The 115,343-nt window shown below is 62.9% G+C and carries 108 protein-coding genes and 2 tRNA genes (2 of these 110 cut by a window edge); 30 read left to right on the top strand and 80 right to left on the bottom strand.

All coding sequences use genetic code 11. From position 1 onward, the window contains the following. Together G4D79_RS22255 and dxr are read right to left on the bottom strand one after the other, a co-directional pair. A protein-coding gene (locus G4D79_RS22255) for an RIP metalloprotease (protein WP_030535658.1) crosses the window boundary here: on the bottom strand, window positions 1–220 show its beginning. The gene continues 992 nt to the left of window position 1, outside the view; 220 of the gene's 1,212 nt are visible here — the first part of the coding sequence; its start codon is at window positions 218–220; its stop codon lies off the left edge, out of view. 7 nt (window positions 221–227) lie between these two features. Next, window positions 228–1,385 (bottom strand): 1-deoxy-D-xylulose-5-phosphate reductoisomerase, encoded by a 1,158-nt coding sequence (gene dxr / locus G4D79_RS22260; protein WP_064073702.1) that lies wholly within the window; start codon window positions 1,383–1,385, stop codon window positions 228–230. 120 nt (window positions 1,386–1,505) lie between these two features. Between dxr and G4D79_RS22265 the strand changes: the two genes are divergently transcribed. Next, the gene (locus tag G4D79_RS22265; protein WP_003942762.1) at window positions 1,506–1,775 is read left to right on the top strand and encodes a DUF2631 domain-containing protein; all 270 of its coding nucleotides are present in this window, start codon (window positions 1,506–1,508) and stop codon (window positions 1,773–1,775) included. A gap of 78 nt (window positions 1,776–1,853) precedes the next feature. On the opposite strand, the gene rlmN is transcribed toward G4D79_RS22265, so the two are convergent. Next, window positions 1,854–2,963, bottom strand: coding sequence for a 23S rRNA (adenine(2503)-C(2))-methyltransferase RlmN (gene rlmN, locus G4D79_RS22270; RefSeq protein WP_003942816.1), 1,110 nt, complete (start codon window positions 2,961–2,963; stop codon window positions 1,854–1,856). Between the two features lie 102 nt (window positions 2,964–3,065). Here rlmN and G4D79_RS22275 point away from each other — a divergent pair, with 102 nt between their 5' ends. Together G4D79_RS22275 and G4D79_RS22280 are read left to right on the top strand one after the other, a co-directional pair. Then, entirely contained in the window at window positions 3,066–3,476 is a 411-nt protein-coding gene (locus G4D79_RS22275) for a lipopolysaccharide assembly LapA domain-containing protein (RefSeq protein WP_073512295.1), read from the top strand. A gap of 95 nt (window positions 3,477–3,571) precedes the next feature. Continuing rightward, a complete protein-coding gene (locus G4D79_RS22280) occupies window positions 3,572–4,414 on the top strand; it encodes a CoA ester lyase (RefSeq protein ID WP_041814950.1) in 843 nt (280 codons plus the stop codon). Window positions 4,415–4,493: 79 nt separating this feature from the next. On the opposite strand, the gene G4D79_RS22285 is transcribed toward G4D79_RS22280, so the two are convergent. From G4D79_RS22285 to rpsB, 6 genes are all read right to left on the bottom strand, one after another. Continuing rightward, entirely contained in the window at window positions 4,494–5,222 is a 729-nt protein-coding gene (locus tag G4D79_RS22285; protein WP_054827408.1) for a class I SAM-dependent methyltransferase, read from the bottom strand. Window positions 5,223–5,228: 6 nt separating this feature from the next. Next, window positions 5,229–6,125, bottom strand: coding sequence for a phosphatidate cytidylyltransferase (locus G4D79_RS22290; RefSeq protein ID WP_003942673.1), 897 nt, complete (start codon window positions 6,123–6,125; stop codon window positions 5,229–5,231). 48 nt (window positions 6,126–6,173) lie between these two features. After that, window positions 6,174–6,731 carry a ribosome recycling factor gene (gene frr, locus G4D79_RS22295; protein WP_003942777.1) on the bottom strand — a complete coding sequence of 186 codons (558 nt, stop codon included), beginning with the start codon at window positions 6,729–6,731 and terminating at the stop codon, window positions 6,174–6,176. Between the two features lie 43 nt (window positions 6,732–6,774). Further along, window positions 6,775–7,503, bottom strand: coding sequence for a UMP kinase (pyrH, locus tag G4D79_RS22300; RefSeq protein ID WP_003942722.1), 729 nt, complete (start codon window positions 7,501–7,503; stop codon window positions 6,775–6,777). Window positions 7,504–7,703: 200 nt separating this feature from the next. Continuing rightward, window positions 7,704–8,531 carry a translation elongation factor Ts gene (gene tsf, locus G4D79_RS22305; RefSeq protein ID WP_007734877.1) on the bottom strand — a complete coding sequence of 276 codons (828 nt, stop codon included), beginning with the start codon at window positions 8,529–8,531 and terminating at the stop codon, window positions 7,704–7,706. A gap of 152 nt (window positions 8,532–8,683) precedes the next feature. Then, entirely contained in the window at window positions 8,684–9,541 is an 858-nt protein-coding gene (rpsB, locus tag G4D79_RS22310) for a 30S ribosomal protein S2 (RefSeq protein WP_214514395.1), read from the bottom strand. Between the two features lie 313 nt (window positions 9,542–9,854). Between rpsB and G4D79_RS22315 the strand changes: the two genes are divergently transcribed. Beyond that, window positions 9,855–10,349 (top strand): M23 family metallopeptidase, encoded by a 495-nt coding sequence (locus G4D79_RS22315; protein ID WP_231915103.1) that lies wholly within the window; start codon window positions 9,855–9,857, stop codon window positions 10,347–10,349. Between the two features lie 25 nt (window positions 10,350–10,374). On the opposite strand, the gene G4D79_RS22320 is transcribed toward G4D79_RS22315, so the two are convergent. Together G4D79_RS22320 and G4D79_RS22325 are read right to left on the bottom strand one after the other, a co-directional pair. Further along, window positions 10,375–11,484: a MinD/ParA family protein gene (locus G4D79_RS22320; RefSeq protein WP_003942711.1), complete on the bottom strand. Its 1,110-nt coding sequence runs from the start codon at window positions 11,482–11,484 to the stop codon at window positions 10,375–10,377. A 123-nt stretch (window positions 11,485–11,607) separates the two neighbouring features. Continuing rightward, window positions 11,608–12,534 carry a tyrosine recombinase XerC gene (locus G4D79_RS22325; protein WP_003942767.1) on the bottom strand — a complete coding sequence of 309 codons (927 nt, stop codon included), beginning with the start codon at window positions 12,532–12,534 and terminating at the stop codon, window positions 11,608–11,610. Between the two features lie 84 nt (window positions 12,535–12,618). Here G4D79_RS22325 and G4D79_RS22330 point away from each other — a divergent pair, with 84 nt between their 5' ends. Then, the gene (locus G4D79_RS22330; RefSeq protein WP_007734871.1) at window positions 12,619–13,791 is read left to right on the top strand and encodes a multidrug effflux MFS transporter; all 1,173 of its coding nucleotides are present in this window, start codon (window positions 12,619–12,621) and stop codon (window positions 13,789–13,791) included. On the opposite strand, the gene G4D79_RS22335 is transcribed toward G4D79_RS22330, so the two are convergent. The 5 genes from G4D79_RS22335 to G4D79_RS22355 all read right to left on the bottom strand — a co-directional run bounded on the left by G4D79_RS22335 (window position 13,788) and on the right by G4D79_RS22355 (window position 18,661). Then, window positions 13,788–14,558, bottom strand: a complete 771-nt coding sequence (locus G4D79_RS22335) for a siderophore-interacting protein (protein ID WP_030535667.1) — start codon at window positions 14,556–14,558, stop codon at window positions 13,788–13,790. The genes G4D79_RS22330 and G4D79_RS22335 overlap by 4 nt on opposite strands. A gap of 293 nt (window positions 14,559–14,851) precedes the next feature. After that, window positions 14,852–15,211, bottom strand: a complete 360-nt coding sequence (locus G4D79_RS22340; protein WP_003942721.1) for an Lsr2 family protein — start codon at window positions 15,209–15,211, stop codon at window positions 14,852–14,854. A 461-nt stretch (window positions 15,212–15,672) separates the two neighbouring features. After that, window positions 15,673–16,800, bottom strand: coding sequence for a DNA-processing protein DprA (gene dprA / locus G4D79_RS22345; protein ID WP_214514396.1), 1,128 nt, complete (start codon window positions 16,798–16,800; stop codon window positions 15,673–15,675). Beyond that, complete coding sequence (locus G4D79_RS22350; protein WP_075832962.1) at window positions 16,797–18,305, bottom strand: YifB family Mg chelatase-like AAA ATPase; 1,509 nt, start codon at window positions 18,303–18,305, stop codon at window positions 16,797–16,799. Before G4D79_RS22350 ends, dprA begins: the two co-directional genes overlap by 4 nt. Continuing rightward, the gene (locus G4D79_RS22355; RefSeq protein ID WP_054825518.1) at window positions 18,305–18,661 is read right to left on the bottom strand and encodes a YraN family protein; all 357 of its coding nucleotides are present in this window, start codon (window positions 18,659–18,661) and stop codon (window positions 18,305–18,307) included. The genes G4D79_RS22350 and G4D79_RS22355 overlap by 1 nt, the downstream gene beginning before the upstream one ends. Window positions 18,662–18,927: 266 nt before the next feature. On the opposite strand from G4D79_RS22355, the gene G4D79_RS22360 reads away from it, so the two are divergent. Continuing rightward, complete coding sequence (locus G4D79_RS22360; protein ID WP_030535439.1) at window positions 18,928–19,662, top strand: hypothetical protein; 735 nt, start codon at window positions 18,928–18,930, stop codon at window positions 19,660–19,662. A gap of 1,352 nt (window positions 19,663–21,014) precedes the next feature. Here the strand turns inward: G4D79_RS22360 and G4D79_RS22365 are convergent. Then, on the bottom strand, window positions 21,015–21,830 hold the full coding sequence (locus tag G4D79_RS22365; protein ID WP_214514397.1) for an AraC family transcriptional regulator: 816 nt from the start codon (window positions 21,828–21,830) through the stop codon (window positions 21,015–21,017). A gap of 144 nt (window positions 21,831–21,974) precedes the next feature. Between G4D79_RS22365 and G4D79_RS22370 the strand changes: the two genes are divergently transcribed. The 3 genes from G4D79_RS22370 (at window position 21,975) to G4D79_RS22380 (ending at window position 24,561) form a co-directional block, all read left to right on the top strand. Beyond that, entirely contained in the window at window positions 21,975–22,982 is a 1,008-nt protein-coding gene (locus G4D79_RS22370; protein WP_250887563.1) for an iron-siderophore ABC transporter substrate-binding protein, read from the top strand. A gap of 81 nt (window positions 22,983–23,063) precedes the next feature. Next, a complete protein-coding gene (locus G4D79_RS22375) occupies window positions 23,064–23,282 on the top strand; it encodes a hypothetical protein (protein ID WP_003942716.1) in 219 nt (72 codons plus the stop codon). 97 nt (window positions 23,283–23,379) lie between these two features. Beyond that, complete coding sequence (locus G4D79_RS22380) at window positions 23,380–24,561, top strand: RtcB family protein (protein ID WP_214514399.1); 1,182 nt, start codon at window positions 23,380–23,382, stop codon at window positions 24,559–24,561. A gap of 84 nt (window positions 24,562–24,645) precedes the next feature. Here G4D79_RS22380 and G4D79_RS22385 read toward each other — a convergent pair whose 3' ends face one another. The 6 genes from G4D79_RS22385 to G4D79_RS22410 all read right to left on the bottom strand — a co-directional run bounded on the left by G4D79_RS22385 (window position 24,646) and on the right by G4D79_RS22410 (window position 30,341). After that, on the bottom strand, window positions 24,646–24,951 hold the full coding sequence (locus tag G4D79_RS22385) for a DUF2469 domain-containing protein (protein WP_003942715.1): 306 nt from the start codon (window positions 24,949–24,951) through the stop codon (window positions 24,646–24,648). A gap of 37 nt (window positions 24,952–24,988) precedes the next feature. Beyond that, window positions 24,989–25,669, bottom strand: coding sequence for a ribonuclease HII (locus G4D79_RS22390; protein ID WP_024487346.1), 681 nt, complete (start codon window positions 25,667–25,669; stop codon window positions 24,989–24,991). A 50-nt stretch (window positions 25,670–25,719) separates the two neighbouring features. Continuing rightward, window positions 25,720–26,523, bottom strand: coding sequence for a signal peptidase I (lepB, locus tag G4D79_RS22395; RefSeq protein WP_172403453.1), 804 nt, complete (start codon window positions 26,521–26,523; stop codon window positions 25,720–25,722). Window positions 26,524–26,578: 55 nt separating this feature from the next. Continuing rightward, the gene (gene rplS / locus G4D79_RS22400) at window positions 26,579–26,920 is read right to left on the bottom strand and encodes a 50S ribosomal protein L19 (RefSeq protein ID WP_003942791.1); all 342 of its coding nucleotides are present in this window, start codon (window positions 26,918–26,920) and stop codon (window positions 26,579–26,581) included. 89 nt (window positions 26,921–27,009) lie between these two features. Then, window positions 27,010–27,897, bottom strand: a complete 888-nt coding sequence (locus G4D79_RS22405; RefSeq protein WP_003942742.1) for a hypothetical protein — start codon at window positions 27,895–27,897, stop codon at window positions 27,010–27,012. A 104-nt stretch (window positions 27,898–28,001) separates the two neighbouring features. Beyond that, window positions 28,002–30,341, bottom strand: a complete 2,340-nt coding sequence (locus G4D79_RS22410; RefSeq protein WP_007729297.1) for a Tex family protein — start codon at window positions 30,339–30,341, stop codon at window positions 28,002–28,004. Window positions 30,342–30,416: 75 nt separating this feature from the next. Between G4D79_RS22410 and G4D79_RS22415 the strand changes: the two genes are divergently transcribed. Then, window positions 30,417–31,403 (top strand): serine hydrolase, encoded by a 987-nt coding sequence (locus G4D79_RS22415; RefSeq protein WP_007729299.1) that lies wholly within the window; start codon window positions 30,417–30,419, stop codon window positions 31,401–31,403. 26 nt (window positions 31,404–31,429) lie between these two features. Here G4D79_RS22415 and rffA read toward each other — a convergent pair whose 3' ends face one another. Beyond that, window positions 31,430–32,572 (bottom strand): dTDP-4-amino-4,6-dideoxygalactose transaminase, encoded by a 1,143-nt coding sequence (gene rffA / locus G4D79_RS22420; RefSeq protein WP_003942806.1) that lies wholly within the window; start codon window positions 32,570–32,572, stop codon window positions 31,430–31,432. Next, window positions 32,562–33,548: a glycosyltransferase gene (locus G4D79_RS22425; protein WP_003942691.1), complete on the bottom strand. Its 987-nt coding sequence runs from the start codon at window positions 33,546–33,548 to the stop codon at window positions 32,562–32,564. The genes rffA and G4D79_RS22425 overlap by 11 nt, the downstream gene beginning before the upstream one ends. A gap of 172 nt (window positions 33,549–33,720) precedes the next feature. Here G4D79_RS22425 and G4D79_RS22430 point away from each other — a divergent pair, with 172 nt between their 5' ends. Beyond that, the gene (locus G4D79_RS22430; protein ID WP_081558793.1) at window positions 33,721–35,919 is read left to right on the top strand and encodes a hypothetical protein; all 2,199 of its coding nucleotides are present in this window, start codon (window positions 33,721–33,723) and stop codon (window positions 35,917–35,919) included. Further along, window positions 35,916–36,362, top strand: a complete 447-nt coding sequence (locus G4D79_RS22435; RefSeq protein ID WP_030535434.1) for a GtrA family protein — start codon at window positions 35,916–35,918, stop codon at window positions 36,360–36,362. Before G4D79_RS22430 ends, G4D79_RS22435 begins: the two co-directional genes overlap by 4 nt. Window positions 36,363–36,366: 4 nt before the next feature. Here the strand turns inward: G4D79_RS22435 and G4D79_RS22440 are convergent, their stop codons facing one another. After that, window positions 36,367–36,945, bottom strand: coding sequence for a TetR/AcrR family transcriptional regulator (locus G4D79_RS22440; protein ID WP_042450812.1), 579 nt, complete (start codon window positions 36,943–36,945; stop codon window positions 36,367–36,369). A 68-nt stretch (window positions 36,946–37,013) separates the two neighbouring features. Between G4D79_RS22440 and G4D79_RS22445 the strand changes: the two genes are divergently transcribed. Further along, window positions 37,014–37,589 (top strand): dihydrofolate reductase family protein, encoded by a 576-nt coding sequence (locus G4D79_RS22445; protein WP_042450814.1) that lies wholly within the window; start codon window positions 37,014–37,016, stop codon window positions 37,587–37,589. Here the strand turns inward: G4D79_RS22445 and trmD are convergent. The 24 genes from trmD to G4D79_RS22565 all read right to left on the bottom strand — a co-directional run bounded on the left by trmD (window position 37,586) and on the right by G4D79_RS22565 (window position 65,931). Continuing rightward, window positions 37,586–38,290 carry a tRNA (guanosine(37)-N1)-methyltransferase TrmD gene (gene trmD / locus G4D79_RS22450; RefSeq protein WP_003942745.1) on the bottom strand — a complete coding sequence of 235 codons (705 nt, stop codon included), beginning with the start codon at window positions 38,288–38,290 and terminating at the stop codon, window positions 37,586–37,588. The genes G4D79_RS22445 and trmD overlap by 4 nt on opposite strands. 9 nt (window positions 38,291–38,299) lie before the next feature. Then, the gene (gene rimM / locus G4D79_RS22455; protein ID WP_050656639.1) at window positions 38,300–38,872 is read right to left on the bottom strand and encodes a ribosome maturation factor RimM; all 573 of its coding nucleotides are present in this window, start codon (window positions 38,870–38,872) and stop codon (window positions 38,300–38,302) included. A 14-nt stretch (window positions 38,873–38,886) separates the two neighbouring features. Continuing rightward, the gene (locus tag G4D79_RS22460; protein WP_003939023.1) at window positions 38,887–39,129 is read right to left on the bottom strand and encodes an RNA-binding protein; all 243 of its coding nucleotides are present in this window, start codon (window positions 39,127–39,129) and stop codon (window positions 38,887–38,889) included. After that, window positions 39,126–39,596 (bottom strand): 30S ribosomal protein S16, encoded by a 471-nt coding sequence (gene rpsP / locus G4D79_RS22465; RefSeq protein ID WP_003942818.1) that lies wholly within the window; start codon window positions 39,594–39,596, stop codon window positions 39,126–39,128. Before rpsP ends, G4D79_RS22460 begins: the two co-directional genes overlap by 4 nt. Before the next feature lie 209 nt (window positions 39,597–39,805). Continuing rightward, window positions 39,806–40,888 (bottom strand): amidohydrolase family protein, encoded by a 1,083-nt coding sequence (locus G4D79_RS22470; protein ID WP_058038619.1) that lies wholly within the window; start codon window positions 40,886–40,888, stop codon window positions 39,806–39,808. Window positions 40,889–40,891: 3 nt separating this feature from the next. Further along, window positions 40,892–42,469 (bottom strand): signal recognition particle protein, encoded by a 1,578-nt coding sequence (gene ffh / locus G4D79_RS22475; RefSeq protein ID WP_081557714.1) that lies wholly within the window; start codon window positions 42,467–42,469, stop codon window positions 40,892–40,894. A gap of 115 nt (window positions 42,470–42,584) precedes the next feature. Beyond that, a complete protein-coding gene (locus G4D79_RS22480; protein ID WP_003942689.1) occupies window positions 42,585–45,092 on the bottom strand; it encodes a [protein-PII] uridylyltransferase in 2,508 nt (835 codons plus the stop codon). Beyond that, window positions 45,082–45,420 (bottom strand): P-II family nitrogen regulator, encoded by a 339-nt coding sequence (locus tag G4D79_RS22485; protein ID WP_003942772.1) that lies wholly within the window; start codon window positions 45,418–45,420, stop codon window positions 45,082–45,084. Before G4D79_RS22485 ends, G4D79_RS22480 begins: the two co-directional genes overlap by 11 nt. A gap of 56 nt (window positions 45,421–45,476) precedes the next feature. Then, window positions 45,477–46,736: an ammonium transporter gene (locus tag G4D79_RS22490; protein WP_042450902.1), complete on the bottom strand. Its 1,260-nt coding sequence runs from the start codon at window positions 46,734–46,736 to the stop codon at window positions 45,477–45,479. 247 nt (window positions 46,737–46,983) lie between these two features. Further along, complete coding sequence (gene ftsY / locus G4D79_RS22495) at window positions 46,984–48,444, bottom strand: signal recognition particle-docking protein FtsY (RefSeq protein ID WP_214514400.1); 1,461 nt, start codon at window positions 48,442–48,444, stop codon at window positions 46,984–46,986. A gap of 42 nt (window positions 48,445–48,486) precedes the next feature. After that, a complete protein-coding gene (gene smc, locus G4D79_RS22500; RefSeq protein ID WP_214514401.1) occupies window positions 48,487–52,074 on the bottom strand; it encodes a chromosome segregation protein SMC in 3,588 nt (1,195 codons plus the stop codon). A 26-nt stretch (window positions 52,075–52,100) separates the two neighbouring features. Continuing rightward, a complete protein-coding gene (locus G4D79_RS22505; protein WP_037130369.1) occupies window positions 52,101–52,385 on the bottom strand; it encodes an acylphosphatase in 285 nt (94 codons plus the stop codon). Between the two features lie 5 nt (window positions 52,386–52,390). Then, complete coding sequence (locus G4D79_RS22510) at window positions 52,391–53,314, bottom strand: SMP-30/gluconolactonase/LRE family protein (protein WP_050656643.1); 924 nt, start codon at window positions 53,312–53,314, stop codon at window positions 52,391–52,393. Continuing rightward, window positions 53,314–53,766, bottom strand: coding sequence for an OsmC family protein (locus G4D79_RS22515; protein WP_003942740.1), 453 nt, complete (start codon window positions 53,764–53,766; stop codon window positions 53,314–53,316). Before G4D79_RS22515 ends, G4D79_RS22510 begins: the two co-directional genes overlap by 1 nt. Window positions 53,767–53,808: 42 nt before the next feature. Next, the gene (mutM, locus tag G4D79_RS22520) at window positions 53,809–54,678 is read right to left on the bottom strand and encodes a bifunctional DNA-formamidopyrimidine glycosylase/DNA-(apurinic or apyrimidinic site) lyase (RefSeq protein ID WP_003942752.1); all 870 of its coding nucleotides are present in this window, start codon (window positions 54,676–54,678) and stop codon (window positions 53,809–53,811) included. 8 nt (window positions 54,679–54,686) lie between these two features. Next, window positions 54,687–55,460 carry a ribonuclease III gene (rnc, locus tag G4D79_RS22525; protein ID WP_003942759.1) on the bottom strand — a complete coding sequence of 258 codons (774 nt, stop codon included), beginning with the start codon at window positions 55,458–55,460 and terminating at the stop codon, window positions 54,687–54,689. A 19-nt stretch (window positions 55,461–55,479) separates the two neighbouring features. Further along, window positions 55,480–55,662 carry a 50S ribosomal protein L32 gene (gene rpmF, locus G4D79_RS22530; RefSeq protein WP_007729318.1) on the bottom strand — a complete coding sequence of 61 codons (183 nt, stop codon included), beginning with the start codon at window positions 55,660–55,662 and terminating at the stop codon, window positions 55,480–55,482. A 2-nt stretch (window positions 55,663–55,664) separates the two neighbouring features. Next, a complete protein-coding gene (locus G4D79_RS22535; protein ID WP_007729319.1) occupies window positions 55,665–56,225 on the bottom strand; it encodes a DUF177 domain-containing protein in 561 nt (186 codons plus the stop codon). A 189-nt stretch (window positions 56,226–56,414) separates the two neighbouring features. Continuing rightward, a complete protein-coding gene (locus G4D79_RS22540) occupies window positions 56,415–57,176 on the bottom strand; it encodes a DivIVA domain-containing protein (RefSeq protein ID WP_003942696.1) in 762 nt (253 codons plus the stop codon). A 131-nt stretch (window positions 57,177–57,307) separates the two neighbouring features. Next, window positions 57,308–57,802, bottom strand: coding sequence for a pantetheine-phosphate adenylyltransferase (coaD, locus tag G4D79_RS22545; RefSeq protein ID WP_003942776.1), 495 nt, complete (start codon window positions 57,800–57,802; stop codon window positions 57,308–57,310). Continuing rightward, complete coding sequence (gene rsmD / locus G4D79_RS22550; RefSeq protein ID WP_214514402.1) at window positions 57,799–58,365, bottom strand: 16S rRNA (guanine(966)-N(2))-methyltransferase RsmD; 567 nt, start codon at window positions 58,363–58,365, stop codon at window positions 57,799–57,801. The genes coaD and rsmD overlap by 4 nt, the downstream gene beginning before the upstream one ends. Further along, on the bottom strand, window positions 58,362–61,766 hold the full coding sequence (locus G4D79_RS22555; protein ID WP_214514403.1) for a pyruvate carboxylase: 3,405 nt from the start codon (window positions 61,764–61,766) through the stop codon (window positions 58,362–58,364). The genes rsmD and G4D79_RS22555 overlap by 4 nt, the downstream gene beginning before the upstream one ends. Before the next feature lie 120 nt (window positions 61,767–61,886). Continuing rightward, window positions 61,887–64,148, bottom strand: coding sequence for an ATP-dependent DNA helicase RecG (gene recG, locus G4D79_RS22560; protein ID WP_214514404.1), 2,262 nt, complete (start codon window positions 64,146–64,148; stop codon window positions 61,887–61,889). A gap of 73 nt (window positions 64,149–64,221) precedes the next feature. Then, window positions 64,222–65,931 (bottom strand): DAK2 domain-containing protein, encoded by a 1,710-nt coding sequence (locus tag G4D79_RS22565; protein ID WP_214514405.1) that lies wholly within the window; start codon window positions 65,929–65,931, stop codon window positions 64,222–64,224. A 333-nt stretch (window positions 65,932–66,264) separates the two neighbouring features. Between G4D79_RS22565 and rpmB the strand changes: the two genes are divergently transcribed. Continuing rightward, window positions 66,265–66,456 (top strand): 50S ribosomal protein L28, encoded by a 192-nt coding sequence (gene rpmB / locus G4D79_RS22570; protein ID WP_003942669.1) that lies wholly within the window; start codon window positions 66,265–66,267, stop codon window positions 66,454–66,456. Window positions 66,457–66,587: 131 nt separating this feature from the next. Then, a complete protein-coding gene (locus G4D79_RS22575; RefSeq protein ID WP_019747947.1) occupies window positions 66,588–67,382 on the top strand; it encodes an enoyl-CoA hydratase-related protein in 795 nt (264 codons plus the stop codon). A 66-nt stretch (window positions 67,383–67,448) separates the two neighbouring features. Here G4D79_RS22575 and G4D79_RS22580 read toward each other — a convergent pair whose 3' ends face one another. The 3 genes from G4D79_RS22580 to G4D79_RS22590 are packed head-to-tail and all read right to left on the bottom strand — an operon-like array spanning window position 67,449 to window position 69,700. Beyond that, window positions 67,449–68,120, bottom strand: a complete 672-nt coding sequence (locus tag G4D79_RS22580) for a uracil-DNA glycosylase (protein ID WP_042450832.1) — start codon at window positions 68,118–68,120, stop codon at window positions 67,449–67,451. After that, the gene (locus G4D79_RS22585; protein ID WP_003942761.1) at window positions 68,120–68,641 is read right to left on the bottom strand and encodes a gamma carbonic anhydrase family protein; all 522 of its coding nucleotides are present in this window, start codon (window positions 68,639–68,641) and stop codon (window positions 68,120–68,122) included. Before G4D79_RS22585 ends, G4D79_RS22580 begins: the two co-directional genes overlap by 1 nt. Before the next feature lie 9 nt (window positions 68,642–68,650). Next, window positions 68,651–69,700, bottom strand: coding sequence for a thiamine-phosphate kinase (locus tag G4D79_RS22590; RefSeq protein ID WP_214514406.1), 1,050 nt, complete (start codon window positions 69,698–69,700; stop codon window positions 68,651–68,653). Window positions 69,701–69,777: 77 nt separating this feature from the next. On the opposite strand from G4D79_RS22590, the gene G4D79_RS22595 reads away from it, so the two are divergent. Next, window positions 69,778–70,470, top strand: a complete 693-nt coding sequence (locus tag G4D79_RS22595; RefSeq protein WP_081557709.1) for a DUF3515 domain-containing protein — start codon at window positions 69,778–69,780, stop codon at window positions 70,468–70,470. Here G4D79_RS22595 and G4D79_RS22600 read toward each other — a convergent pair whose 3' ends face one another. From G4D79_RS22600 to G4D79_RS22610, 3 genes are all read right to left on the bottom strand, one after another. Further along, window positions 70,471–71,577: a D-alanine--D-alanine ligase family protein gene (locus G4D79_RS22600; RefSeq protein WP_039973089.1), complete on the bottom strand. Its 1,107-nt coding sequence runs from the start codon at window positions 71,575–71,577 to the stop codon at window positions 70,471–70,473. A 71-nt stretch (window positions 71,578–71,648) separates the two neighbouring features. Continuing rightward, window positions 71,649–72,800, bottom strand: a complete 1,152-nt coding sequence (locus G4D79_RS22605) for a cystathionine gamma-lyase (RefSeq protein WP_214514407.1) — start codon at window positions 72,798–72,800, stop codon at window positions 71,649–71,651. Next, window positions 72,797–73,795 (bottom strand): NAD(P)H-dependent glycerol-3-phosphate dehydrogenase, encoded by a 999-nt coding sequence (locus tag G4D79_RS22610; protein ID WP_030535420.1) that lies wholly within the window; start codon window positions 73,793–73,795, stop codon window positions 72,797–72,799. The genes G4D79_RS22605 and G4D79_RS22610 overlap by 4 nt, the downstream gene beginning before the upstream one ends. A 126-nt stretch (window positions 73,796–73,921) precedes the next feature. Here G4D79_RS22610 and cofC point away from each other — a divergent pair, with 126 nt between their 5' ends. The 3 genes from cofC to G4D79_RS22625 are packed head-to-tail and all read left to right on the top strand — an operon-like array spanning window position 73,922 to window position 77,910. After that, on the top strand, window positions 73,922–74,671 hold the full coding sequence (cofC, locus tag G4D79_RS22615) for a 2-phospho-L-lactate guanylyltransferase (RefSeq protein WP_308252605.1): 750 nt from the start codon (window positions 73,922–73,924) through the stop codon (window positions 74,669–74,671). A 51-nt stretch (window positions 74,672–74,722) separates the two neighbouring features. Continuing rightward, complete coding sequence (locus G4D79_RS22620) at window positions 74,723–76,966, top strand: RNA degradosome polyphosphate kinase (protein WP_003942685.1); 2,244 nt, start codon at window positions 74,723–74,725, stop codon at window positions 76,964–76,966. 17 nt (window positions 76,967–76,983) lie between these two features. Continuing rightward, the gene (locus G4D79_RS22625; RefSeq protein WP_003942778.1) at window positions 76,984–77,910 is read left to right on the top strand and encodes a bifunctional NUDIX hydrolase/histidine phosphatase family protein; all 927 of its coding nucleotides are present in this window, start codon (window positions 76,984–76,986) and stop codon (window positions 77,908–77,910) included. Between the two features lie 167 nt (window positions 77,911–78,077). Here G4D79_RS22625 and G4D79_RS22630 read toward each other — a convergent pair whose 3' ends face one another. From G4D79_RS22630 to leuC, 3 genes are all read right to left on the bottom strand, one after another. Beyond that, window positions 78,078–78,764, bottom strand: coding sequence for an HU family DNA-binding protein (locus G4D79_RS22630; RefSeq protein WP_149357716.1), 687 nt, complete (start codon window positions 78,762–78,764; stop codon window positions 78,078–78,080). 157 nt (window positions 78,765–78,921) lie between these two features. Next, entirely contained in the window at window positions 78,922–79,530 is a 609-nt protein-coding gene (gene leuD, locus G4D79_RS22635; protein ID WP_003944724.1) for a 3-isopropylmalate dehydratase small subunit, read from the bottom strand. Between the two features lie 28 nt (window positions 79,531–79,558). Beyond that, complete coding sequence (gene leuC / locus G4D79_RS22640; protein WP_003944727.1) at window positions 79,559–80,980, bottom strand: 3-isopropylmalate dehydratase large subunit; 1,422 nt, start codon at window positions 80,978–80,980, stop codon at window positions 79,559–79,561. Between the two features lie 158 nt (window positions 80,981–81,138). On the opposite strand from leuC, the gene G4D79_RS22645 reads away from it, so the two are divergent. The 3 genes from G4D79_RS22645 to G4D79_RS22655 all read left to right on the top strand — a co-directional run bounded on the left by G4D79_RS22645 (window position 81,139) and on the right by G4D79_RS22655 (window position 82,680). Beyond that, complete coding sequence (locus G4D79_RS22645) at window positions 81,139–81,840, top strand: IclR family transcriptional regulator (RefSeq protein WP_007729342.1); 702 nt, start codon at window positions 81,139–81,141, stop codon at window positions 81,838–81,840. Window positions 81,841–81,895: 55 nt separating this feature from the next. After that, complete coding sequence (locus tag G4D79_RS22650; protein ID WP_003944740.1) at window positions 81,896–82,399, top strand: pyridoxamine 5'-phosphate oxidase family protein; 504 nt, start codon at window positions 81,896–81,898, stop codon at window positions 82,397–82,399. A gap of 83 nt (window positions 82,400–82,482) precedes the next feature. Next, window positions 82,483–82,680, top strand: a complete 198-nt coding sequence (locus tag G4D79_RS22655) for a DUF5302 domain-containing protein (protein WP_007729345.1) — start codon at window positions 82,483–82,485, stop codon at window positions 82,678–82,680. A gap of 139 nt (window positions 82,681–82,819) precedes the next feature. Here G4D79_RS22655 and G4D79_RS22660 read toward each other — a convergent pair. The 10 genes from G4D79_RS22660 to G4D79_RS22705 form a co-directional block, all read right to left on the bottom strand. After that, window positions 82,820–82,892: transfer RNA gene (locus G4D79_RS22660), tRNA-Glu, on the bottom strand. Between the two features lie 96 nt (window positions 82,893–82,988). Beyond that, window positions 82,989–83,060: transfer RNA gene (locus G4D79_RS22665), tRNA-Gln, on the bottom strand. Window positions 83,061–83,216: 156 nt separating this feature from the next. Then, window positions 83,217–84,692: a glutamate--tRNA ligase gene (gltX, locus tag G4D79_RS22670; RefSeq protein WP_003944712.1), complete on the bottom strand. Its 1,476-nt coding sequence runs from the start codon at window positions 84,690–84,692 to the stop codon at window positions 83,217–83,219. 73 nt (window positions 84,693–84,765) lie between these two features. Continuing rightward, entirely contained in the window at window positions 84,766–85,926 is a 1,161-nt protein-coding gene (locus G4D79_RS22675) for an alkane 1-monooxygenase (RefSeq protein WP_214514408.1), read from the bottom strand. 390 nt (window positions 85,927–86,316) lie between these two features. Further along, entirely contained in the window at window positions 86,317–87,090 is a 774-nt protein-coding gene (locus G4D79_RS22680) for a fumarylacetoacetate hydrolase family protein (RefSeq protein ID WP_003944722.1), read from the bottom strand. 84 nt (window positions 87,091–87,174) lie between these two features. Beyond that, a complete protein-coding gene (locus tag G4D79_RS22685) occupies window positions 87,175–88,188 on the bottom strand; it encodes a 3-isopropylmalate dehydrogenase (protein WP_003944691.1) in 1,014 nt (337 codons plus the stop codon). Window positions 88,189–88,262: 74 nt separating this feature from the next. Further along, window positions 88,263–89,855 carry a phosphoglycerate dehydrogenase gene (serA, locus tag G4D79_RS22690; RefSeq protein WP_003944758.1) on the bottom strand — a complete coding sequence of 531 codons (1,593 nt, stop codon included), beginning with the start codon at window positions 89,853–89,855 and terminating at the stop codon, window positions 88,263–88,265. Between the two features lie 250 nt (window positions 89,856–90,105). After that, window positions 90,106–91,107, bottom strand: coding sequence for a ketol-acid reductoisomerase (gene ilvC / locus G4D79_RS22695; RefSeq protein ID WP_030535412.1), 1,002 nt, complete (start codon window positions 91,105–91,107; stop codon window positions 90,106–90,108). A gap of 53 nt (window positions 91,108–91,160) precedes the next feature. After that, window positions 91,161–91,664, bottom strand: coding sequence for an acetolactate synthase small subunit (gene ilvN, locus G4D79_RS22700; RefSeq protein WP_003944718.1), 504 nt, complete (start codon window positions 91,662–91,664; stop codon window positions 91,161–91,163). Continuing rightward, window positions 91,661–93,601 carry an acetolactate synthase large subunit gene (locus G4D79_RS22705; protein WP_037131672.1) on the bottom strand — a complete coding sequence of 647 codons (1,941 nt, stop codon included), beginning with the start codon at window positions 93,599–93,601 and terminating at the stop codon, window positions 91,661–91,663. Before G4D79_RS22705 ends, ilvN begins: the two co-directional genes overlap by 4 nt. Window positions 93,602–93,867: 266 nt before the next feature. Here G4D79_RS22705 and G4D79_RS22710 point away from each other — a divergent pair, with 266 nt between their 5' ends. From G4D79_RS22710 to G4D79_RS22720, 3 genes are all read left to right on the top strand, one after another. Beyond that, window positions 93,868–94,377: a PH domain-containing protein gene (locus G4D79_RS22710; protein ID WP_081558792.1), complete on the top strand. Its 510-nt coding sequence runs from the start codon at window positions 93,868–93,870 to the stop codon at window positions 94,375–94,377. A gap of 72 nt (window positions 94,378–94,449) precedes the next feature. After that, window positions 94,450–96,291: a dihydroxy-acid dehydratase gene (gene ilvD, locus G4D79_RS22715; protein ID WP_007729361.1), complete on the top strand. Its 1,842-nt coding sequence runs from the start codon at window positions 94,450–94,452 to the stop codon at window positions 96,289–96,291. 767 nt (window positions 96,292–97,058) lie between these two features. Continuing rightward, a complete protein-coding gene (locus G4D79_RS22720; RefSeq protein ID WP_003944693.1) occupies window positions 97,059–98,594 on the top strand; it encodes an amino acid permease in 1,536 nt (511 codons plus the stop codon). 68 nt (window positions 98,595–98,662) lie between these two features. Here G4D79_RS22720 and G4D79_RS22725 read toward each other — a convergent pair whose 3' ends face one another. Further along, entirely contained in the window at window positions 98,663–99,490 is an 828-nt protein-coding gene (locus tag G4D79_RS22725; protein WP_003944742.1) for a DoxX family protein, read from the bottom strand. A gap of 90 nt (window positions 99,491–99,580) precedes the next feature. Between G4D79_RS22725 and G4D79_RS22730 the strand changes: the two genes are divergently transcribed. Both G4D79_RS22730 and G4D79_RS22735 read left to right on the top strand, forming a co-directional pair. Further along, on the top strand, window positions 99,581–100,711 hold the full coding sequence (locus G4D79_RS22730) for a sorbosone dehydrogenase family protein (protein WP_003944688.1): 1,131 nt from the start codon (window positions 99,581–99,583) through the stop codon (window positions 100,709–100,711). A 127-nt stretch (window positions 100,712–100,838) separates the two neighbouring features. Further along, entirely contained in the window at window positions 100,839–101,885 is a 1,047-nt protein-coding gene (locus G4D79_RS22735; protein WP_042447438.1) for an NAD(P)-dependent alcohol dehydrogenase, read from the top strand. Between the two features lie 88 nt (window positions 101,886–101,973). Here the strand turns inward: G4D79_RS22735 and gatB are convergent, their stop codons facing one another. The 4 genes from gatB to G4D79_RS22755 all read right to left on the bottom strand — a co-directional run bounded on the left by gatB (window position 101,974) and on the right by G4D79_RS22755 (window position 106,604). Continuing rightward, entirely contained in the window at window positions 101,974–103,485 is a 1,512-nt protein-coding gene (gene gatB, locus G4D79_RS22740; protein WP_007729370.1) for an Asp-tRNA(Asn)/Glu-tRNA(Gln) amidotransferase subunit GatB, read from the bottom strand. 25 nt (window positions 103,486–103,510) lie between these two features. Further along, window positions 103,511–104,542, bottom strand: a complete 1,032-nt coding sequence (locus tag G4D79_RS22745; RefSeq protein WP_019747919.1) for an ATP-dependent 6-phosphofructokinase — start codon at window positions 104,540–104,542, stop codon at window positions 103,511–103,513. Window positions 104,543–104,657: 115 nt separating this feature from the next. Next, window positions 104,658–105,320, bottom strand: a complete 663-nt coding sequence (locus tag G4D79_RS22750) for a response regulator transcription factor (RefSeq protein ID WP_007729374.1) — start codon at window positions 105,318–105,320, stop codon at window positions 104,658–104,660. A gap of 9 nt (window positions 105,321–105,329) precedes the next feature. Next, window positions 105,330–106,604 (bottom strand): histidine kinase, encoded by a 1,275-nt coding sequence (locus tag G4D79_RS22755; RefSeq protein WP_214514409.1) that lies wholly within the window; start codon window positions 106,602–106,604, stop codon window positions 105,330–105,332. A 164-nt stretch (window positions 106,605–106,768) separates the two neighbouring features. Between G4D79_RS22755 and G4D79_RS22760 the strand changes: the two genes are divergently transcribed. Both G4D79_RS22760 and G4D79_RS22765 read left to right on the top strand, forming a co-directional pair. Continuing rightward, on the top strand, window positions 106,769–107,443 hold the full coding sequence (locus tag G4D79_RS22760; RefSeq protein WP_214514410.1) for a hypothetical protein: 675 nt from the start codon (window positions 106,769–106,771) through the stop codon (window positions 107,441–107,443). Beyond that, window positions 107,440–108,828 carry an alpha/beta-hydrolase family protein gene (locus G4D79_RS22765; RefSeq protein WP_214514411.1) on the top strand — a complete coding sequence of 463 codons (1,389 nt, stop codon included), beginning with the start codon at window positions 107,440–107,442 and terminating at the stop codon, window positions 108,826–108,828. The genes G4D79_RS22760 and G4D79_RS22765 overlap by 4 nt, the downstream gene beginning before the upstream one ends. A gap of 56 nt (window positions 108,829–108,884) precedes the next feature. On the opposite strand, the gene gatA is transcribed toward G4D79_RS22765, so the two are convergent. Next, entirely contained in the window at window positions 108,885–110,363 is a 1,479-nt protein-coding gene (gatA, locus tag G4D79_RS22770; RefSeq protein WP_007729384.1) for an Asp-tRNA(Asn)/Glu-tRNA(Gln) amidotransferase subunit GatA, read from the bottom strand. Further along, the gene (gatC, locus tag G4D79_RS22775) at window positions 110,360–110,659 is read right to left on the bottom strand and encodes an Asp-tRNA(Asn)/Glu-tRNA(Gln) amidotransferase subunit GatC (protein ID WP_003944747.1); all 300 of its coding nucleotides are present in this window, start codon (window positions 110,657–110,659) and stop codon (window positions 110,360–110,362) included. Before gatC ends, gatA begins: the two co-directional genes overlap by 4 nt. Window positions 110,660–110,939: 280 nt before the next feature. On the opposite strand from gatC, the gene G4D79_RS22780 reads away from it, so the two are divergent. Then, window positions 110,940–111,590 carry an amino acid-binding protein gene (locus G4D79_RS22780; protein WP_003944719.1) on the top strand — a complete coding sequence of 217 codons (651 nt, stop codon included), beginning with the start codon at window positions 110,940–110,942 and terminating at the stop codon, window positions 111,588–111,590. Window positions 111,591–111,603: 13 nt separating this feature from the next. On the opposite strand, the gene G4D79_RS22785 is transcribed toward G4D79_RS22780, so the two are convergent. The 4 genes from G4D79_RS22785 to mnmA form a co-directional block, all read right to left on the bottom strand. Then, on the bottom strand, window positions 111,604–112,092 hold the full coding sequence (locus tag G4D79_RS22785) for a GNAT family N-acetyltransferase (protein WP_003944764.1): 489 nt from the start codon (window positions 112,090–112,092) through the stop codon (window positions 111,604–111,606). Between the two features lie 47 nt (window positions 112,093–112,139). After that, complete coding sequence (ligA, locus tag G4D79_RS22790) at window positions 112,140–114,221, bottom strand: NAD-dependent DNA ligase LigA (RefSeq protein WP_007729389.1); 2,082 nt, start codon at window positions 114,219–114,221, stop codon at window positions 112,140–112,142. An 81-nt stretch (window positions 114,222–114,302) separates the two neighbouring features. After that, window positions 114,303–115,325: a methionine synthase gene (locus G4D79_RS22795; RefSeq protein ID WP_054828364.1), complete on the bottom strand. Its 1,023-nt coding sequence runs from the start codon at window positions 115,323–115,325 to the stop codon at window positions 114,303–114,305. After that, window positions 115,322–115,343 carry the 3' portion of a tRNA 2-thiouridine(34) synthase MnmA gene (gene mnmA, locus G4D79_RS22800; protein ID WP_065455554.1) on the bottom strand. It continues 1,091 nt past the right edge of the window, so the window shows 22 of its 1,113 coding nt (coding positions 1,092–1,113); its start codon lies off the right edge, out of view; its stop codon occupies window positions 115,322–115,324. Before mnmA ends, G4D79_RS22795 begins: the two co-directional genes overlap by 4 nt.

A 115,343-nucleotide genomic window follows, 5' to 3' on the forward strand; every position in this document is an offset into this window, starting at 1 on the left:
TCATGCCCGCGATGTCGCAGAATCCGCCCAGCGGCAGCGCCTTGAGGCCGTACTCGGTCTCACCTCGACGGAACGAGAAGATCTTCGGACCGAAGCCGATGTAGTAGCGGCGAACCTTCATTCCCAAAGCCTTGGCCGTCCACATGTGACCGGCTTCGTGCAGGGCGATGGACACGCCGATGCCGAGGGCAAACAGCACTACGCCCAGTGCAAAAACCATGAAAGCTCTAGCCCTCCTGCTTCACGAGCTGACGCGCTCGTGTGCGTGCCCAGCCGTCTGCGGCCAGAACGTCGTCCACGGTAACCGGTTCTGCGGACCATTGACCTGCATCGTCGAGAACAGCAGCCACCGTGCGGACGATCGCCGGGAAGGAAATGACACCGTCGAGGAATGCCTGAGCCGCCACTTCGTTGGCCGCGTTGTAGATCGCGGTGAAGCAACCTCCGGATTTGCCTGCGCTTCGCGCCAGATCGACAGCGGGGAACACCGACGAATCGAGCGGCTCGAATTCCCAGGTCGAGGCGGTGGTGAAGTCGCATGCCGACGCCGCACCTTCGATGCGGTCCGGCCAGCCGAGAGCGAGAGCGATCGGGAGCTTCATGTCCGGTGGACTCGCCTGTGCCAGCGTCGATCCGTCGAAGAAGGTCACCATGGAGTGCACGATCGACTGCGGATGCACGGTGACGTCGATGCGGTCGTAGTCGATCCCGAACAGCAGGTTCGTCTCGATCAACTCGAGGCCCTTGTTGACCAGAGTTGCCGAGTTGAGGGTGTTCATGGGGCCCATCGACCAGGTGGGGTGCGCTTTTGCCTGAGCCGGATTCACACTTTCGAGCTCCTCGGCGCTCCAGCCACGGAACGGCCCACCCGAAGCGGTGAGAACCAACCGGGCCACCTCGTCGCCTGTTCCACCACGTAGGCACTGGGCAAGCGCCGAATGCTCCGAGTCGACCGGCACGATCTGACCGGGGGCGGCGGCTTTCGTCACCAGCGCTCCGCCGGCGACAAGCGATTCCTTGTTCGCCAGCGCCAGGCGCGCTCCCGAGTTCAAAGCCGCCAGTGTCGGTTCGAGTCCCAACGAACCGACGAGCGCATTGAGGACAACATCGGCACCGCTGTCCCGAACCAGTTCCGTCACGGCGCTCGGTCCCGAACGGGCGGTTACCGATTCCAGCGCCGATGCCGCTGCAGGATCGGCGACGGCGACGTCCGTGACGCCGGTTGCACGAATCTGTTCGGCCAACAACTCGACGTTGTTGCCGCCCGCTGCAAGACCGACTACTTCGAAACGGTCGGGGTTGGCAGCGATGACCTCCAGCGCTTGGGTACCGATCGAACCGGTACTGCCGAGGAGGAGGACGCGGGTACGTGTGGTTTCCTGCACTCGCCCATTGTTCCTGATAACACCTGAGAACAACCTTATCGACGCCCAACTACGTACGACAGGCAGTCGTATGTCACCATATTGGGCAGTAGTGCAACCGAATGAGCAGGAGGATCGACCGTGGCCGATACCCAGTTGGACGTCAAGTCCAGCGCCCCCGTCGTGGTCTCGCACGTCGATGAGGCCGAGGTTCCCTCTGCCGCATGGGGGTGGAGTGGTGAAGGACTCAAGTTTTTCCGTTTCCTCGGATGGTTCTTCGCAATATTCCTGCTTCTGATGATGATCGGAAACCATCACGGCAAGGTCGAGGATCTGTGGCTCATCGGCACCGCCGGATTGATGATTTTCATTCTGGTCCGCGACATCGTGATCCGTCGCCGCCCGCGCTAGAGACCTGACAAAGAGAAGGCCTCCACGAACGAAAGTTCGTGGAGGCCTTCTCTTTACGTGTTTCAGGCCTGGAACGTTTCAGTTCTCGGCTGCCAGCTGGCCACAGGCTGCGGCGATTTCCTGACCGCGCGTATCGCGCACCGTGCACGAGACGCCCTGGGCGATGACCCGACGCACGAACTCACGCTCGACGTCCTTGGGGCTCGCGTCCCACTCGCTACCCGGAGTCGGGTTGAGCGGAATCAGGTTGACGTGCACCAACCCGCCGAGTGCTTTCTTCAGCTTCTTGCCCAGCATGTCCGCGCGCCACGGCTGATCGTTGACGTTCTTGATCATCGCGTACTCGATGGACACACGGCGACCGGTCTTGTCTGCGTAGTACCGGGCAGCCTGAAGTACCTCCGACACTGACCAGCGATTGTTGACCGGGACAAGAGTGTCGCGCAGTTCGTCGTCCGGTGTGTGCAGCGACACCGCCAGCGTGACGCTCAGGCCTTCGTCAGCGAGTTTGCGGATAGCGGGAGCTAGGCCGACGGTCGAGACCGTGACGGACCGCTGAGACAGGCCGAGGCCGTCGGGTGCAGGCGAGGTGATCCGTCGTACCGCTGCCACCACACGCTTGTAGTTCGCCAAAGGCTCGCCCATACCCATGAACACGACGTTCGATAGGCGTCCGGGGCCGCCGGCGACTTCACCGTCGCGCATGGCGGCCGCTGCCTCGCGAACCTGATCGACGATCTCGGCGGTCGAGAGGTTGCGGTCGAGGCCGCCCTGACCCGTCGCACAGAACGGGCAGGCCATTCCGCAGCCTGCCTGACTCGAGATGCAAAGTGTTGCCCGGTCGGGATAGCGCATCAAGACGCTTTCGAGCAGCGTTCCGTCATGTGCCTTCCACAGGGTCTTGCGAGTGTCGCCCGAATCGCACGCGAGGTGCTTGATCGGGGTCAACAAGGTCGGGAACAGCGACTCCCCAACCTTCTCGCGCACCGATGCGGGGAGATCGGTCATCTTCTCCGGATCGGCTTCCAGCCGCGCGTAGTACTGACGCGCCAGCTGATCGGCCCGGAAAGCCGGAAGGCCGAGCTCTTTCACCGCTTCTTTGCGCTCGGCGGAATCGAGATCGGCGAGGTGCCGTGGAGGCATTCCGCGCTTGGGTGCAGTGAAAACGAGGGGAAGAGAGGCAGCCATAGTTACACCATTGTCCCATTGTTTTGGGGTGCTACCCCACTGCCACCCGATTGTGGCCGGATTACCCGTGCAACTTCGCGCAGGTTGAGTGATGATCATGTCATGTCAACCACACCAGAGGATCCGTCGAATTCCCCCGTGTACGGCCCAGCCGACGGTTTCGGCCCCGATCCGGAACTTCCGAAGGTGGACGAGAACAAGGCAGTGGAAAAACACGATCCGGAACCGACACCGACGCCTGAACCGGTGCCGACCGGAACGTCGGTCACCGACCGAACCAGAGCCGCCACGACCTGGGTTGGCCTGGTCATAGGTGCAATCGTGTTGATCTTACTGCTGGTGTTCATCCTGCAGAACCTCGAGAGCGTCTCCGTCAAGATCCTCGCCTGGCAGATCGACTTTCCGCTCGGAATCACGATCCTGCTTTCCGCCATCGCGGGCGCATTGATCATGGCGTTGGCAGGCGGCGTTCGCATCATTCAGATCCGGCGCGCAGCGAAGCGGCAGATGTGACTGAAATCTAGTTACGCAATTGGGTCGATCGATGGGCCAGCAGGCATCATTGATGTCGTGGAAATCACCGGAAAGGCCCTGATGTGACTACTCACATGGAGAGACCTGTGACCTCGCGAATTGCCCCGCAGCAGGCAAGATCCTGGCTCCTCGTCCCCGCGTCCAAACCGGACACCTTCGACGCCGCACTCGCGAGTGCGGCCGACGCCGTCATTCTCGACCTCGAGGATGCCGTCACCGCACCCAACAAACCAGCTGCCCGCCGCGATGTCGCCGCATTCCTGAGCGAACACAATCACGCCTGGGTTCGGATCAACGACGCCACGACACCGTTCTGGGAAGAGGATCTGGCCGCACTCGCGGGCCTCCCCGGACTCGAGGGCGTCATGCTCGCAAAGACCGAAAGCGGTCAGCAGGCCGACGCCACGGCCGAGCGACTTCCCGACGGCACCAAGATTCTTGCTCTCGTCGAATCCGCGGTGGGACTCGAGGCTGCGCCCGAGATCGCACGCACTGACGGCATCTTCCGTCTCGCATTCGGCAGCGGCGACTTCCGGCGCGACACTGGGATGGACGACTCCCCCACGTCGATGTCGTACCCGCGTTCGCGGCTCACCATCGCCAGCCGCGCGGCACGCATCGCTCCGCCGATCGACGGTCCCACGCTCGGCCCCGATCTGGATCTGCTCGCCCGAGACTGTGCGATCACCTTGTCACTCGGCATGGCCGGCAAACTCTGCATGACCACCGCGCAGACTGCCCCCGTCAACGCAGGACTGAGTCCCTCTGTAGCCGACGCGATCTGGGCTCAGAATGTCATCGACGATCTCGGCGAAGACGGCTCACGCGTGCGCGACGGCAGCGACTTGCCCAAGCTCGCCAAGGCGAAGAAGATTCACAAGCTCGCCACCCTGTTCCACATCCCCACCGATCACTGATTTTTTTACTACTGAATCGGTGCAGAAAACGTCAGGCGCTCAAGTCGGAGCGCCTGACGTTCGTCTTTTGAGCCCGCCTTCACGCAAGTTCGAGTGATCGTGGTTTGGACCGAACATGGATCCGGTATCGCACCGTGAAGCCCAATCCCGTTACTTGCGAGAACGCACGCTCGGCAGTCTTCTCGGTGAACTCGATTCCGAGTACCCGCCGCATATCGTCTCGATTCTCGAACTCCCATCGGGTCTCGACGCGCGTGAGCGAGAATCCTTGAGCCTCGAAGAACGCTTCGACCGCCGCGGGATCGTATTTGGGCAGATCCGCCCTCATCCACTCCCCGTACGGGCCGGCGCTCACATCGAGATCCACGATCAGCAAGACTCCCCCGGGCCTCAGGATGCGCATGGCCTCACGAATTCCCGGGCCGCAGCCTTTTCCGAAGAAGTACGCCGTACGGGCATGAACGAGATCGACTGAAGCATCCACCAGACCCGTGGACTCTGCTGAACCCTGGACTACGTCGATCGACGCCGAATCGCGGGTTCGTTCCCGCGCGGCCCTCACCAGCGGTGCGTGCGGCTCCACTCCGACAACACGACGGGCAGTACGAGCGAACTCCGGTAGATGGAACCCCGCCCCACAGCCGACATCGACGACATCGCGTCCAGACCAGTCGACCTGGGCTCGCATCGCGGCCCAGAGGGAACCGTCGACGTCCTGCGCACGGTTCTCGATTTCGTACACGTCCGGCCAATGCCAGATGTTCGGACTGGGGATCGGCTTGGAACGGCCTGAGAAGAAATCACGCACGAGAAATCAGACGAGTGCGTACAGAATCAGCCAGGTGACAAATGCCGACGGCAGGAGTGAATCCAGGCGGTCCATGATTCCGCCGTGGCCGGGAAGCAAGGTTCCCATGTCCTTGATGCCGAGTTCACGCTTGATCTGCGATTCGATCAGGTCGCCGACCGTCGCGACTACCACCAGGACGACACCGAGCAGGACGCCGATCATCGAATTCGCGTCGAGGATCAACGTCACCGAAAGCAAACTGCCGATGACGCAGAAAATGAGGGATCCGACGAATCCCTCCCAGGACTTCTTCGGGCTCACAGCGGGCACCATCGGATGCTTCCCGAACAGCACTCCAGCCGCGTAGCCGCCGATGTCGGAGCACACGACACCGATCATCAAGACGAAGACGCGACCGGGGCCGTCGTCTTCGAGCACCATCAACGCACCGAATGACGCCAACAGCGGGATCCACGCCAGAACGAACACCGTGATGGAGGTGTCTCGCAGGAAGTTCTTCGGGGTCGCTTTGAGCCCGTGGTCGAACAACCGCCACACCATGCACACCAGGACGGTTGCGGTGAATCCGCTGAGCACCCCGACCGGTCCCCACGGCCAGCCGAGCCAGATCGTGGCTTGCCCGCCGACGAGAAGGGGAATTCGCGGCACCTCGATGTCGGCTTCACGAAGCCGCGTGGTGACCTCCCACGTCGCGATGAACATCGCGATCGCAACGACTGCGATCCATCCCGGGGGGAGGAAGATCAAAGTGCCGATGACCAAGGCGCCGAGGCCAGCTCCGACGCCGATGGCGGCAGGTAGGTTCCTGCCCGCCTTCGACTTCGGCGGTTGCGCGCCCTCAGCGCCGCCCGTAGGCCCGTCCGTGACGGGACCACCGGCGGTTCCCTCTTGTGCGTGCACCCAAACTCCCTGATCTACTCCCGACGACAAACACTGCAAATGAGGAGGCTATACCTCCATCAACTCTGCTTCCTTGTGCTTGACGAGTTCCTCGACCGTGTGCACGTACTTCGCCGTGGTCTTGTCGAGTTCTTTCTCTGCGCGACCGACCTCGTCCTCGCCGGCTTCACCGTCCTTCTGGATCCGGCCGAGTTCGTCCATCGCCTTGCGGCGGATGTTGCGCAGCGTGACCTTCGAATCCTCGCCCTTGGACTTGGCCTGCTTCACCAGTTCACGTCGACGCTCTTCCGTGAGCTGCGGAACCGAAATGCGGATGATGCTGCCGTCGTTGGACGGGTTCACACCGAGATCCGAGTTGCGGATCGCCGTCTCGATCGCGTTGAGCTGCGAAGCCTCGTACGGCTTGACGATGACCATGCGGGCCTCGGGGACGTTGATGCTCGCGAGCTGCGTGATCGGCGTGATCGAACCGTAGTAGTCGATCACGATGCGCGAGAACATACCGGGGTTCGCGCGTCCGGTGCGAACCGAGCCGAGATCGTCCTTGGCTACCGTGACAGCCTTTTCCATCTTCTCTTCTGCCTCGAAGAGCGCTTCATCGATCACGGCTGTTCCTCCATGTTGTTCTGCATCATTTTTTGGGTGTCACTCACGACTTGATCAGGGTGCCGATCTTCTCACCGGACACCGCGCGAGCGATGTTTCCTTCGGTGAGGAGGTTGAACACCATCATCGGCATCGAGTTGTCCATGCACAGGCTGAATGCCGTCGCGTCCGCGACCTTGAGCTCACGTTCGATGACCTCACGGTGCGTGATCTGTTCGTACATCGTCGCGTCCGGGTCGAGACGCGGGTCGGCCGAGTAGACGCCGTCGACAGCCTTGGCCATCAGCACTACCTCGGCACCGATCTCCAGCGCGCGCTGCGCAGCAGTGGTGTCAGTCGAGAAGTAGGGCATACCCATCCCGGCACCGAAGATGACTACGCGCCCCTTCTCGAGGTGCCTGCGTGCGCGAAGGGGGAGGTACGGCTCGGCGACCTGGCCCATGGTGATGGCCGTCTGCACGCGAGAATCGACGCCCGCCTTCTCCAGGAAATCCTGCAGAGCGAGGCAGTTCATGACGGTGCCTAGCATGCCCATGTAGTCGGAGCGCGCGCGATCGAGGCCACGCTGCTGCAGTTCCGCTCCGCGGAAGAAGTTTCCGCCGCCGATGACCACTGCAACCTGTACGCCCGATCGAACGACCTCTGCGATCTGCTCAGCCACCTTGGTGACCACGTCGGGATCGAGACCGACTTTGCCGCCTCCGAACATTTCGCCGCCGAGTTTGAGCAGGACCCGCTTGAATCCTGGACGTTCGTTGGCTGGTTCGGACATTGTTCTCCTCAGTTCGATACAAGACCTTGTAGGTCCTTCATTCTTCTTCTGCCGCCGAATCGGACACCGCGGCATAGGAAAGCCCCCGGGACTCGTCCCGAGGCACTCTCATCCTGCCTCATCGGAGGCCCCAGGTACACGTAGACCCCGCCGGTAGAGCAAATGCTCTTCAGGCGGGGTCCATGTGTGCGGGCTCCGAATTAAGCGGAGGCGCCGACCTCGAAACGCACGAAGCGCTTGATGGTCACGCCTGCCTCGTCGAGGATCGCCTTGACGGTCTTCTTGGAGTCCGTGACCGAAGACTGCTCGGTCAGAACGACGTCCTTGAAGTAACCGTTGACGCGGCCTTCGATGATCTTCGGCAGTGCCTGCTCGGGCTTGCCTTCTGCGCGGGCGGTCTCTTCGGCGATGTGACGCTCGGAAGCGACGATCTCCTCGGGAACCTCGTCACGCGTGACGTACTTCGCCTTGAGTGCTGCGACCTGCATTGCAGCGCCGCGAGCGGCCTCAGCAGCAGCATCGCCTTCACCGGTGTACTCGACGAGAACGCCGACAGCGGGCGGCAAGTCGGAGCTGCGCTTGTGCAGGTAAACGGCAACGGGGCCGTCGAAGGAAGCGACGCGGCTCAGTTCGAGCTTCTCACCGATCTTCGCGGACTGCTCCGCAATGACGGTGTCGATGGTCTTGCCGTCGAGCTCGAGCGCCTTGAGAGCGTCGAGGTCAGCAGGCTTACCAGCAGCAGCGACGGTCACGATCTCGTCGGCCAGCTTGATGAACTCGTCGTTCTTGGCGACGAAGTCGGTCTCGCAGTTGATCTCGATCATGACGCCGTCCTTGGCGACGACGAGACCCTCAGCGGTGGTGCGCTCTGCGCGCTTTCCGACATCCTTCGCGCCCTTGATGCGCAGCTGCTCGACGGCCTTGTCGAAATCGCCGTCTGCATCTGCGAGTGCGTTCTTACATGCCATCATTCCGGAGCCGGTGAGCTCACGGAGCCGCTTGACGTCAGCGGCGGTGTAGTTCGCCATGATTAGCGAGCCTCCTCATGTGTCTGTTTCGGACCTAGGACTAACGGTGAAGCACGGCCTAACGGTGAAGCACGGCCTGACGGTGGTGCTCGGGCCTAACGGTGAAACGGCCCTGACCAAAAGAACTCTTGGTCAGGGCCGGTTTCAACGAATCAGGCCTCGGTGGCCGGTGCCTCTGCGGCGGGGGCTGCCTCAGCCTCTTCAGCCGGAGCTGCCTCAGCCTCTGCGGCCGGAGCTGCCTGCGAGAGCAGTTCCTGCTCCCACTCGGCGAGGGGCTCGCCTGCGCCGGCTTCGGGCTTCGCGTCCTTGTCGGCGCTCAGTCCTGCACGTGCCTGCACACCTTCGGCAACCGCGGAAGCGACAACCTTGGTCAGCAGTGCTGCGGAACGGATGGCGTCGTCGTTGCCCGGGATCGGGTAGTCGACGAGGTCGGGGTCGCAGTTGGTGTCCAGGATCGCGATGACCGGGATGTTCAGCTTGCGAGCCTCGGCAACTGCCAGGTGCTCCTTGTTGGTGTCGACGATCCACACCGCGGAAGGAACCTTGGCCATGTCGCGGATACCACCGAGGGTGCGATCCAGCTTGGTCATCTCACGCGTGAGCATGAGGATTTCCTTCTTGGTGCGACCTTCGAATCCACCGGTCTGCTCCATTGCCTCGAGCTCCTTGAGGCGAAGCAGACGCTTGTGAACGGTGGTGAAGTTGGTGAGCATGCCGCCGAGCCAACGCTGGTTGACGTAGGGCATTCCGACGCGAGTCGCTTCGGAAGCGATGGACTCCTGCGCCTGCTTCTTGGTACCGACGAAGAGAACGGTGCCGCCGTGGGCAACGGTCTCCTTGACGAACTCGTACGCCTTGTCGATGTACGTCAGCGTCTGCTGGAGGTCGATGATGTAGATGCCGTTGCGGTCGGTCAAGATGAATCGCTTCATCTTCGGGTTCCAGCGACGGGTCTGATGTCCGAAGTGGGTTCCACTATCGAGCATCTGCTTCATGGTTACGACAGCCATGGCTGTGTACCTCAAACTTTCAATCCGGTTGATGCAGGCGATCGGGTGATCCCTGCCCTGGCACCCGCACGGCCGTCGGACCTGTTTCGTGAGAACCAGGACCAGCCGAGGCCGGAAAACGTGCGCGGGCGCGCGAAGTCGGACTGTGCGAGCACAGACCGCTCGACAAGTGTACGTCCTCGTCCCCCGATGCCATAACCACCCCGGAAGCAACAGACCGAACCGGCGGTTGTGGATCGGCGGCTACCTTGTGGATTACCCGTCTGATCTGCATTGAAGCGTGCGCTACTCCACGCAAGATCAAGGAATGACGATGTTGCGCGGAGCTCGACGAGGCGTGGTCTTTGCCGTGATCTCCTGCTGTGTGGCCGTAGGCACGGCGTCAGCAGACACGCGATTCGACTGGCCGCTCGCTCCTCGGCCGCACGTGGAACGGGCTTTCGACAAACCGGCTGAGAACTGGCTGCCGGGTCATCGCGGGGTCGATCTCGGCGGCAGTGCCGGCCAATCCGTCCTCGCGGCCGGCGACGGCATCGTGGTGTTCGCGGGAGTGGTCGCCGGAAAGCCGACGGTGTCGATAGATCATTCCGGCGGCCTACGCACGACCTACGAACCCGTCACCGCAGTCGTTCGCACAGGTGAACGCGTCGCAGCCAGGTCCGTGATCGGAACCCTCGAAACCGGGCACGAAGGGTGCGCTGTCGAAGCATGTTTGCACTGGGGCTTGCGCAGAGGACGCGAGTATCTCGATCCACTCGGACTGGTTCGGTCGCAACCGCTCAGGCTCAAGCCATTGAAAGGAGGCTGATCGGTCGCAGAAATCGGTCGCAGAATCAGTGCCACTCGGAAACGGCGTGCCGACCCACAGCGTCCGCGAAGTCGTCGGCCACCATCGCTGCCAGTTCCATGAACGCTCGTCTGGTGGCCGGTCGCATCAATTCGAGGTCCATCACCGACCCCTCCGCGAGATGCTCGTCGAAAGGAATGACCTCGACGGCGCGGCATCGACGCATGAAATAGTCCACCAACGCGTCCATGTCGATGACGCTCGACCCGGGTCTGGCGGCGCTGATGACGACGACGGTCCGCTCGACCAGATGGCCGTATCCGTGCAACTGAAGCCAGTCGAGCGTTGCCGCTGCACTGCGCGCTCCGTCGATTGCCGGCGAACTGACCAGAACCAACGAATTGGCAAGATCGAGAACGCCGTTCATCGCCGAGTGCATGATCCCGGTACCGCAATCAGTGAGGATGATGTTGTAGTAGACCTGCAAGATGTCGATGACCTGGCGATAGTCGGCCTCGCTGAATGCCTCCGAAATCGCCGGATCCTGCTCACTCGCCAGCACCTCGAGACGACTCGACGACTGGGATGTGTGCACTCGAACGTCCGAATAGCTCTTTATGTCCGGTCTAGCAGCAATCAGATCGCGCACTGTCGAATTGGTCTGCAGCGGAACACGTTGTGCCAAAGTCCCGAAATCGGGATTGGCGTCAACCGCCACGACGCAGTCACCACGCAGCGAAGCAAACGTCGCACCGAGTCCGACCGTGACCGTCGTCTTGCCCACGCCGCCTTTGAGCGAGAGCAGAGCGACTCGGTAGTCGTTGCGGATCGGCTGCTCGATTCGGGCGGCCAGTGCACGGTTGCGCTGTTCGTTGGTCGAATCCCCCAGATTGACCACACCTCCGGTCGCACGATGCAATCCCCTACGCCAGCCGCCACGCGGCGTCCGTTTCGGGCGTTTCAGTAAAGCTTCGGCAACCAGATCCTGGTTTGTCACCTGCTGTTGGCTCGACGGTGGCGGTGGCGTGGACCAGACCTCTTGCAGTCGCGCCACAGGCTCCGGCGTCGGCGCCGGCTCGGGAGCCGGTTGCGGCGATTCGGACAGCCAGGCTGGTTGGCCGCTGTTCGGCAGGTGCTTCACATCTTGGCGGTTCACGAATCCCCCGGATATCGCATGTAATCGAGTGTCTCGATACGACGATCGAACTTTGCCGATTGTTCACTCTTCTGAGCTGCGACGCTACCAAATACCAGCCGAGAACTCGCGTCGCTCCACAAATCAGGCGCGCGGATGGGCCTGATCGTGGACGGATCGAAGCCGTTCGACCGACACGTGCGTGTACAGCTGAGTGGTCGCCAAACTCGCATGACCGAGGAGTTCTTGGACCACACGAAGGTCCGCACCACCCTCCAGCAAATGTGTCGCAGCCGAGTGCCGAAGCCCGTGCGGACCCATGTCGGGAGCCCCTGGAATTGCAGCCATGGTTTCGTGGACCACCGAACGCGCCTGACGCTGATCGAGCCGGCCGCCTCGAACTCCGAGGAGCAACGCTCGCCCGGACCGATCCGAACACAGCGCGGGTCGTCCGTGCTCCAGCCAGCCGTTCAGTGCCGATTCTGCGGGCAGGCCGTATGGCACCGACCGCTCCTTGTTCCCCTTGCCGAGAACACGAAGCAATCGTCGATCGGCATCGACCGACTCGACGTCCAGTCCACACAACTCGCCGACGCGAATTCCGGTGGAGTACAACAATTCCACGATGAGTCGGTCTCGCAGGGCGAGCGGCTCTTGTTGCTGCGCACCGCTTTCCGCCGCATCCATTGCGTCGAGGGCCTGGCTCTGACGCAGCACCGTCGGCAGCGTCCGGCGAGCGGGTGGAGCCGCCAGACGTGTGCCCGGGTCGACGGAAATGCGTCCGGTCTGCGCGAGCCACGCAGTGAACCCACGCGCCGAAGAAGCCCGTCGAGCTACCGTCGTACGGGCTGTTCCTACGGCATTCTGGGCGGCCAACCACGAACGCATGACACTTAGGTCGAGGCGGTCGAGATCTGCATTCTCCGAACCCGCGGAGAAATGGGTCAGCAATGCCCGCGCGTCACCGACGTAGGCGCGGATCGTGTGTTCCGACCGGCCTCGGCTCAGTCGGAGGTGCTCGGCATACGCATCGAGGTGAACGCTCAAGCTCGCCGGCAATGCGTCAGTCATGAACACACGCTCGCTCGCCGCGATTGAAACTGCAAGCTCCCTCGCCGATAGGGTTGATCGGTGAATCGAGCAATTCCTCTGAAGATGTTGTGCGTACTGGCACTGATTTCCGCAATCGCTCCACTGTCCATCGACATGTACCTGCCCGGCCTACCGTTGATGGCGGATGCACTCGACACTACTGCGGCCAGCGTTCAGCTCACGCTGACCACCTTCATGGCAGGCCTCGGAATCGGCCAGCTGATCATCGGTCCGATCTCCGACGGACTTGGCAGGCGACGAATACTGCTGGCCGCGACAATCATCACGGCACTGAGCGGCGCGGCATGCGCGGTGGCGCCGAACATCGAGTTTCTCATCGGTGCACGACTCGTCCAGGGCTTGAGTGGAGGCGCTGCCATCGTTCTTGCCCGCGCTTGTATTGCCGACCGAGCGCGCGGCGACGACGCAGCGAAGCTCTTCAGCATCATGATGATCATCGGCGGTATCGCTCCCGTCGTCGCGCCACTGATCGGCGGCGCACTTCTCGGCCCCGTCGGATGGCGCGGAATCTTCTGGGTCCTGGCTGTCGCGGGCGCCGTGATGGTGGCTGGTGTCGTTTTGCTCGTTCCCGAGACACTTCCGCCCGAGCGACGCCACGGCGGCGGATTGAAGGCCCTGATCTCGAATCTGCGATACGTGGTCCGCAATCGGCACTACCTCGGATATGCGCTCGCATTCGTCTTCGGATTCGGCGCCTTGTTCGCGTACATCTCCGCGTCACCGTTCGTCGTTCAGAACGTTCTCGGGCTGAGTCCGTCACAATTCTCGATCGCGTTCGCAGTGAACGCCACCGGAATGGTCACGGCAGCGATGATCACCACTCGCCTGCTCGGTCGCGTCGGAGCACGCACGCTGCTGCGTTTCGGGGTGTGCCTACTCCTCATGGGCGGCGCCGTATTGTTCTGCACCAGCGTGGTTTTCAGTTCCACGAATACCTGGTTGATCTTGGTCCCACTGTTCGTGGCAATTTCGAGCATCGGGTTCATCATGGGCAATGCGACCGCTCTCGCCCAAGGAGAGGTCACCAACGCGGCCGGGACCGGTTCAGCGCTGATGGGAGCGGGCCAGTTCGGCTTGGCGGCGCTGGTTTCGCCGTTGGTGGGAATTGCGGGAGAAGACACGGCAGTTCCGATGGCAATCGCAATTCCCACCTTCGGAGTTCTCGCGGCCGTTGCGCTCGTGTTGCTGACTCGCGGCACGGCCGCCGCGAGTTAGTTTTCGGCCGCGGCGAGTTCGGACTTCCAGACCCGGAAGCCCTCTTCGGTGCGACCACGACGCCAATAGCCGGAAATAGAAGCAGCCGACGCCGGGACATTTCGTTCCTTGCGAATGTACGGTCGGAGGTTGTGCATGACGGCTTGTGCTTCACCGTGAATGAACACGTGCGGTTCGCCCGGCAACCATTCGAGTGCCTTGACCGCGGCGACAACCGGAGCGTTGTCGCCCGCTAATTCTTCGCCGACCGCATCGGACGATGCCCCGCGATGTAGCCAGGTCACGGCAATACCTTCTGGGGCATCGAGCGCGATTTCGTCTTCCGGTCCCCCGACTTCGACAACGGCGTAGCCGACCGCATTCGGCGCCAATCGCGCTATCGACGCGGAAATAGCGGGTATTGCGGTCTCGTCTCCGACGAAGAGATACCAATCAGCGGTTGGTGACGGCAAAAACGCGCCACCAGGTCCCCGCAGAGTAATCTCAGCGCCCGGCTGAACTGACGCGGCCCACGGACCTGCGACACCCATGTCGCCGTGGACGACAAAATCGATTGCAATCTCTTTGGCATCAAGATCGTACGAACGAATCGTGTAGGTGCGCAGTGTCGGCTGATCAGGAGTGCCGAATTCGATCTTTACATAGGAATCGCTGTATTCGCTGGGAGTGAACGACTCGAAGCCTGGTCCCCCGAGAAACACTCGTACCATATGGGGGGTCAATTGTTCGGTCCGCAGAACCGTCAATGCAGTTGTCGGCTTGGCCACAGAAAGATCCTTCCGAAAGTTAGTGTTACCTAACTAATGTACACGACAATTGCAGCACGAGGGCGAAATACCTCGCCGGCGACTCCACACAGCGCTCTGTCGACCTTTGTACAGAGCGAAAGAAACCGACCAATCTGCTGGGTAAATTCGGTGCTGTTTAGACGAATTATTTGATCTGCTTCACACGGACGACCTGTCGGACAAAGCTGTCCGAGAACTCGGCAAAGCAACAGTAAAATACACCTCTGGCTCCCGGCGAGTTCGCCGAGAGCCAGAGGTGTATTTAATTCAATCTAGTGTGCAGCGTCGAAAGCGTCGATGATTTCCGCTTTGATACGCCCACGCGGAGCAACTTCGTAACCGTTCTTACCTGCCCAGTCACGGATGGCCTGGAGCGTCTCCTTGGAGCGTCCGGAACCTGATGTGGCCTGCGGAGATGCAGCCTGAGCCTTCTTGCCACGCTTCCCGCTCACCTTCGCAGCAGCCTCGACGAACGGCTTCACCGCAGCGTCGAACTTCTCTGCATTGGTGGCGCGCAGATCGATCACGTAATCCGTTCCCTGGTAAGAGAACTCAATTCGATCACCGAATCCATCGTCAATCGGCTTACCATCAAGGTCGTCGATGAGTTGCCGAATCAGCTTCTCAGCCATTGCACTCCTCTTTCAATGATCGATTCAATTCTCCTTCACAATACACAGATAGAGCGTTGATGAACAAAAGAAGTTCGAAAGCCTTCACCGTTTCCGAACAGACTCAATGGTCCGAATTAGCAGCGGGTTAGCGGCATTGCCTCGACCGAACACGACCCTGAAAATTCTGCACATTCATCCCTCGGATGCCGGGTGTCAATCAATGCCCGCCGTCATCGTGATCCAGACTAATCGGACTTCCATGCACATTGACCTGAGGTTTTCCTGAGACCCGTCGAACTTGCAGGTCGGGTCGGCGAAACGCATCGAGAATTACATTGCACACAGTCGAGCAAATTCGTGAAAAATAGCCCTGACGTGGCATTTCCGATGCGCTGCGGGTATTGACGATTCACGGTCTTCGCAAACGATTAGTGAGCATCGCCACGCGTGGTCTGACGGGCGCAGAAGTAGTTCACGTACTACCGCGTCCGAAACCAACCACTGGAATCAGAACTTGCAAATCCCTCCAGTTCGAGCAGAGGAAGAGTGGCACGAACCTGAGCTATGAGCAATCCCGATTCCTCGGACAACTCACGCGTACTGCGAGACCCCGTTCCCGGCAATGCTTCGTATACCAATCGAGAATTGCCTCGCAATGCGTCGATGTCACGCGTCGCGGCTGCATCCTCCGCGGAATCCCCGACTCCAAATGGGCCTGAAGCTTCGACTACATCCACGGCATTGGAAGCGAGTTGCGCTTCACCTTCGCGGATCATCCGGTGACATCCGGTCGACGATGCCGAGGTAACCGGTCCGGGCACCGCCATCACGGGACGGCCTAACTTCCGAGCCCAATTGGCGGTATTGCGTGCACCACTGCGCCAACCCGCCTCGACCACCACTACTCCGTCCGACAACGCAGCTACCAGTCGATTCCTAGCCAGAAACCGGAACTTTGCAGGTGTTGTGCCCGGCGGATATTCACTTATCACTGCACCCGAACTCGCTATCTGTTTGAGTAGTCGCGCATGCCCTGACGGATACGCTCGATCCACGCCACAGGCCAAGACAGCCAGTGTGTTTCCACCTACGCCCAATGCAGCGCGGTGCGCGGCCCCGTCGATACCGAAGGCCGCCCCGGAAATCACGGTCCATCCGTCGACAGCCAGGTCACCGGCAATCTCTGCCGTCACGTGTTCGCCGTACGCAGTAGATGCCCGCGTGCCCACAATTCCAACCGATCTCTCGGTCAGATCAACCAAATCCCCGGACCCCAACACCCACAACACAAATGGTGCCGTCTCACCCCCGGAAGGATCGAGTCCGTCAAAGGAAAGCATTCGCCACGCCGGCCAATCGGCGCAGTTCGGTGTTATGAGTCTGCCACCCATCGCCTCCATCAGGTCGAGGTCTCGTTGGGCTGTGTCGATGTGAGCGCGGGCTCGCGTCTTCTCCTCGATCGCGGGTGGCAGATCGCCGTTACGAACCGCCCTCGCAGTTTCTTCGACCCCGAGCTCGTCGATCAACATGGACATATACGCGCTAGGACCCTGCACGACGCGGGACAGATATGCCCAAGCGAGTAGTCGTGGATCGTGTGCAGTCATTGGAATCCCCTGTCTCGAAAGTCGAGTGCGGTGACAACTTGGTCTGGTCCGGGCATCGGCTCACCTGCCAGATCAGCGACACTCCAGGCAACCCGCAACGCTCGGTCCGCCCCACGAGCAGTGATGACACCTTTACGCAGCGCCCGTTCCACCGGTGCCAGCGCTGCACGCGAGAGTCTGAACTTCTGTCTCAACGCCGGCCCTGGTACCTCCGCGTTGGTCCGCCACCCGTACTCACTCCACCGCTGGGCTGCAGTGTCTCGAGCCGCCGCCACGCGCGCACGAACATCGCTGGTGCTTTCCCCCACTTCGTCGATCAGCGCTCCGGTTGCTACCGCCTGCATCCGGACCCTGATGTCGACTCGGTCCAACAACGGGCCAGACAATTTCCCCAGGTAACGGCGACGCGCCGCGGGTGCGCAGACGCAGTCCGCGTCTCGCGGCGGCGCGCATGGGCAGGGATTGGCGGCCAGGATCAGCTGGAACCGCGCCGGGTACCGCGCAACTCCGTCCCGCCGGGCGATTCGCACTTCCCCGTCTTCGAGTGGCGTGCGTAGCGCTTCGAGCACCTTCACCCCGATCTCGGCACATTCGTCGAGAAACAGCACGCCGCGATGGGCGCGGCTGACCGCACCAGGACGAGCCATCCCACTACCACCACCCACCAGCGAACTGACCGACGAACTGTGATGCGGCGCAATGAAAGGCGGCATATCTATCAACGGCCGATCCTCCGGCAACACCCCCGCCACCGAATGAATCGCCGTCACCTCCAACGACTCCCCCTCCGTCAACGGCGGAAGAATCCCCGGAAGCCTCTGCGCCAACATCGTTTTCCCGATCCCCGGCGGACCCGTCAACATCAAATGATGCGCACCCGCCGCAGCAACCTCGATCGCCCACCGAGCATCCGTCTGCCCGACAACCTCACTCAAATCACGCACCGTCACCACATCCGCACGCTCGAAAACATCAGGAACAGCCAGCGCCAACTCACCACGCAACCACCCGATCACCGCAGACAGATCGTCAGCGCCCAGCACTTCGATCCCCTTCACCAGGCCCGCCTCAGCCAACGCCCGAGCTGGAACCACCACAGTCCCCCACCCCGCCCGCTTCGCCGCAAGCACCGCAGGCAACACACCACGCACCGTCCGCAAACGACCGTCGAGCGCCAACTCCCCCAAAAACACAGTCTCCCGCAACAACTTCCGCGGCAACTTCTTCGCCGCATCGAGAACCGACAACGACAAAGCCAAATCGTAAACACTGCCCACCTTCGGCAACGTCGCCGGCGACAACGCCAAAATCACCTTGCTGTCCGGCCACTCCTCACCAGAATTGGTCACCGCGGCCCGAATCCGATCACGCGACTCGTGCAACGCAGTATCAGGCAGCCCTACCAAATGCACCGCAGGCAACCCGCGCCCGATATCCGCCTCGATCTCCACGATCTGCCCGTCCACACCACTGACCGCAACAGAATGCGCCCGCCCCAACGCCATCAGAACGCATCCACAAAATGCTCGACCGAAGGCACACCGTCCCGGCCGATCAACACCGCCACCACATCGAAGCGCACCCTCGACCACGACCGACCCGAATCAGTGAGCCAGTGCATCGCCAACACCCGAATCCGACGCTGCTTCGCGAACGTCACCGACTCCGCCGGACTCCCGTACCCGACACCAGAGCGAGTCTTCACCTCCACGAACACAATCCGATCACCGGACGTCGCAACAACATCCAACTCGCCGTACCGACAACGCCAATTACGTTCGACAATCTCCAAACCCGCATCGATCAGGAACTCGACAGCCACATCCTCGCCCCGAGCCCCCAACGCCATATTCCTCGCCATCGCAGCCCCCACCACTCACACGACCGCGCGCCCGCCCCATACGAAGCGCGTCCCAACCACCACCCTCAACCCACCACCACAAAACCAAGCCATCCGAAAACAACCTGTTCACAACTCGGAACCTGTGGAATTCGGCAGCGCGACACACCAACGGCGACCCGAAACCTGACAATTTTCTGAAATCAGCCACATCTTGGACGAAAGTCCAGTAGAACTAGTTACAGTTTTGCTCAAACCGTCACGCACCCCGCTGAATGGAGTTCTACATGGCCCGCCGCTCACTTCGCCACGCAGTAGCAACCACTACATCCCTCGTTCTCATCGCCGCCGGCGTCACTGTTGGACTTGGAGCCTCGGTGGCGCAAGCAGCACCGGCATGCGCGCTCAACCAGTCGGTCACCGACAGTTGGGCCGGTTCCCTCGGGACGCCGTACACCGTCAGCAAGGAGGTTGTCGGCGACGGCAAGGTCGCCCCGGGACAGACGGTCACCTACCTGACAAAGGTTTCCGGTTCGGGAGCACTCGTCAATCAGATCCGCGATTTCCACCCGGCAGGATTCCAGCTGGTCAAGGCTCGCCTGAACGTCAAATGGCTTATCGGCGACCAGAAGTGGGACGACGTCACCAAGACCGTCGTCGTCGGCAACAACTCCGTGGTGGCAAAGGGCGGCGGATGGACCACTGCTGGTGGCGGCATCATCGCTCTGGAAACCACCTACAAGGTTCCCGATAACGCAGTTGTCGGCTCTCAGCTCGACAGCGGCGCCGGCACCAACATTGTGCTGGCGGCGGGCGACTGGGACATCAATCCGATGGGCGTGTGTGTCACCATCCGGCAGCCGAACCCCGTCGAGGCCGGCGCCGGAAGCCTCGAAGACATGGGCTTCGGCTCGCTCAACTCCGGATCGGGCCAGGTATTCGGCTCCCTCACCGACCCGCAGGGGTCGATGACCAATGTCATCAGCGGTGTCCTGGGCAATGTGCTCGGCAACATGAGCTGACTCAGTTCAGATTAGTAAATGGGCCGAGCCACCAGCATATGCTGGCAGCTCGGCCCATTTCAATGTTCTGGAAGTATCTTCGCCGTTGAAACCATCAATCACTTCCGGCGTTCCGACACCGAAGGTAGAAGCTTAGACATCGAACTGCGGTCTGGATCGCTCGAAGAGACAAGGCCATGACTTCACAGATTGGTACTAATCTCCAAAATCGAACTACCTACTGGTTTATCCCCGAGGAAGGCACACCCATTTTTATTCTATGCGTACCGTCCAGGCGGTCAACGTCGTAGAGCCACTGCTCCGCCCGCCAGCTCGATTTACAATTCGTTTCGAGGTAGACGGACAACCTATTGGCGAGCATGTCTGACTTTGAAGCGACAGTCGACCTGCACGAATTTTCCTATGCCGACAACTTAAGAACTCCGCGAAACTTTCACTTGTATAGTTTGTCTGACAGATTGCAGTTGCAATACAACTCACCCACAAACTGCGCAGCTCCCACAGCAGAAAGTTGGTTCTCAAGTGACGCAGCCACCCAACTCTCCATCTGACCAACCGAACCAAGAGCCCCGACCACCGGAATACTGGCTCGCTCAGCACCAAGCACCGTCGCCAGAATCGGATCAACCTTACGAACCCCATCCCGAGCACGAGACAGATTGGCGATTCGCTGGTGTACCGCCAGTTGGATTCGTACAGGCCGACTCTCCCCTCCCTTCCAACTACATGCCAAATATCGTGGCAGCTCTACTTGCATGTTTCGGGATAATCGTCGGAAGCCTCGGTCCATGGGTGACATTTCTCAACTTCTCAAAGTCTGGTGTCGACGGAGACGGCGTCCTAACACTCGTTCTCGGCGCGGTAGCAGCAATCGCACTGTTCACTATTCTATCTAGAGGAGGAAAGGCCAAATTTGGAGACCGGTGGGTCGCGCCAGCGGTAGGCGCAATCGCGGTCGTGATCGGAATAATCGACGCCATGAACGTTTCAGATGCAGAAGCGACGGTTTTTCGCACCACCGTTTCTCCATCGATCGGGTGGGGGCTTTGGGTTGTCCTCCTTTCTGGCGCAGCATTGTGTGTTACGTCTTCTACGGTTACGCAGATCGTCGGAAAGCGCTCACGATGAGGACATTTCTGATTTTTGTCTAATCGCCATCAAAATGCTGCCGTAACCGATTGACCGATCGTCGAGACGCAGCCCTGAACGAAGAATCCGATGCCAATGCCGACTCTCAGCCTCCGCAAAGCCAGCCTGGGTGTACTGAAGACTGCCACCCTCAGCATTTAGCCTGTCGACGCGAGCACGATCTATCAACTATCGTCTCCGAGTGTGCGACGTGGGTTTCCAACTCAGCGACTCACTGCATCAGCTTTCCCACCGTACTTGGCGGGCGTCGTACCGAAGGTTTCCCGAAATGCGGCGATGAACCCACTACTGGTCCGGTAACCCACTTGCGGGGCAACGTCATTGACACCCTCACCCCGCGCGAGCATCTCGAGCGACGCATACATTCGGGCGCGAGTCCTCCACTGTCCGAAGGTAATCCCGGTATCGGCGACAAAGGCTCGCATCAAGGTCTTGGAACTGACCCCGAGTTCGCCCGCCCACTCCCCCAGCGTCCGTGAATCTGCCGGATCGGCAAGGATGCGGGCAGAAACCGAACTCGCCGCAGCATTGCGAGGAACCGCGAGGACGTCGTGCCGTTCGGGCGCGGCAGCAAGAATGTCGTAGAGCAACTCCTGACTCATCAACCGCCGAGCATCGTCGATGGTCCGATCTGCGAGATGGCGCAGCAATTGAGCGGACAGAGCATCGACTTCGAGAACAAGTGGCTGAGTCCACCGCAGCCCGGTAGGGCGTAGATCCGGACGCGCATAGGCCGCAATCATGCACCCCTCCGTCAGAAGTGTCATGTCGTGGAGAACGGTGCCCGGCAACCAGACCAAGTGCTCGCTGTGCAGGTGCCACACATTGCCTCCGGCAGCGATCTGCATCGTCCCTTCACTCATCCAGGCGATCTGATGCTCGGGGTGTCGATGAGCTCCGTACGCAGTCACTCCGTCGACGACGTTGGTGTAGACCTGAAAATCTTTGAATGTCCGTCCGCGACTATCGGGTAGCGCTAGCAAGGACTTTGGACGAGTCGAGTAACCAATAGTGGACATTTTGCGTCTTTCTGGGCGTATCCGAGTCCATTCTGAAGGATGGACCGACGATCCTGCAAAGGTTAGCCTCACTTTATTGCTGACGCGACCAGTTCAGCACTTCACGCGGAACTCAGATCACTTCGCCCACCACTTCGAAGGAGCATGCACGTGCCCTCACGTAGCACCCGAATCCTCGCCGCCTTATTCACGACGGCCGCGATCATCGGGTTCTCGACCGCCTGTGGAACCTCGCAAGGCGTCGACACCGCATCAGCGCGCCAGAGCAACGGCGCATTCCCCGTGACGATCGAGCACGCACAGGGTTCGACGACAATCGACGCCGCACCACAGCGCGTCGTCACACTCGGATACACCGATCACGAACCACTGCTCGCCTTGGGAGTTGAACCCGTAGGCATGGCCGAATGGTGGGGGTCCGGCATGGATGAAAGCTGGCCGTGGACGAAGGATTACTGGAAGGGAAAGACTCCGACCTACATCAACAGCGGCGGAGACTTCAACTTCGAGCAAATCGCCTCCCTCGCACCAGATCTGATCCTCGCGCTGTACGCCGACATCGACACGGAGACCTACAAGAAGCTGACCTCGATTGCGCCGACTGTCGCGCAGAGCAAGGACTACGACGCGTACACAACGCCGTGGACCGACATGACGCTCACCGCCGGGCGCGCCCTCGGCAAAGGACCACAAGCTCAGCAACTGATCACGGATACCGAAAACGCGTTTGCCGCCGCCCGCGCTGCACACCCGGAGTTTGCCGGGCAAACCGCAACGATCGTCAACCTCGACACTCCCGAGGGCTACGTGTTCTCGTCGCACGACCCACGCGGCATTTTCCTCTCGTCACTCGGGTTCACCCTCCCCGCGACCGTCGACGCATTCGTCGGCGACCAGTTCGGCGACTGGATGCCGAACGAGCGATACGACATCCTCGAACCCGTTGATCGTTTGATCGTGATGGCCGACCCGGAGGGAGAGAAGGCCCTCGCCGGCAACACGCTCTACCAGCGACTACCCGCCGTGAAGAGCGGAAATGCGATGGTCGTGCGGTACACCGCAGATCCACCCGTCGGCGCGGCGATGTCCGGCAATACCGTCCTGAGCATTCCGTATGCCATCGACCAACTGACAGCCACGTTGTCGAAGTAAACTACAGGGCGGGTATCGAAAATATGTTCGAAGAGTGTTAGCCTCGGGGTCAGGAAGCACTCACGGACATCGAGGATCACCATGGACGAGGTACCGGACACCGCGTTAGATCTGGCTCGACTGGTCGACGAGCTGACGGTTCTCGACCAGCGACGCGTCGACATCGGCGAGAGTTTGGTTCATCTCGAGTACCTCTACTCCCAGATGGGCGCACGGCAACAAGCAGATGCTGCCCGAAAAGCCTTCCAGGAGAAGTACGTCGGACGAATCTACGAACTCGCAGACGGCCTGCGAACCTGAAAAGGGGTTGCACACAACCACTGACCGAGCGCATGGTCATTCCTGCACGACACACCGGACCGATCGGTTCGGCTGTGAACTATGTGGGAGAAATCTGATGGAGAAGATCACCAAGAGGCTGTGGAACTGGGCATCGATACTCGACGAAAACACTCGCGAGCAAGCGCTGCGCACGTCCCAGATGCCTTTTGTCCGTCCACATCTGGCGCTTATGCCGGATGCGCACCTCGGTGCGGGAGCGACGGTGGGTTCGGTCATTCCGACGGAAGGCGCAATCATGCCCGCCGCCGTCGGAGTCGATATCGGCTGCGGAATGATCGCGGTCAAAACCCAGTTCAACGCACGCGACCTCCAAGGCCGCGACCTGAGCGTACTTCGCCGCAGCATCGAACGCTCCGTCCCGCTCTCGGCAGGTGTCTACAACAAGGCGCTGAGCGACACGGCGAAAATCCGCATCACAGAACTCGAGGCAATGGCGGGCGATCGCCTGGCCTTCTACGACAAGTTCAAGAACAACTGGAGGTTTCAGCTCGGAACGCTGGGCTCTGGTAACCACTTCATCGAGGTGACGCTCGACGAGAGCGACGGCGTCTGGCTGTTCCTGCACTCGGGAAGCCGCGGTATCGGAAACAAGCTCGCACAGCATCACATCAAGATCGCCAAGGACTTGTGCGAGCGGTGGTACATCAACCTTCCCGATCCGGATCTTGCCTACCTGGTCGAGAAGACACCCGAATTCGACTCGTACATCACCGATCTCAACTGGGCTCAGCACTTCGCTCTGCTCAACCGCGAAGAGATGATGGACCGCGTCGTGAAGGACTTCGCGCATTTCATGGGAGACGGCAAGCCCGCGATCATCGACGAAGTCGAGCGGATCAACTGCCACCACAACTTCACCCAGAAGGAGTTCCACATGGGCAGGGGTGTGTGGCTGAGCCGTAAGGGTGCGATCAAGGCAGACGAGGGCACACCCGGGCTCATCCCCGGTTCGATGGGGACGGCGAGTTACGTCGTCGTCGGGAAGGGAAACGTACCGTCGTTCAAGTCCAGCCCCCACGGCGCGGGTCGGGTGTACGGACGTAACCAGGCACGCAAGACCTTCACCATCGAAGATCTCGACAAGGCAATGGTCGGCATCGAATACAAGCGTTCCGCGGCTTTCCTCGACGAGATCCCGGGTGCGTACAAGGACATCGACGTCGTGATGGACGACGCGAAGGACTTGGTCGAGATTCGACACACGCTGCGTCAGATTGTGAACGTCAAGGGCAACTGACCCCGCACAACTCCGCGAAATACGAAGTGCCCCGCCGATATCGGCGGGGCACTTCGTTGTCGAGATCAGTTTGGCAAGCGCAGATCAGTCAGGAAGGCGCAGATCCGGCTTGTCCAGCTCTTCGATGTTGACGTCCTTGAAGGTCACGACGCGTACGTATTTCACGAATCGCGCCGGGCGGTACATGTCCCACACCCACGCGTCGGACATCCGCAGCTCGAAGTAGATCTCCCCGTCTGAATTGTGGGGCAGCAACTCGACCGTGTTGGCCAGGTAGAAACGTCGTTCGGTCTCCACGACGTAGGAGAACTGTCCGACGATGTCCCGGTATTCACGGTAGAGCGACAGCTCCATCTCGGTTTCGTACTTCTCGAGATCCTCGGCACTCATCGGTTTAGCCAGTCCTCCCAGTTCGTCTGAACGTCCATCATCCCGTACGGCCCGCGCGTTGTTCCAACCGGACTCCCGCAGCCACCACGTTGGCATAGGTCATGCGGTGCTCGGGGCACGGCCCCAGCTCGTCGAGTGCGTCCATGTGCAGTGGCGTGCTGTATCCCTTGTGAATCGCGAAGCCGTATCCCGGATGAGTGTCGTCCATCTCGGTCATCACACGATCTCGGGTCACCTTCGCGAGAACGCTCGCCGCGGCGATACATGCAGCGGCGCCGTCACCGCCGATGACCGGTAGCGACGGAGCAGTCAGACCCGGAACCCGAAAGCCGTCGGTGAGGACGTAACCCGGCTCGAGGTCGAGGCCCGCAACCGCTCGTCGCATCCCCTCGATGTTGGCGACGTGGATGCCGATCTGATCGACTTCCGCAGCGGGAACAGAGATGACACTCCACGCCAACGCCAAGCGCTTGATCGCCGGGAAAAGCTCCTCGCGCGCACGTTCGGTCAGCTTCTTCGAATCGTCGAGCCGCGCGAGGGCTGCTTGCGGTTTCGGCGCCAGGACACACGCTGCAATGACAAGTGGACCAGCGCACGCTCCGCGCCCGGCCTCGTCGACGCCGGCCACCGGACCGAGTCCGGTTCGCGCCAACGCAGACTCCATCGTCCGCAGACCTGCCGATCTGCGAATGACAACGCGAGGGGGCCAACTACTCACTGTCTCTGCCTACTCGGAACTACGCGAATCCATGTGTGCGGTCCGACAACTCAGTTGCCCTGAATATCAGGCGCATCGATGCCGCCCATTCGCGACGGGGGAAGAACGATGAAACGAGCTTGACCGATGATGTTGTCGATCGGGACGGTTCCCTGGAACTCGTCGTCGACGTGGTAGCGCGAGTCGGCGGAATTGCTGCGGTTGTCACCCATGACCCACACGTGGCCCTCGGGAACGGTGATCGGTCCGAAGCAGCGGCCCGACTTCAATTCGGTGTCACACGTTTGCGTTCCCGGAGTGAACGGGAAATCCATCTTGATGTACGGCTCGTCGAGCGGCTTGCCGTCGACCAGGACTCGGCCCTGCTCGTCGCAGCATTCGACGGTCTGGCCGCCGGTAGCGATCACTCGCTTGACCAAGTCGTTCTCGTCCGGCGGAACGAGGCCGACCCACGAACCGACCTCTTGAATGCCGCGGACGACAACGTTGTCGGACCGATTGGACACATATTTCGTGTTCCACGAATCGGGTCCCTTGAAGACGACGACGTCGCCGGGTTCCGGATCGCCGAAGCGGTATCCGATCTTCTCCACCACGATGCGGTCACCGGTACATCCCGCACAGCCGTGCAGTGTCGGTTCCATCGACTCGGATGGGATGAGAAAAACTCTGAAGACAAATGCCTGAAGGACGATGCTGAGTACCAGCGCTACGCCGATCAGAACAGGGAGTTCTCGCAGAAACGATCGCTGTTTCTTCTGCGGCCGATGTGAGGTCGGTTCCGCGGAACCGCTTGATCCCTCGTGATTCTCGGGTCCGGACGACAATGCCTGCTCCTTCGAAGAATCTGCCACAGAAACCAGATTAGCCCGACACCGCGCGTACGCGGTGCCGGGCTCATCGGAAAGATCAGCGCTTTTCCTTGATCTTCGCCTTCTTGCCACGAAGCTCACGGAGGTAGTACAGCTTGGCGCGACGGACGTCACCGCGGGTCAGAACCTCGATGGAGGCCAGCGTGGGGCTGTGAACCGGGAAGGTGCGCTCGACGCCGACGCCGAAGGAGACCTTACGGACGGTGAAGGTCTCGCGAACGCCGCCGCCCTGGCGACGAATAACGACGCCCTTGAAGACCTGCACGCGCTCCTTGGAGCCTTCGATAACCTTGACGTTCACGTTGAGCGTGTCGCCGGGACGGAACTCGGGGATGTCGTCGCGGAGCGACTTTTTGTCCAGGAAGTCCAGGGTGTTCATATGTCATCCTTGTATTTCGCAGGAGCAGAGGAACCGAGCGGCACGCGTTTCGGTCTCCCGAAACGGCGCTCGTCTGGTTCGTGCCCAGATCAAGTGCTGCTGCCTGGTCCAGGCAACCCGTCCATTGTGCCAGACGCGGATACCAGCGGGGAAATCGGTGGCGGCGGAGCTGCGTGGATGGTGTGGTCCAGTTCCTGCTCGGCCGCCGTCATCGCATGCTCGACGCTCGGCGATCCGGCTATCAGATCCTGGACGTAGATCTTGGCCCGGATGACGGGCCGACGCCATTTCCGTTCGCGTTCGAGCGCGCGGTTCATCCGTTTCGGCTTGCGCGTGTACCGCCAGCGAGCCCACGGTGCACCCGGCCGGCTCAGGCGGACCGCTCCGATTACCAGCAACGGGAAAACGAACAGACCGACGAGCCCCGTCCAGATCTTCCCCTTGAGAATCACGATGGCTGCCAAGGCGAAGTTGATCAACGCGACGAAAACGAAGACCAACTTGATCCACGGATCGCGTTCTTCACGGAATCCGGCGACGTCGAGAAGTTCGAGCGGGCGGAAACCCAGCAGCACCAGGCCGGTCACGGCGATCGCGACGAAGACCGCATCCACCGAGGTCCGACCTTGTTCGGACCAGTACACATCCTTCAGATAGAAGATCAGTGCGAACTCGTCGAGCACCAACGCCGCACCCATACCGAAGATCGCCGCCAGGACGGCACCGGTGGTCTGCGAACCATCGACGTAGACCGCGATCAACGCACCACCGGAGATCATCATGGCGATCACACCGAACACGACGTGATGCACATGCTGGCCTCCGGGCGCGATGTTGCCCGGCCACCATTTCACTTGCGCGCGAATCATCCGGACGCTGAGGCGGATGAAAAGGAAGGCGGACAGGAACCCGAGCAGGAAGAACAGCAACGGCAATCGGCCATGGGCGATGATCTCGCGCTCGAGCCACTCCCGCATCACTGTCCTCCCTTCACCGAATTCATGATCCGACCCTGATCGGATTCATACCGCCAACCGACTCGATTGTGACGATACGGACTTCGAAAACCCGGCGGACGGATTTACTTGCCGAAGCCCGCCTTGCGCAGAGCGTCGGCCATCGACCCGGCAGCAGGCGCGCGGTTGTCCGGTCGCTGCTCGCGTCCGCCCTGGCGTCCGCCATTTCCTCGTTGCTGACCCTGCCCCTGACGCTGGCCCTGCGGCTGGCCCTGACGCTGGGGTTGCCCACCTCGCTGGCCTTCGGACTTGCGGGGCGCTCCCACCTCGTCGTCGAGACGAAGCGTCAGCCCGATGCGTTGGCGTGCCTCGTCCACTTCGAGGACCTTCACCTTGACGACGTCACCTGACTTGACGACCTCGCGTGGGTCCTTGACGAAGTTGTGTGACATCGCCGAGACGTGAACCAGACCGTCCTGATGAACTCCGATGTCGACGAAGGCACCGAAGGCTGCGACGTTGGTGACCACGCCTTCGAGGGTCATGCCGGGCTTGAGATGCGCGACCTTCTCGATACCTGCGGCAAAGGTTGCGGTCTTGAATTCGGGTCGTGGATCTCGTCCCGGCTTCTCCAACTCGGAGATGATGTCGGTGACGGTCGGTAGACCAAATCGCTCGTCGACGTAGTCGGACGCCTTGACCGATCGAAGTGCCTGCGAGTTTCCGATCACGGTGCGCACGTCCCCGCCTGCACTCGCGACGATCTTGCGAACCACCGGATATGCCTCCGGGTGGACGCTCGACGCGTCGAGAGGGTCGTCGCCGTCGGTGATCCGCAGGAAGCCTGCGCACTGCTCGAATGCCTTGGGTCCCAGTCGGGAGACATCCTTGAGACCCTTGCGGGATTTGAACGGACCGTTCTGGTCCCGATGCGCGACGATGCTCTCTGCAAGGGATCCTGCAATTCCGGACACCCGAGCAAGCAGCGGCACGGACGCGGTGTTGACGTCGACGCCGACCGAGTTGACGGCATCCTCGACGACGGCGTCGAGGGAACGCGAGAGCAGCGATTCGGTGATGTCGTGCTGGTACTGACCGACGCCGATGGACTTGGGATCGATCTTGACCAACTCCGCCAACGGATCCTGCAAGCGACGCGCAATGGACACCGCACCGCGAATCGAGACGTCGAGGTCGGGAAGTTCCTGCGACGCGTAGGCCGAAGCCGAGTACACCGATGCGCCTGCCTCGGAGACGACGATCTTGGTCAGGTTGGGCGCGCCGGTCTTCTTGATCAGTTCGGTAGCGAGCGTGTCGGTCTCGCGTGAGGCCGTGCCGTTGCCGATGGCGATCAGTTCGACGCCGTGTTCGGCGACCAGTCCGGCAAGCGTCGCGAGAGCCGCGTCCCACTTGTTCTGCGGCTGGTGCGGGTAAATCGTCTCGTAGGCAACAACTTTGCCGGTTCCGTCGACGACGGCAACCTTCGTTCCGGTGCGGAATCCGGGGTCGAGTCCCATGGTGGGTCGGGCGCCGGCGGGAGCTGCGAGGAGTAGATCCTTGAGGTTGGTGGCGAAGACGTCGACGGCGTCCTTTTCGGCCGACTGCCGCAGACGCATCCGAGTGTCGATACCGAGCGTGACGGCGAACTTCGTCTTCCACGCCCACTTGACGGTGTCGAGAAGCCACCCGTCGGCGGCCCGACCGCGGTCGGCGATCTCGAACCGCGACGCGATGCGGCCTTCGTAGACCGTGCGCTCCCCCGGCGCGAGTTCTTCGGTGTCTGCCGCCATGTTGAGCGACAGCACTTCTTCCTTCTCGCCGCGCAGGACGGCGAGGATGCGGTGCGAGGGCAATTTGGAGAACGGTTCCGAGAACTCGAAGTAGTCAGCAAACTTCGAGCCATCGGTTTCCTTGCCCTTGCGGACCGAGGAGACGACCTGGCCGCGATTCCACATCAGCTCACGCAATTCACCGACCAGATCGGCGTCCTCGGCGAAGCGCTCGACGAGGATCGACCGGGCACCGTCGAGCTGCTCGTCCGAATACTTCGCGGGATCGGTGGTGGGATCTCCGATGAGAGCATCGGCGACGGGCTCGTGGCCGGCCTCGCGGGCGATCTGCGCCTTGGTGCGCCGCTTCGGCTTGAAGGGGAGGTAGATGTCCTCCAGCCGCGCTTTCGTCTCGGCCAGCATGATCTGACCGCGCAGTTGATCGTCGAGTTTGCCCTGAGAGTCGATCTCCGTGAGCACGGCGTCACGACGGTCGTCGAGCTCGCGGAGATACCGCAGCCGCTCGTCCAGGAGTCGCAGCTGGGCGTCGTCGAGCGTGCCGGTGACTTCCTTGCGGTACCGGGCGATGAAGGGCACCGTGGCTCCGCCGTCGAGAAGGTCGACTGCTGCTGCAACCTGGCCTTCGCGGACGTCGAGTTCCTCGGCAATGCGCTGGTTCACGGTCTTGAGAATCACGAGATCCGACCCTACCGCTATCCTGAGACAAGAAGATCGGCAACAGTGCCGTGTCAGGGCTACCGGGGGAAACAAATGAGTACGCGGTACGTCCGGATTGCCGCAATGGTGGCCGCAGTTACTTTTGCGGCTTCGTGCAGCGGTGGACAGAACCCGGATGATCCGATGCAGACCCCCGCCTTTCCCGACACCAATGTTCCGGTAGCCGAGACCCTCGACGGCCGCCTGGGACAGGCTCAGGTGGCTGCGCTCGGGCGTGGTGCGGACGTCTCCATCGCCATCCTCGACCGCTCCTCGGACAAGTACCTCGACGTCGCCGGTGACCAGCAGATCGAAACAGCCTCGGTGGCAAAACTTTTCATCGCCGAGGATCTACTTCATCAGGATGCGCGCGGTGAGCGACCCATCACGGACGACGATCGCACCCTCATGGCGGCGATGCTCGAATCCTCCGACGACACCGCAGCCAACCTCCTGTGGGACGAGGTCGGCGGCCAAGAGGTGATCACCCGCGTCGCCGAGCGTTACGCACTGACCGCGACGACGCCGCCCTGGGACGGAATGTGGTGGAACACCGAGACCACGACACGTGACCTGGTCACCTTCTACAGCGGTGTCCTCGACGACTCCGATCAACTCGGACCTGAACGGGTCGAGCAGTTCGTCGAGTACCTGCGGCAATCCACTCCCGAAGGAACCGACGGTTACGACCAGAGATTCGGCCTGCCCGAGGCCTTGTTCGGCGAGCCCGTCATAGGAGTCAAACAGGGCTGGATGTGCTGTGTCGAGGACAAGTGGATCCATCTGTCCACCGGCATCGTCGGTGACGACAACCGATACATCATCGCGATCGGTTCGCGAGAAGACGTCCAGTACACGGATGAGGACAGCTTCTATCCCGACACCTCGTTCACCGATGCCGTCGACGACGAAAGTGCACTGCACGCACGCGACACGGTCACCGGCGTCACGCAGATTCTCTTCCCGAGCGGAAGCATCGACGACTGGGCAGCGGCATCCACGACCGCGGATTCGGCGATGCCCGAAGCTTCCGGGCCCTGATTCGATCCACGCGGTCGTGTTCGTCCTCAAGCCTGCTTGTACTCGAGCACCGAACCGATGACACGGTCCTGTTGTTCGAACGTGAGCATGGGCCACAGCGGCAGTCGAAGGATCGACGCGGAGAACTCGGCACTACGCACGCACGGCTGCGGTGTTCGGCCGTAGCGCACACCGGCCGCACTCGTATCGAGCGGAACGTAGTGGAACGGCGCCACGATTCCGTCACCGGCAAGGTGCCGAATCAAGCCGTCACGGCTCTCTTCGGTCGGCATCTTGAGATAGAACAGGTGCGCAGTGTGCTCGCGATCATCGGGCACCGCCATGGGCACGACACCGTTCGCGGCCGCCCACTCGCCCAGACTCACGCTGTAGGCATCCCAGACGCGATGCCTGGCCGCCTGAATCGCGTCGAACTCGGATAGTTGTGCGTCGAGGACGGCGGCATTGAGTTCACTGGGCAGATAACTCGACCCGATGTCCTGCCACGAATACTTGTCGACCTGCCCGCGCAGGAAACGCGCACGGTCGGTCCCCTTCTCACGGATGATTTCGGCGCGAGTCATCAACTGATCGTCGGAGAGCAACAGCGCGCCGCCCTCACCGCAGTGAACGTTCTTGGTGTCGTGAAAACTCTGCGTTCCGATAGTTCCGATGGTGCCGAGCGAGCGCCCGCGCCACTTTCCGCCGAGTCCGTGAGCGTTGTCTTCGATCAACGCAACGCCGTGGAGTTCCGCGAGGTCGAGGAGAGGTTCCATGTCCGCGGCGACTCCGCCGTAATGCATGACCAGTACAGCTTTGGTGCGTTCGGTGATCGCCGCCGCGACGCACGCCGGGTCGATGTTGCCGGTACTCGGATCGATGTCGACGAAAACAACAGTGGCCCCGCGCAACGCGACGGCGGTCGCCGCCGAACTGAACGCGAAGCTCGGAACTATTACCTCGTCGCCCGGGCCCAATTCGAGCAGCAGCGCACCCAATTCGAGTGCATGCGTGCACGAGGTGGTCAGCAGAGCATGCGTGGATCCGGTGATCGCCTTGAGCGCTGCAGTCGCGGACTTGGTGAAACGTCCGTCACCGTGAATGTGGTCGGACTCCAGAACCGTTGCCAGATTCGACAATTCGTTCGATGCCCGATAGGGGCGGGAGAAGATGATGCGATCAGTGCTCACGACTACGCCGATCGATCGAGGTTCCGGGCCGCGGGGAGTCGACAGTCAGATACAGCGGCTTTCCGACAAGGACGTGCAGTGCCACACCGAGATATTCGGCAATGAGCCCGAGCGAGAACAGAATCGCACCCGAACAGACCAGCAGCGCCATGATGATCGACGCCCATCCTTCGGGATCATTGTTGTCGCCGGTCATGGCCCCGATGAAGATCACCGCGGCCATGATCACGCCGGCCGACGCCAGGGTGACTCCGAGCAGGCTGACCAGCCGCAGACCGCGTGTTCCGCTACACAACACCATCTTCCAGAACAACGAGAACAAACGGCGGTAGTTGTACCCGGATTCTTCGCGGCCTTCGGCTCGAAGTGTCACCGGCGCCGTGGCCGTGTTACCGACAACCCACGTCAGCGCAACGTCCAGATACACGCCGTTGGCCGCGACGCCGGCCAACTGTCGGCCGATGTCACCGCGGATCAGGCGATAACTTTCGAATCTCGTCGAATCAGGGAACGCGAATACCGTCGCCAAGACGATCTTTGCGCCGCGCGAGGTCAGGTTCCGCAAGAATCCGTGCGGGCGTGTGTTCGTGGGTTTGGAATACACGAGATCGGATCGCTCCGTCAGCGCGGTGTCGAGGAAAGCCCCGATGTGCACCGGGTCGTGCTGGCCGTCCTCGTCCATCGTCACGATCCACTGTCCAGTTGCAGCGGCCATGCCGGCGATGGTCGCCGCGTCCTGGCCGTAGTTGCGGCTGAGCCACACGACACGCACCTGCTCGAAACGGCGCTCCAATTCGAGTAACACGACGTCGGAGCGGTCCGGGCCGTTGTCGTGAACCAGCACGATCTCGTCGACGGAGAACTGCGCACCACCGGGCGTCGCACTCGGTGTGCCCAGGCCGTCCAACTCCTCGACGAGCGCCGTGATCGTCTTTTCGCCCTGATAAACGGGCACTACGACGGAAATCGAGTGCACTCGCTTCCACTCCCTTCAGGGGGCTCGACTGGCGCCGAGAGACAGGCACAATCGGGCCCACACCGTCGCGAACTTTAACACGCAGAGATGTCTTGACTTCGGATGCCGGCGGCGCGTGACGCGCTCGCGTCTCCGTACGCCCCACCTGCCCTGTTAAGGTCTGGAACTCGTGGTGGAAACTCGCACTCTCGCCCGGGCAGACGTGTACAAGTGGGGCGCCGTCACGGCGATCGGTGTCATCGCCGGTTATCTGGCCGTGGTGCTCGCGAATGCTCGTCACTTCTACACCGACGACACCGAGTCCCAATACGCGCCGCTGTGGGTCATGCTCGGCCGCAGTCTGCGAGAAGGACACCTCCCGGTGCTCGTCCCCGAGAACTGGATGGCGGGCAACTACGCGATCGAGGAAGCAGGCCTTCTCAATCCACCGCAACTCCTGATCGACCTGATCGCACCGTCCTTCGACAACCTGGCGTTGTACGCGACGATCGTGAAGTTGATCTTCGCGATCATCCTTGCACTCGGCGTCTATCGGATCTGCCTCGAGTACGGCTCGAAGCCCACGTGGGCTGCCGTCGCCGGCGTCTCGATTCCGTTCACCGGTTTCCTGCTGTTCTTCGACTCGGCCAGTTGGATGACTGCCTTCACCGGCACTGCCTGGATGGTTCAGGCGTGGGCGTCGGCAATCCGCTACGCCCGAGGTAAGAGCGGTCCGATCCCGACCTTCGTGTTCTTGTATCTCGCGATGTCGGTCCAATATGTTTTCCCCGCAGTCGAATCCGGCTTGATGATCGGCGCGGTCGCAATCGGCGAAGTTGTCTATCAGCGGCGTTGGCTGCCGTCACTGCGGCTTCTGGCGGTGTCCGCGTGTGCCGCTCTGGCCGGTCTCGCGACGTATCTGCCGAGCCTGCTCACCGCGGACGTCACCTGGCGCGGTGCATCCGAAGTCAAGAACGATGCATTCCTCGCCGTCCCGTGGTCGGAATCGCTGAACGCGAGCCTGCCGAGCACGATGCCCGCGTTCACCTCGTGGTGGGGATACATCCAGACCATGCCCATGGTCTACATCGCCTGGTTCCTCATACCCGCCCTGGCATTCATCGACTGGGGCAAGGCACGCGCCGCGGCACGCGAATTGACCGCCGTCGGGATCTTCACGGTCGCCGTCCTCATGTGGACTGCCGGGCCGAGCACGATCGGCCCACTGCGGTGGCCCGCGCGCGTACTTCCGATGGTGGCCATCGGACTCCTGCTTCTGGTGTGCATCCTGCTCGGGCGTTACGCCACGACCGACAAGTTGCGCGGGCGCTGCGTTGCAGCGGGAATCCTCGTGGGCCTGCTTCTGATTCGGTCAGCCTCGGCAGCTCCCGGGCTCGCGAAATGGCATGTGATCTCAGCCCTGCTCGTTGCCGCACTCGGCGCCGCGATGGTCTGGCTCGGCCGTACCAAAGGCACTGCTTTCGCATGCCTCGTAGCGATCGTCGCGGTCTCCCCCATCGCCTACGCCCAGGTTCGGGCCGCGCAACCAACCCCGATGAGCTGGAACCTGCCCGAATCCCGCTCGGAGATGAAAGAGGCCTTCCCCGACTTCGAAGGCACGACACTGCAACTGGGCGACCGTGCACTCATCGCACCCGGGGACAAAACCCTCGACGGAGCGTACGGTTCCCTGGCTTTCGGCAACTACCCCAAAGACCTCGAACTGACCTACACCAGCGGCTACACCCCCAACGGGCACTTCTACTTCGGTGATCTGCTCTGCATGCGCTGGGACATGAGCGTCTGCCCCGACGCCTTTCGGCGCGCATTCACCGTCGAACCCACCACCGGCCGCACCATCGTCGACCTGATGAACGTGGACCGCGTCGTACTTCAGAACGCTCTCTACCCCGATGCACGCAAGAACCCGGCTCCCGACGGGTGGACATGGGTGGACTACCCCGGTCACGAGAACTACATCTCCGTGCTCGAACGCGTCGACGGCCCCGTCTCGACACGAAACGGCCGCATCGCCGATACCCGTGGCGTCGAAGCTGTTTCGACCGCGGAATCGAACATGTCGAGCACCCTTCGTGTCAGTTCGGAGACCGGCGGCAAGGTTGTGTTCGCACGGCTCGGCTGGCCCGGATATCGGGCGAGCATCGACGGTCAGCCTGTCCCGATCGACGTCGTCGCGAAGTCCTTTGTCACCGTGGACATTCCCGCCGGGACGAAGGACGCAGAGCTTGTCCTGACGTGGCGTCCCCCGGGATGGAAGGTCGGCGGCGCTTCGATGGTCGCCGGAGTCCTCGGACTCGGCGTGCTCGAGTGGATGCATCTGCGGACCCGACGCAAGGACGGGATCAACACCGTGAAAACCGAGTCTTCATGACCGAAGACATCGCATCACCCGAGAACCCCGGCCCACTGCTTCGGGTGGTCAAGCATCAACCCATCGCATTTGCCATTGTCGGAGTGGCTAATACGGCGATCGGATACGTGCTCTTCGTGATCTGGACACTGATCCTCGACAACAAGGATCTGTATCAAGTGGCTGTGATCGGCGCGTACTCCATCAGCGTCCTCATCGCTTTCGTTCTGCATCGGACTCTCGTTTTCCGCGTCCGCGGACATGTGGCACGCGACCTGGGAGCGTTCATCGTCGTCAATTCCGGTGGCCTGGTGCTGAATCTGATACTCGGAACAATCGCGGTGTCGATTCTGCATGCCCCGCCGCTTCCCGCCCAGGCGGTTGTCATGCTGATCGTCGCCGGTGTGAGCTTCTTCGGTCATCGATACTTCTCGTTCCGCCGCAAACCTGCCGAACGACACTGACCTTCTACGATTCGCGGGGTAACGCTCGATCCACCGCCGCCTCGACGATCGTCCGAATATCTTCCTCTCCGAACAGGTCCGGCAATGTGAGTCGATCCAGTGCGAGCCAGTTCAGCGACAAATAGAGCAGGCGAACGGTCATCGCATCACCCGGCACGCCCGACGCCAGATGATTGGCTACGTTCAGATCGAAGTCTTCTCGGATGCGGACGGTCAGCACCGCTCGCAGGTCCGGTCGACGCGTCGCCTCCAGTCGCAACTCCATGAGCGCGAGGAAACCCGTTCCGAACGAGGTGACGCGCTCGACCACGTCGAGCATGAGCGTCACCAGGCGCTCACGATCGGTGCCGTTGACGGGATCGATCATCCCTTCGAGGTCCTCCGGAATCAGTCGCTCGTAGATCCGGCCACCCGCTTGAGTGAGCAGGTCGTCGCGATTGGAGAAGTAGTTCGACGCTGTCCCGTTCGGCACTGCTGCCTGGGCGTCGACGGCTCGAAACGTCAAGCCTCGAGCACCCTCTCGGGCCAACACCTCGATTGCCGCGTCGATCAGGGCAAGCCGGCGTTCCGGGTTCTTTCGCACTTGACATCACTCCTGACACAACCCTAAATTAAACCACTACAAACATAGTACTACGAAGGGAGCGCGTTATGCGAAAGCTTGTGTACTACGTGGGAGCCTCCCTCGACGGATACATCGCGGGGCCTGGTGGCGAATTCGACTTCCTCCCGGTCTCCGAACAGATCACGGCCTGGATATGCGATCGATATCCTGAAACCGTGCCAACGCATGTGCGGCCCGCTCTCGGAATCGAGGACGCACCCAACAGGACCTTCGACACGGTCGTCATGGGCCGCGGCTCCTACGAGCCCGGGCTGGCCGCCGGAGTGAAAAGCCCCTTCGCGCACCTGCGTCAGTTCGTCGTCTCCACAACCATCCCTGACGCCGAGGATCCCCCCGTCACCATCGTTCGCGCCGACCCGCTTGGGGTAGTCAGATCCCTCAAAGAGGAAGAAGGACAAGATATCTGGCTGTGTGGCGGCGGAACTCTCGCCGGCGAACTACTACCGGAGATCGACGAGTTGATCATCAAGAGGTACCCGGTAGTCGCCGGCGCAGGCATACCGATGATCAGAGGTAACTTCGAGCCGACACCGTTCACACCGACTGCAACCGAATCGCTCGACGACGGCGCAAGCATCACCTGGTTGAAGCGAAATACCTAAGGAAGAAGATCCGGTCGACGCTCGGCCGTGCGCTGCAGCGACTGCTCATGGCGCCACGCCTTGATCTTCGCGTGATCTCCGGAAAGCAGAACAGGCGGGACCTCGAGATCACGCCACACGGCGGGGCGAGTGTAACTGGGCCCTTCGAGAAGGCCGTCGGAAAACGAATCCTCTTGGTGTGAAAGCTGATTGCCGAGAACGCCGGGCATCAGTCGCACGACAGCCTCGACCATCACCAGCACCGCTGCTTCGCCGCCGATCAGGACGTAATCGCCGATGCTGACTTCTTCGACTCTGACCCGCTTGGCGGCGTCGTCGAAAACCCGTTGATCGATACCTTCGTATCGGCCGCAGGCGAAGACGAGGTGCTTGGCGTTGGACCAGCGGTGCGCGGTCTCCTGGGTGAACGGAACGCCGGCGGGAGTGGGCACCACCAGAATGGTCTCGGCATCATCGGGGCCGGAAGAATCGGAGCGCCCGATCACGTCGTCCAGTGCCGGGCCCCAGACGGTGGGTTTCATGACCATGCCGGGTCCGCCGCCGTACGGGGAATCGTCGACGGCTTTGTGTACGTCATGGGTCCACGACCGCAGATCGTGGACGTCGACCGAGATCAAGCCGCGTTCGATTGCCTTGCCCAGCAAGGCAGCACGAAGCGGTTCGAGATACTCGGGAAAGATGGTGACTACATCGAGACGCATGACAAGCGATCAGTCGCTGTCGGCGTTCGAATTGTCGCTGTTCGACTTGTCACCGAAGTCCGGGTCGAGCAGTCCCTCGGGGGGCTCGATCACCACGACGCCGTCGGCGATCGACACCGAGGTGACGATGGCTGCGACAAACGGGATCAGCAATTCACCGGACGTCTCACCGGCGCGGCGAATCGATAGCAATTCACCTGCGGCGGAATGCAATACCTCGATGACCGAACCGATCTCGGTGCCGTCCGTGAGGACGACCTTCAGTCCTTCGAGTTCGTGATCGTAGAACTCGTCCGGATCATCCGAAGGCTCGAGTTCGGAACTGTCGATGACAAACAGTGTGCCGCGCAACGCATCTGCGTCGCCACGGTCACTGACGCCTTCCAGGCGCAGCAGAAGCCGCCCGGAATGATCCCGGGCGGCTTCCACTGTGTACGACTTCAGTGTGGACTCGCGCGGCTTGCGCCCACGCAGCACGGAACCTACGGCAAAACGATCCTCGGGCTCGTCTGTACGAACCTCGACTACCAATTCACCTTTGATGCCATGCGACTTCGCGACACGACCGACTACGAGTTCCACCTGTTTACTGCCGTCTACTGATCGGTGTCGACGACATCAACACGGATACCGCGGCCACCGATGCCGGAGACCAAGGTCCGCAGAGCGGTCGCCGTGCGACCACCCCGACCGATGACCTTGCCGAGATCGTCGGGGTGCACGTGCACCTCGACGGTCCGTCCCCGACGTCCGGTGATCAGCTCGACACGCACATCGTCGGGATTGGCGACGATGCCACGCACGAGATGCTCTACCGCATCAGCGACGACGGCACTCACTTGTCAGCAGCCTCGGCGTCTGCAGCGGGAGCCTCGGCGTCAGCCGCGGTGTCTTCTGCCTTGGCCTCGTCAGCCTTTGCAGCCTTCTTCTTCTTGGGGGTGATTGCTTCTGCAACCGGCTCGTTCTCGGCCTGCGCGAGCGCAGCCTGGAAGAGCTCGAGCTTGGTGGGCTTGGCTTCCTTGACGCGCAGGGTGCCTTCGGTGCCCGGCAGGCCCTTGAACTTCTGCCAGTCACCGGTGATCTTGAGGAGTGCCTCGACGGGCTCGGTGGGCTGTGCGCCCACGGACAGCCAGTACTGAGCGCGCTCGGAATCGATGTCGATCAGCGAGGGCTCTTCCTTGGGGTGGTACTTGCCGATGGTCTCGATCGCACGGCCGTCACGACGGGTGCGCGAGTCGGCGATGACAACGCGGTACTGAGCGTTGCGGATCTTGCCGAGGCGGGTGAGCTTGATTTTGACAGCCACAGCTGCAGTTCTCCTTCAGCGCGCACAACAGTGCTGCGCATGTCACGTGCAATTCAGCGACCCACACGATTTGTGAGCCCGGTTTTGCCTCTATCCTGTGACCGTCGCAGCGGTACGTAACCGGTTGCGACGAACAATGGTCCATTGTGCCAGATGGGTGGGCTCGTTCGGAAACCACCCTGTGCGCGCTTCGAGAGAGCGGGGACTCCCTAACCGCTCACGGGGGTTCCGCGGAGGATCACACGCATCGGCTTCGCGAGCACATCGGGGTTTCCGCGCGGATCTTCGGAATAAACCACCAGGTCGGCGGGCGCTCCTTCTTCGATCCCCTGCGCACCCAACCAACTCCGCGCGTCCCAGCAGCCTGCGCCCAGCGCCTGATGCGCCGTCAAACCGGCAACTTCGAGTTCGGCGATCTCGTCGGCGATCCGCCCGTGCCTGATCGATCCGCCGGCATCCGTTCCGGCATAGATCGGAATCCCGGCCTCGTGAGCGGCACCGATCGTCCGATGTCGACGAGCATGCAGATCCCGCATGTGCGCCGCGTAGATCGGATACCGCGTGGCGGAGTCCGCGATCTCGGGGAAAGTTGCGATGTTGATCAGCGTCGGAACCAAGGCCGTGCCGTGAGCGACCATCAACTCGATGGTTGCGTCCGTCAATCCGGTGCCGTGCTCGATGCAGTCGATGCCGGCGTTGATCAGGCCGGGCAGAGCATCCTCGGCAAAGACGTGAGCGGTGACCCTTGCGCCTTCGGCATGGGCGGCAGCGATGGCCTCGACCAGAATCTCGTCGCTCCACAACGGGGCGAGGTCACCGATGGAACGATCGATCCAGTCCCCGACGAGCTTGACCCAACCGTCACCGGCGCGTGCCTGACGCACCACCTCGGCCGGCAACTGAGATTCGTCGTCCAGGTCGACCGGCAGGCCCGGGATGTACCGCTTCGGTGCTGCGATGTGCTGGCCTGCGCGAATGATCCGCGGCAGATCGAGGCGCTCGTCGATGAACCTGGTGTCGACCGGCGATCCGGCGTCACGAAGCAACAGCACGCCCGCGTCACGTTCGGTCTTCGCCTGCCCCAGCAAGCCGTCGACGGTTTCGCCGCCGCCACCGCCGTAGCGGATACCGACGTGACAGTGCGCATCCACGAGACCCGGTGTGATCCAACCCGATTCGACGATCGTCTCCGCACCGGACACCGGCTCGAAGGAGATCAGCCCGTCGACGATCCACAATTCGATCGGCTCGGCATCGGGCAGACCGATACCCCGCAGATGAAGCGCAGCCACCGACTACTTCTTGGGCAGCTTGAGCTGGGAGAGATCGATGCCTTCCAGTCCGGGCGGCAACTGATCGAGACCCTTGGGCATGTTCGACAGGTCGGGCATACCGGCCGGCATTCCGCCGGGCATACCCGGGAATCCGCCCATGCCGGGGAATCCTCCGCGCATCTTGGGCTGCGTCGGGCCCTTGCCGCCCTTCTTGCCCTTCTTGCCCCTCTTGCTGCGAACCTGCTTACGCGCGCCGGGCATACCCATACGGCCGGCCATGGCAGCCATCATCTTGCGGGCTTCGAAGAAACGGTCCACCAACTGGTTGACGTCGGAAACCTTGACGCCCGAACCGTTCGCGATGCGCAGTCTGCGTGAGGCGTTGATGATCTTCGGATCGTCGCGCTCGGCCGGCGTCATACCGCGGATGATGGCCTGAATGCGATCGAGTTGCTTCTCGTCGACGTTGGCCAGCGCGTCCTTCATGCCGCCGGCACCCGGCAACATACCGAGGAGGTTGCCGATCGGGCCCATCTTGCGGACGGCCATCATCTGATCGAGGAAGTCTTCGAGGGTGAGCTGACCGGAACCGATCTTCGCTGCGGTCGCTTCGGCCTGATCGGCGTCGAAAACCTGCTCGGCCTGCTCGATGAGGCTCAGGACATCGCCCATACCGAGGATCCGGCTGGCCATGCGATCGGGATGGAAGACGTCGAAGTCTTCGAGCTTCTCGCCGGTGGACGCGAAGAGGATCGGCTGGCCGGTGACCTCGCGGACGCTCAGCGCGGCACCACCGCGGGCGTCGCCGTCGAGCTTGGTGAGGACGACACCGGTGATGCCGACTCCCTCACGGAACGCGTCGGCCGTGCTGACCGCGTCCTGACCGATCATGGCGTCGAGGACGAAGATGGTCTCGTCCGGGTTGACGGCGTCACGGATACCGGCGGCCTGCGCCATCAGCTCCGAGTCGATACCGAGGCGACCGGCGGTGTCGACGATCACGACGTCGTAATGCTTGTTGCGTGCTTCTTCGACGCCGGCGCGGGCGACCTCGACGGGGTCGGCTGCGGACACGCCCAGTGCGTTCTCGCCGCCGCCGATGGAGGTACCGGGATGCGGCGCGAAGACTGCCGCGCCCGCACGCTCACCGACGATCTGAAGCTGAGTGACGGCGCCGGGACGCTGAAGGTCACAGGCGACGAGGAGGGGCGTGTGCCCCTGATCCTTGAGCCACTTGGCCAACTTTCCGGCCAGCGTGGTCTTACCGGAACCCTGCAGACCGGCCAACATGATGACCGTCGGCGGAGTCTTGGCGAACTGCAGTCGACGAGTTTCGCCGCCGAGAACCTCGACAAGCTCTTCGTTGACGATCTTGACGACCTGCTGAGCCGGGTTCAGTGCACCCGAGACCTCGGCGCCCTTGGCGCGTTCCTTGATCTTGGCGATGAAGCTGCGCACTACGGGAAGCGCTACGTCGGCCTCGAGCAGGGCAAGGCGGATCTCGCGGGCCGTAGCGTCGATGTCGGCGCCGGACAGACGACCCTTGCCACGCAGATCCTTGAGAGATCCGGTCAATCTGTCGGAAAGGGATTCGAACACCGAGTGCGCTCCTGAAGGTCGTGCGAGTTAGCCGTGGATATTCTCGGGCACCAGCCTAGCCGCTACGCCCGCACCGATCCCAGCCGATGCGGGCGTAACTGCCGAAACCGGTCCGTCAATCCTCTTTCTTCTTGGGTTGTGGCACCGGAACCACCGCCAGCACCGCCTCCTCGACGCGCTCTCGCGCCGCGCGGGTATCGGCCTCACCGAAGTCGAGGCAGAACGCGTCGACCACCGAGGAACCCAAGGTGGCGACCTTCGCCCACCGGATGTCGGCTCCACTGTGTTCGAGTGCTGCGGCCAGTCGGCAGAGCAGGCCGACGCGGTCCTCGGTACGCAATTCGAGGATCGCCTGACCGTCACCGGGCGCGTCGAACCAGATGACCCGCGGTGGCGCCTGCGCATAGAGCACCGGAACCGCGGAATCCTTGTTGGTCTGGATCGGGTCGTCCCACTGCTCTGCCCGTGCCTCCTCGTCCTTCGCGTCGAGAAGTTCGAGCAAATTCAGTTCACCGGCCGAAGCCCGGATCAATTCCTGCCGGAGCAGCACCGCCTGCGGGGGTGTGCCGAACCTCGGCGTCACGACAAACGAGTTGACCGCCGAACCTGCATGCGACCCCAGCGATGCGGAATGCACCCGCAACGACTGCAGCGCCAGAACTCCGGCAGCCCGAGACAGCAGCCCGGGAGCGTCGGGCGCGATGACGGTCACGACGTAGGTGTGCGCATTCTCGGCCGGAACGAGCGAGACGTGAACCCCGCCCTCCTCGGCGATGGCCAATTGCTCGGGAGCGAGTGGATCGGGTTGGGGGAGCTCCTCCCCTGCCATCAGCAAACGACAACGACGCACCAGCTCGCCGATCAACGACGACTTCCAGTCGCCCCAGACACCAGGCCCGGTGGCCAGCGAATCCGCTTCCGCCAACGAATGCAGGAGATCGAGAAGGGTCCCGTCTCCCTCGAGTGCGTCGACCACTCGCTGCACGGTTGCCGGATCGTCGAGGTCGCGACGGGTGGCGGTTTCCGGCAACAGCAAGTGGTATCGCACCATCGCCGTCAACGTCGCGACGTCGGAAGGCCAGAGTCCCAAGCGATTTCCGATCGCGGTGGCCAATTCGGCACCGACGACGCTGTGGTCTCCCCCTCGCCCCTTCCCGATGTCGTGGATCAACGCACCGAGCATGAGCAGATCCGGCCGAGCGACGCGAGTGGTGAATCCGCTTGCATACGCGGCGGTTTCGACCAGGTGCCGATCCACCGTCCACGTGTGGACGGCGTCGCGCGGCGGAAGATCGCGAATGGTCCCCCACTCCGGCAGGAGTCGACCCCAGAGCCCGGTCCGGTCCATCGCCTCGATCACCGGAACCGCACGCGATCCGGAACCCAGCACGACCAAGAGATCGTTGACTGCATTTTTCGGCCACGGCTCACGCAGTTCGGGGGCATTGTCTGCCAAGCGATTGAGCGTCGACGCGGAGATCGGCATGCCGTTGGTGGCCGCCGCTGCCGCGACCCGCATCACCAGACCGGGATCCTTCTTCGGTCTCGCATCGCGCGCCAGAACTACTTCGCCGGCATGCTCGACGACGCCCTCGTCCAGTGGCCGCCGCACCGGCGCGCGACGCAGCCGCGACAAACCACGCCGGGGCAAGGAGTTTCCGGCGGTACGGATACCGACGTCGACCGAATAGCTGATGGTGCGCGCCGATTCGCTGAGAAGGCGGGCCAGATCGAATCGATCACCGATCCGTAGCGCCGCACCGATCTCGTCGGCGTCCTGTGCTCGCAGTTGGTCGCGGGCGCGACCGGCAACGCGGTGAAGTTCGGTGCGCACGTCGAGCAACCGCCTGTGCGCAAGTGCCAGACCGCCGCCGGGCGAGTTGGGTCCCAGCCCCGGCATCCCGTCGGTCAATTGCGCGATGGACAGGGCGTTGAGCAGTTGGACGTCACGCAGCCCGCCACGACCGCTCTTGAGATCCGGTTCGGCGCGATGGGCGATCTCGCCGCTGCGCTCCCACCTCGTACGGGTCTGGGTGATCAATTCGTCGAATCGGCTGCGGATGTCCATGCGCCACTGTCGTCGGACACCACTGATCAACAAGTTGCTCAGCTCCACGTCGCCGGCAATGTGGCGTGCTTCGAGCATTCCGAGTGCTGCCGTCATGTCGGTGGCCGCAACCTGAAGCGCCTGCGGAAGCGTCCGCACGCTGTGGTCGAGTTTGATGTGCGCGTCCCACAGCGGGTACCACAGGCTGTCCGCGACCTGGGCCACGACTGCTGGGTCCATGTCGTCATGCAGCAGAATCAGATCGAGATCGGAATACGGCAGCAGTTCGCGTCGGCCGAGACCACCCACGGCGACGATGGCAAACCCACAATCCGGTTTGATGCCCAGTTCGGTCCCCTTGGTGGTCAACCAGAATTCGTGCAGATCGACCAGTGCATGTCGCAGCGCGGGGGCGTCGAGCCTCCTGTTCTTGACGCCTCCGGTGAGTAGGGCCTTGCGTGCGCGGGCCAGGTCCGCAGCTTCGTCGGATCCCCCTGACGAGACCGGCCCTGGCCCCGTCGCTTTCGCGACGGAACCAGGGCCGAAGTTCTCGGACCCTTTCGGGTCAGAGTGCATCGCCACCGCGTTCCCCGGTGCGAACCCGGATGACCGACTCGACTGGCGAAACCCACACCTTGCCGTCACCGATCTTGCCGGTTCGAGCGGCCTCGACGATCACCTCGACCACCTTGTCCACGGCCGCGTCGTCGACGACGACCTCGACCCGGACCTTGGGTACGAAGTCCACGGAGTACTCCGCGCCTCGGTACACCTCGGTGTGGCCCTTCTGTCGGCCGTAGCCCTGAACTTCGCTGACTGTCATACCCAGCACTCCGGCCTGCTCGAGTCCGGTCTTGACGTCCTCGAGCGTGAACGGCTTGACGATTGCTGTGATCAGCTTCATGTGCTCATCCCTTTCCAAACTCTGAAGTGCCTGAATTCACTTTAATCACGTGCTGATCACGCGAGGTCGTATGCGGTCTCTGCGTGTTCGGTCTCGTCGATGCCGCGTGCCTCGTCCTCGGCCGAGATTCGCCAGCCCAGGGGCTTGAGTGCGAAGCCGATGATCGTCGTCAGAACGCCGGTGAAGACGAGTGCTGCGAGTGCGATCACGATCTGAACCACCAGTTGCTTGTAGTCGCCGCCGTAGAAGAGGCCGGTTGCGGTGCCGAAGAATCCGATACCGATCGTGCCCCACAGGCCGGAGACAAGGTGAACACCGACGACGTCGAGCGAGTCGTCGAAGCCGAAGCGGAACTTCAGGCCGACAGCGAGAGCGGACAGGATGCCGGCTACTGCGCCGAGGAAGATGGAACCGACCGGGTTGAGCGCACCGGCAGCAGGGGTGATGGCGACCAGACCGGCGACCGCACCGGAAGCTGCGCCGAGGCTGGTGGCGTGGCCGTCACGAATACGCTCGGTAGCGAGCCAGGCCAGGACTGCGGCACACGTCGCGGTGGTCGTGTTGACCCAGGCGAGACCGGCGTTACCGTCGGCGGCGAATGCCGAGCCGGCGTTGAAGCCGAACCAACCGAACCAGAGGAGTGCGGCGCCGAGCATCACGAAGGGCAGGTTGTGCGGACGGAAGGCGGTCTTGCCGAAGCCGAGACGCTTGCCGACGATGAGTGCGAGGACCAGACCGGCCATACCCGCGTTGATGTGAACGACTGTGCCACCGGCGAAGTCGATCGGAGCGACGTTGGCGACGGTGACTCCGTCGTCGTTGACCGTGGTGCCGAAGAGCTTTGCCGCGATGCCGTCCTCGGAACCCGAGAGGAGTCCGCCGCCCCACACCATGTGTGCGAGCGGGAAGTAGACGACGGTGACCCAGATACCCGAGAACAGGAGCCAGGTGCCGAACTTGACCCGCTCGGCCAGGGCACCACTGATGAGGGCGGTGGTGATGATCGCGAATGTCACCTGGAACGCGATGTCGATGACGTTGGGGTAGCCCCAGGCGCCGGCGATGAAGTTGCCGTCAGCATCGGTGATGCTGTTCTTGAGGCCGAAGAACTCGAACGGGTTGGCAAAAATGCCCCCGATGTTCTCGGTGCCGTAGGACATCGACCATCCCCACAGAACGTAGATGACGCCGATGACGGCCATGGCCCCGAAGGACATCATCATCATGTTCAGGACGGACTTGGACCGAGACATCCCGCCGTAGAAGAAAGCGAGGCCGGGTGTCATCAGCAAGACCAGAGATGCAGCCATCAGCATCCATGCGGCGTTACCGGAGTTCGCCAACAAATCGTCGGTACTCACTTACTACCTCCTAGTCGCACGTGCCGGGCAGCACGTCGTTAAGGAGAAGAGTGCTGGGCTGGTGTTTCGTCCATGGCGCTGTCGCGTTTCGCAGACGTGAACCAATTGCCCAACTTTGTTGCAAACAGGTTTCGCCAGGGGGTTCTACCGACCCTGTGCGCCTTTTTGGTAGTTCGCGCTACCAAAAAGGCGCACGGGGGCGTCAGCCCAGGAGGGCGTCGACGAACGCACCCGGCTCGAACGGCGCCAGGTCGTCGGCACCTTCACCGAGGCCGACCAACTTCACCGGCACACCCAGTTCATGCTGAACCTGGAAGACGATTCCGCCCTTGGCGGTTCCGTCCAGCTTGGTCAGTACGACGCCGGTGATGTCCACGACCTCCGCGAACACTCGAGCCTGCGCCAATCCGTTCTGGCCGACCGTCGCATCGAGAACCAGCAGAACGTCGTCGACCGAGGCCTTCTTCTCGATAACCCGCTTGACCTTGCCGAGCTCGTCCATCAGACCGGTCTTGGTGTGCAGACGGCCGGCGGTGTCGATCAGGACCACGTCGACGCCGTCCGCGATGCCCCGTGAGACCGCGTCGAAGGCAATCGCAGCGGGATCGCCACCCTCCTTGCCACGAACAACTTCAGCGCCGACACGCTCGGCCCACGTCTGGAGCTGATCGGCGGCGGCGGCGCGGAACGTGTCCGCGGCACCGAGCACGACGCGACGACCGTCGGCGACGAGCACGCGAGCCAGCTTGCCGGTGGTGGTTGTCTTGCCGGTCCCGTTGACGCCGACGACGAGCAGAACAGCCGGGTGATCATCGTGCGGCAATGCGCGGATGGAGCGGTCCAGTTCGGGACGCAGTTCGGCGATCAACACCTCGCGCAGAAGGGCGCGGGCGGCAGCCTCGGTCCGGACGCTGCGGGCCGCCATCTGCTCACGAAGCTTCGTGACGACTTTTTCCGTGGTCGCGGAGCCGAGGTCCGCGATGAGGAGGGTGTCCTCGACTTCTTCCCACGAGTCCTCGTCCAGATCGCCGCCACCGAGCAGACCCAGCAAGCTCTTGCCGACTGCTGACTGCGAGCGGGAAAGGCGCCCGCGCAGTCGGTCCAACCGACCCTCGGTCGGGTCGATCTCGTCCAGCACGCGCGGTGCAGGCTCGACGGGTTCGGGAACGACGACAGGTTCGGGAACGACGACAGGTTCGGGAACGACAGGTTCTTCGACAACAGGTTCTGCTACCGCTGGTTCTTCTACGACCGGCTTCTCGATTACCGGCTCTTCGACAACCGGTTCCTCGACAACAGCGGGTTCTTCGACAACCGGCTCCTCGACAACCGGCTCCTCGACAACGGCCGGCTTCTCCGCAACCGGTTCTTCGACGATCGGTTTTTCGACGACAGGTTCTTCGACGACGGGCGGCTTCTCGGCGACCGGCGGTGTCGGAACCACCGGAGGTGGCGCCGTTGCCGTCGACCCCTGACTGAAGTTGAACCCGCCACCGGCCTTGTAGCCGCCTGACTTGTCCTTCTCGGGGGCGCCGAGCTCCGGCTTCGTCTCGGGCGCCTTCAGCGATACCTGCCCCTTGCGGTAGCGCAGGAATCCGGCAACGAGAACGACGAGTAGTACGGCCGCTACAGCCGCGATGATGATCCAAGCCTGGGTAGTCACCGGCCCATTGTTTCAGGCTCCGACCCGGAAAGTGAGCAGGGCTTACGTCGAGGCCATGTCTTGACCGCGAAGTCGCTGCGAAATCACGGTGGTGATGCCGTCGCCGCGCATGCTGACGCCGTACAACGCATCGGCGATTTCCATCGTCGGTTTCTGGTGAGTGATCACGATCAACTGCGACTTCTCCCGCAATTGTTCGAAGAGTCCGATCAGCCGCCGCAGGTTGGTGTCGTCCAACGCCGCCTCGACTTCGTCCATCACGTAGAACGGGGACGGGCGTGCCCGGAAGATCGCGACCAGCATGGCCACCGCGGTCAACGACTTCTCGCCGCCCGACAGCAACGACAACCGCTTGACCTTCTTACCGGGCGGACGCGCCTCGACTTCGATGCCGGTGGTGAGCATGTCCGAGGGATCGGTGAGGACCAGCCGCCCTTCTCCCCCGGGGAACAATTTCTCGAACACTCCCACGAACTCACGCTCGACGTCGGCATAGGCCTCGGTGAACACCTGCAGTATTCGTGCGTCAACGTCTGCGACCACAGCAAGAAGGTCCTTGCGTGCGGTCTTGACGTCCTCGAGCTGAGTGGAGAGGAAGGTGTACCGCTCCTCGAGAGCTGCGAATTCCTCGAGCGCCAGCGGATTGACCTTGCCGAGGGTGGCGAGGTCCTTCTCGGCTCGCTTGGCGCGCCGTTCCTGAGTCGCGCGGTCGTACGGAAGCGGAGCGGGGGCGGTGACCTGCTCTCCACGCTCCTTGGCCTGCTCGTACTCCTCGATTTCGAGAGCGGTCGGCGGCAGTTCGACCTCGGGTCCGTACTCGGCGATCAGATCGTCGAGGCCGATACCGTACTGATCGAGGATCGACTCCTCGAGTTGTTCGATGCGCAGCGCTGCCTGTGCCTTCGCTACCTCGTCGCGGTGGACGGCGTCGGTGAGCGAAGCGAGTTGTCCGGTCAGTGCTCGGACTATCTCGCGGACCTGATCCAGCTTGGCCGTGCACTCGGTGCGGGCCCGAGCCAACTCGTCGCGGTGAGCAAGAGCCGCGGCGACGACGGTCTCGAGTTCGGCCGCCACGCGCTGTCCCGACTCGGCGACGGCAGCTGCAACTTCCGCAGCGTGCGCTCTGGCGCGCAGAGCCCGCTCGGCGCGAATCCGCGCTTCTCGTTCCGCGGCGGCCGCACGCCGAAGCGAATCGGCCTTTCCGCGTACGGATTCCGCACGCTCTTCGGCGGTGCGCACGGCAAGGCGAGCATCCATTTCGACGATGCGCACTTCGGCGAGCGATGCTGCGGCCATTTCGCGATCGGCAGCGGTCGATTCCGCACCGTGTCCCGGTGCACTGCCGTCGGTTTCGGCGACGCGCAGACGTTCCTCCAGATCCGCGAGCTTTGTCAGCGACTCACCGCGGCCCTCCTCGGCACGCACTCGCTGGGCGGTCAACCGCTCGGATTCCGCGTGGGCGACTCGTGCTGCCTGCCCCAATCTGCCCAACTGCTCGTAGATGGCGGACATGGCAGCGTCCGACTCGTTGAGCGCGGCCAAAGTTTGCTCCGCGGTCTCGCGTCGAGCGGCCTGTTCGGCCAGAGCGCCGGACAGCGCCGCGTCGAGTTCCTCGGATCGGCTCTCCGTTGCCGCCAGTTCCGCTGCTGACGCGTCGATCGCCGCCTGCACCTCGAGCGTGCTCGGTTGCCGATCCGAGCCACCGATCATCCACCCCGAACCGTGCAGATCGCCGGAACGCGTCACTGCGCGAATTCCCTTGTGGTCAGCAACAACTCGAATCGCGTCATCGAGAGTCTCGACCAGGACGACGCCATCGAGGATGGCGGTCAATCCGGCACGCAACTCGTCAGGGCAGTCGATGACGTCGACGGCCGGACGACTACCCGGCGCGATCTCGGCCTCGCGCTTGATCGCCGGTTCACCGCTCACGATCAGTGATGCACGTCCACCGTCCTGATCGGCCAGTGCTGTGACAGCGGAGCGAGCAGAGTCCAGCGACTGCGCCACGACGGCGTCCGCCGCCGGCCCCATCGCGGCAGCGATCGCGGCCTCGTAGCCGGGTTCGACGTGAATCAATCCGACCAGCGAGGTGATGCCGTCGTCGCCGCGGTGTTCGAGCAGCCAGCCGCCACCGTCCTTGCGCTGCAAACCCATCGACAGTGCCTCGATGCGCGCCCGGAGCGAAGCGATGCGTTGCCCGCTCGTCTTTTCTTCCTCACGAAGCTCTTCGACGCGCGCGTCGATCATCTCGAGAGCCTCGATGGCGCGTTCGTGATTGGTATCGAGGCCGACTTCACCGGCGTCGAGGTCCCCGATGCTTTCTTGCACCGTGTCGAACTCGGCCTGTGCGGCATCGCCACGCAGACGAGCCTCGTCGATCGCCTCGGTCAGCCGAGACACTTCCGCGTCGACGGATTCGACGCGGGTACGCAGAGTGTCGACCTGACCGGAGAGTCGAGCAAGACCTTCACGGCGGTCAGCGACGGCACGAACTTCCGCCATGTGCGCCCGTTCCGCTTCTGCTGCAGCATCTTCGGTGGCTGCGAGCTGGTCCCGAGCAGCTTCCGACGCCGCTCGCGCGATTTCGACGCCTTCGAGGAGTTCGGCCTCCTCGGCAGCAAGACGTTCGGCGCGCGCCTCCATCTCGTCCGGGTCCTGGCCGCGGTTGCCGACAGGTTCGGAGTCGAGATGACGCGCACGCTCGCGGGCGATGCGCACGGTGGCGTTGACGCGTTCGGCAAGCGCGGAAAGCTGGAACCAACTCTGCGCAGCGGCTTCCGATCCCGGAGTCAGACGAGCGAGAGCTTGCTCCTGGCGCCCGAGTTCGAGGTTGGCCTCGTCGAGCGCAGCCGCCACCTGGTTGTGCTGTTCACGGGCCGCTTTCTCGTCCTGCGCCTGGTCGTTCAACTGGTTTCGACGGGTCACCAGATCGTCAGCGGCCAGACGCATCTTTGCATCACGCAGGTCAGCCTGGACCGTCTGTGCTCGCCGAGCAACCTCGGCTTGGCGTCCCAGCGGTTTGAGTTGCCGACGCAGTTCCGCGGTGAGGTCACTGAGGCGAGCGAGATTGGCCTGCATGGAATCGAGTTTGCGCATCGCTTTTTCCTTGCGGCGGCGATGTTTGAGGACTCCCGCGGCTTCTTCGATGAAGGCGCGTCGATCTTCGGGACGGGATTCGAGGATCGCGGCGAGCCGTCCCTGCCCGACGATGACATGCATTTCGCGGCCGATGCCGGAGTCGCTGAGCAGTTCCTGGACGTCCATCAGACGGCAGGACGAGCCGTTGATCTCGTACTCCCCCGCGCCGTCGCGGAACATGCGGCGCGTGATCGACACCTCGGAGTACTCGATCGGGAGCGCCCCGTCGGCGTTGTCGATGGTCAAGGTCACCTCGGCGCGGCCCAGCGGCGCGCGGCCGGAGGTGCCGGCAAAGATGACATCGTCCATCTTGCCGCCGCGCAGGGCCTTGGCGCCCTGCTCGCCCATCACCCAGGTCAACGCATCGACGACGTTGGATTTACCCGAGCCGTTCGGGCCGACCACACAGGTAATTCCCGGCTCGAACCGAAGAGTCGTTGCCGACGCAAAGGATTTGAATCCCTTGAGTGTCAGACTCTTGAGGTGCATGGGGGGAAACTTTACCGCCAAACAGGTCAGCGTTCGACGAACCCTGTCAGGTCGCCCCTGGCGGTGTCCCAGCTGTCGACCACGAGATCCACCGAGCCTGGGGTAGTACCCGAGCGCAGCAGCTCCACCAATCGCTCCAGCTGCGTGCGTTCGCCCTCCGCCACGACGAGCACTCGACCGTCACGCTGATTGGACGCATATCCGATCAATCCGAGTTCGAGTGCGCGGGCCCTGGTCCACCACCGGAACCCGACGCCTTGAACGTATCCGTGAACCCACGCCGTCAACCGCACAGGCGCTGCTTCAGCCATGACGCTCAGCCCGCCACACGTTCGAGACGGTGAACGTCACCCAGGAATCCGGTGGTGTAGAGCGCGTTGGGATCCCAGCCCGGTCCGGCGCCGAACTTGACCGCAGATGTGAACGGCAGACCCGAGGCGATCTCACACGAAGATCCCGAATCCGGATCGACGCGAACAACTTTGCCGCCTGCATTGAATGCGACGTACAACGCGCCGTCCGGTCCGACGGTCAGATCGTCCGCCATGTTTGCCGGACCGAACCCGGGGAGCGTGATCGTTCGCACCGGCCCGCCCAGATCGTTTGCGTCGAGGATGTGGACGGCGGTGACCATGTCGAAGGTCGTGCTCACGTAGATCGTCGAACCGGAGCGTGCGAGGCCGTCGACGGTGCCGAGGTCTTCACGAACGATCGAACTGCTTCCGTCACTGTTGACGACCGTGAGCCCCGGCCTGGTGAGTGTGCGGGCAGTGAGGAAACGGTTATCGTCCAGCTGCACAAGCCCGTTCGGCATCACCAGACCGTCGGCGATCGTTGTCACCGACCCATCTGCGACATCGACCTTGCGGAGGCTGCCGTCGGCGATTCCGAACAGTCCCGAGACAGTCGAGTTGCCCGTGGTGAAGTACACGGATCCCTCACGCGCGACCAGACCGCCAGGTCCGGTGACGTCACCGACCAAAGTTGTCCGTGTTCCGTCCGGCGCTACTTTCAGCAGTGCACCCGGCCCGATCAGAGCCGACTGCGACAACACCATCGATCCGTTGCCGTCGAATTCGAGGTTCTCGAGCATTCCGGCACCAGTCGCCACGACGCTCGACGTCCATGTGCCGCAACCACCGTCCGAGCCGTCGGCCGGGACCGAGGCCTGTGCCGGAGCACTCAGCGCCACAACGGAACCCAGTGCGATCGCAGCGACAACGCTGCCGGCGCGGAACATCAGGCTTCCGTGTCGAACGACAGAGTGACCTTGGTTCCGGCCTTGAGCGTGCGCCCGACCGTGCATACCTTGTCCACGGAACGCTCGACGAGAGTGATGAGGCGCTGCTGTGCCTCGGCATCCAACTCGCTGAGATCGAGCTCGAGGACCTCGTCGAGCTGCGGATAGACTTCGTTTTCACGATCGGCGGCTCCGGACACTCGGACCGTCGCGTCGTAGTTGTCACCGAGCCGGCGCGAGATCGGGAAGTCGGAGCTCATCCCCGTGCATGCGGCCAGTGCAATTTTGAGGAGTTCGCCGGGCGTGAAGACTCCTGGCACCGATTCGGAGCCGATGAGAACCTCTGCGCCGCGCGAACTCTTGCCGGTGTAGAGGCGGGTTCCGGTTCGTTCGACCCAAAGCTCCGTGTGAGCCGGGGCGGTTGCAGTGGTGTCGGGAGTCTGTTCAGCCATGACGCAATCTTGCCACTCCGCCGAACCGAAGGAGCGGGAGACCTAGGCGATTCGCCGTGCCCTCGGGGTCGGCTGGCACCGCGGGCAACTGAACGACGATCGATTCATGAACTTCTCACGCTTGATCGGCGCGCCGCATCGCGGGCACGGGAGATTTTCCTGCCCGTACGCCGACAGCGACCGGTCGAAGTAGCCCGATTCCCCGTTGACGTTCACGTACAGCGCGTCGAAGGACGTACCGCCCTGATCGAGCGCTTCACCCATCACCGAGTGTGCCGCGGTCAACAGTTCTCGAAGTTTGGGCCTGGTAAGCGTTTCGGCGATGCGGTTGCCGTGAATCTTGGCGCGCCACAATGATTCGTCGGCGTAGATGTTTCCGATTCCGGAGACCACCGTCTGGTCGAGAATCGCGCGCTTGATCTCGGTGTGCTTGCCCCGCAGGACTTTCACGACGGATTCGAGATCGAACGCCGCATCCATGGGATCGCGAGCGATGTGCGCCACCGACTCGGGCAGCATCGTTCCGTCGACCTCGACGAGGGGTGAAATCGACCAGCCACCGAAGGTCCGCTGATCGACGAATCGAAGATCGGCCCCGGAATCGAGGGCCAACCGAATGCGTAGGTGCTTTTCCCAGTCGACTGTCGGGGGTTGGACCAGCATCTGTCCGCTCATCCCGAGATGAACCACCAGTCCGACACCGGCAGGCTCGAGAACCAGCCACAGGTACTTGCCGCGACGCTCTGCCGAAGCGATGGTCTGCCCGGTGAGTTGGCCGATCAAGTCCTCGGAACCGAGAATGTGGCGCCTGATCGCGCGGGGATGGAGTACCTCGACGGCCTCGATCGCCGCACCTACAGCATGAGACTGTAGGCCGCGGCGAACGACTTCGACTTCGGGAAGCTCAGGCAAGAGTGAACTCAGCCGGCAAGATCAGGCGTGTCGTCAGCAGCGACTGCGGTAGCAGCGGCATTCTCCGACATCGTCTTCCATGCCGAACTTGCTGCCTTCTGCTCGGCTTCCTTCTTGGAACGACCGACACCGACACCCAAGGGTTTGCCACTGATGAGAACGGTGGCCGTGAATTCCTTGTCGTGATCGGGTCCGGTGGCGGTGATCTCGTAAACGGGAACTCCGGCACCGTGTTCTGCGGTCAGTTCCTGCAGACTCGTCTTCCAATCCAGACCCGCGCCCAGAAGCGGTGCGCGAGTGAGGAGATCGTCGAACAGATCGAGGACGACGCGTCGCGCAGTCTCGATGCCGTGCTGCAGGTGGATGGCGCCGAGAATCGACTCCATACCGTCGGCGAGAATGGACGGCTTGTCACGGCCGCCCGTCATTTCCTCGCCCTTACCCAGCAGCAGGTGTGCTCCGAGTCCACCTTCACCCAGAGTCCTGGCAACCTCGGCGAGTGCATGCATGTTGACCACGCTGGCACGGATCTTCGCCAGATCACCTTCGGATTTGTCCGGGTGGGACAGGTAGAGATTTTCGGTCACCGTGACGCCGAGAACGGAATCCCCGAGGAACTCGAGGCGCTCGTTCGTGGGCAGTCCGCCGTTCTCGTACGCGTACGAGCGGTGCGTGAGAGCCAGGGTCAGAAGACCGGGCTCTATATCTACGCCGACAGCGGCGAGGAGCTTGTCGTGATTACCCTCGCCGCCGGCGGCTGAAACTGTATTTTCGCTCGTCATAGTCTTTCTCCGGGGAGAACTAGACAGCAGCGGTTACCTGGCGGCCCTTGTAAGTACCGCATGACGGGCATGCGATGTGGGGAAGGGTCTGCTCGCCACAGCCACGGTTGGGGCAGGTAACGAGGGTGGGCACAGTGGTCTTCCACTGGCTACGACGCGACCGCGTGTTGGATCGCGACATTTTGCGCTTGGGGACAGCCACTTCTACTTCTCCTCGGCTTCGGTGATCACAAGATTTTCGCTGGTGTTTGATTCCACGCCAAATTTGGCCGCGAGACCAGCCCAGCGAGGATCAAGTATGTCATGCCCATGCCCAGATTCCGCAATCGCCAGGCGAATGCCACATTCTGAGCACAATCCCAGGCAATCGTCACTGCACAGAGGCTGGAGCGGAAGCGCCAGCCCGACTGCATCGACGATGACCGGTTCGAGGTCGATTTCGTCGTCTTCGACCGCGTAGACCTCTCCCTCTTCCGTCGTCTCCTCGGTGGTGCTGTCCGGGTAAGCGAACAACTCCGTGAGATAGATGTCCACGGTGTCGGTGAAAGGTTCAAGGCACCGCGAGCATTCACCCTTGGTGGGTGCGTGCACGTTTCCGGTGACGAGAACGCCTTCGGACACTGCTTCGAGACGAAGATCGAGATCTATGTCCGCGCCCGCTTCGATCGCGATCAGATCGAGACCGATACGGTTCGGGGACTGAATTGTTCTCTCGACGGTACGCATCGACCCTGGACGACGACCGAGCTTGACCGTGTCCAGCAAAAATCCCGCATCACTTGACTGATGCGACGAACTACGACGATGCGTTGACAAAGAGAACTCACCTAACTGTTGAAACTGGTATGGGCAACCACTCCACAATACGGCAGCTACAAGGCAAATCCCAATTCGATCCACGAAAAAGTGGGCCGCCCCATATCGGACGACCCACCCTCGACTGACTTGTCTGCTCTATCGGCGCCGCTCGGAACGACGATCGTCGTCCTGGTAGTCGGGAACCCCCGAACCCGTTCGAAGCTGTTGACGACCACGCCCGACCGATCGAACCGTTCCGGTGAGGAACTCTTCGAACTCGGCCAACTTGGTGTCCACGTACAGGTCACACTCCGAACGCATCCTGTCGGACTCGGCATGAGCGGCGTCGATCACTCGCGCGGATTCCGCGTGAGCTGACTGGACAACCTCGGTCTGCGACACCAGACGAGCCTGCTCCGCCGTTCCCTCCGCCACCGAATGTTCGTACGAGGCCTGGCCGGACTCGATCATCCGATCGGCCTCGGCACGCGCCCGTCCGGTGACGGCCTCGTACTCACGACGGCCGTCGGTGACGGTCCGTTCCGCTTCTGCTTCGGCGTCCTCGACCAACTGATCGGCGTGCGCACGCGCTTCGGCAACCATGCGATCGGCCTGAGCCTTGGCATCGGACAGAATCCGGTCGGCGTCGTCGCGTGCGTTCTCCACAGTCGAGGTTGCCTCGGCATTGGCGCTGCTGACCGTCTTCTCGGCGTTTGCTCGCGCGTCACCGACCAATTTGTCGCGATGATCGAGGACGTCCTGAGCGTCGTCCAGCTCGCTCGGAATTGCGTCCCGGACGTCGTCGAGTAGCTCGAGTACGTCACCGCGAGGCACAACACACCCTGCGGTCATGGGAACACCGCGCGCCTCTTCGACAATTGCGACCAGTTCGTCCAGTGCCTCGAATACGCGGTACACAAGCAACCCCAATCTCTACCGGCCGAAATCGGCCCACATCGTCACCGGTCCACTCGGACCTGTGCCCGTTCCTGTCCAAGTTTGCCGGAAGAACGGCCAACGGGGTGTCGTCGTGGTCGGTGTGTCGGGGATCAGCTGTTTTCGGCTGCTCGCTCGGCGATACGTGCGAGTAGCCGAGAATGCACTTTGGCCGGCAACATGTCGGAGACGTCGCCGCCGAAAGTCGCGACTTCCTTCACCAGAGAACTCGACAGGTAGCTGTACGTCGGATTCGTGGCGACGAACAGTGTGTCGACGCCCGTGAGCTTCTGATTCATCTGAGCCATCTGCAGCTCGTAATCGAAGTCGTTCGCGCCGCGCAGACCCTTGACGATCGCGCTGAGACCTTCTTGTTTCGCGTAGTCGACCAACAATCCGTGCCACGACGTGACGCGAACGTTGGGCAGGTGACTCGTCGCGTCTTCGAGCATCTCGATCCGCTCGTCGATCGTGAACATGCCACGCTTGCTCTTGTTGATCAGCACGGTGACCACGACCTCGTCGAATTGCGCAGCAACTCTTCCGATTACGTCGAGGTGACCGTTGGTCACAGGGTCGAAGGATCCGGGGCAGACGGCGCCAGTCATGAGTCCAGACCGTAGCAGGTGGCCAGCTCGATGCGGGCTTCACCGTAGTTCTTGGCCTTGATCGGCTCGTAGCCCTGAGGCCACACGGTCTCCGGCGAGCGCGACGATCGTTCGAGTACCACGATCGTGCCCTCCCCCACCCATTTGTTGGTCTGCAGATCGGTGAGCATGGACACGACGGCCTCGTCGGTCACCGCATACGGTGGGTCCGCGATCACGATGTCGTATTCACGCGCGCTCGGACCCGAGACCACGGCCGCAACCGGAGCTGCGCGAACCGTCGCCCCAGGCAACGCGACAGTGCCGATGTTCGCCTTGATGACGGCAGCAGCCTTGGCATCCGATTCCACGAGAACAACGTGCTCGGCTCCCCGCGAGAGCGCCTCGAGGCCGAGAGCACCCGAACCCGCAAAGAGGTCGAGAACCGCGCACCCTTCGAGATCGATGCGCGCTTCGAGAGCACTGAACAGCGCCTCACGAACCCGATCCGACGTCGGACGGGTGCCGCTCGGCGGGACTCGCAGGCGTCGACCGCCCGCGAGTCCCGAGATGATGCGTGTCACTCTGCGGCGCTCTCCCCCGTCGAGACGACTACCAGCAGGTCTCCGCCCTCGACCTGTTGGACGGCGCTGATCGCGATCCGAGAGACGACGCCGGTGCGCGGCGAGGTGATCGCCGCTTCCATCTTCATTGCTTCGATCGTGGCCACGGTGTCGCCGGCCTCGATCTTCTGGCCTTCCTTCACCGCGAGCGTCACGACGCCCGCGAACGGTGCCGCCACGTGGCCCGGGTTGTTCTTGTCGGCCTTCTCCGCCACCGGTACGTCACTGGCAATGGAGCGATCGCGGATCGAGACCGGGCGCAATTGGCCGTTCAGGATGCACATGACAGTGCGGTAGCCGCGCTCGTCGGGCTCGGAGATCGCTTCGAGACCGATGATCAGCTCTACGCCGGGAGCCAACTCGACGCGGTGTTCGTCGCCGCGCCGCAAACCGTAGAAGAACTGGTTCGCCGAAAGCCGCGACGTGTCACCGTACTTCTCGCGGTGTTCGAGGAATTCCTTTGTCGGGCCGGGGAACAGCAGACGATTCAGCGTCGCCTGACGGTCCTTCGACGAGCCCTCGAGCAGCACCTCGTCCTCAGCGGACAACGTCGCTTCGGGCTTGGCCTGGCCACGTCCTTCGAGTGCCTTGCTGCGGAACGGTTCCGGCCAACCACCGGGAGGCGTACCGAGTTCACCGCGCAGGAAGCCCACCACGGAGTCGGGAATGTCGAACTTCGCCGGATCTGCGGCAAACTCCTCCGAAGGCACGCCGGCGCCGACAAGGTGGAGGGCGAGGTCGCCGACGACCTTCGACGACGGCGTCACCTTCACGAGATGCCCGAGCATGCGGTCCGCGTCGGCGTACTTGGCTTCGACCTCTTCGAACCGGTCGCCGAGACCGAGAGCAACGGCCTGGGTCCGGAGATTGGAGAGCTGGCCGCCCGGAATCTCGTGCGTGTACACACGTCCCGTCGGCGCCGGCAGTCCGGATTCGAACGGCGCGTACACCTTTCGCAGCGCCTCCCAGTACGGTTCGAGGTCGCACACGTTCTGCAGGTTCAGTCCGGTGTCGAACTCGGAGTGCGCAGCGGCGGCAACGATGGCCGAGAGCGCAGGCTGACTGGTGGTTCCGGCCAGTGCCGCCGAAGCACCGTCGACTGCGTCGGCGCCCGCCTGCCACGCGGCGAAATACGTGGCCAACTGTCCACCGGGGGTGTCATGCGTGTGGACGTGAACCGGAAGATCGAAGTTGCTGCGTAGCGCCGTCACGAGCTTGGTGGCCGCCGGAGCGCGCAGTAGGCCCGCCATGTCCTTGATCGCGAGCACGTGAGCGCCCGCATCGACGATCTCTTCTGCCAACTTCAGGTAGTAGTCGAGCGTGTACAGCGTTTCGTTCGGATCCGACAGATCGCCGGTGTAGCTCAACGCCACCTCGGCGAGAGCCGTTCCGGTCTCACGCACCGCGTCGATGGCAGGGCGCATCTGGTCGACGTTGTTGAGCGCGTCGAAGATTCGGAAGATGTCGATGCCGGTGTCGGTGGCTTCCTGAACGAATGCACGCGTGACCTTTTCGGGATACGGCGTGTAGCCCACCGTGTTTCGACCGCGAAGAAGCATCTGGAGGCAGATGTTGGGAATCGCCTCGCGCAGTGCGGCAAGCCGGTACCACGGATCCTCGTGCAGGAAGCGAAGTCCCACATCGTAGGTCGCGCCGCCCCAGGCTTCGATCGAGAGCAGTTCCGGCGTCAACCGCGCAACGTGCCCGGCAACTCCGAGAAGTCCGCTGGTTCGAACTCGCGTGGCCAACAACGACTGGTGCGCGTCACGGAAGGTGGTGTCGGTGACGCCGACGGCCTTCTGCTCACGCAGTGCCTTCGCGAAACCTTCGGGTCCGAGTTCGAGCAGGCGCTGACGGCTACCGGCAGGAGGGGGTGTCGAAAGATCGATCTTGGGCAGCTTGTCCTGCGGGTACACCGCCGAGGGACGCTCCCCGTGCGGCTTGTTGACAGTCACATCCGCGAGGTAGGTCAGGATCTTCGTGCCGCGGTCTGCCGAAGAACGCAGAGTCAGCAGCTGAGGACGTTCCTCGATGAAGGAGGTTGTCACGCGTCCGGCCCGGAAGTCCGGGTCGTCGAGAACCGCCTGCAGGAACGGAATGTTGGTCGAGACACCACGAATGCGGAACTCGGTGACCGCGCGGCGAGCTCGCGCCACAGCGGCTTCTAGGTCGCGACCGCGACAAGTGAGTTTGACCAGCATGGAATCGAAGTACGCTCCGACCTCGGCGCCGAGTGTGGCGCCACCGTCCAAGCGGATACCGGCTCCGCCCGGGGTGCGGTACGCGGTGATACGGCCGGTGTCCGGGCGGAATCCGTTTGCCGGATCCTCGGTCGTGATGCGGCACTGCAGCGCCGCGCCGCGAAGCTTGATCGTCTCCTGTGACAGACCAAGTTCTGCAAGCGTCGAACCGGACGCGATCTTGAGCTGCGACTGGACCAGGTCCACGTCCGTCACTTCTTCGGTGACGGTGTGCTCGACCTGAATTCGCGGGTTCATCTCGATGAAGACGTGGTTGCCGCGCTTGTCGAGAAGGAACTCGACGGTGCCCGCGCACGTGTATCCGATCTCCTTCGCGAAGGCGACGGCGTCGGCACAGATCTTGGCGCGCAACTCTTCCGAGAGATTGGGCGCCGGAGCGAGCTCGATCACCTTCTGGTGGCGACGTTGCAGCGAGCAGTCACGCTCGAAGAGGTGGATGACGTTGCCCTGCTCGTCGGCGAGGATCTGCACTTCGATGTGCCGGGGGTCGATGACGGCCTGCTCGAGGAAGACCGTCGAATCGCCGAAGGCCGATTCCGCTTCGCGCGCTGCGGCTTCGATCGATTCCTTGAGCTGTGAGCGCTCCGCAACACGGCGCATTCCGCGCCCACCGCCGCCTGCGACAGCCTTGACGAAGAGCGGGAAGGTCATGTCCTCGGCGGCTGCGAGCAACTCGTCGATGTCCGCTGACGGCTCCGAAGACGCGAGCACCGGGAGACCGGCGGCCTTTGCCGCTGCGATGGCCCGAGCCTTGTTTCCGGTCAACTCGAGGATCTCGGCGGACGGGCCGACGAACTTGATGCCTGCCTCGGCACACGCCGCCGACAAGTCCGGGTTCTCGGAGAGGAAGCCGTAACCGGGGTAGATGGCGTCGGCTCCGGCACTCTTGGCGGCGGCGACGATTTCCTCGACCGAGAGATACGCGCGAACGGGGTGACCCTTCTCCCCGATCTGGTAGCTCTCGTCTGCCTTGAGACGGTGGATCGAATTCCGATCCTCGTACGGGAACACCGCGACGGTTCCGGCGCCTAGTTCGTAGGCGGCGCGGAAGGCACGGATCGCAATTTCGCCGCGGTTCGCGACGAGCACTTTGGAGAACATTCGAGAAAACTACCCCGATTTCATCTTGCGTCTACATGCGGAGTCTCATATTTCGGACTGAATCGAGAAACCAACCCGGCGGTCCTCGTGCTATTCGATTTCAGCTTGTCGTCATACCCTTCACGACTTCTCGAGGTACTCGATCCGGTCGGAGTCCAGGGCAGCGGTCACCATGGAAGCGAGGGCGGGATGACCGTCGAGCGACGGATCGGAGTCGACGATTCCCTGAGCGAACTCCCTGGCGGACTCGAGGATGTCTCCATGGGCCATGAGGGAAAGCAGCCGCAGATTCGAGGTTGTGCCCGACTGCGCCGCACCGAGGATGTCTCCTTCACGTCTGGTCGCGAGGTCGAGTTGAGCCAGTTCGAACCCGTCGTTGGTCGCTGCCACCGCCGAGAGCCGCTCGTACGCCGGCCCCCCGGGATTGCTTCCGGTGACGAGGATGCACAGTCCCTGGTGTTTCCCTCGACCGACGCGGCCACGCAACTGATGGAGCTGACTGACGCCGAACCGCTCGGCGTCGACGATCACCATCACCGTCGCGTTCGGAACGTCGACACCGACTTCGACAACGGTCGTACAGACGAGGACGTCGATGTCACCGACGTTGAACGCGCTCATCACCACGTCCTTTTCGTCGGAAGGCAGTCGACCGTGCAGCAACCCGACTCGCAGATCGCCCAGCGGACCACTCGACAGCTCTTCGAAGACGTCGACCGCCGACTTGGTCTCGGGCTGCTTCTCCTCGGTGAACTGATCTTCGCCTGCACCCTGCTCGCCGTCACCGATCCGCGAGCACACGACATACGCCTGACGGCCGTCGGCGACGTCCTCACGGATTCGTTCCCATGCGCGATCGACCCACTGCGGCTTCTGCTTCGCGGGCACGACACTGCTCTTGATCGGGGTTCGCCCACGTGGAAGCTCTCGCAGGGTCGAGACCTCGAGGTCGCCGAGCACGGTCATGGCGATGGTTCGCGGAATCGGCGTTGCCGTCATCACCAGCAGATGCGGACTCAGTCCTTCACGGGCACGTGATCGCAACTGATCACGTTGCTCGACGCCGAAGCGGTGTTGCTCGTCGACGACAACCATGCCGAGGTTGAAGAACTCGACGTTGTCCTGAATGAGCGCATGGGTACCGATGACGATCCCGGCGTCGCCGGTCACGGCTTCGAGCAGAGCTGCGCGCTTCGCAGCGACTGGCAGCGAGCCGGTAAGAAGGGCGATACGGGTGGAATGTTCGGCAGAACCGAGTTCACCACCTGCAGCCAGCGAGCCCATCATCTTGCGCAGTGATCGCGCGTGCTGATTTGCCAGGACCTCGGTGGGCGCGAGCAACGCGCACTGATAACCCGCATCGACGACCTGCAGCATCGCGCGCAGAGCCACGATCGTCTTGCCTGACCCGACCTCGCCCTGAAGAAGGCGGCTCATCGGGTGTGGGCGGGCAAGGTCGGTGGAGATCTCCTCCGCGACTGCTTGCTGTCCCTCCGTCAGAGTGAACGGGAGCATCTCCTCGAACTGGTCCGCGATCCCGCCGGCGACCGGAGCGCAGGCCGGAGCCACACGCTCGGAATTGTCGTGACGACGCATCGCGAGGACCAACTGCAGAGACAGCGCCTCGTCGAAACGCAGACGATCCTGTGCTCGTTCGATGTCTTCCTTGGTATCTGGCAGGTGAACGGTGCGCAGCGCCTCGTCCAAACCGATGAATCCGTGCTCGGCCCGAGTCTCGGCGGGCAACGGCTCCTCGATCGGATCGAGTTGGTCGAGCACTTGCCGCACGCACCGCATGATGGTCCAGCTCTCGACCTCGCGGGTCGCCGGGTACAGCGGGATCAACGCGCGGTCGAAGACGGACAGATCGAGTTCGGCGCCGGGATCCTGATTTGCGCGAGCCAGGCCCGCAAGGTCACCGGCTCCCTTGATGGATGCAAGCGGAACTACCGAATCCTCTTCGCCGACACGAGGTTCCGGGAGAATCAGGTAGCTCGGATGAGTGAGAGACCACTTGCCGCGGAAGTACTTCACCGTCCCGGAGAACATCGCCCGAACGCCGGGCTTGATGACGTGCCGCACCTTCTGCGGGTTGAAGAACGTGACGTCGACGGTCTGCGAATCAGTCGCCAGCGATACTCGCAACATCTGCCCCGGACGGTTCTTCATCTTCACGACGGCGGCCGACGCCACCCGCGCGATGATGGTGATGTGCTCACCCTCGGGCGGCTCCTTCTCGGCGAGTTCCTTGCCTGCCGACGCGTACCGGTGTGGGTAGTGACGCAGCAGGTCCTCGACGGTGCGGATCTCGAATGCCTCGTCGAGCGCGTCCGCGGTCTTCTTTCCCAGCAGCCGATCGAGCGGGTCGGCGAGCGTCGCCATCAGTTCCTCCAGCACAGTGTCGCGGTAAGCACATGTGTTCGTATATCAGCAGTCACCGACAGACCAGGTTCGATCACTCCACACCCAACTGGAACAGGTCACCCGGCTGATCACCCTGATAGACGAGCACGTCGACGCCCGGGTGGTGCGCGACGACGTGCGCCTCGAGCTGCCCGGCCAGGTCGTCCGGCGCGTCTGCGCCCATGAGTAGGGTCACGAGTTCGCCGCCGGATCCGAGCGCGAGGTCGACCAGTCGCGCACTCGACTCCGCGACGTCGGGACCGATGAGCACCACCTCGTGCCCCATCAGACCGATCGCGTCACCCGGATCACATGTCCCGACGTAGGTCAGCGAACGCTCGACCGCGATCCGCAACGATCCCCAGCGCGTGGCGGCCGCCGCCTCGGACATCGTGAAGCCGTCGTCGGCGACGTTGCGCTGAGGGTCGTGAACGGCAAGTGCTGCCAGGCCCTGGACCATCGACGACGTCGACAGCAGCAGAACCTGGTGAAGCGGATCGCGTGCAGCGGCACTGACTGCGACGAGTTCCTGAGCGGTCAAAGCTCCGTTCGGAAGCACCAGAACTTCGCTGCGTTCCATCTGACGAATGCGGCCGAGCAGTTGTGCGCGTGTCACCGGCGCATCGTCGCACCGAAGAACCGTCGCACCCTCACTCTCGAACAACGCCGCCGCGCTGTCACCGGCAACGACGGCCAGTACGCCGCGCGCGCCGGCCCCGGGGAATCGCCTCTCCGCCCGTGCCACCAACTGGTCGCGTTCGTCGACGAGAAAACTGCTGATGCGAATACCGTGCACCTTCCCGGCCTCGAGGCCGGCTTCCACGGCTGCACCGGCATCGCAGCAATGCACGTGCACCGACCAGCCGCCGAAACCGTCGCTGACGATGACCGTCGAATCTCCGAGGACGGACAGCCGCGTGCGCAGCGCCGTCATGCGATCGTCGTCGGAGTCGTCGACGAGGTACATGACCTCGAAATCCTGTTCCGAGTGATCACCACATTCGATCGGGCTCTTGTGAGCCCAATCGTGATCGAATGCGCTGACGTCGACAACTGCGCTCGACCTCGGGTCCGGCGTCCCCAGATCTTCGCGAACCTGCGGCTTCCCGGTCAGCACCTCGACAAAAGCGTCGAGGATCAGAACCAGACCGAATCCCCCGGCATCGACCACCCCGGCGGACGCGAGAACGTCCAGTTGCTCCGGCGTCTTGTTCAGTGCGACCGCAGCGGCGTCGGCAGCGGCGGCAACCACGGATGCAAGATCCTCGCCGCTCGGTGTCCTGGTGTCGACGCACTCCTGCGCTGCTTCTCCCGATGCGCGCAATACCGTGACGATGGTGCCTTCCACCAGATCGGAGACAGCCCGAGAGGCCAGGGTCGTCGCCGTGGTCAGCGAGTTCGCGAAGCTTCGGCCGTCGATGTGCTCACCTTGAACGCTCTCGGCGATGCCCCGGATCATCTGGGAGAGGATCACTCCGGAATTACCGCGAGCACCGGACACGGCGCCCCGAGCCAGAGCGTTGGCGACGCGGCCCGCACTGCGGACGTCGTCCTCGATCGTCTCGGCGGAATCGAGTGCAGCCCGCATCGTGAACAGCAGATTGGTGCCGGTATCCGAATCAGGGATGGGAAAGACGTTGAGGCTGTTGATCTCACCGCGACGTTTCTGGAGGCTGTCGACCGCCCGGCGGGCCCAGCGCCGCAGCAGATGTCCGTCCGCGACGGATTCCGCTTCCTCGGCGACGCGTTGCACTTCCCCCACTGACGGTTCCCCTCGACGATGGAAAGACTGACGATGAAAAAGAGATCGGTGATCGGTGCAGTCGAGGGTAGTCCGACGCTTCTGCGCAACCGTCATTACCGGGCGGTTTGGCCATTCGGGCCGGAAGCGGTTACTCTTACACGGTTGCCTCGAACGGGCTACACGAAATAATGCTGCACTTTGTTTGTTGCTGATTGACTGTTTTCACGTTCGACTGCACAGTGAGCGGTCAAGGATCGGTTCGAAGTCGAGTATATTCGGATTGTAATTCTGGCTGCCCTACCGTGTAGGGTAACCACTTCAATATTCATTTCTAACAAGGAGTTCGCGACTATGGCTGCCGTCTGCGACGTATGCGCCAAGGGGCCCGGCTTCGGTAAGTCGGTCTCGCACTCGCACCGGCGTACCAATCGTCGCTGGAACCCGAACATTCAGTCTGTTCGTACCGAGGTTGCCCCGGGTAACACCCGTAAGGTCAACGTGTGCACCTCCTGCCTGAAGGCAGGCAAGGTCGCTCGGGGCTGATTGCCCGAGCACAAACTATTGCAGGCTCTGCCCCCGTCACTTCGGTGACGGGGGCAGAGCTGTATCTATGTGGCTGTATCTATGTGTCCCCGTGTTTCGTATGGCTGTCGGACACCCGTAATGTGCGTTGAGTGACTTCCATCGATGACCTGAGCAAAGTGACCCTCGACGAGGGCGTACTCCGCATCACCATTTCCACCGCCGCCAACGGCACCTCCCTCGACGACGAAGGACTGGTTCAGGGCGCGCAGGCGCTCGAGACAGTCGGAAACGACATCGGGAGCATCCTTCTGGTCGGCGAAGGCGCAAACTTCTGTGCCGGCGGCAACGTCCGTGCGTTCGCCGCAGCCCCTGACCGCGGCGAGTACGTGGCCGAGGTTGCCCGCGTCTTCCACGTGTTCGTTCGCGCGCTCGACGCTGCGACCGCTCCAGTGGTGGCCGGGGTCCACGGATGGGCTGCCGGCGCCGGAATGAGCCTGGTCTGCCTCGCCGACGTCGCAATCGGCGGCACCGGCACCAAGCTTCGCCCCGCGTACCCCTCCATCGGTTTCACCCCGGACGGCGGAATGTCGTGGACGCTTCCACGCATCGTCGGCGTGGCACGCGCTCGCGAGATTCTTCTCAACGATTCGGTGATCGGTGGCGACGAAGCCGTCCGCCTGGGGATCCTCACCCGACTCGTCGGTGACGACGAGGTCCAAGAAGAGGCAGCTCGCCTCGCCCGCGCTCTGGCCAACGGACCGAGTACGTCGTACTCGGGAATCAAAGCACTGCTGCGTTCGTCGCGGACGAACTCGCTCGCCGAGCAACTCGACGCCGAAGCCGCGTCCATCGCCCTCGCGGCGAACAGCCCGATCGGGCGCGAGGGTGTCGACGCATTCGTCGACAAGCGTCGCCCCGATTTCACTTCCGCAAAGCAGGCCTAGTCGAACTGCCGTGCCGAACGTCGCGACTCGACGTTCGGCAGGCCGGTTCGTGCAGACACCGTTCGATCAGCCCAGATTCCAGTCGACCGGATCGGCTCCGAGTCCGGTCAAGAGTTCGTTCGCACGACTGAAGGGGCGCGAACCGAAGAAGCCACGCGAGGCCGAAAGCGGTGACGGGTGCGCGGATTCGATGATCGGTGTGTCGCCGAGCATCGGCGCGAGAGTGGCCGCGTCACGACCCCACAAGATCGCCACCATCGGCGACGACCGCGCGACCAGAGCGCGGATAGCCTGCTCGGTCACCGGCTCCCAGCCCTTCTTACGATGAGAAGCGGCTTGACCCGGCTGCACGGTGAGAACGCGATTGAGAAGCAGCACACCTTGTTTCGACCACGGCGTCAGATCGCCGTTCGGCGGTATCGGCAACCCGAGATCCTGGTGATACTCCTTGTAGATGTTGCCGAGACTTCGCGGAACCGGCCGCACGTCCGGTGCAACCGAAAAGCTCAACCCGACAGCGTGACCGGGCGTCGGATAAGGGTCCTGACCGACGATGAGCACTCGAACGTCCTCGAAAGGGTTCGTGAACGCACGCAAGACGTTCTCCCCCGCCGGTAGGTACTCCCGTCCCGCAGCGATCTCTTCGCGCAAGAACTTACCCATCGCGGTGATCTGCTCCGACACCGGTTCGAGTGCTCGCGCCCACCCTGGGTCGACGATCTCTGCAAGCGGCGCCATCAGTCGAGCCTGCGCAACGCGTCGCGGTAGTACGCCGCATTGGCTGCGTACATCTTGACGTTGCCGTCGAGGTGACCGAGCGGAACCTCGTATCCCGCACGGACCTTGGCGGGGACACCGAGTGCCATGCTGCGCGGCGGAACCTGCATCTTGTTGGCCACCACCGCACCAGCGGCGACGATCGACCCCGTCCCGATCACCGTTCCGTTGAGAACAACTGACCCCGACGCGATCAGGCAATGGTCCTCGATGGTCGATCCCTCGATGTGCGCGTTGTGGCCCACGACGCAACCGGAACCGATGACAGTCGCATCGACGGCGGTGCAATGGATGACGGTTCCGTCCTGGATGTTCGATCCGATTCCCACCGAAATGGTTCCGTAGTCACCACGCAATACCGCTTGCGGCCAGATCGAGGTACCCGCTGCGAGAGTCACGGCGCCGATCACCACCGCGTCCGGGTGGACGTATGCGTCCGGATGAATGTCCGGAACTCTGTCTCCAAGTGCGTATACAGCCATGAAAGCAACCTATACCGCGGTGGTACCGGTGGTCGAAAAGCTGTGCCAGCCCCCGCCGCTCTCGCGAAGCGAACCGTCGACGCTCACGCCCGAACCGGCGGCAACCTCACCGATCACGATCCAACCCGACGGAATCTCGACCTCAGGCCCGAAAGTTGCTGCAAATCCGTGATCTTCACCGCCGGAGAGGATCCAGTCCAGCGGATCGACGTCGAGCGCCTCGGCCGCCGATGCGACATCAGGTGAGGTCGGAACCGCAGCCGAGAAGATGTCGAACCGCGCGTGCGAGGCCTCTGCGAGATGTCGAAGATCCGCGATCAATCCGTCGGACACGTCCGTCATGGAATGTGCTGATTCTGCGGCGTCCCATGCCGATTGATACGGCGGATTTGGAACACGATGAGAGGCAAGCAAATCTGGAAAGCTTGCGGGCTTGTCGAGGAGCACGGCTTCGTCGAGCAGTAGCGCCAACCCTGCGGCCGAGCAACCGAACCACCCGGCGACCGCGATCTTGTCACCGATCTTTGCTCCCGAACGCAGAACTGCCGCACGGCCACCGAGATCGCCGAGCACGGTCACCGACACCACGATCACCGGTGACTGGACCAGGTCACCGCCGACCACACCGGCGCCCAGATCGGTTGCCGCGTCCCAGATTCCCGCGGAGATTGCGTCGACCACGTCGACGGGTGTCGAAGGCGGGCACCCCAGAGACACCGTGAAGGCCGTCGGCCGCGCTCCCATCGAGACCACATCAGCAGCGTTCTGTGCCACTGCCTTCCGGCCGATGTCGCGTGGTGAAGACCAATCCATTCGGAAATGTCGACCTTCGACCAACATGTCGGACGAGACAACCACACGGCCGTCTCCGGAAGTCACGATGGCGGCATCGTCACCCGGCCCCAATTCAGTGGTGACCGGTTGGATTCGGCCGAGAAGAGATCGCGCGATCACGTCGAACTCCCCCACCTGCTCGACAGTGGGCTCCGACCCGAACTCCGATGATGCAGTGAACTCCGATGATGCAGTGAACTCCGATGATGCGATGAGTCTCTCCAATGCCGACGCAATTCGCTCGTAAGCGGCCTGCGGTACCTTCTAGCTGTGGTCGTGAATGCTTCTGCAAGCTCACGCGTGTGTCGGCAATCCTACCGATTCACCGACATGCTCTCAGAAGTGACAAGACCGCTGATCGACTGGACCAGGACCCGAGCGAAGAACTGAGCATGGCAGAAAACACCTCCACCGCAGACAACGCCGACATCGACCCCGACGGCGACGACGATCCGTCAGAGCGCCGCAGTCCGGCGCTGATCGCCACCGCCATCGCACTCCCGGTAGCCCTGATCGTCGGAGTAGTGATCGCGGCCGTCGTCGCGGGAAACAACCCTGAACTCTCGCCGGTTGCATTGGGACCCGTACCGGCACCGGCAGCGGAGTCGCCGGCCTGCGTTTCCCTTCTCGGCGCGCTCCCCGAGGAGATCGACGACTTCACGAAAGCCGAATTGGTAGAACCTGCTCCGGCCGGTGCGGCAGCGTGGCAGCGCAGCGAAGGAGAGCCGATCGTCTTGCGCTGCGGACTCGACCGTCCGTCCGAGTTCGACCAGGCTGCAGCACTACAGGTCGTGAACGGTGTCCAGTGGTTCCAGGTCTCGGGAACCGACATCGGTTTGGCGGCGAGCACTTGGTTTGCCGTAGACCGCGGTGAATACATCGGTATCACGATCCCCGACGGGACCGGTCCGACGCCGATTCAGGAAATCTCCGACACCATCACGGCGACCCTCGAACAGAAGCCTCTCGACCCGGCGCCGGTCGCGGTTCCCTGATCAGCGAAGGCCGGTGCCGCGAGCGATGGCGGTGTCGACCAGAGTCGAAATCAAAGTGCGGTAATCGATTCCGGTGGCGTTCCACATCTTCGGGTACATCGAGATGGAAGTGAACCCGGGCATCGTGTTGATCTCGTTGATCACCGGGCCGTCAGCCGTGACGAAGAAATCGACCCGCGAGAGTCCCTGGCAATCGAGTGCCTTGAACGCGCGGACAGCAAGCTCTCGAATCTGGTCGCTCACCGACTCGTCGAGTTTCGCGGGGATGTCGAATTCACAGACGTCGTCGAGGTACTTGGTGTCGAAGTCGTAGAACGCGTCCGAATCGGCGTCGGAATCCGGCATCCGGATCTCGGCGACCACACTCGCCTTGACGTCGCCGTTCGGGAATTCGAGGACGCCGCATTCCACCTCGCGGCCGATGATCGCGCCTTCGACGATCACCTTGGGATCATGCAGGCGTGCATGAGCGATCGCCCCGTCCAGACCGTCCCAATTGCTCACCCGAGTGATGCCGATGGACGAGCCTCCACGAGCGGGCTTGACGAAAACCGGAAGGCCCAATTCCGCCTTCTGCTCTTCGGTCAGCGTTGCGGTTCCCGGTCGAAGCACGACCTGCACTCCGACGGGAAGTCCTTCAGCAGCAAGAAGCTTCTTCGTGAACTCTTTGTCCATGCCGGCGGCGCTGGCCAGAACTCCGGGTCCGACGTACGGAACCCCGGCAAGTTCGAGCAGACCCTGGATCGTGCCGTCTTCGCCGTAAGCCCCATGAAGAACGGGGAACACGACGTCGACCGACGCGAGCACAGCACCGGCGTCGGAGCCGTCGAAGGAGATGACCTCGCCCTCGCGGGTGGGGTCCGCGCTGAGGACCACCGACGTTCCGTCTTTGTCGACCGACGGCAGCGCGCGCCCGCTGATCGCGAGGGAACTGGGGTCGCTCGAACCGAGCACCCAGGAACCGTCGACAGTGATGCCGATCGGTACGACGTCGTACCGATCGGGGTCGAGGTTGCTCAGGACGCTTCCGGCGGAAACACAGGACACTGAATGCTCATTGCTCCGGCCACCGAAGATCACGGCCACGCGGGTACGACTGCTGTTCACGCGTCAAACCGTACCGCCGAATCGACTGCGGCACGCGATCGGGCCGGACCGATTTCGTCGACCCGGCCCGTTTACGCGTCGAGTGCGCGCTCGATGTCGGCCAGGAGATCGGCGGTGTCCTCGATGCCACAAGCGATTCGGACAAACCCCGCACTGACCGGATCGCCCCAGCGCGCACGGCGATCCGCCGTCGTGTGGATCCCGCCGAAGCTGGTAGCAGCCGTGACGAGAGCGCTCGCTTCGACGAACGAGTGGAATGCCTGAGCCGAATCCAACTCGACGCTCACCAATCCGCCGAATCGATTCATCTGACCGGATGCCGTTGCATAGGACGGGTCACCGCGAAGGCCGGGGTAACGAACGGACCGGACTGCTTTGTGATCTACCAACATCTCGGCAAGCGCCAGCGCGTTGTCGCACTGACGCCCGAATCGCAGGCCTGCCGTGCCGAGACTCCGGTGCGCAAGCCACGTCTCGAAGGGGCCGAGCACCGTTCCCGAGAGAAGTCGCTCACGCTCGATTTGCCGACTCACTGCCGTATCGGAGGTGGCGACGTAACCCATCAGGAGGTCACTGTGCCCGCTGAGAGCCTTGGTACCGCTGGCCACCACGACGTCGGCACCCAATTCGAGCGGGCGCTGACCCAGCGGTGTCGCGGTCGTGTTGTCGACGATCAGCAGCGCACCCGAACGGTGGCACACGTCGGCGAGCACGCGAAGGTCGACCACGTCCAGCACCGGGTTGGACGGCGTCTCGGCGACGACTGCCACGCGGCCCGGTGACGCGTCGAGCAGATCTACGAAGCTCGCGTCGCCCATCTGCAGAGTCGAAACCTCGCGAACGGTGATTCCCAACGGCGCGAGGCGCTCGTTCGCGTACAACCGCACTTGGTAATACCCGTCCGAGGGCACGACGACGGTATCCCCCGCGACGAGGACGCTGCGCAAGGTAGCGGTGATCGCGGACATCCCCGATCCCATGACGAGGGCGTGGTCCGCTCTCTCGAGCGCCGCGAGCGCGGATTCGAGTCCGCGCCAACCCGGGTTCGATGCACGTGCATAGGTATCGGACTCGGAACCTTCGTCCGCCGAAAGTTGGTACGGCGCAGCGAATATCGGGCCCAGTTGCATGGGCTGACCCGCGGCGTGTTCGCGCGCGACGGCGCTCACGCTGCGCGTCGAATCCCCGTAATCCTCGAAGCGACCCACACCGATTTCACTCATTCCGGCTTCGTCCGGCGTCCGAGCAACTGACCGATCGCATCGCTGACGGCCATGCCTTCGTGGCACACCCGGTGGACCGCGTCGGTCAACGGCATCTCCACGTCGTATCCGGCAGCGAGTGCGCGTACCGACGTGCACGACTTCACGCCCTCGGCGACCTGACCGTTGGTTGCCTTCTGTGCCGACTCCATCGACCCGCCTCGTCCGAGCCGCTCTCCGAACGTCCGGTTTCGCGACAACTCGGACGTGCAGGTCGCTACCAGGTCACCGACGCCCGCCAAGCCTGCAAGAGTCGACGCCTTGGCGCCGAGCGCAACGCCGAGACGAATCGTCTCGGCGAGCCCACGGGTGATGATGCTGGCAACCGTGTTGTCGCCGAATCCACTGCCGGCGGCCATGCCGCAGGCCAGCGCGATCACGTTCTTACACGCACCACCGATCTCGCATCCGATGACGTCGGAGTTGGTGTACGGCCTGAAATAGCCGGTAGCACAAGCATCCTGGAGAGCGAGGGCACGCGAGGAATCCGAACAGGCGATCACCGTCGCCGCGGGCTGCCCGCCGGCGATCTCGTGTGCAAGGTTCGGGCCCGAGAGCACCGCGACGCGCCCCGGTTCCACGCCGGTCACCGACACGATGACCTGGCTCATGCGCATGAGCGTCCCGGTCTCGATTCCCTTGGCCAGACTCAGCAGAGTCGCATCGGGTCCGATCGAGCCTTTCCACTGCTCCAGGTTTGCTCGTAGCGACTGCGAGGGAACCGCCAGCACGATGAAGTCAGCACCTGCCATCGCCTCCTCGTGGTGGTGGGTCGCGCGAATCGACGAAGGCAAAGCAATGCCTGGCAGATAGTCGCTGTTCTCGTGCGTGGTGTCGATGCGCTTCGCGACCTCTTCACGCCTGGCCCACATCGTCACGTCGGTTCCGGCCTCGGCCATCACCTTCGCCAACGCCGTTCCCCACGAACCTGCGCCCAATACAGCTGCCTTACTCACACGCTCACCCCGTCTACCCGGCGAAGCGGGTCGCCGCCAGAAAAATCGTCTGCACAGAGTATCGCCTGTGGTGCACTGCGGTGGGCAGCCGCGGACACCGAGCGTGATGACTGGCAAGATCGAGGGATGGACAGCGCGGAACCCCCGTACCCACACGCCGTGGAGACACCGCATGCGCGCACGGAGATCGAACGCCCCATGCATGCGATAGTGGCCGTCAAGTCCTTGAGATCGGCCAAGTCCCGCCTCGCGGGCGAACTCGACTCGGACGCGCGTGCAGACCTCGTGTTGGCCATGCTTCACGACACCCTCGCCACAGTTGCAGCCGTCTCGGCCATCGACAGCGTCACAGTGGTCACCCCAGACCCCACCGTTGCCGCCCTTGCATATTCCGTCGGCGTGACGGTCTACGCCGATCCAGCTCCCGACGGCGCCCGAACCAACGGCGCAACACCGCGCACGGAGGAAACCCTCAACGCGGCGTTGAGTGCAGCGGCCGCCGATATCCGAGCCAAGCGCGGAGTGGTCGACCTCGTTGTGCTGCAAGCCGACTTGCCCGCCATGCAACCGAGCGAACTGACGGAGGCCGTGGCCGCGGCCCGAAGCGGCGGACGTTCAGTCGTCGTCGATCACCACGGCACCGGCACTTCCGCATTGTTTGCGTGCGGCGAAAGCGCGCTCGACCCTCGGTTCGGGCCGGAATCCGCACTTGGACATGCCAATTCAGGTGCTCGTCCACTCAACGGCAAATGGCCGGGACTGCGCACCGACGTCGACACCCATGCCGATCTCGGCACTGTGCGAGCACTGGGAGTAGGCCCCGCGACATCGGCTTCGTTGACCAGACTCAAGGCCACGCCGTCGAACAGTCGATGAATTTTCTTTCATCGATTGTCGGACCGCGCGATTGTGGGGGATGATCGACGAGTGAGCAATGGCGAAGCACTCGAAAACCGTATTTCCGAAGACCAGTCGGACGGAGACCACAGCTCCGGCCGGCACGAGAACGGCGCGGCCACCTCGCCGCGATCTCAGGCCGTCGCGGTCGCCACCAACATCCCGGGCGCTCCCCCTGCAGCCACCAAGGCAGAGCTACCCGAATTGCTCGTCGGACTTCCCGAGGATCGTTACCTCAACCGCGAACTCAGCTGGCTCGATTTCAATGCCCGTGTTCTCGCATTGGCTGCCGACGAGTCACTGCCGTTGCTCGAACGCGCAAAGTTCCTCGCCATCTTCGCTTCCAATCTCGACGAATTTTTCATGGTCCGGGTCGCCGGACTCAAGCGCCGCGACGAGACGGGACTGTCGGTCAGGTCCGCCGACGGCCTCTCCCCACGCGAACAATTGGCGCTCATCGCGCGTCGCACCCAGGAACTCGCCGACAAGCACGCACACGTGTTTCTCGACTCGGTCCGCCCTGCCCTGGCGGCAGAAGGCATTTCAATTGTTCGATGGGCCGACCTCAGTGCCGACGATCACGGCCGGCTCTCGGCGCATTTCCACGAGCAGGTCTTCCCGGTACTGACGCCGTTGGCAGTCGATCACGCCCACCCGTTCCCCTACATCAGCGGACTGAGCCTCAACCTCGCCGTGACAGTGAAGGACTCCGTCACCCGCGGCGAACACTTCGCTCGCGTCAAGGTTCCCGACAACGTCGGCCGGTTCGTGCGAGTCAAGAGCACGACATCTTCGTCCACCATCGATTCTTTCCTCCCGATGGAAGAACTGATTTCGGCTCATCTGGACGTGCTGTTCCCCGGAATGGAAATCGTCGAACATCACGCTTTCCGAATCACACGCAACGCCGATTTCGAGGTCGAAGAAGATCGGGACGAGGATCTGCTGCAGGCACTCGAACGTGAATTGGCGCGTCGTCGTTTCGGTTCACCCGTTCGCCTCGAAGTTGCCGACGACATGACCGAGCACATGCTCGAACTGCTTCTGCGTGAACTCGACGTCGATCCGGCCGACGTGATCGAGGTTTCCGGTCTCCTCGACTTGTCCTGCCTCTGGCAGGTTTACGCCGTCGACCGCCCCGCTCTCAAAGACGCTCCGTTCGTCCCGGCGACGCATCCGGCGTTCGGTGAACGCGAGACTCCGAAGAGCGTGTTCTCGACCCTGCGCGAAGGCGACGTGCTCGTCCACCACCCATACGACTCGTTTTCCACAAGCGTTCAACGCTTCATCGAACAGGCCGCCGCCGACCCGCAGGTGCTCGCGATCAAGCAGACCCTGTACCGCACTTCCGGCGACTCCCCCATCGTCAATGCACTGATCGACGCCGCCGAAGCGGGCAAGCAGGTTGTCGCGCTGGTGGAGATCAAGGCCCGCTTCGACGAGCAGGCCAACATCAAGTGGGCACGCAAACTCGAGCAGGCCGGCGTTCACGTCGTCTACGGTCTCGTCGGTCTCAAGACTCACTGCAAGACGTGCCTCGTCGTCAGACGAGAGGGCTCGACCATTCGTCGTTACTGCCACATCGGCACGGGCAACTACAACCCGAAGACCGCGCGCATGTACGAGGACGTCGGATTGCTCACCGCAGCACCGGAGATCGGTGCTGACCTCACCGACCTCTTCAACTCGCTGACCGGATACTCCCGAAAGACGAGCTACCGCAACCTTCTCGTTGCGCCATACGGGGTTCGCCGCGGGATCATCGAGCGGATCGACAACGAGATCGCTCACAAGCTTGCAGGCCGCGATGCCGGTATCCGCTTGAAAGCCAACGCATTGGTCGACGAGCAGGTCATCGACGCGTTGTACCGCGCGTCCAAGGCCGGTATCCCCGTCGAGATCGTGGTCCGCGGAATCTGCGCGCTCAAGCCGGGCGTTCCCGGCCTCAGCGAAAACATCGAAGTACGTTCCATTCTCGGACGCTTCCTCGAACACTCGCGAATGTTCCATTTCCGCTCGGCCGACGAATTCTGGATCGGCAGCGCAGACATGATGCACCGCAACCTCGATCGCCGCGTCGAGGTCATGGTGCAGGTCAAGGACCCGAAACTGTCGAAGCAACTCGGTGACATCTTCGACTCCGCGCTCGATCCCCGAACTCGCTGCTGGGTACTGCATCCGGACGGGAGTTGGGTCGCTGCCCCCGAACGCGGTGAGGACGTACGTGAGCATCAACAGTCGTTGATGCGCAGCCGCACCGCCAGCGGGTCTTGACGGGCTCGGATCACACAATGAGCGACAAGCCGGTCAAAGCCAACATCTTTGCCGCAGGCGCGGTTCTGTGGCGGAAGGCTCCTCAGGATCCTTCCGCCATCGAGATCGCCGTCGTACATCGACCGAAGTACGACGACTGGTCATTCCCCAAAGGAAAGCTCGATCCCGGCGAGACCTTCTTGACCGCAGCAGTTCGGGAGGTCCGCGAAGAGACCTCGATCACCGGACGTTTCGGAAGGCACCTCGGTGGCGTGACGTACCCGATCCCGGGACATCGCAAACTCAAACGGGTCGAATACTGGTCGGCCGAAGCAGTGGACGGAGATTTCGGGCCGAATAGCGAAGTGGATGTTCTCTATTGGCTTCCGGTCACCGAGGTCGCCGATCATCTTTCCTACCCGATGGATCGAATGATTCTTCGCCGCTTCGTTTCCCTTCGGCCTGACACGAAAACGGTATTACTCGTCCGCCACGCAAAAGCTGGGAGCCGTAAGCGATACAAGGGCGACGACAATGTGCGTCCACTCGACGCCAAGGGCAAAGAGCAATCCGCCGCCTTGGTCGAACAGCTGAAAATCTTCGGAGCCGATTCGGTTTTCGCGGCTGACCGTACGCGCTGCATCGACACTGTGATGCCATTGGCGGAGGCATTGGGTGTAGAGATTTCGACGGAACCTCTTCTGACCGAAGAAGGTTACGAGGCCGATCCCGACGCCGCCAGGGCGCGTGCGCTGCAGATCGCCGCGCTGGAGGGCACTCCCGTAATCTGCAGCCAAGGAGGCGTCATCCCCGATTTGATGCGCTGGTGGGCTGATACGGCCGGTATAACACTGCCCTCGGCGCGCAACCGTAAGGCGAGCACTTGGGTGCTCTCGTTCCTCGACGGCCGTCTCGTCGCCGCGGATCACCTCGACAGCCCGCTCCCCAAAGTCGCCAACTCCTGAGGGATTTGGACCAACCGACACCCAGCTCGATTCGGTAGTTTTGCAAAGCACTGAAACACAGGAGAATTCACACTTCTCCCAGACAGCAAAAAAGAGGTGCAGCCGCGGATCTGATCCGCGGTTGCACCTCTTTGTCTTACGGCATCGGGTTTTTCACCCGAACGCGACTACTTTGCGCGCTTGGCCGGAGCCTTCTTGGCCGGAGCCTTCTTGGCTGCGGTCTTGGCGGGGGCCTTCTTGGCCGGAGCCTTCTTGGCCGGAGCCTTGGCTGCGGTCTTGGCCGGAGCCTTCTTGGCGGGAGCCTTGGTGGCAACCGTCTTCTTGGCTGCGGTCTTGGCCGGAGCCTTCTTGGCGGGAGCCTTCGCGGCAACCGTCTTCTTGGCTGCGGTCTTGGCCGGAGCCTTCTTGGCGGGAGCCTTCGCGGCAACCGTCTTCTTGGCTGCGGTCTTGGCCGGAGCCTTCTTGGCCGGAGCCTTCTTGGCTGCGGTCTTCTTGGCAGCAGCCTTCTTGGCTGCAGCCTTGGTGGCCGGTGCTGCTACGCCACGCTTGACTGCCGGGCCGGTGGCCGGAAGCTTCTGTCCACCAGCGATAACAGCCTTGAACTGCGCACCCGGACGGAAAGCCGGAACCGACGTCGGCTTGACCTTGACGGTCTCGCCCGTACGCGGGTTGCGTGCAACACGTGCTGCACGACGACGCTGCTCGAAGACTCCGAAGCCGGTGATGGTCACGCTCTCGCCACGGTGGACGGCGCGGACGATGGTGTCCACGACGTGCTCCACTGCGTCGGTCGCTGTGCGCCTGTCCGAACCCAGCTTTTCAGTCAGAACATCGATGAGCTCTGCCTTGTTCATTGAAATTCCTCCGCTAATTGTGGTCCACCGTCGGACCGACTGAGAACCACGGTAAACCTGATAACGGCAAGAGTCTATGTGCCACGCCAATTCTCATTCAACGTGACTGCGAAATGGTGACCTATTTCTCTTCCCGCGCGGAGTTGCGGATTTCGGTTCAGCCCTGCGAAATTCGGGCTGGAAGGGTAGTCGGTTTCCATGAAGGCCTTGACTTTTCGAACTCGGAAATCGCGTCTACCTGCCGCAATGTCAGTCCGATGTCGTCGAGACCCTCCAGCAGACGCCACCGTGTGTAGTCGTCAATATTGAACGGCACCACCGTAGTTCCGGCGCTGACGGTCCGATTCTCGAGATCTACTGTCAATTCCAGTCCGGGCTGCTCTTCGAGCAACTTCCAGAGCAATTCGACGTCGCTCTGCTCGACCTGTGCCGCTACGAGACCGGCTTTTCCGGCGTTTCCGCGGAAGATGTCGGCGAACCGGGAAGCGATGACGACCCGAAATCCGAAGTCGGAGAGAGCCCACACGGCATGCTCACGCGAAGAGCCCGTGCCGAAATCGGGACCGGCCACGAGGACACTTCCCTTGTCGTACGGAGCCAGATTGAGAATGAAGTTGGGGTCGGTACGCCAGCCTGCAAACAGCCCGTCCTCGAATCCGGTGCGCGTCACCCGTTTCAGGTACACGGCAGGGATGATCTGGTCGGTATCGACATTCGAGCGTCGCAGCGGGACGCCGATACCCTTGTGCGTGGTAAAGGATTCCATCGAAATTCTCCTCGAGATGGTAAGTGGGTCAGACCAGATCGGCCGGTGCCGAGAGCGTTCCGCGGACCGCCGTGGCAGCCGCGACGAGCGGGGAAACCAGATGAGTCCGGCCGCCTTTACCCTGTCGGCCTTCGAAATTCCGGTTGGACGTCGATGCCGAACGCTCGCCGGGAGCAAGCTGGTCAGGGTTCATTCCCAAGCACATCGAGCAACCGGCCTGGCGCCATTCAGCCCCTGCCGCTGTGAAGATTTCACCGAGACCTTCGCTTTCGGCTTGAGCCCGCACCCGCATCGAGCCGGGAACGATGAGCATCCGAACGCCCTCTGCCACATGGCGACCCTCGAGCACCTCCGCCACTGCGCGCAGGTCTTCGATGCGTCCGTTGGTGCACGAACCGACGAACACGGTGTCGACAGAAACATCCCGAAGCGGCATACCGGCGTCGAGACCCATGTAGGTGAGCGCCTTCTCGGCTGCCTGACGCTCGCTCTCGTCGACGATCAGTTCGGGATCAGGCACACGGTCGCCGAGCGGCGCACCCTGTCCCGGATTGGTTCCCCACGTGACGAAAGGCGTCAATGCGCTTGCGTCGATGTGAACCTCGTTGTCGAATTCCGCGCCCTCGTCGGTCTTGAGCAACTCCCACGCGGCGACGGCTTCGTCCCACTCTGCGCCGGACGGTGCATGCGGACGGCCCTTGATGAACTCGTAAGTGGTCTCGTCCGGTGCGATCATGCCCGCGCGGGCTCCGGCCTCGATCGACATGTTGCAGATGGTCATACGAGCTTCCATCGACAGTTTGCGAATGGCCTCGCCGCGGTACTCCAGTACGTAGCCCTGGCCGCCGCCGGTGCCGATCTTGGCGATGACTGCGAGGATCAAGTCCTTGCTCGTGACGCCGGGAGGCAGCTCGCCGTCGACCGTGATCGCCATGGTCTTGAAGGGGCGCAACGACAATGTCTGCGTTGCCATCACATGCTCGACCTCGCTGGTGCCGATTCCCATTGCGAGCGCACCGAATGCGCCGTGCGTCGACGTATGACTGTCGCCGCACACCACGGTGGTTCCGGGCTGCGTCAGGCCGAGCTGCGGTCCGACCACATGCACGATGCCTTGGTCGAGATCGCCCATGCGGTGCAAGCGAACTCCGAACTCCTCGCAATTTCGGCGCAAGGTGTCGACCTGAGTCTTGGACACAGGATCTGCGATCGGCTTGTCGATGTCGATCGTCGGAACGTTGTGGTCCTCGGTGGCAATCGTCAGGTCGGGACGGCGCAACTGGCGTCCCGCCAGGCGAAGTCCGTCGAATGCCTGGGGGCTCGTCACTTCGTGAACGAGGTGGAGATCGATGTAGATGAGGTCGGGATCCTGCCCCTCCCCTTTCACGACAACGTGGTCGTCCCACACCTTCTCGGCGAGAGTGCGTGCTTTCTGTGCCATGTCTTCCACCTCTGTACGTAGCCTCGCGTCGGCGGACTACGGGCTGGCCCGCCGCGCGTGAAGTAGGTCCCCAGCCTTCACAGCAGATGCAGACTGTCCCGAGGAAATGCGCTATCCCTCCAGGAAATGCGGTAGCATCCCACTATGCGAGAAACTGGTATCGACCTATGAGACAGCATAGCGGCATCGGCGTCCTGGACAAAGCAATGGGCGTGCTTCATGCAGTAGCTGAGGAACCGTGCAGCCTCACCGAACTCTGTGCACGAACCGGTTTGCCGCGCGCGACCGCCCATAGACTCGCCGTCGGTCTCGAAGTCCATCGACTCCTCACTCGCGACTCGGACGGTCAGTGGTGCCCAGGGCCCGGACTCGCCGAACTCGCTGCCACCGCTAATGATCCACTCATTGCTGCGGCCGGACTCATCCTCCCCCGCCTTCGCGAAATCACCGGCGAAAGCGTCCAGCTGTACCGTCGCGAAGGCACACAACGCATCTGCGTCGCGTCGATGGAACCACCGACCGGCCTGCGTGACACGGTGCTCGTCGGAGCCCGACTGCCGATGAACGCCGGATCCGGCGCCAAGGTCCTTCTCGCATGGGCAGATCCACAAACCCAACGGACCGTCCTCGCCGATGCGTCGTTCGGCGAACGAGTGCTCCTCGAGGTTCGCCGGCGCGGCTGGGCACAGAGCGCGGCCGAACGTGAGCCCGGTGTCGCCAGCGTCGCGGCTCCCGTCCGAGACTCGGCAGGCGCTGTCATTGCCGCGATTTCGGTCTCCGGCCCCATCGATCGGATGGGTAGACGACCGGGAGCCCGCTGGGCGGCGGACCTTCTCGCAGCTGCCGAAGCGCTCCACAAGCGTCTGTAATTCGTGACACAGTAAGGCCTTCAGATCCTCGAGCACGTAGGAGTACGACGCGACCATGGCAGGAAAGCAGCGTAGTCAGATCACGATGACCGAGGCCGAAATCTCGAGCTTCGTCGAAAAGAGCCGTACGGCAACGATGGCGACGTTGAGCGCCGACGGAATGCCTCACCTGATCGCGATGTGGTTCGCGATAGTCGACGGCGAAATCTGGTTCGAGACCAAAGCCAAGTCGCAGAAGGCCGTCAATCTTCGCCGGGACGCCCGAATGTCCGTCCTGATCGAAGACGGTCAGACGTACGACACGCTCCGAGGAGTCTCGATGGAGGGTACCGGGGTCATCGTCGAAGATCCGGAAGCCCTCTTCGCTGTGGGAATCAGCGTCTGGGAGCGGTACACGGGCCCGTACACCGACGATCTCCGCCCGGCCGTCGACGCGATGCTCCACAAGCGCGTCGCGGTACGGTTCGTTCCCGATCGAACTCGTTCCTGGGATCACCGCAAGCTCGGGATGCCTGCGATGCCTCTTTCCGGCTCGACCGCACCGCCGCCGCAGCCCTGAGATTCGTGAGCGGAAAAATCACGAGCAATCGAATTCGGGCCGGCGTAGTTTCACCAACAGGCCCAACAACAAGGAGTGAGCATATGAGCGATCTCGACAGCAACACCCCGTCCGAACCCGAATCCCAATCGGAGGAAACCAAACGAAAGTTCCGTGAGGCCCTCGAACGGAAGAATCATCAGAACGCCAAATCGACCGACCATCGCGACGGACAGTCCAAGGTCCACAACACGCATGGCCCCGCCGATCACAAGCGAGAGTTCCGCCGTAAGAGCGGATAACCGATCGCGGACAACAGAGTGAGATGACGATCACCCCCAGTCGAATTCGACTGGGGGTGATCGTTTTTCGCATCGCCGGAAACATTTCCCGCACATACGAAAAGACCCCCCGATCAATGATCGGAGGGTCTTTCCTTTGTAGCCCCGACGGGATTCGAACCCGCGCTACCGCCTTGAGAGGGCGGCGTCCTAGGCCGCTAGACGACGGGGCCAGGACACGCTTTTAAACGTGGTATATCAGTCTTGCTCTTGGATGCTCAGCAAGCTTAGCTTGTCTGAGTCCGGCCACAAAATCGACCGGATTTCCGCTGGGGTACCAGGACTCGAACCTAGAATGGCGGTACCAGAAACCGCTGTGTTGCCAATTACACCATACCCCAAGGTCTTGCTCACCAGCCTTGCCCGATCCGCTTCGCTGTTGTGCTCGGCGGCTCGTCTCCGGCCGAAAAGAAGATTACCAGTACCCCTGCCCCAAATACCAAATCGTATGGTCACAGGAGGTTTTTGCTTCATTTTCGGCCGGAAGACCGTCCGATCTAGGCGGTTACCGCTGCCCTACCGGCGCGCAACCGAGCGAGCGAGACCTCACGACCGAGCAATTCCATCGACTCGTACAGCGGAGGGCTGATGTGAGAGCCCGTGATCGCGACCCGAACCGGAGCGAAGGCCTTACGCGGTTTGAGCTCCAGATCCTCGATGAGGGCCTTCTTGAGTGCTTCCTCGATACTGGCCGCCGACCACTCTGAGATGGCATCGAGCGCCGCAAGAGACGCGTCCAGAACCGGACCGGCATCTTCCTTCAAGTTCTTTGCCGCCGCGGCCGGATCGAGAGCAAACGACGCCTCGTCGACGAACAGGAATTTCAGCAGATCCCACGCGTCGGACAGGACGACGATGCGCGTCTGCACGAGGTCCGCCGCAACAGTGAACGTCGCTTCGTCGACGTCGGCGCCGATGTGTCCGTGCTCCACCAGGAACGACTTCAGACGACCGGCGAAGTCGGCCGGCTCGAGCAGACGAATGTGCTCGGCATTGATCGCGTCGGCCTTCTTCTGGTCGAAGCGGGCAGGATTGGAGTTGACCTTGGAGACGTCGAAGGCCGCAACCATCTCGTCGAGCGAGAAGACATCGTGATCGTCGGCGATGCTCCACCCGAGCAGAGCCAGGTAGTTCAGCAATCCCTCGGGAATGAAGCCCCGATCGCGGTGGATGAAGAGGTTGGACTCGGGATCGCGCTTGGAAAGCTTCTTGTTGCCCTGACCCATCACGAAAGGCAAGTGCCCGAACGACGGTGTGAAATCGGCGACACCGATACGAATCAATGCCTCGTACAACGCGAGCTGACGCGGAGTCGAGGACAGCAGATCTTCGCCGCGCAGTACATGGGTGATCTTCATCAACGCGTCGTCGACCGGGTTGACCAAGGTGTACAGCGGAATGCCGTTGCCGCGAGTCAGCGCGAAGTCCGGAACGGTGCCTGCCTTGAACGTGGTCTCGCCCCGCACCAGGTCGTTCCAGGTCAGATCGTGATCGGGCATCCGGAGGCGGACGACGGGCTTGCGCCCCTCGGCGATGTAGGCAGCGCGCTGCTCGTCGCTGAGCTCGCGATCGAAGTTGTCGTATCCGAGCTTCGGATCGCGTCCGGCCGCCTTGTGTCGCGCTTCGACCTCCTCGTTGGTCGAGTAGGACTCGTAGGCCTCGCCCGCGGCCAGCAACTTGGCAACAACGTCGAGATGCAGGTCGCGACGCTCGGACTGGCGATACGGTGCGTGCGGCCCACCGACCTCCGGGCCTTCGTCCCAATTGAGCCCCAACCAGCGGAGGGCGTCGAGGATGGCCTGGTAGGACTCTTCACTGTCGCGCTGCGCATCGGTGTCTTCGATACGGAACACGAATGTGCCGCCGTGGTGTCGTGCGAATGCCCAGTTGAACAAGGCGGTGCGCACCAAACCCACGTGCGGGGTTCCGGTGGGTGACGGACAGAAACGGACGCGTACTTCGCTGTTGGTCATGGCTCACTTGGCTCGGCGATGATGGATGGTCGTACTACAGGTTAGTCCGGCAGCCCTTCCTCCATCCGGCCGATCACTTACCCGGCAGGACGTTGATGCGTGTCATGTCGCCGTCGTAGTAGGCCAGCAGTCGCTTGTCCATGACCTTTCGCCACAGCGGCGGCACCCACGCGCAGACGATCATGACTGCGTAACCCGCTGGAAGTTGCGGCGCTTCGGCCGCACTTCGCAGGCTCTGGTACCGCAGACGCGGATTCGCGTGATGGTCGCTGTGACGCTGAAGTTGATAGAGGAACAGATTGCTGACGACGTGGTCGCTGTTCCAGCTGTCCTCGGGCGAGCACCGGACGTACGAGCCGTCAGGCCGCTTCGCACGTAGCAAGCCGTAGTGCTCGAGATAGTTGGCGGTCTCGAGGAACGTGAAGCCTGCAATTGCCTGAACGGCGAGCCACGGCGCAATTTCCCAGCCGAACGCGGCGATCAGACTGCCGAACAGAACCACACTCATCGCCCACGCGTTCAGGATGTTGTTGCGGTAACTCCACGTCCGTCTCCCCTGACGCCTCAGACGAGCGCTTTCGATCCGCCATCCCGAGCGCAGGCCGCCGATGACGCTGCGAGGCAAGAAGAACCAGAAGCTTTCCTTGTACCGCGAGCTGGCCGGATCCTCCGGCGTCGCGACGCGGACGTGATGACCATGGTTGTGTTCGACGTAGAAATGGCCGTAGAAGGACTGCGCGAGCGCTACTTTCGCGAGCCACTTCTCGAGCTTCTCACTCTTGTGCCCCAATTCATGCGCCGCGTTGATCCCCACACCGGCAACCACGCCGGCAGTCATCGCGAGCGCGAACTTCTCCCCCGCCGCCATCGGCGCGTTCACCCAACACCACGCGACGAACACCAGCCCGACGTATTGGAGGGGCAGGAACAAGTACGTGCACCAGCGGTAGAAACGATCCTCTTGCAATTCAGGGATCGCTTCGTCCGGTGGGCTGTTACCGTCCTCGCCCGCCAGGAGATCGATCAGGGGAATGACGATGACGATCAGCCACGCCCCGATGGCCCAGAAGAGCCCGAGACTGAATTTGTCGACCAGGAACCACGCAGCGAACGGGCTGAGAGGAACCAGCAAACCCAGTGGCCACAGGTAGCGCTTCTTGTCTCGCCACACCGGCCGCTGCCCGTTCCGCGCTTGCCCTGCCGCTGTCCGGGAGGCTTCCGCGAAGGTCGTCATGTATCACCACGTTTCTGCGCAATCCACTCGATTGCCCCATCGGCTTCTATCCAGTTATCGGTCACCCTACTGCTCAGCGTTACATTTCAGGGAATTTGGTCTGTTACGGGCCGCGACAGCAAACCGTATGGCGAACTCTCCCAACCTGGCCAAATCCGACATAACGCCAGGAGGATCAGAGGCGAAGCTTCGCCTGGGTCATGAAACCCGCAGGTCAGTCCCGGAGCCTGATTTCTTCGAGTCGGTTGGCAATCCCGATCAATCCACTGGCGATAGTTACCATATTGCAACTTTTCTGCGACAGACACCTCTCGACCTCACACCACGACGGAGGCCCCATCCGGTTGGATGGGGCCTCCGTAGTCGCGTGACTGAACGAACCGGGTCAGATCAGCTCTTGGCGGTCACCGGGTTCGTGAGCGTGCCGATCCCCGAGACCGTGACCGACACGGAATCGCCGTCGACGATCGGGCCTACTCCGGCGGGGGTGCCGGTGAGGATGACGTCGCCAGGCAAGAGAGTCATCACCGCCGAGATCCACTCGATGATCTTCGGAATGTCGTGGAGGAGAAAAGCCGTGCTGCTGTCCTGCTTGACCTGGCCGTTCACCTCGGTCTTGATATCGACGTCGGACGCATCCAGACTGGTTTCGATCCAGGGGCCGAGTGGGCAGAAAGTGTCGTGGCCCTTCGCGCGCGTCCACTGCCCGTCGTGACGCTGATGATCTCGCGCCGACACGTCGTTGGCGATCGTGTAACCGAGGACCACGCTCAACGCCTTCGCCGCCGGAACGTCCTTGCACGGTTGACCGATGACGACCGCGAGTTCACCCTCGAAGTGCACCTCGTTCGAGGTGGGAGGCAAGACGATCGGGGCACCCGGGCCAACTATGGACGTGTTGGGCTTGAGGAAGATCACGGGGTCCGCGGGAGCCTCTCCGCCCATCTCCGCGATGTGATCTGCATAATTCTTGCCGATGCAGATCACCTTGCTGGCGAGAATCGGAGCCAGCAGACGGACATCGGCGAGCGGCCAACTTCGGCCGGTAAATGTGGGGTTCCCGAACGGGTGCTCCGCAATTTCCTTGGCGACGAGGGCATCCTCTTCACCTTCGATACTGACGAACGCAACACCATCGGGACTGGCAATTCGACCAAGACGCATGCCGGCCAGTCTATCGGGGTGCCGGAAACGACTGACGCGCGCAAGCCGAAAGGCTCACGCGCGTCAATCTCGTGAAAGAATTCCTTACAGCGCTGCAGTGATCCGGTCGCCGATCTCCGTTGTGGAGATGGGACCTTCGCCGCGGGTAGCCAGGTCGGCAGCGACCACAGCCTCGACCCGAGCGGCGTCGTCCTCGCGTCCGAGATGGCGAAGAAGCAGTGCGGCCGAGAGGATCGCGGCGGTGGGATCAGCGATTCCCTTGCCGGCGATGTCCGGAGCACTGCCGTGAACGGGCTCGAACATCGACGGGTTGGTACCCGAGGCATCGATGTTTCCGCTTGCGGCCAAACCGATGCCACCGGTTACGGCGCCGGCGAGGTCGGTGATGATGTCACCGAAGAGGTTGTCCGTGACGATCACGTCGAAGCGCGACGGGTCGGTGACCATGTAGATCGTGGCCGCGTCGATGTGGCAGTACGCGGTTTCGACGTCCGGGAACTCGGCACCGACGGTCTCGATTGCACGCGTCCAGATTGCGCCCGCGTTGGAGAGCACGTTGGTCTTGTGAATCAAGGTGAGGTGCTTGGACCGGGTCTGCGCCAAGGCAAATGCGTAACGCACCACGCGCTCGGCACCGAACCAGGTATTGATCGACACCTCGGTTGCGATCTCGTGATCGGTGCCGACGCGGATCGCTCCACCGTTTCCGGTGTACGGACCCTCGGTGCCTTCACGAACCACGACGAAGTCGATCTCCGGCTGCGCCGCCAACGGCGACAGCGCACCCGGATACAGCTGTGCGGGGCGAAGATTCACGTGATGATCGAGCTGGAAGCGCATGTTCAGCAGCAGACCACGCTCGAGGATGCCGGGTGCGACGATCCGCGGATCACCGATGGCGCCCAACAGAATTGCGTCGTGCTGACGAATCTGGTCCAGCTCGTCCGCCGGGAGCAACTCGCCGGTGGCGTTGTAGCGACGGGCACCGAGATCGTATTCGGTGGTTTCCAGATCCGGAACCAACTTGCCGAGCACCTTGAGCGCCTCGGCAGTGACCTCGACGCCGATTCCGTCACCCGGAATGACCGCAAGCTTCATGGAGTCCTCATCTCAGTAGAACTGTGCGCCTTTATCAACCGCGGGCGGTTGATAAAGGCGCACAGCAAAAACAATCAGGAAAGGTCGACCTGGGCGACGCGAGCGTCGAGCTGCGAGACGATTGCCTCGACCTCGGCGTCACCGACGACGCGATCGACGCGCAAGATGACAGTTGCGCCTTCGCCTTCGGCATCCTGGCTCAGTGCTGCTGCGAGGATGTCGACGCCCGCGTTTCCGAGGACGGTGCCGAGGACACCGAGAACGCCCGGGCGATCGCTGTAGTGAACGACGATGTTGTGGCCCTCGGCGCGCAGGTCGAAGCTGCGTCCGTTGATGTTGACGATCTTCTCGACCTGCTGCAGACCGGTGAGTGCGCCCGTGACCGACGTGACCGTGCCGTCGGCGGCAACTGCACGCACCTCGACCGCGCTGCGGTGAGCAAGAGCCTCCGAGTGCTTCTCGACCGACACGGTCACGCCGCGCTGCTCGGCCAGTGCCGGAGCGTTGACGAACGTGACAGCCTCATCGCTGCTGGCGGAGAACACGCCGCGCAGTGCAGCCAGGCCGAGGATGTCGACGGTTTCGGCAGACAGCTCGCCGGTGGCGACAACCTGCACGGTCTGCACAGCTTCGGGCGACAACGTCGCAGCGAGGAGACCGAGCTTGCGGACGAGCTCGAGCCACGGAGCAACTTCTTCGCCCACGGGGCCGCCGGAGACGTTGACAGCCTCGGGAACGAATTCGCCTGCCAGAGCGAGGAGAACACTCTTGGCCACGTCGATACCTGCGCGGTCCTGAGCCTCGGACGTCGATGCTCCGAGGTGCGGGGTGACAACGACGTTGTCGAGCTCGAAAAGCTTGGAATCGGTGCACGGCTCGGTGCTGAACACGTCGAGACCGGCGCCTCGGACCTTGCCGGAGACGAGTGCGTCGTAGAGCGCATCTTCGTCGATCAGACCACCGCGAGCGGCGTTGACGATGATGACGCCGTCCTTGGCCTTGGCGAGGCGCTCGGCGTTGATCAGGCCGGCCGTTTCCTTGGTCTTGGGCAGGTGCACGGAGATGAAGTCGGCACGCTCGACGAGCTCGTCGATGGTGACCAGTTCGATGCCGAGCTGCGCTGCGCGCGCTGCGGGCAGGTAGGGGTCGTACGCGATGATCGTGGTCTCGAACGCAGCGAGACGCTGCGCGAAGAGCTGGCCGATGCGGCCGAGTCCGACGACTCCGACGGTCTTGCCGAGGATCTCGACACCGTTGAACTTGCTTCGCTTCCAGGTGTTCTCACGCAGAGTCTTGTCTGCTGCGGGAATCTGGCGAGCGGTCGACATGAGGAGCGCGACAGCGTGCTCGGCAGCGGAGTGAATGTTGGAGGTCGGTGCGTTGACGACCATCACGCCGCGCTCGGTGGCTGCGGGGATCTCGACGTTGTCCAGGCCGACACCGGCGCGGCCGATGATCTTCAGCTTGGTGCCGGCAGCCAGAACCTCGGCGTCGACGGTAGTGGCGGAACGGACGAGAATCGCGTCGGCCTCGGGTACCGCGGCGAGCAGCGCCGGGCGGTCGGGTCCGTCGACCCAACGCACCTCCACACCGTCACCGAGCGCCTCGACTGTGGACGGCGCGAGCTTGTCGGCGATCAGAACAACGGGACGGCCAGGCTGGCTCACGTGCAAACTCCCTGATTAGGTGGGTGTGAAGGTGGTTTAACCACCGATAGTTTAGTGCGCGCTCACTTGGAATCCACAACGCGGTAGGCAATACCACATAGTGGACACTTTCGCGGGCAAATTCTCGACGGAATATGAATCCGGACTCAGACGACCCGGAAAACGACTCCGGCCCAATGCCGCGCTGGTTCAACGTAATTGAACCGGCGCGGCATCAGGCCAGTGGAGACGTGGAGCGTGAAACTGCGAATTACGCGGTTTCGGTGATCGGACGATCGACCCAGCTCATCAGGTCGCGCAGCTTCTTGCCGGTGACCTCGATGGGGTGCTCGGCGTTGGCCTTGCGCAGGCCCTCGAGCTCGGTGTTGCCGTTCTCGACGTTGGCAACCAGACGACGGGTGAACTCGCCGGACTGGATGTCGGCCAGGATCGCCTTCATGCGCTCCTTGGTGTCGGCGTCGATGACGCGCGGGCCGGAGAGGTATCCACCGAACTCAGCGGTGTCGGACACCGAGTAGTTCATGCGGGCGATGCCACCCTCGTACATGAGGTCGACGATGAGCTTGAGCTCGTGCAGAACCTCGAAGTACGCCATCTCGGGTGCGTAGCCGGCCTCGACCATGACCTCGAAACCGGTCTTGACCAGTTCCTCGGTGCCGCCGCAGAGCACGGCCTGCTCGCCGAAGAGGTCCGTCTCGGTCTCTTCCTTGAACGTGGTCTTGATGACGCCTGCGCGGGTTCCGCCGATGCCCTTGGCGTAGGACAGAGCAAGAGCCTGGCCTTCACCCTTGGGATCCTGGTCGATGGCGATGAGCGCGGGAACGCCCTTGCCGTCGACGAACTGACGACGCACCAGGTGGCCGGGGCCCTTGGGGGCGACCATGCCGACGGTGACGAACTCCGGAGCCTTGATCAGGTCGAAGTGAATGTTCAGGCCGTGACCGAAGAACAGCGCGTCGCCGTCCTTGAGGTTCGGCTCGATGTCATTGGTGAAAATGCTCGCCTGAGCGGTGTCAGGTGCGAGCACCATGATGACGTCGGCCCACTCGGAAACCTCTGCCGGCGTACCGACCGTCAGCCCCTGCTCTTCAGCCTTCTCACGCGACTTCGAGCCTTCCTTGAGGCCGATGCGCACATCGACGCCCGAGTCACGCAGGCTCAGCGAATGGGCGTGGCCCTGGCTTCCGTAGCCGATCACAGCAACCTTGCGGCCCTGAATGATCGACAGATCGGCATCGTCGTCGTAGAACATCTCGACTGCCACAGTTCTCAACCTCTCCTTGGATTTTTACGTGTCTAAAAGTACTAGCGGGTGGCCGTGATCGACTTCGGCCCTCGACCGACTGCCACGACCCCGGACTGAACGATCTCCCGGATACCGTACGGATCAAGCATCCGCAGCAGTGCATCCAGCTTGGACCGAGTACCGGTCGCCTCGATGGTGACGGACTCCGGAGAGACGTCGATCACCTTGGCGCGGAACAGGTTCACCGTTTCGATGACCTGCGTGCGCACGCTTGCATCAGCGCGCACCTTGATGAGCACGAGCTCGCGAGCGACGGATGCTTCACCGTCCTGCTCGACGATCTTGATGACGTTGATCAGCTTGTTGAGCTGCTTCGTCACCTGCTCGAGAGGGAACTCGTCGACCGTGACGACGATGGTCATACGTGAGATCTCGGGGATCTCGGTTCCGCCCACCGCAAGGGATTCGATGTTGAATCCGCGGCGGGAGAAAAGTGCGGAGACGCGAGCCAGCACGCCTGGCTTGTCCTCGACGAGAACACTGAGGGTGTGACTGGTGCTCACTTCTGATCCTCCCCTGTGCCCGCGGCGGGTCCGGCTTGCTCGCGTGACATGGCTTCGTGGATGACGGCGGGCTCGGCAACTGCCTCGTCGTCGTCGAACAGCGGCCGGATGCCCCGGGCCGCCATGATTTCGTCGTTGCTCGTTCCGGCAGCGACCATCGGCCACACCTGTGCGTCGGCAGTGACGATGAAGTCGATCACGACAGGCTTGTCGTTGATGGACTGCGCCTCACGGATCGCAGCCTCGACATCTTCTTCACGCTCGACACGAATTCCGTGGCAGCCCAATGCTTCTGCGAGCTTCACAAAGTCCGGGATGCGGATGGCGCCGTGCGTTCCGAGGTTGGTGTTGGAGTAGCGCTCTTCGTAGAAGAGTGTCTGCCACTGACGCACCATGCCGAGGTTGCCGTTGTTGATGAGGGCAACCTTGATCGGGATACCTTCGAGGGCACAGGTTGCGAGTTCCTGATTGGTCATCTGGAAGCAGCCGTCGCCGTCGATCGCCCACACCTCGGTGTCGGGCATGCCCATCTTGGCACCCATGGCTGCGGGAACCGCGTACCCCATGGTGCCGAGTCCGCCCGAGTTGAGCCACGTGCGCGGCTTCTCGTAACCGACGAACTGCGCGGCCCACATCTGATGCTGACCGACGCCGGCGCAGTAGATGGCATCCGGTCCGGCGAGCTTGCCGACGGTCTGGATCACGTACTCCGGGCTCAGCTGACCGTCGGTGGGACGGTCGTAGCTCAGCGGGTACGTACGACGGATGTCGTTCAGGTACGCCCACCACTCCGAGAGATCGAACGTGGTGCCCGTGGCCATGTCGGCGCGAATCGCCTCGATGAGTTCGGTGATGACCTCTTTGCAGTCGCCCACGATCGGAACGTCCGCGTAGCGGTTCTTGCCGATCTCGGCCGGATCGATGTCGGCGTGGATGACCTTGGCATCGGGCGCGAAGGAATCCAGCTGACCCGTGACGCGGTCGTCGAAACGCGCACCGAGGGTGATCAGGAGATCGCTGCGCTGCAGAGCGGCGACCGCAGCAACGGTGCCGTGCATTCCCGGCATACCGCAGTTGAGGTCGTGGCTGTCCGGGAACGCGCCGCGGGCCATCAGCGTGGTGACGACGGGGATACCGGTCAGCTCGGCCAATTCGAGCAGCTCCGGCGAGGAGTCGGACTTGATGACGCCGCCACCGACGTACAGAACCGGCGACTTGGCGTCGGCGATCAGACGTGCAGCTTCACGAACCTGCTTGCCGTGCGGCTTGGTCACCGGGCGGTAGCCCGGCAGACGCATCTCCGGCGGCCACGAGAACGTGGTCTGCGACTGCAGGATGTCCTTGGGGATATCGACCAGGACGGCGCCGGGGCGACCGCTGGCCGCGAGGTAGAAGGCCTCGGCCATGATGCGCGGGATGTCGATCGCGTCGGTGATCAGGAAGTTGTGCTTGGTGACCGGCATGGTGATGCCTGAGATGTCGGCTTCCTGGAAGCCGTCGGTACCGATCAGCGAGCGCGCCACCTGTCCGGTGATCGCCACGATCGGAACGGAGTCCATCTGCGCGTCGGCCAGTGGCGTGACCAGGTTGGTCGCACCGGGACCCGAGGTAGCCATGCAGACGCCGACCTTGCCGGTCGCCTGGGCGTAACCGGTGGCAGCGTGGCCTGCACCCTGCTCGTGGCGCACGAGCACGTGGCGAACCTTGACCGAATCGAAGAGTGGGTCGTAAACCGGGAGCACGGCACCGCCGGGAATGCCGAATACCGTGTCGACCTCGAGCTCTTCGAGGGCTCGAACCACAGACTGCGCGCCGGTTACCCGCTCAGGCGGGAGCTGGCGACGGTTGGCCGTCTGGGTTGCGGCAGCCGCGGTTGTCGGGCTCGGTGTCCCTGACTTGCGCGGCGTGGGTTGAGGCCGTGCTGTTGGTGCGCTCACTGGGAAATCCTCTGATTCTGGCTCCGGGCAACAAAAAACCCCCGTCAGCATCTGCTGAGCGAGGGTGGCGCGTCGTTATCTGGTGAGTTGAAAAATCGACTCAGGCGACGACGCGCCGGCCGATTACGAGCAACTCATTCTGTTTCACGCACTCGACAGTAGAGGCGCTAGTCGCGAACGGCAAACTTGGTGAGTCGACCGTCCCAGAATCTGAGATACATCGGCTGCAATGCGAAGATGTAGAGGTGTCAACTTCGCAGCAGCCCGTGCCACCGGCTCAATCATCCCACACGCCGAAACCACTTCGGCACGTCATCCGCATTTCGCAGCTCGCTTACATGGCGTGCGCGTTCCTTCTGTTCGCGGTCAGCTTCCCGATTTTCGGGTGGCCCGTCGCCTTCAGCTGGTTGCTGATCCTTCCGATCATCGCCGTCTATCTCGTCGCGCGACTGCGCACCACCGTCAGCCCTGACGGCCTCGAGGTCCGCTCGACGTTCTCCAAGCGCACCCTCGCCTGGGACGACGTCAAGGGTTTCCGCTTCCCGAAGCGGAGTTGGGCGCGCGCGGAACTCACCGACGGAACCGAGGTGACCCTGCCTGCGGTCAGCTTCGTCAGGCTTCCCGAGATCGCGATCGCCAGCGGCGGCCGCATCACCGATCCCTATGCATCTGCCGCAGAAGCCTTCGCCGCCAAGGAAGAAGCAGCTGCAGAAGCAGAAGCAGAATCCGAGCTCGCCGAGAACACACAGGACCAGCCCGAAGAGAAGCGCCCGTAGCACGCGAGTAGCGTTGAAAGGCCCTCGCTTCTATTTGAGTGGACCAGCAACGATCACATAAGGAACACGCCCATGCCCCCGTTGAGGTCACGCACCACCACCATCGGACGTAATGCTGCCGGAGCCCGATCCCTGTGGCGCGCCACAGGAATGACGGATTCCGACTTCGGAAAGCCGATCGTCGCCGTAGCGAACTCGTACACCCAGTTCGTACCCGGCCACGTGCATCTCAAGAACGTGGGCGAGATCGTTGCCGAGGCCATCAGTGCGGCCGGCGGCGTCGCTCGTGAGTTCCACACCATCGCAGTCGACGACGGCATCGCAATGGGCCACGGCGGAATGCTCTACTCGCTCCCGAGCCGCGAGATCATCGCCGACTCGGTCGAGTACATGGCAAACGCCCACACAGCCGACGCACTGGTGTGTATCTCCAACTGCGACAAGATCACTCCCGGCATGCTCAACGCTGCAATGCGCCTCAACATCCCGACCGTCTTCGTCTCCGGTGGTCCGATGGAGGCCGGTAAAGCAGTGGTCGTCGGCGGCGTGGCCCAAGCCCCCACCGACCTCATCACCGCGATCTCCGCCTCTGCCAACGATGCCGTGTCGGACGAAGGCCTCGACGAGGTCGAGCGCAGCGCGTGCCCGACATGCGGGTCCTGCTCCGGAATGTTCACCGCCAATTCCATGAACTGCCTGACGGAGGCCCTCGGCCTCGCATTGCCGGGCAACGGCTCCACGCTGGCAACTCACAAGGCTCGTCACGCACTCTTCTCTCGTGCGGGCACCACCGTGGTCGAGGCTGCCCTCAAGTACTACCGCGACGGCGACGAGTCGGTGCTGCCACGCAACATCGCGACCCCGGCAGCGTTCCGCAACGCGATGGCTCTCGACGTCGCCATGGGCGGTTCCACCAACACCGTCCTGCACACGCTGGCTGCGGCGCAGGAAGGCGAGGTCGACTTCGACCTCGACACCATCGACGCGATCAGCCGAAAGGTTCCGTGCCTGTCCAAGGTCTCTCCCAACTCGGACTACCACATGGAAGACGTCCACCGCGCCGGCGGAATCCCCGCCCTGCTCGGTGAGCTTCGCCGCGGCGGACTCCTCGAAACCGACGTGTCCACCGTGCACACCAAGAGCTTCGACCAGTGGCTCGACGACTGGGACATCCGCTCCGGCAAGGCAACCGACGAGGCAATCGAACTCTTCCACGCGGCTCCCGGCGGCGTGCGCACCATCGAACCGTTCTCCACGGACAACCGTTGGTCTGCCCTCGACACCGATGCGGCCGGCGGCTGTATCCGCGACGTCGAGAACGCCTACACCGTCGAAGGCGGCTTGGTTGTCCTGCGCGGCAACATCGCACTCGACGGCGCAATCCTCAAGACGGCCGGCATCGACGAGGAACTGTTCTCCTTCCAGGGCCCGGCGCTCGTCGTCGAATCCCAAGAAGAAGCCGTCTCGGTCATCTTGCAGAAGAAGATCAAGGCCGGCGACGTTCTCGTCGTGCGCTACGAAGGCCCCAAGGGCGGCCCCGGCATGCAGGAAATGCTGCACCCCACTGCCTTCCTCAAGGGCGCAGGCCTCGGTAAGGAATGCGCACTGATCACCGACGGTCGTTTCTCGGGCGGAACTTCCGGGCTGTCCATCGGTCACATCTCCCCCGAGGCTGCTGCAGGCGGAATCATCGGTCTCGTCCAGAACGGCGATCAGGTTCGCATCGACGTCGCCTCGCGCACGCTCGAGATCCTGGTCGACGACGACGTCCTCGCCGAGCGACGCGCGAAGATGGAGGCCTCGGAGCGCCCGTGGCAGCCGGTCGATCGTCAGCGCACCGTGACGACAGCACTGCGCGCCTACGCCGCTCTGGCAACGTCCGCCGACAAGGGCGCGGTTCGCTACGTTCCGTAAGTTCTGCCACGAATCGAAAAAGATCCCCGGCCGCCTTTCGGCCGGGGATCTTTTCTGTAAGCGTGCGTGCGGCTCGAGACGCGCGTAGCCGATGTGACAGTCACACAAGGTTTTCGGGCAGTCGGACGTGCGGCAACCAACTCAGCTCCACGAGAATGCTCGCCAACGGGCCACGGCAGAGGGTCGACAGAGTCGGGTTCATGTCACCTCGGAGAAGAACGCGGGACCGACTGCGTCCGAACACGCCATACTTCCTCCGGTGCTGTATGAGCTTGAACCACAACCCAATCCGACCATCCCGTCGCCGACACACTCTGCCACGACGCGTGATCGACGCTCGATCGGATCCAGGTACGCGGTGGTCCTCTCGCCTGTCGCCCCGTACGGGTGAAATGGGACGTGCCGGCACAGCGACAGTGCAACTCATCGACAGCAAGACCGACCGACAGGTACCGAATAGTCGGGCGACACGCGGAGCACCAACGGAACGATATGAGCTATCAGACATTTCAGACCGAATCGCGCGTCCGGCTCGTGAGCGAATTCACTTGGACGTAGGGTTTCAGACACCAGCTGATCAATTCAGATACATGAGGGGGGATGACTTTCAGTCAGGTGATCATTTCGGTCAGTTCGAGCGAGCCGACTTGCACACGGCGCTCACCAGTGGTTCCCTCATCAGGTCGCTGAGACGCACATCACAACGACGACAGTCAGCCACCGCCCGTCACCCACAAGGTCGACGGGAAACAACCAAGGAGCAATACATGCCCGGAGTCGGCATATGGCGCACCAAATCCGTCGAGCAATCGATCGCGGACACCGACGAGCCTGAGACAAAGCTCAAGAAGGAACTGACCGCGAAGGACCTCACGGTATTCGGAGTCGCCGTCGTCATCGGCGCAGGCATCTTCACGCTGACTGCTCGAACCGCAGGCAATGTCGCAGGACCCTCCATTTCACTGGCATTCGTTCTCGCTGCCATCGCCTGTGGCCTCGCCGCGCTGTGTTACGCGGAGTTCGCCTCCACCGTCCCCGTCGCAGGCAGCGCATACACGTTCTCCTACGCCACGTTCGGGGAGTTCGCCGCCTGGATCATCGGCTGGGACCTCATTCTCGAGTTCGCTCTCGCCTCCGCCGTCGTCGGCAAGGGCTGGTCGCTGTACCTCGGCAACGTCATCGGGGCCAGCGGAAGCACCACCGCCCACATCGGTTCGATCAGCTTCGACTGGGGCGCTCTGCTCATCATCGGCGCGATCACGCTGATCCTCGCGATCGGCACCAAGGTTTCCTCGCGAGTCTCCGCGATCATCACCGCGATCAAGATCGCAGTAGTCCTGCTCGTCATCGTCGTGGGCGCGTTCTACATCAAGAAGGAGAACTACTCCCCCTTCATCCCGCCGTCCGAAGGAACCGAGAGTTCTGCAAGCGGAATCCATCAGACCTTGTTCTCCTGGCTGACCGGCGCAGGCGGAAGTAGCTACGGCGCTTACGGATTGCTCGCAGCCGCCAGCCTCGTGTTCTTTGCCTTCATCGGTTTCGACGTCGTCGCCACCACCGCCGAGGAAACCAAGAACCCGCAGAAGTCGTTGCCGCGAGGAATCTTCGGCTCGCTCGCCATCGTCACGGTTCTCTACGTTGCCGTCACACTCGTACTGACCGGCATGGTCAAGTACACCGAACTCAAGGACGGCAGTCCGTTGGTCGGCGATTCCAGCGCCACCCTCGCAACCGCATTCGAGGCCAACGGCATTGGTTGGGCACAAACCGCCATCAACTTCGGTGGCCTGGCCGGCCTCACGACAGTTGTCATGGTCATGATGCTCGGCCAGACCCGCGTCCTCTTCGCCATGTCCCGTGACGGCCTCATGCCGCGCAGCCTGGCCAAGACCAACGCCAAGGGCATCCCGATGCGCATCACGTTGATCGTCGGTGGCATCGTTGCCGTCCTGGCAGCGTTCTTCCCCATGGGCACGCTCGAAGAGATGGTCAACATCGGAACGCTGTTCGCCTTCGTCCTGGTTTGTGTCGGTGTCATCGTCCTTCGCCGCACCCGCCCCGACCTGCCGCGCGGATTCCGCGTCCCGCTGGTGCCGTTCGTTCCGATCGTCGCCGTGCTCGCCTGCGGTTGGCTGATGCTCAACCTCTCGGTCGAGACCTGGATCCGGTTCCTCGTCTGGATGGCCATCGGTGTGCTCGTGTACTTCGCCTACGGTCACCGCAAGTCGGTCCTCGGTCGCAAGCTCAAGGACGGAACGGCCATCCCGTCCGCGAACGCCGACCCGGTACTCGTCAAGGACTGATCCTTCACAAACGAACCGCCGCTCTCCGATTCGGAGAGCGGCGGTTCGTTTGTTCGACGGCGCGAGTTTCAGATGAGCGGATTGGCACCGTTCAGGAAGATCCAGGTGCAGACGCCGGCAGCGATACCGAGGATCAAAACCACGAGCGATCCGATAAACGGACGAGTTGCCCAGCCACGACGACCGTCGAGCGCAATACGACCTGGTCCCGTCAAAATGATGACGCCCGCACAGATTCCGAGCAGCATCTCGTACTCGGTCCCGGCCGGGGCGAAGTACTCCAGGCCGGGTGCGCTCGCCTGACGCAGCGCCCACGCATTGATCATCACCGCCAGAACCGACGCTGCCGCAACGGGAGTCAGCAACCCGAGGATCAGGAGGGCGCCACCTGCGACTTCACCGACGGCGCCGAGTATCGCCATCCACTTCGCCTGCTGGAACCCGGCGTCCGCCAGCATCGACTCGAACCCGTTCAGCCCCGGCCCGTTCCAGATACCGGTCAACTTCTGCAGACCGTGCACCAACGCAGTTCCACCGACGGCCAATCGCAGTGCAAGCAACCCGAGGTCGAGAGTGCCTCGGCCCCGCGGAGACTCAGTTGTACCTGCCACGGCTTCGGCGGTGGGGACGGCGGCGATCGGAGCGTCGTACGCCGTCTCACGCTCGAGAGCCACGGTCGGCTGATCCGCGCCAGGTGCTCGGTATGTCGGTATCTGTTCGGTCAGGGAGTTGGCGTTCGTGGAACCGAAATCGAGATCGTCGTCGGTCCGCGGCAACGGATTCTTGGCGCTCACCGTCGGAAATTGTTCGGTGGGCGAATCATACGGACTGGACACATTGCCCGTCGGCTTGTCCGCATCCGACAACTCGCTGGGATCTTTTCGCTCGTCAGTCACGTAGGTGAGCCTATGACCGATTCACGAACTCGACGGGGAACCTTGGTCCGGCGTGGCGGCATCTGCCGTGCATTACGTAACGTCTTGGGCATGACTACGGGTAGGCATGCAGCGCTGGGCGCACTGGCGCTGGTGCTCGGGACATCGTTGCTCGCAGGTTGCGCCGACTTCGACGAATCGACTGCCTCGCCGTTCACACCCGAACCGACCAACCAGGCCAGCGCGGAAGTGCAGCCGGAGAACCCGCCGCCGTCGACCACGCCGCCGGCGCCGCGGACCGGCCCCCTCGGACCGTGTCAGGATGCCGACACCGCCGTGATCGCAACCTGTCTCGACACCACGGGTGGGCTCGTCACACTCCCGGACGGGAACTCCGGACTGGTTGCCGAACGGCGGACCGGCCGGATCATGCAGGTAGCTCCCAACACGACACCGGTCGAGGTAGCCAAGATCGACGTCGACGGCAGCGGTGACGGCGGCCTGCTCGACATCGCACTCTCCCCCACGTTTGTCGAAGACAACCTGATCTATGCCTACGTCACCACCGGAACGGACAACCGGGTGGTCCGCATCGCTCCGGGTGACACCGCCAAGGAAGTACTCGGTGGAATCCCGCGCGGCGCGAGCGGCAACGGCGGGTCACTGGAGTTCGCGGCCCCGGACCAGCTCATGGTTCTGACAGGCGATACCGGAAACCCCGCGGTTGCTCAGGATCCCGCCTCGTTGGCGGGGAAACTCTTGCGGGTCCGATCGCTGACACCCAACGCTGCGCCGCCTCGCCCGGAAGTTGTTCTGTCCGGAATCGGAAACGGCGGCGGCGTGTGCGTCGATCCGGGAATCGCGACGTGGGTCACGGACCGAACCACTCTCGAGGATCGCCTCCAACGCGTCGGCGCCGACGGCACGGTGACATCCCCCGCGTGGACGTGGCCCGACCGACCCGGAGTCGGCGGGTGCATCGCGGCGCAGGGAGTGGTAGCTGTCGCGCTGGGGGCCGGCAAAGCGATCTCGGCGCTGGCCGCAGATCCAGGAACAGGAGCAGTTACGACCGCGCCGTCGGCAGTGGCGAAAGACACGTACGGCCAGCTGGGCGGTTTGGCACTCGGATCCGACGGTTTGATGTGGGCGAGCACGATAAACAAAACCGCGGGCGAGCCGGGTCCGAACGACGACAAGGTGGTCAAGATCCCGATGCCGAGTGGCAGCGGCGGGATCGACTGAGCCGCCATGTCTGTTCGGTCACGGATCCCGTGACCGAACATGCACAGATGCGTACTCTTTTGTTAGCGGGGCTAAACACCACGCATTCGCCAGGACCGGTTGGCCCAACCACGACAAAGGAGTCGGTATGAAGGCAATCCAGTACACGAGAATCGGCGCAGAACCCGAACTCACGGAGATTCCCAAACCCGAGCCCGGTCCAGGTGAAGTGCTCCTGGAAGTCACCGCTGCCGGCGTCTGCCACTCGGACGACTTCATCATGAGCCTGCCCGAGGAGCAGTACACCTACGGCCTTCCTCTCACGCTCGGCCACGAGGGCGCCGGCCGGGTCGCCGCCGTCGGCGAGGGCGTCGAAGGGCTCGACATCGGAACCAATGTCGTCGTCTACGGACCCTGGGGCTGTGGCAGCTGTTGGCACTGCTCGCAAGGACTCGAAAACTACTGTTCTCGAGCAAAAGAACTCGGCATCAATCCTCCTGGTCTCGGTGCACCCGGCGCGTTGGCCGAATTCATGATCGTCGATTCACCTCGCCACCTCGTCCCGATCGGCGACCTCGATCCGGTCAAGACGGTGCCGCTGACCGACGCCGGTCTGACTCCGTATCACGCGATCAAGCGTTCACTGCCGAAACTTCGCGGTGGCTCGTACGCCGTCGTCATCGGTACCGGCGGTCTCGGCCATGTCGCCATCCAACTCCTCCGCCACCTCTCGGCAGCAACCGTCATCGCACTCGACGTGAGCGCGGACAAGCTCGAACTGGCAACCAAGGTAGGAGCTCACGAAGTGGTTCTGTCCGACAAGGACGCGGCCGAGAACGTCCGCAGGATCACCGGAAGTCAGGGCGCCGCACTGGTTCTCGACTTCGTCGGCTATCAGCCCACCATCGACACCGCGATGGCTGTCGCCGGCGTCGGATCGGACGTCACGATCGTCGGGATCGGCGACGGGCAGGCCCATGCCAAAGTCGGGTTCTTCCAAAGTCCTTACGAGGCTTCTGTGACAGTTCCGTACTGGGGTGCCCGCAACGAGCTGATCGAATTGATCGACCTGGCGCACGCCGGCATCTTCGACATCGCGGTGGAGACCTTCAGTCTCGACAACGGCGCCGAAGCGTATCGACGACTGGCCGCCGGAACGCTCAGCGGCCGCGCGGTTGTGGTCCCTGGTCTGTAGACCGACAGCGGCAAAACGACAGCGAAAAACACTGATGCCCGGCCGAATTCGATTCGGCCGGGCATCAGTGTCAGAAATTCAGTGTGCGCTAGCTGCACGCCTCGATGACAAGTTCCTTCACACGAGCCGCGTCTGCCTGTCCACGAGTGGCCTTCATGACGTCGCCGACGATCTTTCCGGCGGCCTGCACCTTGCCACTGCGAATCTTGTCCGCAATGTCGGGGTTGGCCGCGAGTGCCTCGTCGACGGCCGCCTTGAGCTTGGTTTCGTCACGTTCGACGACCAACTCCGGGTGGGCCGCGACAACCTGCTCCGGGTCACCCTCGCCGTCGAGGACGTGATCGACGACCTGGCGAGCCACTTTGTTGTTGAGCTTGCCGCTGTCGATGAGAGCTACGACCTGCGCAACCTGCGCCGGGGTGATCGGCAGAGCACCGAGTTCGACGCCACGGGTGTTCGCCTGCTGTGACAGGTAGGACAGCCACCAGGAGCGCGCTGCCTCGGGCGAAGCACCGGCCTCGGTGGTCGCGATCACCAGATCGATGGCACCGGCATTGACGAGGTCGCGCATGACCTCGTCGGAGATTCCCCAGTCCTTCTGGATCCGCGCACGGCGAATCCAGGGAAGCTCCGGCAAGGTACCGCGCAGTTCTTCGACCCACTCGGCGCTCGGAGCGACGGGCTCGAGATCCGGTTCCGGGAAGTAGCGGTAGTCCTCGGCCGTCTCCTTCCGGCGTCCCGCTGCGGTGGTGCCGTCGCCTTCCTGGAAATGGCGGGTCTCCTGGATGACCTCACCGCCGGCGTCGAGAACTGCTGCCTGACGGCGCATTTCGTAGCGAACTGCGACCTCGACGCTCTTGAGGGAGTTGACGTTCTTGGTCTCGGTGCGGGTCCCGAGTTCGGTGGAACCGATCGGCATGAGGGAGATGTTCGCGTCGCAGCGCATCGATCCCTGGTCCATGCGGACGTCGGAGACGTCGAGGGACTTCAGCAGATCTCGAAGCGCCGTGACGTACGCGCGAGCAACCTCGGGTGCGCGCTCACCGGCACCGTGGATGGTCTTGGTGACGATCTCCACCAAGGGAACGCCCGCACGGTTGTAGTCGAGCAGCGAATGGCTGGCACCGTGGATACGACCGGTAGCGCCACCCACGTGGAGGGACTTACCGGTGTCCTCTTCCATGTGGGCGCGCTCGATCTCGACGCGCCACGTCGTGCCGTCGTCGAGGATCACGTCGAGGTAACCCTCGGTTGCGATCGGCTCGTCGTACTGGGAGATCTGGTAGTTCTTCGGCTGATCCGGGTAGAAGTAGTTCTTGCGTGCGAATCGGCCCCACGGCGTGATGGAGCAGTTGAGCGCAAGGCCGATCCGGATCGCGGACTCGACAGCGGCTGCGTTCACCACCGGCAACGAACCGGGCATGCCCAGACAGACCGGGCACACCTGGGTATTGGGTTCGGCACCGAACTCGGTGGGGCACGGGCAGAACATCTTGGTCGCGGTGCCGAGTTCTACGTGCACCTCCATACCCATCACAGGCTCGTACTTGGTCAGTACTTCGTCGTAATCGAGGATGTCGGGCGCATCGACAGCAGTCATGGTGATCAGTTTATGCGTCTGCGGCTCAGCCGAAGAATGCGGCTGCCTCCTCGTAGCGCTCCTTGGGCACCGTCTTGAGTTTGCGGGTCGCCTCGGCGAGCGGAACGAGGTCGATGGACGTTCCGTGCAACGCGACCATCTGACCGAAATCTCCGCGGTGAGCTGCGTCGGTGGCATGAACGCCGAAGCGAGTGGCGAGGATGCGGTCGTGCGGCGTCGGGGTGCCACCGCGCTGAATGTGCCCGAGGACGGTGGTGCGAACTTCCTTGCCGATGCGGCGCTCGATCTCGTTTCCGAGCTGCTGCGCGACACCGGTGAAGATCTTGTGGCCGAACTCGTCTATGCCACCTTCGCGCAGGGTCATCGACGCGGGATCGGGCATCGCACCTTCAGCCACGACGCAGATGAAGTGGGAGTCGCCACGCTGGAAGCGCTTCTTGACCATCGCGCACACCTCGTCGACGTCGAACGGCTGTTCCGGAACCAGCGTGAGGTGTGCCCCCGACGCCAGTCCGGCCTGCAGCGCGATCCAGCCCGCATGCCGGCCCATGACCTCGACGAGCATGACGCGCTGGTGCGATTCGGCCGTGGTGTGGAGCCTGTCAATGGCGTCGGTGGCGACAGCCAAGGCGGTGTCGAAACCGAAAGTCACGTCAGTGCAGTCGATGTCGTTGTCGATCGTCTTGGGCACACCGATCACGGGTACGCCGCTCTCGGAAAGCCAACTGGCCGCGGTGAGAGTGCCTTCGCCGCCGATCGGGATCAGGACGTCGATCCCGTTGTCGTCGAGAGTCTGCTTGATCTGATCGAGGCCCGCACGGAGTTTGTCGGGGTTCACGCGAGCGGTGCCGAGGATCGTGCCGCCGCGGGTGAGGATGCGGTTGATGCGGTCATCGGAGTCGAGCGGGACCTTGCGGTCCTCGAGCAATCCTCGCCAGCCGTCCCGGAATCCGACCACGGTACTGCCGTAACGACCGGCCGACGTACGTACGACGGCGCGGATGACCGCGTTCAAGCCCGGGCAGTCGCCGCCGCCCGTGAGGATTCCGATTCGCATAGTGCAGCACCTCTCGTGACCGGATTGTGGATCTTGGTGTCCATCTTCCCCCAGTCACGGTATTGCCGCAGGATAGCGGCGTTGCCGAGCCGCAACGCCGCGCCGCACGGGACCCCTAACCCGGCGTGACGAGCCCGCTTTCGTACGCCAGCACGACTGCCTGGGCGCGATCGCGCAGATCGAGCTTCGACAGCACCTTCCCGACATGGGTCTTGACGGTCTGCTCGGCGACGAACAGCCGCTCGGCGATCTCGACGTTGGACAATCCGCGGGCGATCAGTTCGAGGACCTCGCGCTCACGCGGGGTCAGGGCGTCCAGCGCTGCGGGCCGTGCGCGCGGGGCCGCCCGCCGGCTGGTCACATCGGCAATCAGACGCCGAGTCACCGTCGGCGCCAGCAAAGCCTGCCCTTCGGCAACGACGCGTACCGCCCGAATCAGCTCCTCAGCCGGTGCGTCCTTGAGCATGAAACCGCTCGCCCCGACGCTCAGGGCCTCGTAGACGTAGTCGTCGATGTCGAAAGTGGTGAGCATGAGGACTCGCACCGGCGGTTCCCATCCGGCGGACAGAATCTGGCGGGCAGCGTCGAGTCCGTTCATCTCGGGCATGCGAACATCCATCAAGACCACATCCGGACGCAATCGCGCGACCTCGGCGACGGCGATCTTGCCGTCCGGCGCATCGCCGATCACGCTGATGTCGGGCTGGGCGGAGAGTAGGGCTCCGAACCCTTGTCGAACCATCGCCTGGTCGTCTGCGATGAATACTGTGATGGGCACTCGGACAGCCTAGGCGGGCATCGACGGCAACTCGGCCCGGACCTCGAACCCTCCGTCCTGTCGCCGGTTTGCCAGCAGCATGCCGCCCACCGCCGAAGCCCGCTCTCGCATTCCGCGGATTCCGTTGCCACCAGTGGTTTCCGACGTTGAGTGCTGATTGCCACCCAATGGCGAAGGTCCGTTGTTCACGAGCGCGCTCACCGATTGCGGACCGAAGGCCACGGCGACCTCGATGGGTCCGCCTGGCGAATGCCTGGCCGCGTTGGTGATCGACTCCTGAATGATCCGGTAGAGCGCAAGGCCCGTGGATTCCGAGACCGACGCTCGATCACCGTCGACTCGCCACGACACCGGCAAACCGGCACGAGTACTGCCGAGCAACAGTTCGTCCAACTGGTCGACGCCCGGTTGCGGAGCTGTCACCATGGGGTCCCCGTCGCTGCGCAGCACTCCGAGGAGACCACGAATCTCGTTGAGCGCTGCTCGCCCTGTCTCACTTATCGATTCGAATTCGGTTCGGATCTCCGGAGTGACTGCATCGAGTCTGTACGGCGCACTCTGAGCTTGCACGACCACCATCGACATGTGGTGGGCCACGATGTCGTGCAAGTCGCGGGCGATCCGCGCCTTCTCCTCGAGGATCGTGCGTCGAGTGCGTTCGAGTTCGCTGACTTCCTCCTGCTTGGCCAACTGGCGGCGTGAGAGAACCAACCAGCGGATCAACAGGCAGAAGACGACCAGGGCACTCAGTCCGACAGCCCAACCGGCGCCGTCGCTTCCAGGGGCGTTGCCGAGAAAGAGCAGCACCGTGGCGATCCAGGCGACACCGACAACCTGCATGGGCGCCCGCAGACTCACTGCGGCCAGCAACGACATCAGCACGATGATGTGGACGACCTGCCACGGGTAGTCGTAACCGGGAGTGTTGTCGAACACCAACGGGATGATCAGCGCCGAGACCGCCGACACCGCCCACCCCAACGGAGCGTTGATCCGGATCAGGACGAACGGAAATGCAGCCAACGCGGCGACGAAGGGCATGATCGGCGGCGAAACATGATGCGTCAGTTGCAGTGTCGGCCAGGCAATCGAATAGAGGATCAGAGTGATCGCTACGATGACGATGTTCCAGAACTGACCGCGGGCCACGAAACTGGTTGCCCGGCGCACTTTCTCCGAATGAACGACCACCCCGTCGAGGCCGGACAGCATCGACCCGGCGGTGGCGTATGTCGGCGCGGGCACATCCGGTGCACCCTTGTTCTTCCTACGGACCTTGATCACTCGTCAAGCCTATGAAGGCGAACCCCGAAAGTCCTCATACTGCAGAGTGAGATCCCCCTACCTCCGAGGTATCACAGGGGAGGGAATTCTCACCCGAATGCGCGTCGGAGAACCCCTCCACAGAGCGATGACCGCCAGGATTGTCCGTTCATAGCGTGAACGGCATGCGGATCACACGGGTGAAAGACATCTCTCGAAGCGCCGGCACCTTGGCTGCCCTGACGCTGGCTGCAACGGCAGCGATCACGGTCACTGCCGGAGCGAGCGGAGCCCAGTCGCCGCGCACCGAGAATTCGAACGCATCCAGGGCGATCGCCACCGTGACTACTGCGGATGCCGCTGACGCTGCGACCACCATCCCGGCGGACTTTGCGGCATTCGCCGGTTACACCCCCGCCGTCGTCGACGGATACCTCGCCAATCCCCACGGCGACTGCTCGTCGCCGGTCCCACTTCCCGACGAATTCGACTCGGCCTGCAAAGCGCACGATCTCGGCTACGACCTACTCCGCTACGCGCATTCGCACGGAACGGAACTGGGGCCGTGGGCACGTCAGGTCCTCGACGGTCAGCTCGACCAGCGAATGCATGCCGCGTGTGAAGACCGCACGTCCTTTCTCTCACGAGGGTATTGCTTCGCGATGGCCGATGTAGCCGTCACGGCTGTGAACGGAAACTCCTGGCGCCAAAGCTATCTGACGCCGGTCGCGGAATCGGGATTCGGTTACGGCACGGCCGGTGTTCTGGCAGTCTCCGCCTTCGGCTTCACCCTGATGCGATCGCGGCGCCTCGACCCGTCGAACGAGTTCTCCTACTCCCCGAAAGCGATTGCAGCATGAGCGTTCTGAATGCGTCACGGACCCCCGTCCTCGCCCGAGTCGGGGCGCTCGCACTCCCCCGCGTGTCCACGAGCGTCGCCGTGGCAGCGATGTCCGCCATCTCGCTGGCTCCCGGACTCCTGCCGCGATCAGCCGTACTACAAGGGGTGTTCAGCGGTCTGCTCGTCGCGGCCGGACTACTGGCGATGTGGGCGTTCTCCGCGGTAGCCCGTCGGCTCGTCCCCGACCGGGTCAAGGCCCGATTCGACGAACGTCATTGGCGCATCACCGCGTTCGGGTTGTCGACTGCCGGCACCGCAGTTGCGATGTTCGCCGCCGCCGGTTGGCAGAACTCGTTGCGAGCGGCGATGGGCGCACCGTCTGCCGGACTTCTCCACTGGGCGGAGGCGGGTTGCATTGCAGCACTGACCGCACTTGGTCTCTGGGGCATCGGGATCGGAATTTCGAAGGCGCTGCGGTGGATGGGTTTCGCGCGGAGCGTCGGCGCACTGGTCATGGGTGTTCTCGGGGTGCAGTTGGTAGTCGGTCCCGTCGTGTGGAACGGCCTCGCCGATTCGTTCGACAAGTCCAACGCGTACATCGACACTGCTCTGACACAGCCACTTTCGGCCTCCGCGACAGGCAGCCCCGAATCTCTCATCTCGTGGACGTCGATGGGGGCGGAGGGACGCAAATTCGTCGCAGCAGGCGAAGACTCGGTGCGTGTCTACGCCGGTTTGGATTCGGCACCCGACACTGCATCACGTGCCGCTCTCGCGGTGAGCGAACTCGATCGCGTCGGCGGCTTTGCCCGCAACAGCGTCGTAGTGGCCGTTCCGACCGGATCGGGGTGGATCGACACGCATGCAGTCGACGGTATCGAGAAACGGTTCGGCGGCGACGTCGCAATAGTCGGGCAGCAATACTCCGACGCACCCAGTTGGGCGACATTCCTGTTCAGCCGCGACGACGCCGAAGAATCGGCAACCGCTCTGTTCACCGCCGTCGGCAGCCACATTGCCGCCATGCCCGCCGAGGATCGACCGGACCTGTTCCTCTACGGACAGAGCCTCGGCGCCGTCGGCGGCAGCGCCGCACTGTCCGAGGGCAGTCCCATTGTCCCGTGCGACGTGTTGTGGGCAGGTCCCCCGGCCGGCGCGACAGGGACGGACGGCGCAACCGTCCTAGCGAACACGTCTGACCCGGTGGTGTGGTGGTCCCCCGCCCTCGCGACGCAGAAGCCGGATCTGAGCCGTGCCGTGCAAGATGCACCGATCCCGCAGTGGATCCCGGGTGTCACGTTCTTGCAGACCACCGTCGACATGCTCGGTTCGCTCGGTGTCCCCGCCGGTCACGGCCATCGCTACGGAACCGATCAGGGGACGGCCCTGAGAACTTGCTCCTGAACTGCTGTGCGCCTTTATTAACCGCGGGGGGTTGATAAAGGCGCACAGCAAACAGGTCAGACTGCAGTCGCGATCGGGCCGCGAGCTGCTTCGTAGGCCGCACCGACACGGTAGAGGCGCTCGTCAGCCATGGCGGGCGCCATGATCTGCAAGCCCACCGGCAGGTTGTCGTCCGCGGACAGGCCCGAGGGCACCGACATCGCGCAGTGTCCGGCCAGGTTGGTCGGCAACGTGCACAGGTCCGAGAGGTACATGGCCAACGGATCGCCGACCTTCTCCCCCAACTTCCACGGCGTGAACGGGCTGGTCGGCGAGACCAGTACGTCCACCTTCTCGTAGGCCTTGTCGAAATCGCGCGCGATGAGCGTACGGACCTTGAGCGCCGAACCGTAGTAGGCGTCGTAGTAGCCCGAGGACAGTGCGTAGGTACCGATCATGATGCGGCGCTTGACCTCCGGACCGAAACCGGCGGCGCGGGTTGCCGCCATGACCTGGTCGGCACTCATGTTGCCGTCGTCGACACGCAGTCCGTAGCGCATCGCGTCGAAGCGGGCCAGGTTGGACGAGACCTCACTGGGCAGCACCAGATAGTACGACGCGAGCGCGTGCTCGAAGCTCGGGCACGAGACCTCGACAACCTCGGCACCGAGTGCCTTGAGCTGCTCGACGGCAGCATCGAAGGAAGCGATGACGCCTGGCTGGTAGCTGTCGGAGTGAAGTTCCTTGACCACACCGACTTTGACGCCGCGCAGGTCGCCGGCTGCACCTTCACGTGCCGCAGCGACCACCGGACGCACGGGGGCGTCGATGGACGTGGAGTCACGCGGATCGTGCCCGGCGATGACCTCGTGCAGCAGAGCGGTGTCGAGCACGGTGCGGCCACAGGGACCGCCCTGATCGAGCGAGGAGGCGCACGCGACGAGTCCGAAGCGTGAGACAGTTCCGTACGTCGGCTTGGTGCCGACCGTTGCGGTGACCGCAGCGGGCTGACGGATCGAACCGCCGGTGTCAGTGCCGATGGCCAGCGGGGCCTGACGGGACGCGAGCGCCGCTGCACTACCGCCGCCCGAGCCACCGGGGATGCGGGTGACGTCCCACGGGTTACGCGTCGGGCCGAAGGCCGAGTTCTCGGTCGAAGAGCCCATCGCGAACTCGTCGAGGTTCGTCTTGCCGAGGATCGGGATGCCGGCAGCGCGCAGCTTGGAGGTCAGAGTCGCGTCGTACGGCGCGACCCAGCCTTCGAGAATCTTCGACGCACAGGTGGTCGGCATGTCCGTCGTGGTGAAGATGTCCTTCAGCGCGATCGGAACGCCGGCGAGTGCCGAAGCGGGTTCGTTTCCGCCCGCCAGCGAGTTGTCCACTGCTGCGGCGGCTTCGAGAGCCTGTTCGCCTGCAACGTGCAGGAAGGCGTGGTACTCGGTGTCGACGGCCGCGATGCGGTCGAGATGCGCCTGCGTGACCTCTACCGAGGACACCTCACGCGAGTGGATCTTGCCGGCCAGCTCAGCGGCGTCCAGCGTGGTCAGATCGGTCATTCGCCCTCTCCAAGGATCTGCGGAACCGCAAAGCGATCCTGTTCGACTGCGGGTGCTCCGGACAATGCCTGCTCGGGGGTCAACCCGGGCACGATCACGTCGGGGCGCGTCACGTTGGTGACGGCATTGGGATTCGCCATGGGCGGGACGTCGTCGGCCGCAACCTCGGTGACCACCTTGACGTGGTTGAGAATCGAATCCAACTGACCGGCGAACTCGTCGAGTTCGGCATCGGACAGGGCGAGTCTGGACAGCCGCGCGAGGTGCGCGACCTCGTCACGGGAGATGGCAGGCACCGCGGGGCCCCTTTCGGAAGAGGACGTGAACATTGCCGGTCCAGCCTAGTTGCTCGCCGCGACAGACCTGTAAGCACGCCCGCTGTATCGAACGACGAGCACGCTCACTGTGTCGATCGCCACGCCGGATGCCCGCGGTGTGTTTCGCTCGTGTGACAAGCATGTGCATCCGGCGTGACGCCGCCGCGGCGCCCACCATCGCAGGTTGGGCAAGTGCAAAGATGAGTCAGGCCCGGGTCGACGTGATCCGGGCGAGAACCGATCAGCGAAAGGCACGCACGTGTCGTACCTGCTTCGCGTCCAACTGCCCGATCGACCAGGCAGCCTCGGCGCGCTCGCCGTAGCTCTCGGATCCGTGGGCGCAGACATCCTCTCCCTCGACGTCGTGGAACGAGGTGACGGTTTTGCCATCGACGACCTCGTGGTCGACGTCGAACCGGGCGCGCTGCCCGACACCTTGATCACCGCTGCCGAGCATCTACCGGACGTGCTGGTCGATTCGATCCGCCCCTACGCCGGGATTCTCGACACTCACCGTGAGCTCGAACTCATAGATTCCGTTGCGACGGCCCGAAACGATCGACTACAGGTCCTCGTCGACGGCGCGCCGCGTGTACTGCGAGTCGGCTGGTGCGTCGTCGCGGACATCGGCAAGCACGGTGCGTACCGCGTCGTCGGTAGCGCCGGCGCGCCGGAAACCCACGCCACCGACATTCCGTGGATGCCACTGGACAAGCCCACCGCCCTCGACGGCGAGGCCGACTGGGTTCCGGACGTATGGCGCGACATGAACACCAGCCTCGCTGCCGCACCTCTCGGCTCCGGCAATCGAGTCCTCATGCTCGGTCGTCCCGGTGGGCCCGAATTCCGCCCTTCGGAGATAGCCCGCCTCGGCTACCTCGCAGGAATCGTGGCGACGGTACTGGGTTGACCAGGCTGGCTGATCAGGCCAGGCCGCGAACCATGACGGTCAGTTCCATACCGCGAATCGGCTCCCACGCCCGCTCGGGATCGGGGACGAAACCGTTGCGGTCGTAGATACGACGGGCATCGACCATCTCGGGCTGCGTCGAGATGACCACCGAGTGATCGCCGCGGTCGTAGGCTTCGGCGATCACTGCGCGAACCAATGCGGTTCCGGCGCCCGATCCCCGAGCTTGCGGCGAGACTGCGAGCATGCGGAACTCGAGTTCGCCCTTCTGCGCAACATCCGCGAAGGGCGTGCCGGGTTCTGCGATCGTCAACGAGCCCACGACTTCGTCACCGAGAACCGCAACCAGCACCCGGCCCTGCTCCACCCGAGTTGCGGTGTCTCGCAGGCGCTCCGCGTACGGCGATCCGCCGGCGACAAATCCGCCACCCACGTACGACTGCACAGTCAGCTCCCCGACGGTCTCGAACTCAGCCGGTAGAACTTCACGAATCTCGATCATGGCGTCACTATCGCACCCAGCACACCAATCTCAGAAATCGGACAAAGTCACTCTGGTTCGTCCAAATCGGTGGGAGCGACCGCATCCGGGCCATCTTCGAGCAACCGCCGAAAGCCGTCTTCGTCGAGCACCGGCACACCCAATTCGACCGCCTTGTCGTGCTTGGAACCGGGTGCTTCACCGACGACGACAAACGCAGTCTTCTTCGAGACCGACCCTGCCGCCTTGCCGCCGCGCACCAGAATCGCTTCCTTCGCCTGATCACGTGAGTAGGTCTCGAGCGAACCGGTGACGACGATCGAGAGGCCCTCGAGATTGCGCGGAATCGAATCGTCGCGTTCGTCCTCCATGCGTACTCCGGCCGACGCCCACTTGTCGACGATCTGCTGGTGCCAGTCGACGGAGAACCACTCCACGACGGCGGCGGCGATAGTCGATCCGACGCCGTCGACTGCAGCCAACTCGTCGACCGAGGCTTCCCGAATGCGTTGCAGCGAGCCGAATTCGCCGGCCAACGCCCTCGCGGCAGTGGGGCCGACGTGCCGAATCGACAGTGCCACAAGCACTCTCCACAGCGGCTTGTCCTTGGCCGAATCCAGGTTGGCCAGCAAGCGTTTTCCGTTGGCGGACAGGGATCCCGCATTGGTGCGGAAGATCGGAACTTCGATCAGTTTCTCGGCGTCGAGTGAGAAAAGATCGCCCTCGTCGCCGATGACCTTCGCCTCCAACAGCCCGGTCGCGGCCTCGTAACCGAGCACCTCGATGTCGAATGCACCGCGCCCCGAGACGTGGAACACGCGCTCGCGCAACTGCGCCGGGCAGTACTGCTGATTGGGGCATCGCACGTCGACGTCGCCCTCTTTCGCGGGTGCCAACAACGTGCCGCACTCGGGACAATGCGTCGGCATGACGAACTCGCGCTCGGTACCGTCACGAACGTCTGCCACGGGACCGAGAACCTCGGGGATGACGTCTCCGGCCTTGCGCAACACCACGGTGTCGCCGATCAGCACACCCTTGCGCTTGACCTCCGAGCCGTTGTGCAGCGTGGCCAAGGACACAGTGGAACCCGCCACCGTGACGGGTTCCATGTACGCGAACGGCGTCACACGACCCGTACGTCCGACACTGACCCGGATGTCGAGGAGCTTGGTCGTGACCTCTTCCGGCGGGTACTTGTACGCGATCGCCCACCGTGGTGCGCGCGACGTGGTGCCCAGACGTCGATGTAACGACATCTCGTCTACCTTGACCACCAATCCGTCGATCTCGTGCTCGACGTCGTGGCGGTGCTCTCCCCAGTACTTCATCTTCTCGACCACGGCGTCGGCGCCGACCACCCGTGAGGTGTGCGTGGACACCGGCAGACCCCAGGCGGCGAGGGCCACGTAGGCGTCGTACTGCGAGGCCGGCTCGAAACCTTCCATGCGCCCGAACCCGTGGCAGATCATTCCGAGGCGGCGACGCGCGGTGACGGCAGGATTCTTCTGACGCAGGGAGCCCGCCGCGGAGTTGCGCGGATTGGCGAACGGCGCCTTCCCCTCCTCCACCAGGGAGGCATTGAGTGCTGCGAAGTCCTCGAGGCGGAAGAACACCTCGCCACGCACCTCGAGCAGGCTCGGAATCGGGTACTCGTCCGTGGCGGTAAGGCGCTCCGGGATGTCGTTGATCGTCAGAGCGTTGAGCGTGACCAGCTCGCCCGTACGACCGTCACCGCGGGTTGCGGCACGAACGAGTTTGCCGTTCTCGTAGACGAGATTGAGGGCGACACCATCGATTTTCACTTCACAGAGATAGTGCAGTTCCGGCCCGGTTTCCTGCTCTACCTTGGCGATCCATGCTCGGAGCTCCGACTCGTCGAAGACGTTGTCGAGGCTGAGCATCCGCTCGAGGTGGTCGACGGACGTGAAGTCCGTCGCGAATCCGCCACCGACGAGTTGCGTCGGAGAGTCGGGAGTTCGCAGATCCGGGTACTGCTCTTCGAGAGCATTGAGCTGCCCGAGCAATGTGTCGAATGCACCGTCCGAAATGACGGGCGCATCACGAACGTAGTAGCGGAACTGATGCTGGCGTACCTCTTCGGCCAGCTCCGTCCACTGCTCGCGCGCCTCGTTGGGCGCTGGCTGCATTGCATCCGCGGTTTCAGTCACAGCTAGAAGATTATCGGTTCACACCGACACACCACACGACTCCACATCGGAACGCACACACTAGAACGCCGACGGATCGTCCACCAATGCCTTGCCGACGTCTGTACACAGCCGAAGGGCGGCACGAGCCCAGTCGAGGTTCGCACCCGAAAGACCGCAACGCGGAGTGACCGCGACCTGGGTCTGCAGGAGTTCACGAGAGAAGCCGAGACGATCTACCAGTGTGACGGCGGGCATCGCACACTCTTTCCACGTCACCGGCTTTTCCGGCTCCACGGACGGAACCAGACCGAGCGCCAATTCCTTGCCGGCGTCGAACAACTGGCCGATACCGTCCAGATCGCGTGAGCCGATGAGCGACATGTCGAAGCTCACGCCGAACGCCTGGCTTCGCCTCAGTAGATCCCACGGCATGTCTGTGCCGCAACTGTGGACGATTGTGGGCAGTCCGCAACCGCTGATCGTCGAGTCGAGTACGGCGAGTGCCTCGGGTTCCGGCAGTGCCGGAACGCTCTCCATCTTGGTGCGCCCAGGCAGCGAACCGGCCAGAACTGCCGCGATCTGCGGCTCGTCCAACTGAATCACCACTGCGGCGCCGGTGCGGCGAGTGACCTCGGCCGCATGACGCGCGAGACCCTCACCGAGTGATTCTGCGACGTCGCGGAGCGCACCGCGGTCGACGAGAACTCGCGAACCGTTTGCGACTTCGATCTCGGCGCCGAGTGTCAGCGGGCCGGCGACTTGGAGCTTGACGACGTGGTCTTCGCCGACCAAGCGCGCTGACTCCCAGGCTTCCTCGAGCGCGTCGAGATCCTGATTCAGAAAGTCCTCGGCTCGCTTCGCGACATTGCCCCTCCGAGGCACGACTCGATAGGCACGGGTCGAGGCGTCGAGGTTGATATCGACCAGAATTGCCCCCGCCCGGCCGACCATGTCAGCGCCGAGTCCGCGGCTCGGCAACTCCACCAGATGCGGGAAACCACCCAGCTCGCCGAGGATGGTTGCGGCACTTTCGCGGGCATCCGTGCCCGGCCAGGATCCGATTCCGGTGACGAGACCACCGATGGAAACCTGCTGCGTCACAGTGTGTTCGGCTCGGAT

This window comes from Rhodococcus sp. WY5 (assembly GCF_018588185.1).
Taxonomy (GTDB): domain Bacteria; phylum Actinomycetota; class Actinomycetes; order Mycobacteriales; family Mycobacteriaceae; genus Rhodococcus_F; species Rhodococcus_F qingshengii.

Excerpts from the sequence above, each read along its gene's own strand:
- rlmN (WP_003942816.1), bottom strand. The coding sequence starts at position 2,963 with ATGGCTGCCTCTCTTCCCCTCGTTTTCACTGCACCCAAGCGCGGAATG.
- G4D79_RS22275 (WP_073512295.1), top strand. The coding sequence starts at position 3,066 with ATGTCAACCACACCAGAGGATCCGTCGAATTCCCCCGTGTACGGCCCA.
- G4D79_RS22280 (WP_041814950.1), top strand. The coding sequence starts at position 3,572 with ATGGAGAGACCTGTGACCTCGCGAATTGCCCCGCAGCAGGCAAGATCC.
- pyrH (WP_003942722.1), bottom strand. The coding sequence starts at position 7,503 with ATGTCCGAACCAGCCAACGAACGTCCAGGATTCAAGCGGGTCCTGCTC.
- tsf (WP_007734877.1), bottom strand. The coding sequence starts at position 8,531 with ATGGCGAACTACACCGCCGCTGACGTCAAGCGGCTCCGTGAGCTCACC.
- rpsB (WP_214514395.1), bottom strand. The coding sequence starts at position 9,541 with ATGGCTGTCGTAACCATGAAGCAGATGCTCGATAGTGGAACCCACTTC.
- G4D79_RS22315 (WP_231915103.1), top strand. The coding sequence starts at position 9,855 with ATGTTGCGCGGAGCTCGACGAGGCGTGGTCTTTGCCGTGATCTCCTGC.
- G4D79_RS22325 (WP_003942767.1), bottom strand. The coding sequence starts at position 12,534 with ATGACTGACGCATTGCCGGCGAGCTTGAGCGTTCACCTCGATGCGTAT.
- G4D79_RS22330 (WP_007734871.1), top strand. The coding sequence starts at position 12,619 with ATGTTGTGCGTACTGGCACTGATTTCCGCAATCGCTCCACTGTCCATC.
- G4D79_RS22340 (WP_003942721.1), bottom strand. The coding sequence starts at position 15,211 with ATGGCTGAGAAGCTGATTCGGCAACTCATCGACGACCTTGATGGTAAG.
- dprA (WP_214514396.1), bottom strand. The coding sequence starts at position 16,800 with ATGACTGCACACGATCCACGACTACTCGCTTGGGCATATCTGTCCCGC.
- G4D79_RS22350 (WP_075832962.1), bottom strand. The coding sequence starts at position 18,305 with ATGGCGTTGGGGCGGGCGCATTCTGTTGCGGTCAGTGGTGTGGACGGG.
- G4D79_RS22355 (WP_054825518.1), bottom strand. The coding sequence starts at position 18,661 with ATGGCGAGGAATATGGCGTTGGGGGCTCGGGGCGAGGATGTGGCTGTC.
- G4D79_RS22360 (WP_030535439.1), top strand. The coding sequence starts at position 18,928 with ATGGCCCGCCGCTCACTTCGCCACGCAGTAGCAACCACTACATCCCTC.
- G4D79_RS22365 (WP_214514397.1), bottom strand. The coding sequence starts at position 21,830 with ATGTCCACTATTGGTTACTCGACTCGTCCAAAGTCCTTGCTAGCGCTA.
- G4D79_RS22370 (WP_250887563.1), top strand. The coding sequence starts at position 21,975 with ATGCACGTGCCCTCACGTAGCACCCGAATCCTCGCCGCCTTATTCACG.
- G4D79_RS22375 (WP_003942716.1), top strand. The coding sequence starts at position 23,064 with ATGGACGAGGTACCGGACACCGCGTTAGATCTGGCTCGACTGGTCGAC.
- G4D79_RS22380 (WP_214514399.1), top strand. The coding sequence starts at position 23,380 with ATGGAGAAGATCACCAAGAGGCTGTGGAACTGGGCATCGATACTCGAC.
- G4D79_RS22385 (WP_003942715.1), bottom strand. The coding sequence starts at position 24,951 with ATGAGTGCCGAGGATCTCGAGAAGTACGAAACCGAGATGGAGCTGTCG.
- rplS (WP_003942791.1), bottom strand. The coding sequence starts at position 26,920 with ATGAACACCCTGGACTTCCTGGACAAAAAGTCGCTCCGCGACGACATC.
- G4D79_RS22405 (WP_003942742.1), bottom strand. The coding sequence starts at position 27,897 with ATGCGGGAGTGGCTCGAGCGCGAGATCATCGCCCATGGCCGATTGCCG.
- G4D79_RS22415 (WP_007729299.1), top strand. The coding sequence starts at position 30,417 with ATGAGTACGCGGTACGTCCGGATTGCCGCAATGGTGGCCGCAGTTACT.
- G4D79_RS22435 (WP_030535434.1), top strand. The coding sequence starts at position 35,916 with ATGACCGAAGACATCGCATCACCCGAGAACCCCGGCCCACTGCTTCGG.
- G4D79_RS22445 (WP_042450814.1), top strand. The coding sequence starts at position 37,014 with ATGCGAAAGCTTGTGTACTACGTGGGAGCCTCCCTCGACGGATACATC.
- trmD (WP_003942745.1), bottom strand. The coding sequence starts at position 38,290 with ATGCGTCTCGATGTAGTCACCATCTTTCCCGAGTATCTCGAACCGCTT.
- G4D79_RS22480 (WP_003942689.1), bottom strand. The coding sequence starts at position 45,092 with ATGCACTCTGACCCGAAAGGGTCCGAGAACTTCGGCCCTGGTTCCGTC.
- G4D79_RS22485 (WP_003942772.1), bottom strand. The coding sequence starts at position 45,420 with ATGAAGCTGATCACAGCAATCGTCAAGCCGTTCACGCTCGAGGACGTC.
- G4D79_RS22490 (WP_042450902.1), bottom strand. The coding sequence starts at position 46,736 with ATGCTGATGGCTGCATCTCTGGTCTTGCTGATGACACCCGGCCTCGCT.
- smc (WP_214514401.1), bottom strand. The coding sequence starts at position 52,074 with ATGCACCTCAAGAGTCTGACACTCAAGGGATTCAAATCCTTTGCGTCG.
- G4D79_RS22505 (WP_037130369.1), bottom strand. The coding sequence starts at position 52,385 with ATGGCTGAAGCAGCGCCTGTGCGGTTGACGGCGTGGGTTCACGGATAC.
- G4D79_RS22510 (WP_050656643.1), bottom strand. The coding sequence starts at position 53,314 with ATGTTCCGCGCCGGCAGCGTTGTCGCTGCGATCGCACTGGGTTCCGTT.
- G4D79_RS22515 (WP_003942740.1), bottom strand. The coding sequence starts at position 53,766 with ATGGCTGAACAGACTCCCGACACCACTGCAACCGCCCCGGCTCACACG.
- rnc (WP_003942759.1), bottom strand. The coding sequence starts at position 55,460 with ATGACGAGCGAAAATACAGTTTCAGCCGCCGGCGGCGAGGGTAATCAC.
- coaD (WP_003942776.1), bottom strand. The coding sequence starts at position 57,802 with ATGACTGGCGCCGTCTGCCCCGGATCCTTCGACCCTGTGACCAACGGT.
- G4D79_RS22555 (WP_214514403.1), bottom strand. The coding sequence starts at position 61,766 with ATGTTCTCCAAAGTGCTCGTCGCGAACCGCGGCGAAATTGCGATCCGT.
- recG (WP_214514404.1), bottom strand. The coding sequence starts at position 64,148 with ATGGCGACGCTCGCCGACCCGCTCGATCGGCTGCTGGGAAAGAAGACC.
- rpmB (WP_003942669.1), top strand. The coding sequence starts at position 66,265 with ATGGCTGCCGTCTGCGACGTATGCGCCAAGGGGCCCGGCTTCGGTAAG.
- G4D79_RS22580 (WP_042450832.1), bottom strand. The coding sequence starts at position 68,120 with ATGGCGCCGCTTGCAGAGATCGTCGACCCAGGGTGGGCGCGAGCACTC.
- G4D79_RS22585 (WP_003942761.1), bottom strand. The coding sequence starts at position 68,641 with ATGGCTGTATACGCACTTGGAGACAGAGTTCCGGACATTCATCCGGAC.
- G4D79_RS22605 (WP_214514407.1), bottom strand. The coding sequence starts at position 72,800 with ATGAGTGAAATCGGTGTGGGTCGCTTCGAGGATTACGGGGATTCGACG.
- cofC (WP_308252605.1), top strand. The coding sequence starts at position 73,922 with ATGGACAGCGCGGAACCCCCGTACCCACACGCCGTGGAGACACCGCAT.
- G4D79_RS22625 (WP_003942778.1), top strand. The coding sequence starts at position 76,984 with ATGAGCGACAAGCCGGTCAAAGCCAACATCTTTGCCGCAGGCGCGGTT.
- G4D79_RS22630 (WP_149357716.1), bottom strand. The coding sequence starts at position 78,764 with ATGAACAAGGCAGAGCTCATCGATGTTCTGACTGAAAAGCTGGGTTCG.
- leuD (WP_003944724.1), bottom strand. The coding sequence starts at position 79,530 with ATGGAATCCTTTACCACGCACAAGGGTATCGGCGTCCCGCTGCGACGC.
- G4D79_RS22645 (WP_007729342.1), top strand. The coding sequence starts at position 81,139 with ATGAGACAGCATAGCGGCATCGGCGTCCTGGACAAAGCAATGGGCGTG.
- G4D79_RS22650 (WP_003944740.1), top strand. The coding sequence starts at position 81,896 with ATGGCAGGAAAGCAGCGTAGTCAGATCACGATGACCGAGGCCGAAATC.
- G4D79_RS22655 (WP_007729345.1), top strand. The coding sequence starts at position 82,483 with ATGAGCGATCTCGACAGCAACACCCCGTCCGAACCCGAATCCCAATCG.
- gltX (WP_003944712.1), bottom strand. The coding sequence starts at position 84,692 with ATGACCAACAGCGAAGTACGCGTCCGTTTCTGTCCGTCACCCACCGGA.
- G4D79_RS22675 (WP_214514408.1), bottom strand. The coding sequence starts at position 85,926 with ATGACGACCTTCGCGGAAGCCTCCCGGACAGCGGCAGGGCAAGCGCGG.
- G4D79_RS22680 (WP_003944722.1), bottom strand. The coding sequence starts at position 87,090 with ATGCGTCTTGGTCGAATTGCCAGTCCCGATGGTGTTGCGTTCGTCAGT.
- G4D79_RS22685 (WP_003944691.1), bottom strand. The coding sequence starts at position 88,188 with ATGAAGCTTGCGGTCATTCCGGGTGACGGAATCGGCGTCGAGGTCACT.
- ilvC (WP_030535412.1), bottom strand. The coding sequence starts at position 91,107 with ATGTTCTACGACGACGATGCCGATCTGTCGATCATTCAGGGCCGCAAG.
- ilvD (WP_007729361.1), top strand. The coding sequence starts at position 94,450 with ATGCCCCCGTTGAGGTCACGCACCACCACCATCGGACGTAATGCTGCC.
- G4D79_RS22720 (WP_003944693.1), top strand. The coding sequence starts at position 97,059 with ATGCCCGGAGTCGGCATATGGCGCACCAAATCCGTCGAGCAATCGATC.
- G4D79_RS22730 (WP_003944688.1), top strand. The coding sequence starts at position 99,581 with ATGACTACGGGTAGGCATGCAGCGCTGGGCGCACTGGCGCTGGTGCTC.
- G4D79_RS22735 (WP_042447438.1), top strand. The coding sequence starts at position 100,839 with ATGAAGGCAATCCAGTACACGAGAATCGGCGCAGAACCCGAACTCACG.
- gatB (WP_007729370.1), bottom strand. The coding sequence starts at position 103,485 with ATGACTGCTGTCGATGCGCCCGACATCCTCGATTACGACGAAGTACTG.
- G4D79_RS22745 (WP_019747919.1), bottom strand. The coding sequence starts at position 104,542 with ATGCGAATCGGAATCCTCACGGGCGGCGGCGACTGCCCGGGCTTGAAC.
- G4D79_RS22760 (WP_214514410.1), top strand. The coding sequence starts at position 106,769 with ATGCGGATCACACGGGTGAAAGACATCTCTCGAAGCGCCGGCACCTTG.
- G4D79_RS22765 (WP_214514411.1), top strand. The coding sequence starts at position 107,440 with ATGAGCGTTCTGAATGCGTCACGGACCCCCGTCCTCGCCCGAGTCGGG.
- gatA (WP_007729384.1), bottom strand. The coding sequence starts at position 110,363 with ATGACCGATCTGACCACGCTGGACGCCGCTGAGCTGGCCGGCAAGATC.
- G4D79_RS22785 (WP_003944764.1), bottom strand. The coding sequence starts at position 112,092 with ATGATCGAGATTCGTGAAGTTCTACCGGCTGAGTTCGAGACCGTCGGG.
- ligA (WP_007729389.1), bottom strand. The coding sequence starts at position 114,221 with ATGCAGCCAGCGCCCAACGAGGCGCGCGAGCAGTGGACGGAGCTGGCC.